Consider the following 115,343-nt stretch of genomic DNA (forward strand, 5'->3'; position numbering starts at 1 on the left):
TTACCGTACAGGCCAGTTATACCGATGATCAAGGCTTCGCCGAATCACCAACATCGGTAGCGACGGCGGCGGTTGCGGGCGTGAATGATGGTGCATCCGTTTCCATCACCGGCACGGCGCAGGAAGATGAAGTTCTTACTGCTACAGTCAATGATCCAGACGGTGCGAGTGAGGCAATTACCTATCAGTGGTTTGCCGATGGCGTAGCTATTGGTGGCGCCACTAATGCGACTTACACACTGACCGATGCGGAAGTGGGTAAAGCCATCACCGTACAGGCCACTTATACCGATGACCAGGGCTTCTCCGAATCTCCGATTTCTGCGGCCACTGCTGCTGTTGCAGGCGTTAATGATGGCGCATCCGTTTCCATCACCGGCACGGCGCTAGAAGACGAAACCTTAACTGCGACTGTGAATGATCCAGACGGTGCCAATGGTGCAATTACCTATCAGTGGTACGCCGACGGCGTCGCTATTGGTGGGGCTACCGGCAATACCTACACGCTCACAGATAGCGAAGTAGGCAAAGCCATTACCGTGCAGGCAAGTTACACAGACGATCAAGGCTTCGCCGAATCACCAACCTCTGCGGCCACCTCAGTTGTTGCGGGCGTTAATGACGGTGCCTCAATCAGCATCACCGGCACTGCGCTAGAAGACGAAACCTTAACTGCGACTGTCAATGATCCAGACGGCGCCAATGGTGCAATTACCTATCAGTGGTTTGCTGATGGCGTGGCCATTGGTGGAGCCACAAATTCGACCTACACGTTGACCGACAGCGAAGTGGGTAAGGCCATCACTGTTCAGGCCACTTATACGGATGACCAGGGCTTCGCCGAATCACCAACATCGGCAGCGACGGCGGCGGTTGCTGGCGTGAATGATGGCGCATCCGTTTCCATCACCGGCACTGCGCTAGAAGACGAAACCTTAACCGCCACTGTGAATGATCCCGATGGCGCCAGTGGCGTGATTAGTTACCAGTGGTACGCCGACGGCGTCGCTATTGGTGGTGCTACCGGCAATACCTACACGCTCACAGATAGCGAAGTAGGCAAAGCCATTACCGTACAGGCCACTTATACGGATGACCAGGGCTTCTCCGAATCTCCGATTTCTGCGGCCACTGCTGCTGTTGCAGGCGTTAATGATGGCGCATCCGTTTCCATCACCGGCACTGCGCTAGAAGACGAAACCTTAACTGCAACCGTCAATGATCCAGACGGCGCCAATGGTGCAATTACCTATCAGTGGTTTGCTGACGGCGTCGCTATTGGTGGTGCTACCGGCAATACCTACACGCTCACAGATAGCGAAGTAGGCAAAGCCATTACCGTACAGGCCAGTTATACCGATGATCAAGGCTTCGCCGAATCACCAACATCGGTAGCGACGGCGGCGGTTGCGGGCGTGAATGATGGTGCATCCGTTTCCATCACCGGCACGGCGCAGGAAGATGAAGTTCTTACTGCTACAGTCAATGATCCAGACGGTGCGAGTGGGGCAATTACCTATCAGTGGTTTGCCGATGGCGTAGCTATTGGTGGCGCCACTAATGCGACTTACACACTGACCGATGCGGAAGTGGGTAAAGCCATCACCGTACAGGCCACTTATACCGATGATCAAGGCTTCGCCGAATCTCCGATTTCTGCGGCCACTGCTGCTGTTGCGGGCGTGAATGATGGTGCATCCGTTTCCATCACCGGCACGGCGCAGGAAGATGAAGTTCTTACTGCTACAGTCAATGATCCAGACGGTGCGAGTGGGGCAATTACCTATCAGTGGTTTGCCGATGGCGTAGCTATTGGTGGCGCCACTAATGCGACTTACACACTGACCGATGCGGAAGTGGGTAAAGCCATCACCGTACAGGCCACTTATACCGATGATCAAGGCTTCGCCGAATCACCAACCTCTGCGGCCACCTCAGTTGTTGCAGGCGTGAATGATGGTGCATCCGTTTCCATCACCGGCACGGCGCAGGAAGATGAAGTTCTTACTGCTACAGTCAATGATCCAGACGGTGCGAGTGGGGCAATTACCTATCAGTGGTTTGCCGATGGCGTAGCTATTGGTGGCGCCACTAATGCGACTTACACACTGACCGATGCGGAAGTGGGTAAAGCCATCACCGTACAGGCCACTTATACCGATGATCAAGGCTTCGCCGAATCACCAACCTCTGCGGCCACCTCAGTTGTTGCGGGCGTAAATGACGGTGCCTCAATCAGCATCACTGGCACTGCGCTAGAAGACGAAACCTTAACTGCGACTGTCAATGATCCAGACGGTGCGAGTGGGGCAATTACCTATCAGTGGTTTGCCGATGGCGTAGCTATTGGTGGCGCCACTAATGCGACTTACACACTGACCGATGCGGAAGTGGGTAAAGCCATTACCGTGCAGGCCAGTTACACCGATGATCAAGGCTTCTCCGAATCTCCGATTTCTGCGGCCACTGCTGCTGTTGCGGGCGTGAATGATGGTGCATCCGTTTCCATCACCGGCACGGCGCTAGAAGACGAAACCTTAACTGCGACTGTGAATGATCCAGACGGTGCCAATGGTGCAATTACCTATCAGTGGTTTGCCGATGGCGTAGCTATTGGTGGCGCCACTAATGCGACTTACACACTGACCGATGCGGAAGTGGGTAAAGCCATCACCGTACAGGCCACTTATACCGATGACCAGGGCTTCTCCGAATCACCAACATCGGCAGCGACGGCGGCGGTTGCTGGCGTGAATGATGGCGCATCCGTTTCCATCACCGGCACTGCGCTAGAAGACGAAACCTTAACCGCCACTGTGAATGATCCCGATGGCGCCAGTGGCGTGATTAGTTACCAGTGGTACGCCGACGGCGTCGCTATTGGTGGTGCTACCGGCAATACCTACACGCTCACAGATAGCGAAGTAGGCAAAGCCATTACCGTACAGGCCACTTATACGGATGACCAGGGCTTCTCCGAATCTCCGATTTCTGCGGCCACTGCTGCTGTTGCGGGCGTGAATGATGGTGCATCCGTTTCCATCACCGGCACGGCGCAGGAAGATGAAGTTCTTACTGCTACAGTCAATGATCCAGACGGTGCGAGTGGGGCAATTACCTATCAGTGGTTTGCCGATGGCGTAGCTATTGGTGGCGCCACTAATGCGACTTACACACTGACCGATGCGGAAGTGGGTAAAGCCATCACCGTACAGGCCACTTATACCGATGACCAGGGCTTCTCCGAATCTCCGATTTCTGCGGCCACTGCTGCTGTTGCAGGCGTTAATGATGGCGCATCCGTTTCCATCACCGGCACTGCGCTAGAAGACGAAACCTTAACTGCAACCGTCAATGATCCAGACGGCGCCAATGGTGCAATTACCTATCAGTGGTTTGCTGACGGCGTCGCTATTGGTGGTGCTACCGGCAATACCTACACGCTCACAGATAGCGAAGTAGGCAAAGCCATTACCGTACAGGCCACTTATACGGATGACCAGGGCTTCTCCGAATCTCCGATTTCTGCGGCCACTGCTGCTGTTGCGGGCGTGAATGATGGTGCATCCGTTTCCATCACCGGCACGGCGCAGGAAGATGAAGTTCTTACTGCTACAGTCAATGATCCAGACGGTGCGAGTGGGGCAATTACCTATCAGTGGTTTGCCGATGGCGTAGCTATTGGTGGCGCCACTAATGCGACTTACACACTGACCGATGCGGAAGTGGGTAAAGCCATCACCGTACAGGCCACTTATACCGATGATCAAGGCTTCGCCGAATCACCAACCTCTGCGGCCACCTCAGTTGTTGCGGGCGTTAATGACGGTGCCTCAATCAGCATCACCGGCACTGCGCTAGAAGACGAAACCTTAACTGCGACTGTCAATGATCCAGACGGCGCCAATGGTGCAATTACCTATCAGTGGTTTGCTGATGGCGTGGCCATTGGTGGCGCCACTAATGCGACTTACACACTGACCGATGCGGAAGTGGGTAAAGCCATCACCGTACAGGCCACTTATACCGATGACCAGGGCTTCTCCGAATCTCCGATTTCTGCGGCCACTGCTGCTGTTGCAGGCGTTAATGATGGCGCATCCGTTTCCATCACCGGCACGGCGCTAGAAGACGAAACCTTAACTGCAACCGTCAATGATCCAGACGGCGCCAATGGTGCAATTACCTATCAGTGGTTTGCTGACGGCGTCGCTATTGGTGGTGCTACCGGCAATACCTACACGCTCACAGATAGCGAAGTAGGCAAAGCCATTACCGTACAGGCCACTTATACCGATGACCAGGGCTTCTCCGAATCTCCGATTTCTGCGGCCACTGCTGCTGTTGCAGGCGTTAATGATGGCGCATCCGTTTCCATCACCGGCACTGCGCTAGAAGACGAAACCTTAACTGCGACTGTCAATGATCCAGACGGCGCCAATGGTGCAATTACCTATCAGTGGTTTGCTGATGGCGTGGCCATTGGTGGAGCCACAAATTCGACCTACACGTTGACCGACAGCGAAGTGGGTAAGGCCATCACTGTTCAGGCCACTTATACGGATGACCAGGGCTTCGCCGAATCACCAACATCGGCAGCGACGGCGGCGGTTGCTGGCGTGAATGATGGCGCATCCGTTTCCATCACCGGCACTGCGCTAGAAGACGAAACCTTAACCGCCACTGTGAATGATCCCGATGGCGCCAGTGGCGTGATTAGTTACCAGTGGTACGCCGACGGCGTCGCTATTGGTGGTGCTACCGGCAATACCTACACGCTCACAGATAGCGAAGTAGGCAAAGCCATTACCGTACAGGCCACTTATACGGATGACCAGGGCTTCTCCGAATCTCCGATTTCTGCGGCCACTGCTGCTGTTGCAGGCGTTAATGATGGCGCATCCGTTTCCATCACCGGCACTGCGCTAGAAGACGAAACCTTAACTGCAACCGTCAATGATCCAGACGGCGCCAATGGTGCAATTACCTATCAGTGGTTTGCTGACGGCGTCGCTATTGGTGGTGCTACCGGCAATACCTACACGCTCACAGATAGCGAAGTAGGCAAAGCCATTACCGTACAGGCCAGTTATACCGATGATCAAGGCTTCGCCGAATCACCAACATCGGTAGCGACGGCGGCGGTTGCGGGCGTGAATGATGGTGCATCCGTTTCCATCACCGGCACGGCGCAGGAAGATGAAGTTCTTACTGCTACAGTCAATGATCCAGACGGTGCGAGTGGGGCAATTACCTATCAGTGGTTTGCCGATGGCGTAGCTATTGGTGGCGCCACTAATGCGACTTACACACTGACCGATGCGGAAGTGGGTAAAGCCATCACCGTACAGGCCACTTATACCGATGATCAAGGCTTCGCCGAATCTCCGATTTCTGCGGCCACTGCTGCTGTTGCGGGCGTGAATGATGGTGCATCCGTTTCCATCACCGGCACGGCGCAGGAAGATGAAGTTCTTACTGCTACAGTCAATGATCCAGACGGTGCGAGTGGGGCAATTACCTATCAGTGGTTTGCCGATGGCGTAGCTATTGGTGGCGCCACTAATGCGACTTACACACTGACCGATGCGGAAGTGGGTAAAGCCATCACCGTACAGGCCACTTATACCGATGATCAAGGCTTCGCCGAATCACCAACCTCTGCGGCCACCTCAGTTGTTGCAGGCGTGAATGATGGTGCATCCGTTTCCATCACCGGCACGGCGCAGGAAGATGAAGTTCTTACTGCTACAGTCAATGATCCAGACGGTGCGAGTGGGGCAATTACCTATCAGTGGTTTGCCGATGGCGTAGCTATTGGTGGCGCCACTAATGCGACTTACACACTGACCGATGCGGAAGTGGGTAAAGCCATCACCGTACAGGCCACTTATACCGATGATCAAGGCTTCGCCGAATCACCAACCTCTGCGGCCACCTCAGTTGTTGCGGGCGTAAATGACGGTGCCTCAATCAGCATCACTGGCACTGCGCTAGAAGACGAAACCTTAACTGCGACTGTCAATGATCCAGACGGTGCGAGTGGGGCAATTACCTATCAGTGGTTTGCCGATGGCGTAGCTATTGGTGGCGCCACTAATGCGACTTACACACTGACCGATGCGGAAGTGGGTAAAGCCATTACCGTGCAGGCCAGTTACACCGATGATCAAGGCTTCTCCGAATCTCCGATTTCTGCGGCCACTGCTGCTGTTGCGGGCGTGAATGATGGTGCATCCGTTTCCATCACCGGCACGGCGCTAGAAGACGAAACCTTAACTGCGACTGTGAATGATCCAGACGGTGCCAATGGTGCAATTACCTATCAGTGGTTTGCCGATGGCGTAGCTATTGGTGGCGCCACTAATGCGACTTACACACTGACCGATGCGGAAGTGGGTAAAGCCATCACCGTACAGGCCACTTATACCGATGACCAGGGCTTCTCCGAATCACCAACATCGGCAGCGACGGCGGCGGTTGCTGGCGTGAATGATGGCGCATCCGTTTCCATCACCGGCACTGCGCTAGAAGACGAAACCTTAACCGCCACTGTGAATGATCCCGATGGCGCCAGTGGCGTGATTAGTTACCAGTGGTACGCCGACGGCGTCGCTATTGGTGGTGCTACCGGCAATACCTACACGCTCACAGATAGCGAAGTAGGCAAAGCCATTACCGTACAGGCCACTTATACGGATGACCAGGGCTTCTCCGAATCTCCGATTTCTGCGGCCACTGCTGCTGTTGCGGGCGTGAATGATGGTGCATCCGTTTCCATCACCGGCACGGCGCAGGAAGATGAAGTTCTTACTGCTACAGTCAATGATCCAGACGGTGCGAGTGGGGCAATTACCTATCAGTGGTTTGCCGATGGCGTAGCTATTGGTGGCGCCACTAATGCGACTTACACACTGACCGATGCGGAAGTGGGTAAAGCCATCACCGTACAGGCCACTTATACCGATGACCAGGGCTTCTCCGAATCTCCGATTTCTGCGGCCACTGCTGCTGTTGCAGGCGTTAATGATGGCGCATCCGTTTCCATCACCGGCACTGCGCTAGAAGACGAAACCTTAACTGCAACCGTCAATGATCCAGACGGCGCCAATGGTGCAATTACCTATCAGTGGTTTGCTGACGGCGTCGCTATTGGTGGTGCTACCGGCAATACCTACACGCTCACAGATAGCGAAGTAGGCAAAGCCATTACCGTACAGGCCACTTATACGGATGACCAGGGCTTCTCCGAATCTCCGATTTCTGCGGCCACTGCTGCTGTTGCGGGCGTGAATGATGGTGCATCCGTTTCCATCACCGGCACGGCGCAGGAAGATGAAGTTCTTACTGCTACAGTCAATGATCCAGACGGTGCGAGTGGGGCAATTACCTATCAGTGGTTTGCCGATGGCGTAGCTATTGGTGGCGCCACTAATGCGACTTACACACTGACCGATGCGGAAGTGGGTAAAGCCATCACCGTACAGGCCACTTATACCGATGATCAAGGCTTCGCCGAATCACCAACCTCTGCGGCCACCTCAGTTGTTGCGGGCGTTAATGACGGTGCCTCAATCAGCATCACCGGCACTGCGCTAGAAGACGAAACCTTAACTGCGACTGTCAATGATCCAGACGGCGCCAATGGTGCAATTACCTATCAGTGGTTTGCTGATGGCGTGGCCATTGGTGGCGCCACTAATGCGACTTACACACTGACCGACAGCGAAGTGGGTAAGGCCATCACTGTTCAGGCCACTTATACGGATGACCAGGGCTTCGCCGAATCACCAACATCGGCAGCGACGGCGGCGGTTGCTGGCGTGAATGATGGCGCATCCGTTTCCATCACCGGCACTGCGCTAGAAGACGAAACCTTAACCGCCACTGTGAATGATCCCGATGGCGCCAGTGGCGTGATTAGTTACCAGTGGTACGCCGACGGCGTCGCTATTGGTGGTGCTACCGGCAATACCTACACGCTCACAGATAGCGAAGTAGGCAAAGCCATTACCGTACAGGCCACTTATACGGATGACCAGGGCTTCTCCGAATCTCCGATTTCTGCGGCCACTGCTGCTGTTGCGGGCGTGAATGATGGTGCATCCGTTTCCATCACCGGCACGGCGCAGGAAGATGAAGTTCTTACTGCTACAGTCAATGATCCAGACGGTGCGAGTGGGGCAATTACCTATCAGTGGTTTGCCGATGGCGTAGCTATTGGTGGCGCCACTAATGCGACTTACACACTGACCGATGCGGAAGTGGGTAAAGCCATCACCGTACAGGCCACTTATACCGATGACCAGGGCTTCTCCGAATCTCCGATTTCTGCGGCCACTGCTGCTGTTGCAGGCGTTAATGACGGTGCCTCAATCAGCATCACCGGCACTGCGCTAGAAGACGAAACCTTAACTGCAACCGTCAATGATCCAGACGGCGCCAATGGTGCAATTACCTATCAGTGGTTTGCTGACGGCGTCGCTATTGGTGGTGCTACCGGCAATACCTACACGCTCACAGATAGCGAAGTAGGCAAAGCCATTACCGTACAGGCCAGTTATACCGATGATCAAGGCTTCGCCGAATCACCAACATCGGTAGCGACGGCGGCGGTTGCGGGCGTGAATGATGGTGCATCCGTTTCCATCACCGGCACGGCGCAGGAAGATGAAGTTCTTACTGCTACAGTCAATGATCCAGACGGTGCGAGTGGGGCAATTACCTATCAGTGGTTTGCCGATGGCGTAGCTATTGGTGGCGCCACTAATGCGACTTACACACTGACCGATGCGGAAGTGGGTAAAGCCATCACCGTACAGGCCACTTATACCGATGATCAAGGCTTCGCCGAATCACCAACCTCTGCGGCCACCTCAGTTGTTGCGGGCGTAAATGACGGTGCCTCAATCAGCATCACTGGCACTGCGCTAGAAGACGAAACCTTAACTGCGACTGTGAATGATCCAGACGGTGCCAATGGTGCAATTACCTATCAGTGGTTTGCCGATGGCGTAGCTATTGGTGGCGCCACTAATGCGACTTACACACTGACCGATGCGGAAGTGGGTAAAGCCATCACCGTACAGGCCACTTATACCGATGACCAGGGCTTCTCCGAATCTCCGATTTCTGCGGCCACTGCTGCTGTTGCAGGCGTGAATGATGGTGCATCCGTTTCCATCACCGGCACGGCGCAGGAAGATGAAGTTCTTACTGCTACAGTCAATGATCCAGACGGTGCGAGTGGGGCAATTACCTATCAGTGGTTTGCCGATGGCGTAGCTATTGGTGGCGCCACTAATGCGACTTACACACTGACCGATGCGGAAGTGGGTAAAGCCATCACCGTACAGGCCACTTATACCGATGATCAAGGCTTCGCCGAATCACCAACCTCTGCGGCCACCTCAGTTGTTGCGGGCGTAAATGACGGTGCCTCAATCAGCATCACTGGCACTGCGCTAGAAGACGAAACCTTAACTGCGACTGTCAATGATCCAGACGGTGCGAGTGGGGCAATTACCTATCAGTGGTTTGCCGATGGCGTAGCTATTGGTGGCGCCACTAATGCGACTTACACACTGACCGATGCGGAAGTGGGTAAAGCCATCACCGTACAGGCCACTTATACCGATGACCAGGGCTTCTCCGAATCTCCGATTTCTGCGGCCACTGCTGCTGTTGCAGGCGTTAATGACGGTGCCTCAATCAGCATCACTGGCACTGCGCTAGAAGACGAAACCTTAACTGCGACTGTGAATGATCCAGACGGTGCCAATGGTGCAATTACCTATCAGTGGTTTGCTGACGGCGTCGCTATTGGTGGTGCTACCGGCAATACCTACACGCTCACAGATAGCGAAGTAGGCAAAGCCATTACCGTACAGGCCAGTTATACCGATGATCAAGGTTTTGCTGAGTCGCCAACCTCTCCCGCAACCAACGCAGTGATTAATATCAACGATGTTCCTGAGCTTGATCTGGACGCCAACGATTCCAGCGGTGCTACAGGGAGTAATTACCAAGCCACTTTTACGGAAGGTGGTGGATCTGTTCGTATTGCTGATTCTGATGTGGTAATTACTGATCAAGACAATACCCAATTAACATCCGCTCGCGTTCAGGTCACCAACTTTGAGTCGGGTGACTTGTTAACTGTGGGGGCGCTCCCTAGTGGTATTACGGCGAGTGCCTACAATCCATCAACCGGTGTATTAACACTGAGCGGCGCTGCAAGCCTTGCGAACTACCAGCAAGCGATTCGTGCTGTTCAATTTACGAATGATGGCTCAGCCAGTGGCGCTGATAAATTGATTCAAGTGTCTGTTTTTGACGGAAGTGACTGGAGTAATGTAGCGCAATCTACCATCAATATGGTGTTGATACCTACGGTTTCTGTAGGCGATGTTTCTGTGCAAGAGCCACAGTCAGGTACAACCACCTTAACCTTTACAATCAATATTGATACTGCGCCTGCGTCTGACCTTAGCTTTACTTATCAAACGGTCAGTGGCTCGGCAACAGGCGGTGATGACTATGTGAGCGCGGGGCCCGCAACCGCAACAATAGCCGCAGGTACAACCAGTACCACTGTGACTATCACTATTAATAGCGATAGTAATGTGTTCGAAGGCGATGAGGAGTTTTACCTGAACCTTACGGATTTCAGTGGCTCTGTCAATTTTGCACCCGGCTCTCAACTTATTGCCGGTGGGGTGAAGGCAACGGGATCTATTGGTGCAAATAACGGTGCGCCAGTTGCAGAGAATGATAATTACATCACCGGCCAAGATCAGACGTTTACTACTGGCAATGTGCTTGCAAACGATACGCTGGTAGATAACGCCAGAATCGCTGGTATTGATGTAAGTACAACAGCTGGTACCGTAATTAACAATGGTGATGGCACCTTTACTTACACGCCTGCCGCCGGATTTTTAGGTACAGACTCCTTCAGCTACACCCTGATCGACGATGACGGCGAAACAGATATGGCAACTGTAACCATTGACGTATCAAGCGATGTGGTAACACCGCCTACCGTAGCTAACTTGCAGAGCCTTGATTATGAGGAAAATGCATCACCGGTGAGTTTGTTTGACGGCGTTGCGATTGAAGATTCAGATAGTTCAACACTTTCTTCTGTTGTGGTAACCGTTAACGGTTATTTAAATAGCCAGGATGTTATCGATTACCTCACTGCAGGTACAAACGTAACTGCGGTAGTTGAGCAGGCGGGTTCAAGTTGGCAGTTAACTTTGTCTGGCGGCGCCGATATCGGTGAGTACATCACCGTGCTGGAATCTATAACCTATTTCAATAGTTCGGAAAATCCATCTTCGTCAACGCGAGCAGTGAGTGTTGAGGTCTTTGACCAGGATTACGCCAATATTTCAAACTCTGCAGCATTTGATTTGCGGGTTATGCCCGTAAACGATGCACCTACCGTGTTTGATAATGACCGGTTTGTTGTTGAAGGTACGGCCGGTGTGCCTATGAATATACAGGCACCCACAGATGTTGATTCTGATGATGCTGATTTGATTATTACTGTCACATCTATCCCCGATGTTGCCACAGGCGTTGTGAGTTATGCCGATGGCATTTCAAACCCCGTAGCAGTAGGTGATCAGCTTACATTGGCGCAATTGACTACTCTGCTGTTTCATGCGGGCGGCTCAGAATCTATAGGCACCTTCACTTATGAAGTGTTTGATGGCGAATTAACAGCCGTTGGTACTACCACCTTATCGGTGGGTGCAACACAGCCGGATTTCAATACAGTTTATGAGAGCGGCTTGCCATCCGGCAGCGGAGTGGAAGGGCAGAGTGCAACGGCTACCGGCAATTTGTTTGCCAATGATGGTTCAGGCGGTGGCACAATTTCCAGTATTGATTTTGACGGTGCAAGCTATACCGCAAGTGGCGGGGTAATCACCGTCACCACCCCGCTCGGTGTGCTGTCGGTTAACGCCGCGAGCGGCAATTACACCTATCAATTGAATACCGCGAATAACACAGGTGGTGATGTTGTAGAACAGTTTACCTACAACTTTACTAACGGCGTGCCATTGTCTGATACGTTAGACATAACCATAGTGGATGATGTGCCTATAGCCACCAACGTGGCCCAAACAGTGCCTGAATCAGAAGAGAAAGTGTTTAATCTGGTGTTTTCACTTGATATCTCGACCAGTATGAATGCGGCTGTTGGGTCTTCGGGAGATACCCGTTTATCGTTGGCGAAGCAGGCACTGGTGAGCTTGGCAGAGGAGTATTTTAATCAATCCACCAATGTGACTTTGACGGTACTGTTGTTCGCCAATGGTGCGCATAGGCTGGGTACTTTTAGTAGCTTTGAGTTTGCACAAACTGCTATCGAATCCGTTACAGATGTTGTAACTACCTCTTACTCTAATGATTTGGCCGGCAGCGGTAATCTCACTAACTCCACCAGTTATGTTGATGCACTTACGATGATTCGTCAGGAGCTGACAACCGATTTAGCTACACAGTCGGCAGCTGACGGCGTGCAGAATGTTTCGTACTTCTTGTCTGACGGTGCAATAACAGCCGATGGTTCGCCATTGAATATGGGTTATAGAGAGTTTATGACCGACAATGCTATTAAATCCTATGGCGTCGGTATTGGTGATGGCTTACCTAGCGATTTAACTGATCTGAACTATGTGCATAATATTGACTCATTGGGTCGCGGGTATGGAACTATTGATCCTGCGTTGATCGTTTCGGATGTGTCGCTGCTTCAGTCAGAACTACTGAGTACTGTTCCAACTGCCTTTGGTGGGAACATCACTCAAGAAGGCACAATTACTCGTGTATCTATGGGAGCCGACGGCGGATATGTTTCCTCAATTGATATCTTGCTGGGTGATCCAGCTGTCTTGCACACTATAAGCTACGATGGCGCCGGTTTTAATGTCACGCCGGCCTTGGCATCCGGTTTGGATGTTGAAGGCACTAAGGTTACGCTTAATGCTGATGATGGTTTTGCCTATGGTACTTTCACCATGGATTTTGCCACGGGTTCCTATTTGTTTATTGCGCCAAACGGTACTGCTGAAGTTAACTTCCAGTTTGATTACACCGTGCTGGATGGCGATGGAGATTCGGCTACAGCCACAGCCAAATTTAATATCGTCGATGACAAACCCGATGCTCGTGATGATCTGCACACAGCAGGCCATTATGAAGAGTTTGAAGGAAATGTTGTAACAGGCTTAGGTACAGATGGCGGGCCTGCGCTGGGCTCTGGATTTACCCCCTTTGCTGCGCAAGGCGGCGGTGTAGATAAGGTTGTTGATAATGCCAAGGTTACTTCATTCAGCTACAAAGGGCAGGAGTTCAGCCTGGATTTGGCGCCTATTCAACAGGTTGGCGGCCAATCTGAGAGTGTCACACTTACATCGCAAACCAATATTAATAACGCTAACTTTTCGATTACTGCAACACGTAATAGTGTCGCTGCGAATCTTGCTTTTTCCACAACTGGAAATAGTAAAGGCGTTGGTGTAGTGGGTGCGGATGATAAGGAAATCGATGCCGGTGAAGTGCTAATCATTAACTGGGATACAGCCAAGTTGCCCTATGGTGCAACAGGGTTGATTTTGGAAATGGGTAAAAATTTCGATAACAGTGATCTTGCACAGGTGAAGTTATTTGATGTTAACGGGGTGGAGCTGTCAGGCAGCCCGATTACCCAATACGGCACCAATGATCAGATCAATCTCAGTAACTTCGAAGGGATTGCGCGAATTGAGATTACCTCAATTGCGGGTAATGGCTTTACGCTAAACAATATTGCTTACAGCCCGGTCTATCCTGTCATCTCGGAACCTGATGGTTCCAACGGCACCGGTTTAAGCTGGACGTATGGAGCGGATTTTGATCTGGATGGCAACCAAGTCAATCAGGTAACCGTAACAGATGCAGACGATGGCTCTGTTTTCATTATGCGCAGCAATGGCTATTACAATTACACGCCTGGTGTGGTTTTGGTAAGCGAAAGCTTTACTGATAACAGTGCCGATCAGGGCGTTACAGCAACCACAACAGCTAATGGCAATCCGGTAATTACCTATAACGGTGCTAACGGGCTGGGTGTAAATAGTGATGGCGATGCATGGGACGACAGTGCAGATGCTGGCGACAATATTATTTTGTCTTTCGATACTGCCCGTTATCCGGACGGTGTCGAGGCTATCACGCTAGTGTTTGGATTCAACGCAGGCAGCGGCTCTGTGACATTTTATGATAGTGCTAATAATGTATTGGGCACAGTGGCGCTAACAGGATCAAACAGCCAGACGTTTACCGGCTACTCGGGTGTGAGTCGTTTGGAATTAGATACCGGTGCCGATGGAGACTACAGCATTCAGCAGGTAGATTTCGCGCCCACAACATCTACAAGCACCACGACACTGGCGCCTAATCTGATTGAATACACCCTCACAGATTCAGACGGCCAAAGCGACACCGCCCAGCTTGCGCTTTACACTATTGATAACCGCATTGCAGGCACCACTGGTAACGATAACATCATGGGCGGTAATCTAAACGATGCAATTACTGGCGGCGCCGGCAACGACACGCTTCACGGTGGCGCAGGCCACGACAGTATTTCCGGTGGCGATGGGGTAGATACCCTAAGCGGTGGGCTAGGTAACGACTACCTGGCCGGCGGTGCCGGTGATGATGAAGTGTACGGCAACGAGGGCGATGATCACCTGGCCGGCGATGCCGGTAACGACCTGATGGATGGCGGTATTGGCGCAGATATCTTGATTGGTGGTGAAGGCGACGATCGCCTGTTCGGCGGCGCCGATGACGACAAACTCTACGGCGGCACCGGTAACGACCAATTATACGGCGGCTCAGGTAACGATTTGCTGTTGGGCGAAGCCGGCGACGATCTGCTCAACGGGGGCACCGGTGACGACACCCTTTTCGGTGGCGAAGATCAAGACACCCTGCAAGGCGGAGAGGGCAACGATGTGCTGTTTGGTGGGCGTGGCGACGACACGCTGACCGGCGGCAACGGCGCAGACACCTTTGCCTGGGCGCGGGGTAATATCGGCACAGACACCGTAACGGATTTCACTGCCTCAGAAGGGGATGTGCTCGATCTCTCTGATTTGTTGGTGGGTGAAGAAAATGGCAGCATCGAAGAGTTTCTGCAATTTAATTTCGATGAAGCAAGTGGCAATACCTATATCAACGTAGATGCCGATGGCGGCACTGCCTTTGAAGTGGGGCAGGTGATTATCTTGCAGGGTGTGGATATCACCGCCGGTAATACGCTAACCACCCAGCAGGTGGTGGATAACCTATTGGCCGGTGGTAGCCTGAACCTGGATACCTAACCTGGCCACTGGGCCGGTAGAGTGCGGCTACCTGCGTGCGTCTCGCAGGCAGCCACGCACTTTTTTACGCCAGTGAAAGGTGTTGCAGCTCGGTTACTTTTCGCGTTTTTCCTTGTTTTGTCGCCGTTATAGTTACCAGCGCCCTAAGTTTTTTGCAGGCCGATGTGTGTTTATGGCAGTATTTTGGGCAAGCCTTCAACACCCATCAAACCCCACTGCCTAGGACTTACAAATGCGAGCCAGAAAAGCCTACTTCACATCAAGCCTTGTATTGTTAATGGCCGCCCTTATTACGGCTGCCACCCAGGCCGCACCAACACTCCAGGATTTGGGGTTGAAGGCAAGTTACATTCAGGGGGCGGTAGTTCGTGGCCAGGCGCCAGAAGGGTTTGAGGTGTCGGTTAATGGCAAGGTTTTGCGCAAAGGGCCACAGGGCGAGTTTGTATTTGGTTTGGGGCGCGATGCCACTGATGTAGTGCTTGCGGTACAGGGGGCCAATCAGCCTTTAGCTGTGCTACCGCTCGCCATTGAAAGCCGTACCTACAATATTCAGCGTGTAGATGGTGTGCCGGCCAAAACTGTTACGCCGCCCAAAGCGCAGCTAGAGCGTATTCACAAGGAGTCTGCTTTGGCCCGCGCCGCACGTGATGTTGATAGCCAGCTCACAGATTTCAGCCAAGCTTTTCAGTGGCCGTTAACCGGCCGTATTACCGGTGTGTATGGCAGCCAGCGGGTATACAACGGCGTGCCCAAAAATCCGCACTTCGGTGTTGATGTGGCAAGGCCCACGGGCACTGTTGTGGTGGCGCCCGTTGGGGGCAATGTGCGGCTGGCCTATGATGATATGTTCTTTTCCGGTGGTACGCTGATTGTCGACCACGGCCACGGGCTTACGTCTACGTTTATCCACCTGTCGGAAATCCTGGTGGAAGAGGGTCAGCGCGTGGAGCAGGGCGACCCGATTGCCAAGGTAGGAGCAACGGGCAGGGCCACTGGCCCGCACCTGGACTGGCGCATGAACTGGTTTGACGAACGCGTAGATCCGCAAACCCTGGTAGGCCCAATGCCGGGCCAATAATCGCCCGCAAGCCTACAATTCCCCGCTCATCCCAAGACAGCCGGCGCTCGGCGTTGTACTATATCGCCCCTTTGCCCCGCTAGGAATTGGTATGATTGATCAAAAATTGCTCAGTATTTTGGTGTGCCCCGTTAGCAAGGCGCCGCTCGAGTATATGCCTGAACAGCAAGAGTTGGTGTGTTGGGCGAGCGGTTTGGCCTATCCCATTCGCGATGATATTCCCGTGATGCTGGAAACCGAAGCGCGCACCCTTACCCAAGAAGAAAAAGACGCACACGCCCGCTAATAACCCCAGGACCCTTGGCCATGAGCGAAGACACCATCTTCAGCAAAATTATCCGCGGTGACATACCCACAGACTTCGTGTACCAGGATGACCACTGTATTTGCATTAAAGACATCAGCCCACAGGCGCCAGTGCACCTTTTGGTGATTCCGCGCAAACCAATTCCTCGCTTGGTTGATGCAACAGCCGAAGATCAAGCGCTGCTTGGCCACCTGATGGTAAAGGCCGGTGAAATTGCCCGTGGGGCAGGCTGTGGCGAGGCCTTTCGCTTAGTTGTAAATAACGGCGAACAAGCAGGGCAAACAGTGTTTCATCTGCATCTGCATATACTCGGCAATAAAGAATATTCGGAATCTGGGCTGGGCATGTAGCCTGCCAACATACATTCACGTGCAACGCACAACCAAGAGAATCGGAAGTTGATTATGAAAAGCGCTGAAATTCGCGACGCCTTTCTGAAGTTTTTTGAGTCTAAAGGGCACACCATTGTACCGTCTGGCTCATTGATTCCCGGCAATGATCCCACCTTGCTGTTTACCAATGCGGGCATGGTGCCATTTAAAGATGTTTTTCTTGGCGATGAAAAGCGCCCCTATAGCCGCGCGGTAAGTTCTCAACGTTGCGTGCGCGCCGGTGGTAAGCACAACGACCTTGAAAACGTAGGCTACACCGCCCGCCACCATACATTTTTTGAAATGCTGGGTAATTTCAGCTTTGGTGATTACTTCAAGCGCGATGCCATTTTATTTGCGTGGGAATTCTTAACCGCAAGCCACAGCTTGAATATTCCCACTGAAAAACTGTGGGTAACCATCTACGCAGAAGATGATGAAGCCTTCGATATTTGGCATAAAGAAGTGGGCCTGGCGCCCGATCGCATCATTCGCATAGGCGATAACAAAGGTGGCAAATACAACTCGGATAACTTCTGGGCAATGGGCGATACTGGCCCTTGTGGCCCCAGCTCTGAAATCTTTTACGATCATGGCCCCGATGTAGCAGGCGGTCTGCCCGGCACACCCGAAGAAGATGGCGACCGTTACATCGAGATCTGGAACCTGGTGTTTATGCAGTTTAATCGCATGGCCGATGGCACATTGAAAAACCTGCCAAAACCCTCGGTAGATACCGGCATGGGCCTTGAGCGAATTTCTGCTGTTATGCAGCATGTGCATTCCAATTACGAAATCGATTTGTTCCAGGCGCTTTTGAAGGCTGCGGCCGAAGTTACCGGGTGTGATGATATCGCCAACCAATCGCTGCGCGTGATTGCCGACCACATTCGATCTTGCGCCTTTTTGATCATTGACGGTGTATTACCCTCCAATGAGGGCCGTGGCTATGTTTTGCGCCGCATCATGCGCCGCGCAATTCGCCACGGCAACAAGCTTGGCCAGCAGCAACCGTTCTTTCACAAACTGGTAAGCGCGCTGGCATCTGAAATGGGTAATGCCTACCCGGAACTCAAAGCCAAAAGCCCGCAAATTGCCAAGGCAATTTTGGCCGAGGAAGAGCAGTTTGCCAAAACGCTGGATAAAGGCCTGGGTGTACTGGAGGCCGCGCTTGAAAACCTCACAGGCGCAACCATTGATGGCGAAACCGTATTTACCCTCTACGACACCTACGGCTTTCCCGTGGATCTCACCGCAGATATCGCCCGTGAACGCGGTTTGCAATTAGATATGGCAGGCTATGAGTCGGCGATGGAGGCGCAGCGTCAGCGCGCGCGCGCCGCCGGCAGTTTTAAAGTGGATTACTCGGCTAGCCTGCAGTTGGAAGGGCAAACCCAATTTACCGGTTACGGTGCATTGGCAGGTAGCGGTAAAGTGGTTGCGCTTTTGAAAGGTGGTGAAAGCGTTACCGAATTGAAAGCCGGCGATGAGGCCGTGATAGTGCTTGAGCAAACACCGTTTTACGCGGAATCTGGTGGTCAGGTTGGCGACACCGGCAAGTTGCGCGCCAACGGCGTAGTGTTTGAAGTGACAGATTGCACCAAGCAGGGTGGCCACCATTTACACATTGGCCAGCTAGTGCAAGGCCAGGTAAAAGTAGGCGATAGCGTAACCGGTGAAGTGGATGCCGAAATTCGCCAGGCCACCGCACTGAACCACTCTGCCACCCACCTGTTGCACGCCGCGTTGCGTAAAATTCTGGGCGAGCATGTCACCCAGAAAGGCTCATTGGTAGATGCAGAGCGCATGCGCTTCGATTTCAGCCACCCAGAGGCGGTAAAGCCTGCGCAATTGAAGGCCATTGAGCAATTAGTGAATGCGCAAGTTCGCTTGAATTCAGAAGTGAAAACCGATGTCTGCGATATGGAAGCGGCAAAAACCAAGGGCGCGCTTGCGTTATTTGGTGAAAAATATGGCGACAGTGTGCGCGTGCTTACCATGGGCGAGGGCTTTTCTGTTGAGCTCTGTGGTGGTACCCACGTCAACCGTACCGGCGAGATCGGTTTGTTCCGTATTGTGGCAGAAACGGGTATCGCCTCGGGTGTGCGTCGCATTGAAGCGGTAACGGGCGCTGCGGCGCTGGCACAGGTAGAGCATCAAACAGACCTCATTGTGAATTTGGCAAGCCTGCTTAAAACCGGTGCAGATCAAGTTCAGGAAAAGGCCGAGCAATTACTGCAAAGCCACAAAACCCTTGAGAAAGAGTTGGCCACTGCAAAAGCAAAGCTTGCCTCTTTGGCGAGCGGCGATTTGGTGTCCAAGGCAGTTGAGGTGCAGGGCATTAAGGTGTTGGCGGTACAGCTGGAAGGCGTAGACAGCAAATCCCTGCGCGATACCGCAGATCAGTTGAAAAACAAGTTAGGCACTGCGGCGGTATTGTTAGCCGCCGTTGATGGCGACAAGGTGGCTCTGGTGGCCAGCGTGACCAAAGATGCCACGGCCAAAATCAAGGCCGGTGACATCATGCGTCATGCGGCAGGAAAGCTTGGCGGCAAGGGTGGCGGCAGGCCCGATATGGCCCAAGGCGGCGGCACCGATGTGGCTGCGCTGCCAGATATGCTGGCCGGTATGCCGGATTGGATAGCCCAGCAAATGGGTAGCTAGGGCAATATTTCTTAGTTTTTAAGGGTTTTGCGCAACTAAATATTAACATTTTGTGCCTTTTGTGCTTAAGTTGCGCGTCCCGTTTGGCGGGTCATTAATTATCCATATTCAGGAATAGAGGAAGGCTTCTACATGAGCCTGTTGGTACAGAAATACGGCGGTACTTCGGTAGGTAGCGTTGAGCGCATCGAAGCGGTGGCCGAGAAAGTTGGCAAGTTCCGCGATCAAGGGCACGACATGGTAGTAGTAGTGTCTGCCATGAGTGGCGAAACCAATCGGTTGATCGATCTTGCCCAGCAAATTCAGGAGCGCCCGGATCCACGAGAGATGGACGTTTTGGTTTCTACCGGCGAGCAAGTCACCATTGCGCTGCTGTGCATGGCCCTGAAAAAACGTGGCTATGACGCGCGCTCTTACACCGGTGGCCAGGTGCGCATTGTGACAGACGATGCCCATAATAAAGCGCGCATACAACAAATCGACGACGCTCGCATTCGCGAAGATTTAAGCGCCGGGCGCGTGGTTGTGGTTGCCGGTTTTCAAGGCGTAGATGATCAGGGCAATATCACAACGCTGGGGCGTGGCGGCTCGGATACCACCGGTGTTGCATTGGCGGCGGCGTTAAAAGCCGATGAGTGCCAGATTTATACGGATGTAGACGGTGTTTACACAACCGACCCGCGGGTGGTTTCTTCCGCCCGCCGCTTAAACCAGATTACCTTTGAAGAAATGCTGGAAATGGCAAGCCTGGGCTCCAAGGTTTTGCAAATCCGGGCTGTAGAGTTTGCGGGCAAATACAATGTACCGCTGCGCGTTTTACACAGCTTTCAGGATGGCCCCGGCACATTGATTACCCTCGATGAGGAACTAGACACCATGGAACAACCCGTAGTATCAGGCATTGCCTTTAACCGCGACGAAGCAAAAGTGACCTTGGCCGGCGTGCCCGATCTTCCCGGTGTTGCCTCACGTATTTTGGCGCCAGTGGGCGATGCGAATATTGAGGTAGACGTTATTGTTCAAAACGTATCCTCGGATAAAACCACCGATTTAACCTTTACCGTGCACAAAAACGACATGGAAAAGGCCCGCGGTGTGCTTGAGACGGTTGCCAAGGAAATTGGCGCCCGCGAGGTTATTTGCGATAGCCATGTGGCCAAGGTATCGCTGGTGGGTGTGGGTATGCGCTCCCATGCCGGTGTGGCAGCTACCATGTTTAAGGCCTTGGCAGAAGACAATATCAACATCCAGATGATCACCACCTCTGAAATCAAAATTTCTGTGATCATCGATGAAAAATACCTTGAACTCGCGGTGCGGGCACTGCATGCTGCCTTCGAAATGGACAAAGCGCCCCAAGAGTTGAAGTAGCCATCAATAGTGCTTGGGGTAATTGGGGTTTGCATCGTCTAACCCCTTCTTTAACCCCATATTGACTGGTTTGTTTTCTTTTTTGCAGAACTTGGGCTTTACTTAAGGGGCTGCTCGCTGGGCAGGCTAAGGCAGAACAGGAAGTGGGTTAGTGACAACCAACAGCGGCAAAACCCCATACTTTTGTGGTACCGTTGTGCAACAGGATGATTTTAAGGAGAATCGTGATGTTGATTTTGACACGTCGCATAGGTGAAACGCTTATGGTAGGCGACGAAGTAACTGTCACAGTACTTGGTGTCAAAGGTAACCAAGTTCGCATTGGTGTTAATGCACCAAAAGAGGTGGCAGTTCACCGTGAAGAAATTTATCAGCGCATCCAGCGAGAAAAGCAGGACAACGACGAGTAACCCTGCCCGATTGCATCACAAACGGCGGCCCATGGCCGCCGTTTGTGTATCTGGGTGGTTAAAAATTGGCCTGTATTTTAAGGCAGAAAAACGCACATAACTCTTTGATTTATTAATAGATGTGGTATTATGCCGCACCTGTTGGAGAGGTGGCCGAGTGGCCGAAGGCGCGCCCCTGCTAAGGGCGTATACCCTAATCCGGTATCGGGGGTTCGAATCCCCCCCTCTCCGCCATTACAAATAAAAAAGCCCCGCTCGAAAGAGTGGGGCTTTTTTGTTTGTGCGGGGTAGCGGGTGGGTGAGAACCCCCTGGGTTCGACCCCAATTGCGTTTTGTGCAATTGGGGGACGCTGGAGTTGCGCGACGGCGCCCCGCAGGGGTGGGGCGTATGCCCCATCAATCCCCCCCCTCTCCGCCATTACAAATAAAAAAGCCCCGCTCGAAAGAGTGGGGCTTTTTTGTTTGTGCGGGGTAGCGGGTGGGTGAGCCCCCCTGGGTTCGACCCCAATTGCGTTTTGTGCAATTGGGGGACGCTGGAGCTGCGCGACGGCGCCCCGCAGGGGTGGGGCGTATGCCCCATCAATCCCCCCCTCTCCGCCATTACAAATAAAAAAGCCCCGCTCGTAAGAGTGGGGCTTTTTTGTTTGTGCGGAGTAGTGGGTGGGTGAGAACCCCCTGGGTTCGACCCCAATTGCGTTTTGTGCAATTGGGGGACGCTGGAGCTGCGCGACGGCGCCCCGCAGGGGTGGGCGGTTGCCCCATCAACCCCCACCTTTCTTATGTAGGCTTGATATTCGGTAGCCAGAGCGGGGCTATTGCGTGGCAGGGGCGGGTTTGAGCCGCAACCGGCAAATAACCCCGCAGCCGCAAATAGACCCGGTCTACCCCCCATGTTCCCCCAGGCCTTGGCATGCTAGCCTGTGGCCGGGAATTTCTGCGTTATAAGCGCTGCAGTTCGTCCCATAGGCAGTCATAAGAAAATGAGGCATCCATGGAAAAGTTTAAAGCTGCGCTAGGCAATGTGGGCGTACAGGTAGTAATCGCAATGATTATTGGCACCCTAACCGGTGCCATCATGGGGGAGGCTGCATCGGTATTTGCACCGCTTGGGCACCTGTTTATTAACCTGATAAAAATGCTGGTTATCCCGCTGATAGCCATTGCCATTGTAGCGGGTGCCGCCAATTTGGGGGGCAGTTCGTCGGCCGGGAAACTAGGTTTGGCAACCTTCGGGTTCTTCCTGGGTACCAGTGCGCTGGCTGTGGCTCTGGCGCTGGCCGCCGGCGAGCTATTTCAGCCGGGCGCCGGTGTTGATTTAAGCAGTGCCCAGAACATGTTCACCAACGAGTTGGCCGACAAGGGCCATGTGCCGGGTTTTGTTGAAACCATCCTGGGCATGGTGCCGGTGAACGTATTCCAGGCCCTGAATGACGCCAATATCCTGCAGATTATGGTGTTTTGCCTGTTCTTGGGCGTTGCCATTTCACGCCAGCCGGCGAGCCAGCGCCAGCCGTTAATGGCGGGGCTGGATACCCTGGTTAACGCCTTTATCTGGATGATCAACGTAGTGATGTGGCTGGCACCGCTGGGTGTTTTCGGGCTGATGGCAGATGCCGTGGGCACCTTTGGTTTCGCCATGCTGAATCTCGTGATGAATTTGTTTGTGGTCTACGTGCTGGCCATTCTGATTTTTGGTTTTGTGGTGTACCCGTTGCTGGTAAAGCTGCTGTCTGATCAGTCGCCCTGGGTATTTTTGTCAAAAATGAAAAAGGCGCAGGCGGTTGCGCTTTCTACATCGTCTTCCATGGCAACACTGCCGGTAACACTTGAGGTGGTAGAAGAGGAGTTAAAGGTATCCAAGCCAACGGCGGCTTTCGTGCTGCCTTTGGGGGCCACCATTAACATGAGTGGTAATGCCATCTATTACGGCCTGGTCGCCGTGTTTTTTGCGCAGGTTTTTAACGTAGAGCTGGGTTTACCCGCCTATCTTGCGATTATTTTCACCTCTACCCTGGGTGCGATTGGCCAGGCCGGTGTACCGGGGCCCTCGTTTTTGGTGGTTGCCGTATTGTTGGCCGCAGGTATTCCCATAGAGGGCTTGCCGTTGCTGTTTGCGCTAGATCGCATATTCGACATGATCCGTACGGCGCTAAACATCACGGGCGACGCCGCTTGCGCAGTCATTGTGGATCAGGTGGCAGGTGTTGCCGAAGATGTATCACAGGCTGATGGGCCGCTGCAGGGTGCAGATAAAGCCTAGCGCAATGATCATCACCCTGGCTTGAAGTGTTCAAGCCGGGCTGATGAAGCGCCTTTATTGGCGCTTTACACAGGCCTCAACAATCGCACCTTTGTTGATACCTTCAAAAGCTTGAACGCGAATGGTATCGCCAGGGGCTTCTGCGGCAAGTGTGTGCGCAATGTGCGTGGCCAGCCATTCTACGGTGGTATCTGTATCAAGCATGTAGCAGTGGTTTGCAGGCATATCCAGCTCAAAGGCGCCCTGTTGTGCCCGGTAGGCAAACTTTAGTAAGCCGTTTTCGTTGGCTACCAAATCCTCCTGGGTGCCCAGGTAAATATCTTGCCAGCGAGTGGCCCAATCTTTTTCTAACGCCGGGTCAGATACACCATTGCGCCAGATGTGAATGCGCGAACGGTGGCCATGGGCAATGCGCTGGCAGTTGCCGCCGTGCTTTTTAAGGCCATGAGAGTAATGGTAAAAGGCGCTGTTTATAGGCTCTTCATCGAAGCTGATGCGCAGCTCGGCAATGCTCGCCTCGAATTGGGGTTTCAGTTGCATAACGCACCACTGGGCCACACTTGCTGCGGTAATTTCTGGCGCGTCTATCAGTACGATAGCCTGCCTGGGGGAGCGGCAGCGCAGGGCTTGCTTGCCATAGCGCCAAACAAGCTCAATGGTGTCGCCATTTTCAAGTAGTTCCAGGTGCTTAGATTGCGCGGGTACCAGCAGGCAGTGATCTATACGGGTATCCAAAAAGTGGCGCAGGCGCTTTTTAACATTGCCAAAGTCGCACACCATCCCTTGGGCGTCGAGCGCACCATCAAGCGCTGTATTGGCAAGCCAGGTTTCCCCAAGCATGCCCCGCTCTGGGTGCAGGTAACTAAAATCAACGTTGGTAAGATTATCTACAAATAACAGCATGTCGCGCACAGGGCTAGAAAATGGGCAGGCATGATACCGCTGCGGGCCTTGTAGCACCACCAGCGAGCACCTCTTTAGGCTAAACTCAAATGGCTTGATTCGCTAGGGGATGCAGTGAATTTTAAACGTTGGGCTCTTTACGGCGGTATTGAACCGGCTACTTTGTCGCCAATCGATGCGCGAGGCCTGCGCCTGTGGCGCTACTGCCAGTGGATTGTGGTACTGCTAATACTGGTGTTTTTTCTGGTTGCTGTGCATCAGGGCATTGGCCTGCGCATTGTGTGCTTGAGTGTGGGTTGGGCCCTTTGCATGGCGGGGCTCTTTGTTACACGCCCGTCACTTAGATCCTTGTCTATTAACCTTACGATGCTCGGTGCGAATATAGCCGTTGCCACCGGCACCTACACCAATGGCGGCCTGGGCACGGCGGCCAGTGCCTGGATTGTCTACCTCCCGCTGTTGGCGGGTGTAATGGGCGGGGCGCGTGCTGCCCGTGTGTGGGTGTATGGCGCCGGGGGTGTATTGGCGGCATTCTTGATTGCGCAATTTCTTGGCGTACCTATGCCAAACCTCACCCCACCTGAGCTTGTGTACCGCCAGGATGTGCTACAGCTGGTAATGCAGGTGATTGCGGTGGCCATGATGCTAAGCGGGCTAATAGGGCAGGTGGAACTCTCTGAGAAGGCTATGAGCCAAACCATACAATCATTGCACCGCGAGGTGGCTTCACGCATTGAGGCTGAGGAAAAGGCAATAGCCGCAGAGCACAAAAAGGCTGCTTTTTTTACCTCCATGAGCCACGAGTTAAAAACACCGCTTAACGCCATAATTGGCTTTGCCCGCATGGCGATAAAGCAGGCCAAACACGGCCCGCTTGATGAACGTGGGCAAGATGCATTGCAGCGGGTGCTCACCAATGGCCAAGATATGTTGAATTTGGTGAAAAATTTATTGGTGATTGCGAAGTCAGATGAAGGCAAAACAGTTGAAGATCTGCTGGAGTTTGATTTGGCCCATGTGGTACATGAAGTGGTGGCCGATATGCAAAGCCTGGCCGAGCCAGGTGTTGTGCTGGAAGATTCCGTAGCTACACCACTGGTTTTAAAGGCAGATATGGCAGCTTTGCGGCGGGTGTTGGTCAATCTAATTGGTAATGCGTTGAAGTTCACAGAGCAGGGCTCGGTAAAAGTATCGCTAAATAGCCGCGTTACCGGTGGAAAAACCTGGTTTGCCATCAGTGTTGTAGATACTGGCCCCGGCATTCCAAATGAAGAGTTGCCCTTTTTGTTTGAGCCCTATACCCGCGGTGTAACTACCCAATCGAAATCGGGCACGGGCCTTGGGCTTGCTTTAAGCCAGCAGTGGGCCGGGCAGTTGGGCGGATACATAGAGGTCAGCACCCGGCTGGGTGAAGGCAGTGAATTTTCCCTGTATTTGCCAAGCGAGCTTGCGGTTTAGAGCATTTGGTTGACTATTTTTCCTTTCCTTTTTGTGTGGGCCTGCCTTGGGCGGACTTCTGCAGCTGACAATTGGTGAATGCTTGCATGCATAAAGAGCAAGGTTAGCCAGCTAGCAGTTCAGTGGTTGTGGGCGTGTAAGGGTTATTTGGTGGGCATTTTTCGGTGGTTGTTGGGGAGTTACCCATGGCGGCCAAGCAGGCCCCTTTACCTTAATTGCAGGCATAAAAAAGGGCAGCCAAGCTGCCCTTTGGTGTTTAGCGACCTATCAGAACTCGTACAGAACTTTAACGGTGCCATCTACATCGGCGGTATCAATGTAGCCAATCAGTGAAGGGTTTTGCGAGATGAGTTTTTTCACATCTGCGCTGCCGCCTACTTCTTTGGGTGGTGTGCCTTTACCGGTGAACAGCAGCTGTGCCCAGTAGGCTTTAATCTGCTGATCATTCTTTTTCAGTACGGTAGAAACAAACGCACTGCGGTTAGCTGAGCCATCGGCCTGGTCTACAGGGATTGCTTCAGAGCCATCGGGAAAGGTTTTCTTTTTACCTAAAAACACACGAGAGATGTCGTCTTCGCTCATGGTGTTCGGGTTGGCAGGGTGTACCACAACAGCTACGCCCGACCAGGCAGCAACACTCATCAGCATGGTGGCAATAAACACCAAGCGAGAGGCAACTTTCTTAGTAAAGAACGTTTTCATGTTAATCCTCCCTTAGAAAATGGTGTCGATTGAGAAGCGCACAACACTTGCGCTGCCATCAACTTCATAGGTGCCGTCGGTATCGAAATTACGCTGTGAAAAATCGATTTTGAACGACGCCGATGGGTGGAAGTTGTAGCGCATACCCACAGTTACCGTTTGGTTCTTGCCTTCGGCAGCATCTGTCGCTTTTTCAACACATGCCAATAACTCTGTGCCGTTAGATGGGCCTGTTGCGGGACAAAGCGCAGAGGGAACACCTGATGGAGGAAACGCTGGTGCAGTAATTCCGTCTGTGCGGGTGTCTTCCTGCACTTCATAAGTGATATGGAACATCAAATCGTTAAATGTTTTACCCAGGGTCAGGTACGCAGAATCTTGGTCGGCAATAAAGGAATCTTCTACCTTAATTTGCGTAACTTCACCTGCGAATAACCAGTTACCGTTATCCGCTTTAAAGCCTAAGCCTGCGAATGAGCCTTTATCTTCATTCACGGAAAATGAGTCTGCGATATCCGTAAGGCCACCTAAGCGCAGCCCGCCATCAAGCGCCGCCAGTGTGGGGTTCGTGATACTGGTGTCTGCTTGGAAATAAGCAGCGCGTAAGGTTAACCAATCGTTGTTGATGGTCCAGGCGCCACCCCAAAGGTTGCGAAGGTCTGCCTGAGATTCAGCACCTGAAACGAGCAATTCGTCTGCAGTTCGACCCAGTACCAGCTGAACACCTGAATCCCAGCTGCCCATGGCGCCGTTGAACTGTACGTTTACGCCTTCCATGGTAGAGAAGAACAGGTCATACACAGACTCTGGTGGGCGAATCCAGGGGTAGGCGTAGCCAACATCCAGGAAGTCTGAGTACTGGTAGAAGGGAATACGCAGCTTGCCCACGTTTACACGTGATGCATCACCAAAATCGTAAGATACGAAGGCCCATTCCATTTCCACGTTAAAATCGTCTGCGCCGCGGGCCATCGCCTGCGCAGTTACGGAAAGACCGTTGCCCAGATTGCTACTGGCTTGCAGGGCAAGCTTTGATTCGGGGCGGAAGTTGTAGTCATCGTCGCCATAGCCGTACAGACGTATTTCATTCGTAGCTGGGTTTGCATCTCCAATGCGCTCCGCTTCACTGGTTGTGATACCGCCAGTGATGGACGCAAAGCCGTTCCAGCGAATGTCTGCGGCATTAACGTTGACCGCCAAAGCTGGTGCCATGCTAGCAACAGCGGTTGCGAGTAAGGCTTTTTTCATAGTCTCTCTCTCTAGGGTTATAGATAAACAACAGGTTAGATTACAAAATTAAAACTTGCCTAAAAAACAGGCCATTTTTTGTACGTTATTAGTATCAGCAACCTAGAGTGGTGGCCGGAAATGGACTGGGGTACGCGGTGAAATTACACGGCACACCTATAATCGTCGCGCATCCTAGTATTACCTGACTGAAAAGTCAAAAAAGTAACGTATGACAGGTGCTGCCTGCCTGTCGAACGGCTGGCGGATTTGCGTATAATGCCGCCTTTGCCGCACGCCCAGTTCATTGGGGTGCGCCTTTCTTAAGTGTCTGCTTTCGTTGGAACCCAATCATGACCGTACGCACTCGAATTGCGCCATCGCCCACCGGTGACCCGCACGTAGGTACTGCCTACATCGCTTTGTTCAACTACTGCTTTGCCAAAAGCCAGGGCGGTGAATTCCTGCTGCGTATTGAAGATACAGACCAAGTGCGCAGCACCCCCGAATCTGAGCAGGCCATTTTGGATAGCCTGCGCTGGCTCGGCCTGGATTGGGATGAGGGCCCGGATGTGGGGGGCGCCAAGGGGCCATACCGGCAAAGTGAGCGCAGCGATATCTACCAGCGCTACTGTAATGAGCTCATTGAAAAGGGCCACGCCTTCCGCTGCTACCGTACGCCCGAAGAGCTGGATGCACTGCGCGAAGCGCGCCGTGCCGAAGGGGGCTTTGCCGCATTAAAGCCCAGCGAACTGCGCCTGCCCGCGGATGAAGTTGCCAAGCGTGAAGCCGAGGGCCAGCCCTATGTGATTCGCATGCTAGTGCCTGAGGGGGAGGGCCCGTGCCCCATAGACGACATGCTGCGCGGCACCATAGAGCTTGATTGGGGCCAGGTAGATGCCCAGGTATTGCTGAAATCAGACGGCCTACCCACCTATCATTTGGCCAACGTGGTGGATGATCACCTCATGGGCATCACCCACGTGCTGCGCGGCGAGGAGTGGATTAACTCCGCCCCCAAGCACAAGCTGCTCTATGAATACTTCGGCTGGGATATGCCCGTACTCTGCCACTTGCCCCTGTTGCGCAACCCCGATAAATCCAAGCTCAGCAAGCGCAAAAACCCCACCAGCATCCTCTATTACAAGGATATGGGTTACCTGCCCGAAGGCCTTTTGAACTACCTTGGCCGTATGGGTTGGTCTATGCCCGATGAGCGCGAGAAATTTACCCTGGCCGAGATGATTGAGCACTTCGATATCTCGCGCGTATCACTCGGTGGCCCCATATTCGATGTTGAAAAGCTCGATTGGCTAAACGGCCTGTGGATTCGTGAAAACCTGAGCCCAGAGGCCCTGGCAGATCGCCTGAGCGCCTGGGCGTTTAATCGCGACAAGCTCATGAGCCTGATCCCGCACGCGCAACCAAGAATGGACAAGTTGTCTGATTTTGCGCCCCTAATGGCATTTATGGCCGCCGGCCAGTTGCCCATTACCAGCGCGAGCTTTGCCGATGTGAAAATGGATGAAGACACGCTCAAGGCCGTGCTGCAGTTTGCCCTGTGGCGCCTGGAGGCATTGCGCACCTGGGAGCGTGACGCCATCTTTAACGAGTTGAAAACGCTGGCAACTCAGATGGATATCAAGGTTAAGGATTTCCTGGCTCCGTTGTTTATCGCCATCGCGGGCACAACTGCATCTTTCTCGGTAATGGATTCCATGACATTACTGGGCCCGGATATGAGCCGTGCCCGCATTCGCCATGCATTGAATAGCGTGTTTGGTGAAATCGGTAAAAAGCAGGCCAAAAAGCTTGAAAAGGCCTATGAGGCGCTGGGAAAAGCACCAAATTGATCAAATCAGAATCAGGCGTAAGTTTTTGATTTTAAACGCTTGACAGGGCAGGGCGCAGTGGTAGAATGCGCCCCACTTCAGAGAGACGGCAGCAGCCATCCACTGAAACCCAGAATTTGGGGCTATAGCTCAGCTGGGAGAGCGCAACACTGGCAGTGTTGAGGTCTGCGGTTCGATCCCGCATAGCTCCACCATATAGAAAACCCCGCGTCGCAAGACGCGGGGTTTTTTTATGGGCGCAGCAAGGCTGCGGGGTTGTTCTTAGCCTCGGTTCACAAATCTGACTGGATCAGATTTGGGCAAAGGCGCGTTTCAGCCATTGGGCCGCAGGCCCGAGCACATTGGTGTGCGAGCCAATCCCGCATAGCTCCACCAAAAAGCGTTGTAAATCAATGCGTTAAAGAACCCGACTTAGAGCGGGTTTTTTATTGTCTGAAATTTAAGTCCATTTTAAGCCCAGGTGAGTTCATTGTGTCTAAGGGTTCCCTTGGTCAGTGGGGGGCGGTGCGTTCTTCTGGCTTTCCTGGTGGTTGGGGTGAGGGGTGGGGCTTACATTGCTTGTCATTGGTATCCATCCAGGTTTTTCTCGATGGATACAGGCTATTAAACAGTTCGCTTAAAAATGGGAGGATTCTGAAAAATGAACAGAAAAAAGTGGGGATGGATGGTGGTGAAAGGTGCGGGAAGCCGCACCTAGGTGGTGTGCTATTCGGGAATCTCTTGCTCCCAGGCTGACTCAAATCCCTTGTTCCCACAGTGGATGTGAAGCGCAGAATAGGCTTGCTCAAGCAAGTACTCAACGTTGTCCTCTAGGGGTGCGTCAACGATTGCCCAATATAACTGAGCCAGATGGGTTGCATCGTTGGGCGATTGAACTCCCGTTTGTAGCAATTGCAGTGATCGGGTGTCACCAAGGGATTGGGCATGTTCAGCAACAAATTGTCGTGCCCGCTCATTTCGAAATTCGATCATAAGGCCTCCTGGGCGTCTTTTATGACGGCCATTCTATCTGCAATCCACTCAAGTTTTGAGCGAAGTTCTGCTAAGTGCATTTTCTGGGTCACGGCCAGTAGATAACGTTGCTTCTTTCTATACGTAGGATCAGGAACGAACTTTAGCCCTTCGGGTATATCGGCAGCCTCAAGAATCCAATAAACAGACACTGGTTTGCCAGAATTTCGCTTGGCCTTCATCCGATGGATGCCTTTGAGGTGCTGCCAGTGTGGAGAAAACGAAAGCCCGTGTTCCACCGAAGGTTGTACCCAGTTGCCGCAACTGGGAAAACCTAGTCATCACGTTGAATACCAATTAGCACCTCGCGATGGGTGCTATTTGGGTTCAGGTGAGGGGTGGGGTGCTCGCCATCAACAATTAACCGGGCTAACAGTTGGTTGAGCCTTTTAAATGCTTCCCCTAGGTCCTCTAGTAATTTGAGCTGCTCCATCCATAAGCCTTCTGTTTTGAGGTGGGTGTGCGAGAAGCTGCTATTCAATTAAAGAAAATCTGGGGCTGCATACTTGCCATAAGTCATCCTGTCAGCGCCACAGCGCTGGCTTTTATCAGGCGCTGCTAACCCGCCATGGCCTTAGCTGCAGTGCGCTGGCGCGGCTTCCTTTTTGGCTTGCAGCTCCAAGGGCCTTTGTGTAGTTTTAGCCTCCTTCTGGACGCTGCTTGATGGGACCTGTGTGCCAGTTAAGCCTAGGTTTCCAGGTGGTAAAGGCTGTTTAAAGGACAAGATGTAAATAAAGGATTGCGCTCATGTTTGAAACTCTCATCAATAAAACCATTGCACTTTTAACGCTGCAGCTGCTCATTACTTGGGTGGGGGCGCAGGCTGTAGTTACTTACTTTCGCTTATGCTATTGGGCCGGCGCGGATAATGTTCAGGCGGTTGAGGGCGAGAGCGGGTCAATTGATATCTTTCCGTCAGGCGCCGGGGCGCAAACTTTCTTTTATGGCAACTTTATTGCCAATGCTGTTATTGGTTTAGTGCTCATTGTGTTTTTTAGGCAGTCGGCTGATGTCGGTATCTGGCTGTTTTGTATTTGGTCGCTCACTTTTGGCTTTAGCTTTGGCTTCATTTTCATTTTCCTTAACGAAAACGTTGCAGAAAAGGCCTTAACTCTTACCGCAAGTATTAGCTTGCTATGTGCGTTGGTCGGTCTGTCGGTTCAAACGGATCTATCTTTTATGCAGCCTTGGTTGCTGGTTGGGCTGGTCATTCTGCTGATAGTAAATATTGGCAGAGGGGTGATGGGTTTACCTGACGAAGAGAAGCGTATCAAGGCTATTGGCGGTAGTCTGTTGTTTGCGCTCTACCTGGTTGCAGATTTTAACGCCCTCGCTCAAGCAGCGGCGCCTGAGCAAAATAGTTGGAATATAGCGCTGGAAATTTCCATCCAATTGTATCTGGATGTTATTAATCTGTTGCTGCAAATCCTTGAGGCGTTGGGCCAGGAGGAGGGTTAAACCCGGCGATGTAGGTTAAGTAGTTATTGTGTGTACCTATTTCGTGGTTAACGGAAAATTTTTGTTTTAAGAAAAATAAATATGGCATCCATAAAGAACTTTGGAAAAATTTTCATAATTTATGTGCGAGATGAGTTCGAATCTTGGTTAGGTCTATCAATAATCTTTAATCGACAAAAGCCGACGCTTGATGTATTGATGCGTCCTGCCGGTGGCAGTTAAAGAAATTTGCAGCGGATTATTGCGGTTTAACTCGGCAGTCGGCAGTCGGCAGTCGGCAGCTGCCCAGGCCTGGTGTGTAGTGACTTGGCTTGTTGCTGTGTGTGGTTGGGGTTGTGGGCGCGCTTAGCTTTGTAAGTGGCCCCCGGTGCATTGGTTTGCCTGCTTTATCTTTTCGGCGCTCTTTTGGCGTGCGGTTAACGGTGTAACTAAAGCAGCCAGCTGTTCGCTGGCTGTATTGGTGGGTATTGTAGAGGGCTAGCGACTACTTCTTGGTGCGTTTTAATCCGAGCCCCAGTAAACCTAAGCCGAGTAGTAACAGAGAGCCCGGTTCGGGCAGGTTGCTACTAACCAGCCATGCTCCCATGGTGCCGCTGGAGTTCGAGCTATAGTGAGAGTCGTACCAAGGAGCATCGTGAACGGCGAGTGAGCCGCCAAAAATGAAGTTGTAGTAACCGGCGATGCTGTAGTCGCCAATAACGGCTTCGCCGCCAGAACCGAGATCGGAGTTCACTCCATCGAACAGGTCATGGAGTGTTGCGGACGCGGCTGCGCCCAAGTCGTTATCACTGGAATAGATATCGGCGGAGGTAAGTGCCAGGCCTGTGGCGTCTGACCAGGTGCTGGCAATTTGATCTGCCGTTGCGAGCACCCAAGTTCTCCCTGCGTACATTATCCCTGTGTTGAAGTTTGCGTAGGTGTCATGAATAAGGCCTACGTCTAAATAGTCGACCCCTAAATTTGTGTCCGTGGTATAGGTGCCATGGTCAATGATCGTTGCGCCAGACATGGAGCTGACAACCAGCGTGCAGGTTGCTACTAAGGTTTTGAGCGTTTTCATAGGTCTATTCCCTTTTTCCTGTTGTTGTCTCAAGGTCAGGCGGTTGGTACGCAATGCCCATGCCACTATGATTTTTTCTAGTTTTTTCAGTGGCTTGGTTTTTTTGCATGTCGCTCGCGTAGCGATTGTGTAAATAAGCTCGACAGCAGTATTCGAGTGGAAAGGGGGCGAAGACTGGAAGTAGCTAATGCTTAAATGTTAATAGCAGGGAATTAAGGTGGTAATCGATACGGCAGTGTGGCCGGTGAGTGTGCTTGCTTTTAGGCGCTAAATCCGCGCGCCGCTCACTGTTTTAGCTAGATGTTGTTGGTGGCGTCGATAACTTGGAGATTCTGGCCGCTCAGTGGTGCTTGAGTGGTGTTGAAACCTGGGCGGGTGAGATCAAACACCGGGTAAGAATTGTGTGTGGCGTTGCGCGTGGAATATCGGTGTGATGCCCCCGTGGCTGTTGGGGGCGAGCAACGCTTTTTGCCACATCTGGATTGGTGAAGGTGGTCATGTTGGCAGAGAGTTCGTGGTGTATGTGAAAGCGGTGGTGCCGGATGCTAAAAACGTGGCCCGACATGCTGCGTTGAGATTATTCGAGCCATCATCTGGCCACCCGTAACCATAATCTTCAAAACCCAATTGTTATCGAACCTAGGGGCGTGAGGGTGAATCGATGGCGCGCACAAGGCGCTACGGGCTCATCCAGTGGCTAGCTTATTCTATCTGGAGTTAAGGTTTGTGGCGCTTGCTTGTGGCAACCAAGTGCTTTTGCTGCTTACTGGTTCGAGAAGGAGCGGGGTTCGAAACAGGCCCCGCTCGTATTGCTCGTGTCATGAGAGCGGGGCTGCCGCTTACGCCTTTAGCTTTGGCCTTCTTTACTGCTGTTTTCTTCCGGTGCCTCTTTCTGGATTTTTTCCAGCGCTTTGTGGTAATCACGGCAGGCGCGGCTGTCTTGTTCGGATTGGGCGCAGGCTTGCTCGTGTACCGCAAGGCGTGCAGCTTTCACTTGGTCGCGGCCGCGCACTTCGTAAATTTTTTGAATGGAGTTTGGCATGCGGATGTTACTGTTGGTTGCGTATACCTTGTCAAAGCGCGCACTCACCCGGCCTTGGGTGTCTGTGAAGGCGAGCGCCTGGCTAAACAGCAAGTCGCGATCGGGGCGCGAAAGCACCAGCAGGTAGTTGCGGCTGGCGCCAGCTGAAACCATTAGTACTTGCTCGTTCACAGCAGACCAGCCATTTACATTGTTCTTGCGAAAATCGCGCACCTCTTTTAATTCAGGGAATTCATAATTGATGGGCGGGTTGGCGAGTGCGCCGGTGGTGGCGAGTGCCAGGCACAGGGTGATGATCAGCTGTTTCATGGTGTATCCCACCTGCAGGTGTGCCGAAACGGGCGGCTTAGTGTACCTGTAAAATATGACCGCAGCTGCAGGGTTAGGTTCAATGAGTGTGCTTTTTGATGGGCATAAAAAAGCCCCGATAAATCGGGGCTTTTAAAGACTAGAGGCTAGTCAAATAATGGCGGACCGGACGGGACTCGAACCCGCGACCTCCGGCGTGACAGGCCGGCATTCTAACCAACTGAACTACCGGTCCGCTAAACCGTGTAGGCGCAATCAACTGCGTTAATTGCCGCCTGAATATGGTGGGTGGTACAGGGGTCGAACCTGTGACCTACGCCTTGTAAGGGCGCCGCTCTACCAACTGAGCTAACCACCCGGTGTTCAGGAGCCGCGTATTCTACTGATAAATCCGGGTCGGTCAACAATATTCTTAATTTTTTTCAGTGGATTCAACGCCTTGGTTGTTGGCGCATATTCCGGGCGTTGCAAACATAGGCGCTTGCAGGGTGCGTTGTTATACTCCCCGCCCATTGGAACTTTGTGGGAGCAGGCGTGTGATTCGCAAGGCGATTCAGCTATTGGTGGTGAGTGTGATGCTGGTGTGCAGCGCACAGGCCGCGATTGAGGTGTATGAGTTTGAAGATCCGGAGCTGCGGGCACGATATCAGCTGTTTACAGAGGAGATGCGCTGCCCGAAATGCCAAAACCAGAATTTGGCAGGCTCCGATTCCCCTATAGCGGCCGATCTGCGGCGCGAGCTGCACAGGCTGCTAATGGAGGGCAAAACCGATGAACAAATCACCGATTTCATGGTGGCCCGCTATGGCGATTTCATCCTTTATAAGCCAAGGGTGCAATCGAACACCTTGATGCTATGGCTTACCCCCTTGGTGCTGTTTGCCCTGGGCGTGGCCATTGTGCTCTGGTTTGCCCGTGGGCGTGCGCGCCCTGTGAAAACTATCAGTGATGAAGAACGTGCGCGCCTGGATGCGCTGGTGGCTTCATCTGTGGCCGGGCGTGAAGCGCCCTCAGCCACCTCAGCCAACAACAAGCAGGAATCTGGCGAATGACGTTTTTTTGGGTAGTTGCCACTGTATTGGCGTTGTTGGCGGCAGTGAGTGTGTTGTGGCCCTTGTGGTCGCAGCGGGGTTCGGCGGGGCTGGCGCGCGGTGCCACCAATATTGAAATTTATCGCGAGCGCGTGGGCGAGCTGGATGCCCAGCTGGCAGCCGGCGAGCTGGATGCCGAGGCGCACAGTGCCATGCACGATGAGCTTAAGCTCTCGCTGTTGGACGACACCCAAGCCGATAGCCACCCCGAGCCAGCCACCCACACACGCGGCGGTGCACAGCTGTTGCTGGTGCTGGCGGTGTTGTTGCCGGTGATTGCAGGTGTCTGGTATTGGCAGAGTGGCGCCAGCCAAGACGTATTGCTGCGCGATAAAATGCAGGCCATGAGCGGCGCCAAAGATGCACCGGCAGTGGCAGAAATGTTGCGCGCACGGCTTGATCAGCAGCCGGAAAACACCCAAAGCTGGTTTACCCTGGCGCGCCTTTACATGGATATGGGGCGCTACGCCGATGCCACCATGGCCTATATGGAGGTGGTGAATCGTGAGCCGGAGGCGGGTTCGGTAGTGGCCGAAATGGCGCAAGCTTTGTTTTTGGCCTCTAACAACCAAATGACCCCCGAAGTGCAGCGCATTACCCAGCGCGCGCTCGATCTTGTGCCCGAGAACACCACGGCGCTGGGCCTTGCGGGCATTGCCGCCTACGAGCAACAGCGTTTTCGCGAAGCAGTAGACTACTGGCAGCGTGCGCTGGCGGGCAGCCAGCCGGGCTCGCCTGGCTATAAAGCCCTGCAAGGTGGCGTGGCGCAAGCCCGTGCGGCACTCGCCGCCGCAGGCGATGCGCAGGCAAATCAGGGCGATGCGCAGGCAAATCAGGGCGATGCGGCAGGCGCTGCCAACAGCACAGCTGAAACCCAGGGAGCCACAGGGCCTGCTATTACCGTGAGTGTGAGCTTAGGCGACGCCGTACCGCGTTCCGGCCAAACGGTATTTGTGTATGTGCGCGCCTGGCAGGGGGCCAAAATGCCACTGGCTATTGAGCGGCTGCGCATTGATCAGCTGCCTGCAGTGGTGGTGCTCGATGACAGCAAAGCCATGATGGCAGGCACGTCGCTTGCGGCGGCGGGCCAGCTGGAAGTTGTTGCACGGGTTTCGGCCTCGGGCAGCCCGGTGCCGGCCAAGGGGGATTGGCAGGCGTCGCAAGGGCCGATTTCCCTTGCCGAAGGGCCGGCTTCCGTAGCACTGCAGGTGCAGCAGCAGGTGCAGTAAGGCAGGGTGAAATGGGGCGGGCATCTGTGTAGAATCGCCCCATCTTCGGGCGTCTATCACGACCGGCAGGGAACGCCACCTTCATCGCCTGAACAGCGCTGTGTTCCACCGGTTATGTGCCTATAAATACTAGAATATTCAATGGCTTAGGGCTGTTGAGACCAAGAGTGAAACTGTTGTATGCGGCTCAAATGTATCAAGCTGGCCGGGTTTAAATCCTTTGTAGACCCGACAACCGTTAATTTTCCTTCCAACCTGGGCGCCGTGGTTGGCCCCAATGGTTGCGGCAAGTCCAACATTATCGATGCCGTGCGCTGGGTGATGGGTGAGTCGTCGGCAAAGAATTTGCGCGGCGAAAACATGACCGATGTTATCTTCAATGGCTCGGGCGGGCGAAAGCCCGTGGGTCAGGCATCCATTGAGCTGGTGTTTGATAACTCCGAGGGCAAGCTGGTAGGGGAATACGCAAGCTACGCAGAAATCTCTATTCGCCGCAAGGTAACCCGCGAAGGCCAGAATTTTTACTACCTCAACGGCAATAAGTGCCGCCGCCGCGATATTACCGACATCTTTTTGGGTACCGGCCTCGGGCCACGCTCCTACGCCATTATTGAGCAGGGCATGATTTCGCGCCTGATTGAAGCGCGCCCGGAAGATTTGCGGGTATTTATTGAAGAAGCGGCCGGTATTTCAAAATACAAAGAGCGCCGCCGCGACACAGAAAACCGCATTCGCCGCACCCACGAAAACCTTGAGCGCTTAACTGATATTCGCGATGAGTTAGAGCGCCAGCTGTCGCGCCTTGAACGCCAGGCGCAGGCCGCTGAAAAATACGGATTGTTCAAAAAAGAAGAGCGCGAGCTCAAGGCCCAATTGCAGGCATTGCGCTACCGGGTGCTGGCAGAGCAGGTAACAATCAAGCGCGCGGCCATTCGCGAGCTGGAAGTGCAAGTGGAAGCCTTTGTTTCCGAACAGGTAAACAAAGACACCCAGATCGAAAAGTACCGCACCCAATACACCGAGCTTGGCGACAAGTTCAACGAAGTGCAGGGCCGCTACTACTCAGTGGGCTCTGATATAGCGCGCATTGAACAAAGTATTAGCCACGCGCAAGATCGCGTGCGCCAGCTCACTATCGATTTGGATCAAACCCGTCGCGACTGCAAAGAAGCCGAAGAGCACTTGCGGCTGGATGCCGAAAAGGCCGAGGGCTGGCAGGCAGAATTGCTGGAAATTGAACCGGAATTGGATTTGGTGCAATCCGCCGGTGATAACTCCAGCGAGCTGCTGATGGAAGCCGAAGAGCAAATGCAGCAGTGGCAAAGCGAGTGGGACGAATTTAACCAGCAGGCCTCAGAGCCGCGCCAGCGCGCGGAAGTGCAGCAATCGCGTATTCAGCATTTAGAGCAGGTGCAAACGCGCCTGCTAGAGCGCATTCGCAAGCTTGAGGAAGAAAAATCGCACCTCACCGCCGGTGAGGTTGAAGACGAAATTGAAGAGTTAACCGAACAGCTGGCCGAGCTCGATTTGCAGGGCGAAGAAACCCGCGATCGCAACGAGCAGATTGCAGAAGACATCAACAACCTGCGCGAAACCAACAACCAGCTTAATAACAGCCTGGATGAAAAGAAAAGCAAGCTGCAAACCTTGCGCGGGCGCCATGCCTCACTTGAAGCCTTGCAGCAGGCTGCACTTGGCGAACAAAACAAAGCGGTTACCCGCTGGCTTGAAAACAATAACCTCGCAGACAAACCACGTTTGGCCGAAGGGTTAAGCGTACGCGATGGTTGGGATAAAGCCGTAGAAACAGTACTTGGCAACAACCTGCAAGCAGTGTGTACCCAGGGCCTGGATTCCGTAGCCGGTGTGTTGGAAAGCCTTACCCAGGGCCAGCTGCTGCTGGTAGATAGCGCCGCCCAAGTGCAGGCGCAATCGGGCGATAAAGCCGTAACCCTTGATAGCTTTATTGATGCTGATGTATCCATCGCATCACTCGTGGGCCAGGTTTACGCTGTTGAAACATTGGCAGAAGCCTTGGCGTTGCGGGCTAATTTATCGGCCAATGAATCGGTAATCACCAAAGAGGCCATTTGGATTGGCCCGAACTGGTTACGAGTGGTGCGCGATAACGACGCCACCGCAGGCGTTATTGCGCGCAAGCAAGAGCTGGAAACCCTGGCGGTTGAGCTTGAATCCCTTGAAAGCGCAGTGGCCACGGAATCCGAGCAGCTGCAACTGGGGCGCGAGCGCTTAAAAGAGCTTGAGCAAAACCGTGAACAGTTGCGCCGAAGCCTGGATGAGCACACCCGTAAGTACAGCGAAATTAAAGCGCAGCTGTCAGCACGCCAGGTGCGCGTTGAACAAATTCTGGATCGCAAAAAGCGCATCTCCGATGAAGTGGCCGAAGCCCGCGAGCAAATGGAACTTGAGGCAGAGCATCTGTCTGAGGCGCGTATGAGCCTTGAAGAAGCCATTGATGCCATGGAGCGCGACACCGGCAAGCGCGAAGAGCTGATGACCCGCCGCGACAGCATTCGCGCACGTCTGGATGAAGCCCGACAAAAGGCCCGCCACGATAAAGACCGCAGCCACGAGCTGGCCATGCGCGTTCAAAGTTTGCGCACCCAACTTTCGGCCATTCAGGCCGGCATGAGCCGCATGCAAGAGCAATCTGCCCGCTTGGCCGAGCGTCGCGAGCAATTGGAAGCCGCGCTATCAGATAACCACGACCCAATTGAAGAATACAAGCTAGAGCTTGAAGCGCTGCTGGAAAAACGCGTATCGGTGGAAGAGGAACTGGGCGAGGCGCGCAAAGCGGTGGAAACCGTTGAGCATTCACTGCGCGAGGTAGAACAGCTGCGCAACCGTGCCGAGCAAGACGTGCAAAAGGTGCGTGGCAACCTGGAGCAAGAGCGCTTGAAGGCGCAAACGCTGGAAGTGCAAAAGCAGGGCTTTGAAAATCAGCTCAAAGAAGAAGAGTTTGATTTGGAAGCGCTGCTGGCCGAATTGCCGGAAGATGCAGAAGAGGCGCCTATGGTGGCGCAGCTGGAAACCATTGGTAACAAAATTACCCGCCTGGGCCCCATTAACCTGGCGGCAATTGACGAGTATAAATCGGAATCCGAGCGCAAAAATTATCTGGATGCGCAAAACGGCGATTTGATGGAGGCGTTGGAAACACTGGAAAACGCCATTCGCCGGATCGATCGCGAAACTCGCACGCGCTTTAAAGAAACATTCGATCAGGTGAACTCCGGCCTGCAAGAGTTGTTCCCCAAGGTGTTTGGTGGCGGCCATGCCTACCTGGAGCTTACCGGCGAAGACCTGCTTGATACCGGTATCGCCATTATGGCGCGCCCGCCGGGCAAGCGTAACAGCACCATTCACCTGTTAAGTGGTGGTGAAAAGGCGCTCACTGCCATCGCACTGGTATTCTCTATTTTCCGTTTGAACCCTGCGCCTTTCTGTATGCTGGACGAGGTAGATGCGCCGCTTGATGATGCCAACGTTGGCCGCTACGCCCGCATGGTGGAAGAGATGTCTGCGCACGTGCAATTTATTTACATTACCCACAACAAGATTGCCATGGAAATGGCACACCAGTTGTTGGGTGTAACCATGCACGAGCCGGGTGTTTCTCGGCTGGTAACGGTGGATGTAGAAGAAGCCGCCGAGTTGGCTGCATCTTAATGTGCAGCCTGTGAGTTTGGTGAAATCAATGACACACAGTATGCTTGTTATCACTGGCACCGCGAGGAAGGAATTTCGCTATGCGTGAATGGTTAACGGTCATTATTGCCTGTTTAATTATTGGTGTATTGCTCGACGGCCTGCGCCGTATGCGTGCGGCCAAGCGCAATGAAATGCGCATGTCGCTGTCTATGCACAAAGGCACCAATAAAGAAGACCTTGAAGCCTACGGCAGCGAGCTGCCCAACGGTGGCGCGCGCGTGGTTGCCAAGCGCGAATCTGCAGGCCAGCCTGAAAAGCGTACGTCAAACTCCGCCCCCGGTAAGCCTGTTCAGAGTAAACCTGTGCACGCGAAACCTGCTCAAGGTAAGCCTGTGCAAAAGGCCGCAAGTGTAAGCCCGCAGCCAGATGCCAAGCCTGCCGCGGAAAAGCCAAAGCCTGCCAAGGCCAATCCCTTTAAACCGGAGCCTGTGCAGCAAGCGGAGTTAGACCTTAATCAGCAAGTACCGTTGTTGATGGATGTAGACGATCCCTTCACCCTTGCCGATGCGCCGGTTCAAAAAAGCGCAAGCAAGTCAAAGCCTGTAGAGCCAACGCTGGGCGAAGATATACTGGATGACGACGATGGCAGCCGGCAAGAGCCCAGTTTGGGGGCGGCCGATGATGTTGAAGCCGAAGACGCGCCCCATGAAATCGACGACGATGCCTACGACCGCGTGCTGTTTTCCGGCAGGGCCGAACCTGTTGCGCCTGATCGCGGTGAGCCCACCGTAGAAACGGCCGATGAGCCCGAAGAAGTGTTTGTTGTGCGCGTGATGGCCCCCAAGGGCGAAGTCTTTGTGGGTGCGGCCATTAAAGAGGCCATACTCGGCGCGGGTATGCGATTTGGCTCGCGCAAGATTTTTCACATGCATCAAGATGCCGCCGGTGAAGGCCCCATTCAATTCAGCTTGGTGAATATGGTGCAGCCGGGTGTGTTCGATTTGCACCGCATGGATGAAAACGACACCCCGGGCCTTAGCCTGTTCATGACACTGCCAAGCGATGCCGAAAGCCTGCCGGCTTATGAAGCCATGGTTAAAACAGCGCGCAAGCTGGCAGAAGAATTGGGCGGCGAGCTGCGCGATGACCAGCTAAGCACATTAACAGCGCAAACCATTGAGCATAATCGTGCACGGGTTGCCGAGTTCGAGCGCAAGCGACAGCTCGAAAAGGCCCGAATGTAAATACCAGGCCCGCGTGTGCGGGCCATGCTAATCCGATGTTGCCCGCCAAATGCACGCTAGAGCCCTTTGGTGGCCGCACAATAACCACAAAAACCCTATGGCCTCAGATATGACTCCGGCGGATTACGAAGCCCTAAAGTCTCAACTTAATTACCATAGCTATCGCTATTACGTACTCGACGACCCAACCCTGCCAGATGCCGAATACGACAGGCTAATGCAGCAGCTGCAGCAGCTGGAGGCAGCACACCCGGATTGGGTAACGCCTGATTCACCCAGCCAGCGGGTGGGTGCCAAGCCCATGAGTGCCTTCGCACAAATTCAGCACGCACTGCCTATGCTGAGTTTGGATAACGCGTTTAACGCCCAAGACATGCGCGACTTTAACAAGCGCCTGCAAGACCGCCTGAAGTCTACCGAGGAAATAGAATACGCCTGCGAGCCTAAGCTCGATGGCATTGCGGTGAGTATTGTGTACCGCGACGGCCTGCTTGTGCAGGCCGCAACCCGCGGTGATGGCTCAACCGGTGAAGACATTACCGCGAACGTGCGCACCATCGGCTCGGTGCCACTAAAGCTGTTAGGTGAACACTACCCGGCATTGCTTGAAGTGCGCGGTGAAATTTATATGCCCAAGCAAGGCTTCGAGCGCCTAAACAACCTGGCCCGCGAGCGGGGCGAAAAGCTTTTTGTAAATCCGCGCAATGCAGCGGCTGGCAGCTTGCGACAACTAGACCCGAAAGTAACCGCGGCCCGGCCGTTGGAGTTTTGCTGCTACAACGTAGGCCAGGTGGAGGGCAGCGTGCCAGACCGCCATACCGATGTGTTGCTTGCGCTACGCGACTGGGGTTTTTTAATTAATCCTGAAATGCGCGCGGTAACAGGTGTTGAGGCGTGCCTTGAATATTTTGAAGCCCTGGGCGCCAAGCGCAACCAGCTGCCTTACGATATCGACGGCATCGTTTTTAAAGTTAACAGCCGCGCGCTGCAGGCCACATTGGGTTTTGTGGCGCGCGCTCCGCGCTGGGCCATTGCGCACAAGTTCCCGGCGCAAGAAGAAATGACGCAGCTATTGGATGTGGAGTTTCAGGTGGGTCGCACGGGGGCCGTAACGCCGGTGGCCCGGCTTGAGCCTGTATTTGTGGGTGGGGTTACTGTGTCTAACGCAACCCTGCACAATCGCGATGAAATTGCGCGGCTGAATGTAAAAATTGGCGATACCGTTATTGTTCGCCGCGCCGGGGATGTTATTCCGCAGGTGGTGTCGGTAATTACCAGCCGCAGGCCACCTGATGCCCGCGACGTGGTGTTCCCAAGCAATTGCCCGGTATGCGGCTCGGAGGTTGTGCAGGTAGAAGGCGAGGCCGCTATGCGTTGTAGCGGCGGCTTGTTGTGCCAGGCGCAAGTGAAAGAAGGCATTAAGCATTTTGCCTCGCGCAAGGCCGTGGATATTGATGGCCTGGGCGACAAATTAGTTGAGCAGTTGGTGGATGAAGGGCTGATTAGCAGCATCGCAGATCTTTATCGGCTAGGCGATAAGCGCGAGCAGCTCCTGGCCCTTGAGCGCATGGGCGAAAAATCTGCCGACAATTTACTGGCCTCTATCGATACAAGCAAAACCACCACCTTGGCTAAATTTCTTTTTGGGCTGGGTATTCGCGAGGTGGGCGAAACCACGGCGCGGGCTTTGGCTACGCACTTTGGTAAATTATCTGCATTGATGGCGGCAAGTGAACCCGAGCTTGTGGCGCTGAACGATATCGGCCCTGTGTCGGCGGCGAGCATCGCGCATTTTTTTGCCGACCAACGCAATCGCGAGCTGATTGCTGATTTGCAGGCCGCAGGGCTGCACTGGCCCGAGCATGAGCCGGTGGTGGCAGAAAGTTTACCCTTGGCTGGCCAAACCTGGGTGTTGACAGGCAGTCTTGAGCAAATGACTCGCGAACAAGCCAAAGAAAAGCTGCTGGCACTCGGCGCCAAGGTGGCCGGCAGTGTGTCTGCAAAAACCCACTGTGTGGTGGCAGGCCCCGGCGCGGGTTCAAAGCTTGCCAAGGCTGAATCACTGGGGGTTGCCGTGTTAAACGAAGCGGAGTTTATTACCCAGCTGGCGGCCTGGGGGCAGGGCGAATGAGTTTGATCGTATGTATGGGTAGAGGTTCTTGGGTATCCGTATTTAAAAGATTGTTGCCAGTGCTGGCCGCCTGCGCGCTGTTGGCCGGTTGCACCACGTCGCCGCCGCGCAATCCCGATAACCTTTGCGATATTTTTTACGAAAAAGACGACTGGTACGAAGACGCAAAAAACGCAGAAAAACGCTGGAAGTCGCCCATTCCTACCTTAATGGCGATGATGCACCAAGAGAGCCGTTTTGTTGCCAAAGCGCGCCCGCCACGCACCAAGATATTGTGGGTATTCCCGGGCCCGCGCGCCAGCAGTGCCTATGGTTATTCACAAGCCAAAGATGAAACCTGGGAGTGGTACCAGAACAATAGCGGCAATAGCTGGGCCAGCCGGGACGACTTTGCCGATGCCATTGATTTTATCGGCTGGTATAACTACCAAAGCTCGCGTATGTCGAAGATTCAGCTGCACGATACCTATCACTTGTACCTCGCTTACCATGAAGGCCACGGTGGTTTTAATCGTCGCACCTTTCGCAACAAGGGCTGGCTTAAGGGTGTGGCAAAAAAAGTATCTAGCCGCGCCAGCCGCTACCGCGCGCAACTGGCGAAATGCGAAGAGGATTTAGGTTCATCCTGGTGGCCATTTTGATGCAGCGGTCATTGTTGATGCGGGTGCTTTTGGGTAGAGTGACGTCAGAATAACCATAGAGGCTGTGTGCTATGTATAACGATCAAGAGTCTATCGTGTACGGTTGCATCAAGGATGTGTCCGGTGCGCTGGGCGACAGCGAGCGCCGTAAAACCAATGCCAACGCCATGATGGCATTGCCCGATGCCGATGACTGGCCGTTTTTGTGCCGCGATATGTTTTCGTTACCGGTAGCCGAGCGCACCATGAGCCAGTACCACACAGACGTTATGCACTTTGGTGCCTCTTACAAGGCCGTTGAATACGAGTGGGAACAATGGCTCGCCAAATTTGAAGATTTACTGGCGAATATGTATTGGGTGAGCGCTACGGTACATCTGGAAACAGAGCTTTCCGGCACGCATACCTTCACGTGGGAATCCAACGGCAGCTACCATGCCCCAGGCAGTGGCGGTATTTCCGTGCGCTGTGAGTGGAGCCACGAAGGTGGTTTGCACATCTAATTCATGAACACCCCGTTTATCCACCAGCTGCCCTGTGCCGGCGCGCGCCCGCGCCTTGCGTTTTTCGATGTGGATGGCACCTTGCTGGATCGGGAAGGGCGCCTGTCTGTTGCAACCATCAACGCCATTACCAGCCTACAGCGAGCAGGCGTAAGCACGGCTTTCGCCACCGGTCGCCCGCCTTTTGCCGTGGCGCACCTGCAGGAACAATTGCAGCTTACAGGCCCCCATGTGTTTTACACCGGCGCCCATTGCCAGCATGGCGGTACTTGGCTTGCACAGCACCGGCTGACCGTGGCCGAGTGGCAGCCCATAGCTCTGGCTGCAATTGCTGCAGGCTTGCACTGTGAAATCTACTACGACGATAAATTCTGTATAGCTGCCCCAAGTAGCATTGCCCAAGAGCATGGCCGCCATTTGGGTGTGCATGCCGAAGTATTGCCCTTTGCAAGCTGGCCCAAGGTGCCCGCCTACAAGTTACTGCTGGGTGCCGAGCTCACCCAGCACCCGGAAGGCTTGGTATCTATTGAAGCCCATTTTGGCGCTCAGCATTTTGCCTACGCCCATTTGCCGTCACGCCCGCAGTGGCAGTTTGCCAGTGTGGTGAGTGGCGCGGTGGACAAGGTGGCGTTATTAAAGCAATTGGTCAGCCGGATTGGGTGTGGTCTCGGTGAAGTGGTGAGCTTTGGTGATGGCGGCTCGGATATGGATTTTCTGCGCACCGCAGGCCTTGGCATTGCCATGGGTAACGCAGGTCTTGAGGTTCAGCAGGCAGCAAGCTTTGTGACTCGCCCGTCATGCCAGGATGGCGTAGCCTATGCAATATCGCATTTATTAAAGCGCTGCCCGAATGGGGCCCAGCCGTTAACAACAGTGGAATTTGAATGATTATTGGGCGTTTTTTCCGCAAGAAAGGTTCAGTGGCGGTGAGTATTGGCGCCTGCATGGCCTTTGTGCTGGCGGCTATTCTGGCGTGGGATCTGCCCTTAAGCGAGGCCTTGCGCTTCGCGCTGGCAAGCCTGTTGGCGTTACTTGTGATTATGTTGGCGGCGGCCATCACGGTGGTGGCCGCCCACACTCTGGCGGCGGCCGTGCGCAAAATTCATCGCGCCTTAACGCACAAAAAATGACCTCGCACCATGGATGATGTCAGCGTTCCCAGCGAATACGCCCAAACCCTGCTGCAAACTCTTGCGGAAAATGGCGGCAATCGTGAGCAGATGATGGCTGAGCTTGCCATCAGTGAGGCAGAGCTGACTCACGGCCAACCCTTTTCCGCACTTAAATACGGCAAACTCTACCAGCGCGTCATGCAGGTTATGCAGGATGAATGCTTCGGCATGTTCAGCGGCGGCAAGGTGCGGTTGGGCTCATTCCGCCTGCTTTGCCTGACCGTGATACAGGCGGCTAATTTACGCCAGGCCATTGTGCGGGCGGGGGAGTTTTGCGAGATCTGCCGCGGTTTTCTGGTGCGCTCAAGGCTTACCGAACCCGTTGAGGGCGTTGCGCGGGTAGAGATGTGCGGTATCAGCTCGGTTACCAAGGCCGAGTTTGACTGTATGGTCAGTAGTGCGACGCCCAATCAGGTACGCACGAGCCTGGCTGTGTGGCAGCGCTTTAACTCCTGGCTCATTGGCCGTGAAATTCCGCTCTATGGCATTTATTTCGCCTTTGCCTGCCCCGATGAGTTTCGTGAGATGGCCGAGTGCTACCCGGCCCAACTGCACTTTGAGCAGCCATTCACAGGGTTTGAATTTGATGCCAGCTACCTGGATGCGCCCATCGTTCAGAACCAGGATACCCTGATGGATTTCGTGCGCTCGGCGCCTTACCACCTGGTGATCAGCGATAGCAGCCAGCAAAGCCTGAAGGCCAAGGTGCGGGCGATACTGTCTAAGGATGTGAGCGGCAACCAGCCCAGTGCAGAGGCCGTAGCCTCGCGACTGAACCTTTCAGTCACCACATTGCGGCGTAAATTGCAGGCGGAATCTACCTCCTACCAGCGCTTGAAAGACGAGTGCCGCATGGAAGCTGCCTTTCACTACCTGAGCTGCCCAGAACTTACCAACAGCTGCATAGCCGAGCGGCTGGGTTTTGATGAAACCAGCGCCTTTTTCCGCGCCTTCAAGAAGTGGACGGGCGTTACCCCAGGCGAGTACCGTAAAGGCTTGGAAAAGGGCTAGGTGCGCCGCAAAACAGGCATTTTCAGCCTACACTAGAAAGCCGCCCGCCTAAAAATGTCAGCCAAAGTGGTTGATTTCGCTATTGAGCGCAGGGCCAGAATGCCCGATTCTGTGGCCATATCCAATCGAATAACCAGAGGTTTATGACATGAGTGATTACAAAGCCCCGTTGCGCGAGATCCAATATGTAATGTGGGAGCTGCTTGGCTACGAGCAGCACTACCAGTCATTGCCCGGCGGAGATGAAGCCAGTTCTGATGTTGTAAACGCCGTGCTTGAAGAGGGCGCCAAATTCTGTGAAAACGTACTGGCGCCAATCAATGCCGTAGGCGATCAGGAAGGCTGTAAGTGGAATGATGGCGAAGTAAAAACCGCCACCGGTTTCAAAGAAGCCTACCAACAGTATGTTGAAGCCGGCTGGCCTTCTATGTGTCACCACGTAGAGCATGGCGGGCAGGGGTTGCCACAATCTCTGGGTACCGTTTTGAGCGAGATGGTGGGTTCTGCGAACTGGTCTTGGGGCATGTACCCCGGCCTGTCCCACGGCGCCATGAACACCATTGAAGCCCACGGTACAGACGAACAGAAAGAACACTACTTAACCAAGCTGGTGGAAGGTTCCTGGACGGGCACCATGTGTCTGACCGAGGCACATTGTGGTACCGACCTCGGCATGCTGCGCACCAAAGCCGAGCCCAATGCCGATGGCTCCTATAATATTACCGGCACCAAGATTTTCATCTCTGCCGGTGAGCACGATATGGCAGAAAATATTGTGCACATTGTATTGGCACGCCTGCCCGACGCACCGGCCGGCACCAAGGGTATTTCATTATTCATTGTGCCCAAGTTCAATGTGAATGCCGATGGCAGCCTGGGTGAGCGCAACAACCTCAAGTGTGGCTCACTCGAGCACAAAATGGGTATTCACGGCAACGCCACCTGTGTGATGAATTTCGATGGCGCCAAAGGCTTCCTTATTGGCCCGCCAAACAAAGGCCTGAACTGCATGTTCACCTTTATGAACACCGCACGCCTGGGCACTGCGCTGCAGGGCTTGGCACACGCCGAAGTGGGCTTCCAGAAATCGCTGGAATACGCGCGCGACCGTTTGCAAATGCGTTCACTTTCAGGCGCCAAAAATCCAGAGGGCCCGGCCGATCCAATCATCGTGCACCCAGACGTTCGCCGTATGCTGCTCACGCAAAAAGCTTTGGCAGAAGGCGCGCGCATGCTGATCTACTTCACCGCGCAACAGGTGGATGTGGTAGATCGCTCCGAAGATGAAGAAGCGCGCAAAGCAGCAGATGAGCTGCTGGGCTTCTTGACGCCCATTGCCAAAGCCTTCATTACCGAAACCGGTTATGAAGCGGCCAACCTGGGCCTGCAGTGCTTCGGTGGTCACGGTTATATTGCCGAGTGGGGCATGGAGCAGAATGTGCGCGATTGCCGCATTGCCATGCTTTATGAGGGTACTACCGGTATTCAGGCGCTCGACCTGCTGGGCCGTAAAGTGCTGATGACTAACGGCGAATCGCTCAAGCGTTTCACCAAGATCGTGCACAAGTTCTGCCAGGCCAACGAAGCTAACGAGGCTCAAGCTGAACTGATTGCGCCACTTGCCAACATCAACAAAGAATGGGGCGAGTTGACCATGCACATCGGTCTGATGGCCATGGAAAACCCAGACGAAGTGGGCGCGGCTTCTGTGGATTTCCTGATGTACTCAGGTTACGCAGCCTTGGCTTACTTCTGGGCACTGGCAGCGGTTGATGCCCAGGCCAAGTTGGATGCAGGCACCAGTGAAAAAGCCTTCTATGAGGCGAAAATTGCCACTGCGCGCTTCTACTTCCAGCGCATTTTGCCGCGCACCCGCAGCCTGGTTGAGTCTATGAAGTCTGGCGCTGGCAACCTGATGGCACTGGACGCAGAACACTTCGCGTTCTAAGTTCCGGCCTACCTGTGGTATTTGCTTTCCAGCAACTGCAGCAGCGATTCGAGGCAAGCTTTCGGCCCGCCGAGGCCAGGGGCCTCGATTCGCTGTTTCAGTATGTGATTCCCGATGGCAGTAATTTTTACATGCACATCCGCGATGGCGAGCTGGCGTTTTTTGCCGGCGATGCAAGCCTGCCCGCTGATTTAACCCTTACCCTTGAGTGGCAAACGCTGGAAGATCTGTTTCAGGGCCGGGTGAGTGGTATGCAGGCGTTTATGTTCGGGCATATCAAGGTGCGCGGTAGCCTGACCCTTGCATCTCGCTTGATAGATATCTTTGCACCTGTTGTAGAATAAGCGCCGCGGCTTGCCGCGCATCAGAGAATGATAAAAGTGGGTGGCGAAAACGCGCACACCCGTCAATAATCACGGCCGATAACGATAAAAGTGACGGTACAGGAGGATTCGTGATCGATACCAACAGCACTGTGGTTGAAGTGTTAAATAAAGCCTGTGAGACCTTCGCAGCAAACCCCGCATTTACCTGCCTGGGCCGAACGCTAACCTATGCCGAGCTGGATCATTTAAGTCTGCAATTTGCCTGCTATTTGCAACAGCACACAGGGCTCAAGCCCGGTGATCGCATTGCCGTGCAGCTGCCGAATATTTTGCAATACCCCGTTGTGGTGTTTGGCGCCTTGCGCGCAGGCCTTACGGTGGTTAATACCAACCCGTTATACACGCCGCGCGAACTGGAGCATCAGTTAAAAGATGCCGGTGCCAAGGCCTTGGTGGTGCTGGCCAATATTGCCACCAGCGCCTCTGAGGTGGTGGCCAAAACCTCGGTAGAACAGGTAATCGTGACCGAGATTGGCGATTTACATGGGCCGGTTAAGCGCCTGCTTATCAACAGTGTGTTGAAATACATCAAGCGCCAGGTGCCGAATGTCAGCTTCCCCAATCAGGTGGCTTTCACCCATACCCTGACTGCCGGTGATGTCGCCCGCTATGAGCCTTCGGCCCACCAGCCTCAAGATGTTGCCGTGCTGCAATACACCGGTGGCACCACCGGTGTTGCCAAGGGCGCCATGCTCACGCATGCAAACCTTGTGGCCAATATGCAGCAGGTACGTGAAATGCTGGGTGAGGGTATCAATATAGGTAAAGAGCTGTATGTGGCGCCTTTACCGCTGTATCACATCTACGCATTTACCTTGCACTGCATGATGTTGCTGGCCGCAGGCTGCCAATCGGTATTGATTCCAAACCCGCGTGACATCCCGGGTTTTGTAAAAATGCTCAAGGGCAAAAAGATCACCGGTTTTGTGGGTTTGAATACGCTGTTTAATGCCCTGTGTCGCGATGAAGAATTTGCCAAGCTCGATTTCTCGGCCCTGCGCACCACAGCCTCCGGCGGCATGGCGCTCACCCAGGAAGCGGCCAAGCGATGGCATGAAATTACAGGCTGTGTGGTGAGCGAAGGTTACGGTATGACGGAAACCTCACCGGTGGTAACAGTAAACCCGCCCAGTGCTATTCAGCAGGGCACTGTGGGCTTGCCGGTACCGGAAACCGAGCTCAAGGTGGTAGACGAAGACGGCAATAGCCTGCCCCAGGGCGAGCCGGGCGAGCTGTGCGTGCGCGGCCCGCAAGTGATGAAAGGTTACTGGCAGCGCCCGGAGGAAACCGCCAAGGTGCTGGACGATGCCGGCTGGCTGAAAACCGGCGACATGGCCGTGATTCAGGATGATGGCTATGTGCGCATTGTGGATCGTAAAAAAGACATGATCATTGTGTCTGGTTTTAACGTCTACCCCAATGAGGTCGAAGATGTGGTGTGTATGCACCCGGCCATCTTAGAGGCTGCTGCAGTGGGCTTGCCAGACCCTAAGAGTGGTGAACAGGTGAAATTGTTTGTGGTTTCCAGCGATGCGGCCTTAACCGAGCAGGATGTGATTGATTACTGCCGCAAGAACATGACCGCCTACAAGGTGCCGCGCAGTGTTGAGTTCCGTAAAGAGTTGCCCAAGTCCAATGTGGGTAAAATCTTAAGGCGAGAACTAAAGCCTGCCGCATAATGCCAAAACGCCAGCTTGTGCTGGCGTTTTTTTTGCCTCACACAAACGGCGCACCAGGTGCAGCCATGGTGCGCCACTCTGCTATGATGCGAACATGACTTGTGAATATGCAGTGAAGCCCTCTCTATGAAAAATGCCTTGGTGCTCTCAGGCGGTGGCGCACGGGCTGCCTATCAGGTAGGTGTTTTACAGGCACTTGCCGAGCTGATGCCTGCCAAAGTGGAAAACCCCTTTCCCATTATTTGCGGTACCTCGGCCGGTGCCATTAACGCGCTGGCGCTGGCCAGCCATCCGGGCCAGTTTCGTGAGTCGGTTCAAGACCTGGTGCACATCTGGCAAAACCTCACCGTCGATCAGGTGTATAAAAACAGCCTGGGTGATCTGGTAAAAGGCGTGGGTAAAATTGGCCTGTCGCTGTTTAATGAAGGGGTAGGGCGCAATCAGCCACTGGCGCTGCTGGATAACTCACCGTTGCACCAACTGATACATGAGAAAATTACCTTTAAACACATTGCGCCGGCCATTGCCGCAGGCCATTTGGATGCGGTTTGCGTAACCGCAATGGGCTACTCATCGGGTGAGTCGGTGAGCTTTTTTCAGGGCCGCCCGGAGCTTGCGGGCTGGCGGCGCTACCATCGCATTGGTACGCCCACGCAGCTGGATGCGCGCCACTTGCTGGCGTCTTCGGCCATTCCCACCATATTCCCCACCGTGCGTATAAATCGGGAATACTTTGGTGACGGGGCCGTGCGTCAATTGGCGCCCATCAGCCCGGCGTTGCATTTGGGGGCAGACAGGGTGTTTGTGGTGGGTGTGAGCGGTAATCGCAACCCGGAACACTGGGGCAAGCGCCGGCCGGTGCGCCATTCGCCCTCTATTGCGCAGATTTTGGGGCACTTGTTTAACGCAGCCTTCGTAGACAGTATGGAGTCAGACATCGAGCACCTGGAGCGGGTTAATCGCCTGCTGGCCATGGTGCCTGAGGATCAGCGCGAGGCGGCGGGCTTGCCGCTGCGCACGGTAGATAGCCTGATTATTTCCCCGTCGCAGGAGTTGGATAAAATAGCCGGGCGCAAGGTGCGCTACCTGCCCAAGGCGCTGCGCTGGTTTTTCAGTTCAACTGGCGCCACCGCCAAAGGCGGTGGTGCCACCGCGGCCAGTTATTTATTGTTTGCGCCTGAGTTTTGTTCCGAGTTGATTGAGCTGGGGTATCAAGACACCATGTGGGAAGCCGACGCCGTGCGGCGCTTTTTCGGCTTTGCACCCTAGCGGTATTGGCGGTTTCAGATTGGTCGCAGGCCTGCTACTGTTGAATGCTGCAGTGGCTGTAATTGTAAAAAGGGGAAAGTAGTAATGGGGACAGCAGTAAAATCACGTCGAGCCAAAGGCGAGCAAACCCGGCGTGAAATTCTGGAGGCTACCTTGCGCCTGATTGTGCGCAACGGCCATAACGCGGTAACCCACAGGGCCGTGGCTGCAGAGGCCGGGGTAAACTTGTCGCTAACCACCTATTACTTCAAAGATTTAAAAGAGCTAATTTCTGAATCTTTTGACCATTATCGCAATAAGGTTGAGCAAGAAGTTGATAGCACCTGGGAAAAGCTGCTGCAATTTCTAGAGCAAAGCCCCATTGAAACCCTTGATGAAAAGCGCAAGCTTCTGGATCACCTCACGCAATTTGCCACTGACTATGTGCGCGATATGATTCGCCACCGGCCCAGTGGCCTGGTGCTTGAGATGACCTTCTTTTTTGATCTGCACCTGGAGCCCGAAATGCGTGCAGGCGCCGTTGAATTGCGCAAGCGCTTTCAGCGTGGCTTTGAGGTTTTTTGTGAGCGGCTGGGTTCGCCTGCTCCCGAGGTAGACGCCGCGCTCTTACTGGGTGCGCTGCAGCGCCTGGAATACGTAGGTCTGGCCACCAACGAGGTAGACGAGCAGGCCATGCATGCGCAATTCAAGCGGCTTTTGAGCACCATTATGTCGGTACCTTTTGATGCTGAGCCCAATTAGTGCAGGGCAATTTCTAACTTTCTGCAGATCTGAATGTATAAATACCCATAAAAAAACCCGCGCATGGCGCGGGTTTTTTTATGGGAGGGTGGGGTTAAACCGCCACCTCCTCAATTTGCACAGCGGCAATGCGCTTACCTTCATCGGCTGACTTCTGGTAGCTCTCAATTTCATTGAAGTTGAGGTAGCGGTAGATTTCAGCACTCATGGCGTTCAGCTTACCGGCATACTCCAGGTACTCAGCCGGGGTGGGCAGCTTGCCAAGAATGGCGGCCACTACCGAAAGCTCTGCAGAGCCCAGGTAAACATTGGCGCCTGCACCCAACCGGTTGGGGAAGTTACGGGTAGAGGTGGAAATCGCCGTAGACTTGGGCGCGATGCGTGCCTGGTTACCCATGCACAGCGAGCAGCCTGGCATTTCGGTGCGGGCGCCCACGCGGCCAAACACGTTGTAGTAGCCCTCCTCCATCAGCTGGTGCTCGTCCATTTTGGTGGGCGGGGCAATCCACAAGCGCGTGCTCAGCTCGGCTTTGGTTTCGGCCAGCAGTTTACCCGCGGCGCGGAAGTGGCCGATGTTGGTCATGCACGAGCCGATGAACACTTCATCGATGTTGTCGCCAGCCACATCAGACAGCACTTTGGCGTCGTCTGGGTCGTTCGGGCAGCACACGATGGGCTCTTTGATATCGGCCAAATCGATTTCGATTACAGCGGCGTACTCGGCGTCTTTATCGGCCTCTAGCAACTCAGGCTTGGCCAGCCACTCCTCCATCTTGCGGGCGCGGCGCTCAAGGGTGCGCACATCGCCGTAGCCTTGCTCGATCATCCAGCGCAGCATGGTGATGTTGGAGTTGAGGTACTCCTTGATGGGTGCCTCATCAAGCTTGATGGTACAGCCGGCAGCGGAGCGCTCGGCTGAGGCGTCAGACAATTCAAATGCCTGCTCTACCTTTAGATCCGGCAAACCTTCAATTTCCAGAATGCGGCCATTGAAGATGTTCTTCTTGCCTTTCTTCTCAACAGTCAGCAAGCCTTCTTTGATGGCATACAGCGGGATGGCGTGAACCAGATCGCGCAGGGTGATGCCAGGCTGCATTTCGCCTTTAAAGCGCACCAGTACCGATTCAGGCATATCTAATGGCATTACGCCGGTGGCAGCAGCAAAGGCTACCAGGCCTGAGCCTGCTGGGAATGAAATGCCCAGCGGGAAGCGGGTGTGGGAGTCGCCACCGGTACCTACGGTGTCTGGCAGCAACATGCGGTTCAGCCAGCTGTGAATGATGCCATCGCCCGGGCGCAGTGATACACCGCCGCGGGTCATGATGAAATCAGGCAGCGAGTGCTGGGTGTCGATGTCCACAGGCTTGGGGTAGGCCGCGGTGTGGCAGAAAGACTGCATGGTGAGATCGGCAGAGAAGCCGAGGCAGGCCAGGTCTTTCAGTTCGTCGCGGGTCATGGGGCCGGTGGTATCTTGCGAGCCCACGGTGGTCATTTTTGGCTCGCAGTAAGTGCCGGGGCGTACGCCTTGGCCTTCTGGCAAACCGCAGGCGCGGCCAACCATCTTCTGTGCCAGGGTGAAGCCTTTGCCGGAATCTTTCGGCGCTTCGGGTACGCGGAACAGATCGGTTGGGCCCATGCCTAGTGATTCGCGGGCCTTTTGGGTGAGGCCACGGCCGATGATCAACGGAATGCGGCCGCCGGCCTGCACTTCATCGAGGATCACGTCAGATTTCAGTGTGAACTCAGACAGCACGGTGCCGTCTTCGGACAGAATCTTGCCGTCGTAGGGGCGCACTTCAATCACGTCGCCCATGTTCATGTTGTCTACGGGCGCTTCAAACACCAGTGCGCCGGCATCTTCCATGGTGTTGAAGAAGATGGGGGCTACGTTGTTGCCGATGCACACGCCGCCTGCGCGCTTGTTAGGCACGCCGGGAATGTCGTCACCGAAGAACCACAGTACCGAGTTAGTGGCAGATTTACGGCTGGAGCCCGTACCGACTACATCGCCCACGAAGGCAACAGGCAGGTCCTTGGATTTGATGTCGTCAATTTGCTTGATGGGGCCGCGTGTGCCGGGCTCATCTGGGTGCAGGCCATCGCGCTCCATTTTGAACATGGCGTTGGCGTGCAGCGGAATGTCTGGGCGCGACCAGGCATCTTGCGCGGGCGACAGGTCGTCGGTGTTGGTTTCGCCGGTAACCTTGAATACCACCATTTTGGTTGATTCAGGTACCTTTTTGCGCTTGGTGAACCACTCGCCTTCGGCCCAGGATTTCATCACGGCCTTGGCGTGTTCGTTGCCGGCCTTGGCCTTTTCTTCCACGTCGTGGAAGGCATCGAACATGAGCAGGGTGTGCTTGAGCTGTTCGGCAGCGGTGGCGGCCAGCTTGCTGTCGTCTAGCAGCGCAACCAGGGTTTCAATGTTGTAACCACCAAGCATCATGCCCAGCAATTTAACGGCAGATTCTGCGTTAATCAGAGGGGAGCTGGCTTCGCCCTTGGCAAGCGCAGACAGGAAGCCTGCCTTGACATAGGCCGCCTCATCCACGCCCGGGGGAACGCGGTTGGTGATCAGGTCCAGCAGCGTTTCTTCTTCGCCGGCCGGTGGGTTTTTCAGCAGCTCAACCAGCTCCGCCACTTGCTCGGCGTTCAATGGTTTGGGCGGTACACCTTCGGCTGCGCGCTCTGCAACGTGACTACGGTAGGCTTCAAGCACGATGAATATCCTCTGTTTCTGTGAGTGAAAGCACCTGGCAATAGGCTAGGGAGGCTTTCGTGGCCTCACCCTCGCGGGCAAGGAATCGGGTAATGCGCAGGCGCTGGCACGTGTAAGTTGCGGCCATGCTGCCTGAAATGCGAGCCTCGTGTTTTGGGCTCTCAGCGGGGTGGGAATTCTACCGGACTTACCGGTCGATGTTAAGTCTACCCTAAGTAAATCAACTACTTACATAGCGACTATTCATCGTGTGAATGGCCCTATGGGCGCTCTCGTCACCCCTTTTACAGGGCCTAAGCATAGCAGCGCCAAGGCAGATTGCCTGTGGATTTGCGCGCCCTTCATAGGGTAAGGTTTGCCCCCGCGCTGTTCTCTATTGGTAAGTCTTGCTGTCATGTTTAAACCCGTTAAAACCCCGTGTGTTGGAATTTGCTCAACAGGCATTGGCGACAGTGTGTGCCGGGGCTGCAAGCGCTTTGCCCACGAGGTGATCGACTGGAATGCCTACACCCACGAGCAAAAGGCCATCATCGAGCAACGCTTGACCGAGTTCCTTACCCAGGTGGTGGCGCGCTATATCGAAATTACCGATGAGCAGCTGCTCAAGGCGCAGTTAGAGATGCAGCGCGTGCGCTACCGCGACGACCGGCCACCCCTGTGCTGGGTGTTTGATTTGTTTCGCGCAGGCGCCAGCCAAATCAAAGACCCGGCGCAATTTGGCCTGCGTATTCTCACCGGGCACGCGCCGGCTGAAATCAAGGCCAACCTGGATGCCGACTATTATGCGCTCTCTGTGGCCTATTACGATGCCTATATCGCCCCGGGGCTTTCGGCCTGATAGAATGCCGGCCCCTTGCCGCACCCATTTCGCTGAAATTTTTCGCTATGACCGCCATTCCCGAAATTCGCCAATTCCTCCGTTGCGCCACACCCCAAGGGTGGATAGACGCAGCCTTGCAGGCACCTGAAGAGTTGTTGATAGACCACGCCAACTGTGAGTTAAAGGCTGCCCAAACGGCGCAAGGTTTGATGTGGAAATACGGCATGAACAATGGCGAAAAATCCCCCTACAACCTGGAGCCCGCCATCGCCTTTGCCTTGCTGAATAAAATGTCGCGCCTGGCCCGTGAAGAGCTGCGCCACTTTGAGCAGGTGTTGGGTTTCATGAAAAAACGCGCCGTGGCCTACAAACAGTTAAGTGCTGCGCGCTATGCCGCCAGGCTTCGGGCCGAGGCCCGCACCCATGAGCCGGCCAAACTAGTAGATACGCTGCTTATTGGGGCCATTATTGAGGCCCGTTCTTGCGAGCGCTTTGAGGCATTGGCACCCCATTTGGATGCCGATCTGCAAAAGTTTTACCTCTCGCTGCTTAAGTCCGAGGCCCGTCATTATCAGGATTACCTCGGTCTGGCCGGCCGGCTGGAGGCGCCAGAGGTGATAGAGCGCCAGCTCGATCGCTTTCTAGACGCCGAAGTCGCGCTCATTGAATCGCCCGATACGGAGTTTCGCTTTCACAGCGGTGTGCCTGCCTAGATCAGTTTTTAGCGGTTTGTGGCCAGCTGAGAGGTGTTTGTTGGCAGGCGCTGGTTTGCGGTTGCTCTCGATTGCTCTCGATTAATCCTAGCTCTTGTCGATTAATCCCAGCTACTCGCGGTTAATCCCGGGTAATAGGGGCTTCCACCAGTGTGCACTCGGTTGGGCTCACCCGCAAAAACCACAGGCTGTGGTGCCAATCGCCCAGCACAATGCGCTCGCCGGTGCTTTGGCCTAATGCCACCGGGTGGCGGGCCGGCCTGTGGGTGTGGCCATGAATCAACCTGTCAGCCTTGTGGGTTGTCATCACGCGCGCTACTTCGTCTTTGTTCACATCCATGATGTCTTCGGCTTTCATGGCGGCCATAGATTGGGTTTTAGCGCGTAACTCCAGTGCCAGCTGGCGCCGCACGGGCAGGGGTTGTGCCAATAATGGCGCCTGCCATTCGGGGCTGCGGGCCTGGGCGCGAAAGGCCTGGTAATCCACATCATCGGTGCACAGGGTATCGCCGTGCATCAGCAGGGTAGGCGTGCCGTAGAGGTCTATTTTGGTTGGGTCTTGAAGCAGGGTGGCGCCGGTGTTCTGGCAGAAGGCGTCGCCCAGCAGGAAATCCCGGTTGCCTTGCATCACGTAAAGCAGAAAGCCTGCGTCTGTATAGGCCTTGAGTGCCTGCTGCACATCTTGCGCGAGCGGGGCGTCGTCGTCATCGCCAATCCAGGCTTCAAACAAGTCACCTAGAATGTACAGCGCCTTGGCGTGCTGGGCGTGTTCATCCAGAAACTGCAAAAACGCCCGGGTGATCTCCGGGCGTTTTGCATCCAGATGCAGGTCTGAAATAAATAGCGTGGTCATCAGGCGTTTACAGTGGCCTTTTCGATGATTACAGGCTCTACCGGTACATCCTGGTGGCCGCCTTTGTTGCCGGTTTTAACGACTTTGATTTGGTTTACCACATCCATGCCTTCTACCACCTTGCCGAATACACAGTAGCCCCAGCCCTGGGTGTTTTTGCCGGTGTGGTTCAAAAAGCCGTTATCTTTCACGTTGATGAAAAATTGTGCACTGGCTGAGTGCGGGTCCATGGTGCGGGCCATGGCCAGGGTGCCAACGTCATTGCTCAGGCCGTTATCGGCTTCGTTTTCAATGGGGTCGCGGGTGGGCTTTTGTTCCATGTCAGGCGTAAAACCGCCGCCTTGCACCATAAAGCCGTCGATTACGCGGTGGAAGATCACGCCGTCGTAGTGGCCTTCTTCGACGTATTGCTGGAAGTTGGCAGCGGTTTTAGGGGCTTTGTCGAAATCCAGCTTAATAACAATGTTGCCGAAGTTGGTTTGCAGGGTAATCATGGTTTTTCCTCAAATTTCTGCCTAGAAACAGGTGTTTGCCTGTTTGGGAGGCGGCTATAATACGCCCTTTGTCCGCGCCCGTGAACCGAGCGCCCCGATTTCACCCTATGTTGAGCCCTCATGACAGACACCAAGCCCCAGCACTTTCTGCAGCACATCATCAGCCAGGATCTCGCCGAGAAGAAGCACACAGAAGTCGTTACCCGTTTTCCGCCAGAGCCCAACGGCTACCTGCACATTGGCCACGCCAAGGCAATTTGCCTGAATTTTGGCCTGGCGGCGGAATTCGGTGGGCGCTGTAATCTGCGCTTTGACGACACCAACCCCGGCAAAGAAGACCAAGAGTATGTAGACGCCATCGTAGAAGATGTGCGCTGGCTCGGTTACCAGTGGGATGGCGAGATCAAATACGCCTCCAGCTACTTCGATACCTTGCACGAATGGGCACTGCATTTGATTCGCGAGGGCAAGGCCTATGTGTGCCATTTATCGCCCGATGAGGCGCGCGCCTACCGTGGCACTCTCACAGAGGCCGGTAAGGAAAGCCCTTACCGCAACCGCAGCGTGGAAGAAAACCTGGCCGATTTCGAAAAAATGCGCGCAGGCGAATACGACGAGGGCGCCTGTGTATTGCGCGCCAAAATTGATATGGCCGCGCCCAACATGAACATGCGCGACCCTATCTTGTACCGTATTCGCAAGCTTGCGCACCACCAAACCGGCGACAAATGGTGCATCTACCCCACCTACGATTTCGCCCACGGCCAGGAAGACGCCATTGAAGGCATTACCCACTCCATTTGTACCCTGGAGTTTGCCGATCACCGGCCACTGTACGACTGGTTCATTGAAAACCTGCCAGTGCCGGCCAAGCCTCGTCAGTATGAATTTGCACGCCTGGAGCTGAACTACACCGTTACCTCCAAGCGCAAGCTCAAGCAGCTGGTGGACGACAACCACGTAGACGGCTGGAATGACCCGCGTATGCCCACCATTTCCGGTATGCGCCGTCGCGGCTACCCGGCCTCTGCCATTCGTAAATTTTGCGACATGATCGGGGTTACCAAAGCTGCCAGTACGGTGGATATGGGCATGCTGGAATTTGCTGTGCGCGACCAGCTCAACGAGTCGGCCCCGCGCGCCATGTGCGTGTTAGACCCACTGAAAGTCATCATCACCAATTTTGACGGTGATGTAGAAACCATGACGCAACCCATGCACCCCAACAATCCGGAAATGGGTGAGCGCAAGCTGCCCTTTACCCGTGAATTATTTATTGAGCGTGAAGACTTCACCGAAGACACAACGCTCTCGCGCAAGAAATTCAAGCGCCTGGTGTTGGGTGAGTGGGTGCGCCTGCGCGGTGCCTACATTATTCAAGCCAACAAGGTTGTTAAAGACGAAGCGGGCCAGGTACTGGAAGTGCATGCGAGCCTGGTGCCAAATACCGTAGGTGCAGATTCACCAGAGGGCGTGAACCCCCGCGGTGTGATTCACTGGGTATCTGCCACGCACAATATCGATTGTGAAGTGCGCCTGTATGATCGCCTGTTTAACGATGAGGCGCCCGATGCCGGTGATAAAAACTACCTGGATGCACTGAATCCCGAGTCGCTGCAAATAGTCAGTGGCGCCAAGGCCGAGGTGAGCTTGGCGCAGGCAGAAGTGGGGCAGGCCTACCAGTTTGAACGTGCAGGTTACTTCTGCCTGGATAGCAAAAACACCCAGGCAGATAAGCCCGTGTTTAACCGCACCATCGGTTTAAAAGATAATTGGTCCAGCAAAGTTTAATTTAACACTTTAGAAATACACGATTAAAAGTTGGTATACGTATGTCGCTCCAGGTTTACAGTTCCTACACCCGTAAAAAAGAGGCCTTCAAGCCGCTCGATTCCGCTTCGGTAAAAATGTACGTGTGTGGCCCAACGGTGTACAACCTGGTGCACATTGGCAACGCCCGCCCGGTGGTGGTGTTCGATACCTTGTTCCGTTTGTTACAGCGCCTGTACCCGGCGGTAACCTACGCGCGCAACATCACCGATGTAGACGACAAAATTATGAAAGTGGCCCAGCAAGAAGGTGTGGCCATTGATGTGGTTTCCCGCCGATACGCAGCCGAGTACCAAAAAGATATGGCGGCGCTGAACAATCTGGAGCCCACTGTCGTGCCTTATGCCACCGGGCACATCGATGACATGATCGCCATGACCGAGGCCTTGATTGAAAAAGGCCATGCCTATGCCGCCGAAGGGCATGTGTTGTTTGCCGTACAATCCATGGCAGACTACGGCAAGCTTTCAAACCGCTCCCTTGAAGATATGCTTGCCGGCGCGCGTGTAGAAGTGGCGCCCTATAAAAAATACGCCGGTGATTTCGTATTGTGGAAGCCCTCTGCAGAAGGCGAGCCCGGCTGGGAAAGCCCCTGGGGCCGCGGGCGCCCGGGCTGGCACCTGGAGTGTTCGGCCATGATCAAAAAGCATTTGGGTGAAACCATCGACATTCACGGCGGCGGCAAAGATCTACTGTTTCCGCACCATGAAAACGAGCGTGCACAAAGCTGCTGTGCACACGATGGCCAGCCGTTTGTGAATTATTGGATGCACAACGGTTTTGTGAATATCGATGGCGAAAAAATGTCCAAATCGCTGGGTAATTTCCGCACCGTGCGTGAACTTTTGCAAAAGTTTGATGGCGAAGTGTTGCGCCTGGCGCTGTTAAGTGCGCACTACCGTTCGGATATGGATTTCTCGGCTGAATTGCTCGAACAATCAAAAACCAATCTGGATACCTTCTACACAGCGCTGCGTGCAGTGGAAGATGTGCCCGTGCAAGACGTTGATATCAAAAACACCGCGTTTTTTAAAGCCCTGCTTGATGATTTGAATACGCCTTTGGCCATCAGCGAGCTGCATGCGCTGGCCAAATCGCTGAACAAGGCCACCGGTGATGCCAAGGCGCAGATTAAATCTGAATTGCTGGCTGCAGCCGGGCTATTGGGTCTGCTTTACAAGGCGCCCAACGATTGGCTAACCGCCGGTAGTGAAGGTGACATTAGCGCCGAACAAATTGAGGCCTTGATTGCCGAGAGCACCCAGGCGCGGGCAGCAAAAAACTGGGCGCGTTGCGATGAAATTCGCGATGCACTTAAAGCCCAGGGCGTTGTGCTTGAGGTTACCAAAGAGGGCACGCGCTGGCGCCGTGAATCCTGAGCTGGCCGTTTGTAGCCTGAGTTATTAGCGCAGGCAAATTGTTTAAGTGTGAACATACACTTCACCCATTGAAAGGTTAACTATGTATTCGCCCAGTTTTCGTTTCCGCAGGTTGCGCCGCACGGGTGCCTTGCGCCAGATGATGCAAGAAACCCACCTGCGCGCTGAAGATTTTATTCTGCCGCTGTTTGTTGAAGAGGACATCACGGCACCGGTGCCTGTGGCCTCTATGCCGGGCGTTATGCGCTACCCTGAGTCTGATTTGGGCGCACAGGTTAAACACGCCTGGGCGCAGGGCATTCGTGCGGTGCTATTGTTTGGCGTGTCCACCCACAAAGATGCCTGCGGCACAGACTCCTGGCAGGAAAACGGTTTGCTGGCGCGCATGATCCGGCTTGCCAAAGAAGCCGTGCCAGAAATGACGGTGATCAGCGACAATTGCTTTTGCGAATACACCGATCACGGCCACTGCGGTGTGGTGGCAGATGACGACGTCGATAACGACAAAACCCTGCGCAACCTGCAAAAGCAGGTGGTGGCTGCAGCCCGCGCCGGCGCCGACATGATTGCCCCCTCAGGCATGATGGACGGCATGATAGGCGCCATTCGCGAGGCGCTGGATGAAGCCGGGTTTAGCCAGGTGCCGGTGATGTCTTACTCCACCAAATTTGCCTCTGCGTTTTATGGCCCGTTTCGCGATGCCGTAGACAGCACCTTTAAAGGCACACGCGCGTCTTATCAAATGAACCCCGCCAATGGGCGGGAGGCCTTGGCTGAATCGCTGATGGATGAAGCCGAAGGCGCCGATATATTAATGGTCAAGCCAGGCCTTGCGTACCTGGATGTGCTGGCCGCTATTCGCCAGCACTCCCACTTGCCGCTGGCGGTGTACCAGGTAAGTGGTGAGTACGCCATGGTAAAAGCCGCGGCGGCCGCCGGTGTGATAGACGAGCAGGCAGTGGTGATGGAATCACTGTTGGCGTTTAAGCGCGCCGGTGCTGACCTCATTATTAGTTACCACGCGCTGGATGCCATCCAGTGGTTAAACCAACAATAAAATCAGATTACACATTATGAAAAAGTTCATCGCACTTGTAAGTGTTTTTGCAGCAGTGCTGCTCGTAGGTTGCGCACCAGAGGTGGGTAGCGATAAGTGGTGTGAAAATATGAAAAACAAGGAAAAGGGCGACTGGACCGCCAACGAGGTGCGGGATTTCGCCAAGCACTGCGTGTTTAAATAACGTGGCACCTCTCGCCCACCGGGCGCAGCCGCAGGCTTTTCGCTAGATGTTTTTCACCGATCAACGCGTACATTTTTTCCGGCCTTTCGTGGGTAAATACCGCGAAGTGGTGGTGGAGTGTGTGCGGCTTTTGTATCAGCGCTTTTACACAGATCTCACAGGCTACGGGCAAGGCCGCAGCCGCGATTTCATCATCGATGTATTTGTTGAGGCCATCGCCCGCGCACCTGTGTTGGATCACGACGAGGGCGGGCCGGAAGGGCGCTTTAAAAATGCCCGCGAGCTTGCGGGCTTTACGCTCAATAATCTCATGGAATTCGGTTGGCTTGAGCGTCAGCTTGATGAGGCCACCTTGCAAAGCCAGTACGGTTTTACCCGCATGGGCCGCGCCTTTGCTCACCCCTTTGTAGAGAGTGGCAACGCCGATTACCGCTCGCGCAATCGCAATACCCGCAATACCCGCAACAGTTTGCAGGCTTTTTTGGATAACGGTGAAGTCTACGATCTGTTGGATGCCTACGAGTATTCAGAGCGCATCATCAGCGATTTTGCCGATACCATCGCAGAGCTTGAAGAGCGGCGCCTGCAATTGGTGCGCGAGGTGGAATCGCGCCAATTGGTAGAGCAGGCGGCAGACCAGTTTTTCGATTTTATAGATACGGTGTTCAAGCCCGATCTGGAAGTGCGGCTGTCTGCAGATAGCGTAGAGAAATACCGCGATCAAATTTCACAACTCATCAAACAAATCCGTCGCCGCCGCAAATACGGCGGCGAGGGCCCGCAGGCGGAACTTTTGTGGCAAACGGTCATGGAGCAGCGCCTGCGAAAGCTGTTGCCCAAGCGAGTGGTGGAAGGCCAGTCGCTGTTGGAAAATGTCCTCAACTCCATTGAGGAGCGGCTACGCAGTGCTTGCGACATTATGTTGCCTGCACTCAGGCGCGCGCTAAACAGTTTTACCGCCCGCGCCGATATGATTATTCGCCAGCTGAGCTATCTGCATACCCAATCTACCCATCCGGTGTTGGAGGCCTGCCAGGCGTTGCGCCAGCTACCGGAGCAGGCGCAAGAGGAAAAGTTGGCAGCCCTGGGGCAACACTGGGTGAATGCCCGCGCCGGCTGGCCCGGTGCCGAGCAATTCCAGTTGCGCACCCGTGCTGCCCAGCGCGTGGTGCGTGCGCAGGTAGACGATGCGCCAGATCTGGATGCAGGCTACCAGCAAGCCCAGGCTATTGCCCAGGTGCTGGACCAGGCGTTTCATGTGTCAAGCCTGCAAATGCGCGATTACCTGGCCTCCCAATTGGTGGGCGAGCGCGAAGTTTCAAGCGCTGAACTGCAAATAAATGATGCGCGGGATCTACTCTCACTTGCACATTTGGTGAGTGTAGATGGCGCCCAACTTGAAACCGGGCAGCTGCTAAAAATTCTACCCGCCACCACAGATGCCCACGGTATGCAGCAGTTTTCACCTGTGTGCGATGCCGATGGGTATTTTAGTCAGCGCGAAGCTTTCACTATTCAACTGGTTGATCAAGCCAAGGTCTCATAACCTATGACATTGTTGTCGGAACCCCTAGAGCAGGCGTTGCAAAAATGTAATGTCACCACCACCCAGTGCCAGCAGCTCATTCAGCGGTTGCTGGATTACGGTGTGATCTGCCGCGATGAAAGCCAGATTGAAGCCGATTTTTACGATTTGTTTTTGCGCATAGAGCCGCTGCTTGATGACTACTTTGCCATTGCCGGTGTGCGCTTTCATCACGATACCCGCTTTGAGTATGTGCGCCTGATTCCGCCCGGCTCACGCATTCCGGGCGTAGACGATGAAGCCGAAGAGTCACCCTTTGGCGGCGGCTTGCGAGCCGCACTCCCGCCTATGGTGGTTGCGGTTACGCTAGTGCTGGCCGTTGAGTATGAGAAAAGCCTGCGCGAGGCGCGCATTGATGAGCAAGGTTGTACGAGCCTTGCGCTCGAGGCGTTAAACTTGTCGCTAAAAAATCTGTTGGGCCGCAGCCTGCCTGAAAATCTGCAGGAGCGCCGCACCCTGTTTCGTCAATTGCGGCAATTGCGGGTGGTGCGCATGGCCGCAGATGCCGATGTACTGCAGGGCGATAGCTGGCTGCTGATTCGCCCGATGATCCTCACACTGGTAACCCCCGATGTCATTGCCCAAGTGATGCAGGCAGAAGCAGAGCCCTTACTTGCGCAGGAAGCAGACTGATGTTTTTACAAAAATTTATTTACGTAAATTGGGGCAATATTCCCAACGGCGAATTTGAATTCGGCCCCACCAATTTGTTTTCCGGTGGTAATGGTTCGGGTAAAACCACCGCCGCCGATGCTATTCAAACGGTGATGACCGCCGCTCACGATGGCTTGTTTCATTTTAACCCGGGCCAGGATGAATCTACCCAGCGCGGGCGCGGTGGCAAGCAGGTACGTACACTGGCTTCCTACGTACTGGGGTGTGACGATGGCGCCTACGCACGTCCTGATTCCGCCTTTGGCTATTTGGCGGCGGTGTTTGTGCCCCACGCCGGTGAAGATGCAGAGCCTTTTACCGCATTGTTGGCGATGAGTGCCTTTGTCGAGCGCAGCGGCAAGCACGCCACTGCGCGCCTGAATGATTTGGATTTTTACATCTTGCCGGATGTTAAGCTCACCTTGGCCGAGCTTGTACGTGAGGATAAAGGCGGGCGCTATGTGGTGCCCAGCGATCAGATTTTTGCCCTGTTAAAAACTGCCCATGGTGCAGCCGGTGTTGAACGTTACGAGCGCAAAAAAGCCTACCTGTGCCGTTTATATGGTGCGCTGAAGGGCCGCGATGATGCGGTATCCGAGCGCGAGGCGCTCAATGCCGCGCGCGCGTTTTCGCGGTTTATGGCCTACAAGCCGATTCGCGCCATCGACGATTTTGTGGCCACCGAAATTCTTGAGCCCAAAGACATGGGTGACGCCGTGCGCGATGTGTCGGCGATGCTCAAGCGTATTCACACCATGGAAGCCGATGCCCGCGCTGTGCAAGAAAGTGCACAACGGTTAAAAGGCGCACGCGATAGCGCAGATACTTTTATTGACCAATGGCTGGCCATGCAAAAGCTGCGCTACGCCGGAGCGCGCCGCCACTACAACGAAAGCCAGGGCCGCTATTTGCGAGCCAAAGAGCGCCAATCGGCATTGCTGGCCGGGCTTGAAGTTAACGCCCGCGATGCCGAAGTGGCGAAAGACCGGATTGCCGGCTTGCAACAAGAGCTTAACGAGCTGCACCTGCAGCAGCTGCAGGTGCCGGCGCTGCGCGACAAGGTGGCGCTAGAGGCCCAACGTGACAAACTTGAATCGGCCATTCATCGCGCAACTGTGCCGCTGTTACAAGATATTAGCCAATTAAAGCAGGCCCAAACGGCTGCCGATGAACTGCTTAAGGTTCAGGGGCAACCCGCAGCTTGGCCCGCCTTGCGCACGCCCGCGCTCAAAAAGCGGCTGGCTGCTATTGCCCAGCGTCAGGCCGGTGAACCCGTTGCCCTGCACGAGCTCACCAATAAAGACTGGATCGATTTAAGCCCACTAGAGCAACACTTGGATCAGGCGCAGGCGCTGCAAGCGCAGCACAACGCCTGGGTTGATGTTTGGCTTGCGCCCGATCAGGGCTTGCTGCAAACCCTTCAGCGCGATTTGGATCGCGAGCGTCAACAACTTGAAAAATTAGAGCGCCAGGTTCAATCGAAACAGGCCGAAATATCCCAGCTTGAAGGTCAGCAGGTTAACTACCCGGCCTTTGTGCGCGTGGCGCTCGATGCCCTGCGCAAGCAGCTGCCGCAGGCCGATGCCCGGGTGCTGTGTGACCATGTAGAGGTGACAGATCCCGCCTGGCAGAATGCCATTGAAGGCTATGTTGGCGGTGCACGCTTTGGCATTTTGGTTGCAGAAGAGTATGAGGCAGAAGCCATACAGCTATTGCGCGCCATGCCCGGGCGAGACAATCGCGCGCGGGTGATTCAGGGCAGCAAAGCCCGGGCCGATGCCGATAAGCTTCGCGATGAAGGCGACTCTCTGGTGAGCGTGTTGTCTTTCAGCCATGAAACAGCCCGCCACTACATGCAGGCAAGCTATGGCCAGGTGAAGCGTGTGAAAGATGCGGCCGCCCTCAAAGGTGTAAGGCGCGGTATTACCGTTGATGCCTTGGGCGCTGCAAATTATGCGCTGTTTCGTTGCGATCTGGACGACGGTGATTTGGTGTTTGGCCACCATGCGCGCGAGCGCGCGCAGGCGGCAAAAAAGCAAGAACTCGACGAATTGTTTGCGCTACTCAATGCCAGCCGCACATCCATTGCCTCGCTGGAGGCAGTATACGCCTTGGTGCGGCCATTGGCGGCTTGCCGCTACGCCGATGGTTTGCAATCGCTGCTGGATTTACAGCGCGAACTGGATGCCACCAGCCAGCGCATGGAGCGTTTGGCGCTGGAAGATCACGGCGCATTAACTGAAACCATGGCCAAAGTGGAGGTGCAGCTTGCCGAGCAAAAACAAAAGGCCGAGCAACTGCAAGACCAGCGCATTGAGCTTGAAGCCGAGCGCCGCACAGTAGATGCCGAGTGCAAGAAACTCAATGCCCAGCAGGACGACACCCTCGCGGTGCTGGAAACCGCCGAAGATAACCTTGCCGCGGTGGGGCGGCTTTGGCAGGCGTTCGACCCGGAACAAGCCATAGCAGAGGCAGACGACTGGGCGGCAAATCGTACGCTAATTCAGCTGGAGGCCGAGCGCGAAGAAATTCACTCGGGCCTGGGCCGTGTGTTGCGGCGCATAGACAGCGCGCTAATGGAGCACAATTTAGCCGCCCAGGCACCCGATCGCATCCTGTTTGAGCCGCACTTGGGCGAGCTTGCGGGCGAGCAAAATTTTGAATCTGTGTGCCAGCTTCAACGCCAGCTTGATAGCCTCTATAACCGGCTGAAGAACAATATTCTGGCCAATCGCCAGGCCGACATCAGCGCCATGCGCCACAGCTTTAACAATGCCTTTGTTACCAACTTGTGCCATGCCATCTATCAGTCGATCAACGACGGCAAGCAAACCCTGGAGCAGCTCAATCAGGAGCTTGAGAGCCACCGTTTCGGTGCAGACCGTGAAAGATTTTATTTCGGCTATGCCTGGGTGCCGGAGTTCAAAGAGTATTGGCAGTTCTTTAAGGCCATTATCGACAACCCCGCGCTCGGCGACGGTGAATCGTTGTTTGAGATGAAGCTGGATAAAAAGCATCAGCGTGTACGCGACAAGCTTATGGCCATGCTGCTGGACGACAACGAGCAGCAAGCGCTAAAGGAGTTGGCGCGCCTGGCGGATTACCGCAACTACCGCCGCTACGAGATTTACAAAGAGCCGCAAGGCAAGGCGCCAATTGCTCTAAGCCAATACGGCACGGGCTCTGGTGGCCAGCTTGAAACACCTGCCTATATTATTCGCAGCGCCGCCATTACCTCTGCCTTTAAGTTTAATGAGGGGCGCAATCATCTGCGCATGGTGCTGGTGGATGAAGCCTTCAGCAAGATGGATGAACACCGCTCCAAAGAGGTGATTGGCTACCTTACGGAGTCGCTGGGCTTGCAATTGATGTTTATCATGCCATCCAGCAAATCGGGGCCATTCCTTGATTTGATCAGTAACCAGTTTGTGTTTAGCAAGTGCGCCACCGCCAAACCCATTGGGGAGCTGCATTCGCGGGTGCTGGTAGATCGTCAGGTGCTCAACCGCGAAGCTGTGCGCGAATTAATGGATGTGCATCGCCAAACGCTCAGGCATCAGGCCAGTATCGATTTTCTGGACGAGCTGGCAACGCTGGAGCAATAGGCGCCTGAATTTCGTTATTTGCAGAGCCTGCCGGGCTGCCCTAGTCTTAGGGGAATAAGATTAGGGCGGTTGGGCCTTGCGCATGTGGCGATATCTAACGATTCATCTGTGTCTATTGTTGGCGCTGGCGGCCGATTGCCGGGCAGAACTGGTAGCCTATGAGCAGCCGCCAATCACTATCGATCGCTCGCCACTGAATCTCTCCATCAGCCGGCATTTTGTTTATTTCGAAGATTTAAGCGGCGGCGTGGATTATCGGGCTATCCACCTGGTGGCCCAGGATGCACACTGGCTGCCGGTACCCGATAGAGATGCCACACTAGGTAATGTCCGCCACCCGGTGTGGCTGCACGTCAAGCTTGAAAATGCAGGTGCTGCGGGCAACTGGTTTTTACAGATCAAGAATGCAAGTATTGACCAGGTTGATGTGTATTTCGAGCGTCGCTCCGGCGCACTAGAGCACTACCACTACACCGCCAAGATGGCGGTTAAAGCGCGCCCCTTTCCCCATTCGGATTTTGTGGCTCCATTAAAAGTGGAAGCCAGTGAAACGCTCAATGTCTGGATTCGTGCTACCAGCAGTGGTTGGCTGGACTTGCCGGCTGTATTGCAAGATGAGGCCAGCTTTCACCACTCAAGCATAGTCACAGCGACCTTTGCCGGGCTTTTTTACGGCATTGCCTTGGCAATGGTGCTGTATAACTTCTTCTTGTTTGTTGCGCTGCGCGATTGGGCCTACCTCTACTACATTGGTTTCACCTTTTCGCTGGCGATGGTGTTTGCCTCCATAGACGGTATCGTTTTCGGGTATTTATTTTCAGGCTTTGCGTTAACAAGCGCAGTGAGCCAGGTGTTTTGGGCGTCTATCACGCAAATTTTCGGTTGCGCGTTCGCCATTTCCTTTCTCTCGTTAAAAAAGCGTTCGCCCACGTTGTTGTTACTCTTTCAAATATTGTTGGTGCTGTGCATAACGCCCTTGATCTTTTTGCCTTTTATTCAGGTTGGGCACTTGTTTAATTTAACCACTGCAACTGCATTGATAACGTTTGTGGTATTTATTGGCGCGGGTGGTGCTATGTGGTACCAGGGTTATAGCTATGCAAAATACTATACCCTGGCCTGGGGGGCTTTATGTGCTATTGCGGTGTTTGTGTGTGCTGCGGTACTGGGCATTATTGATGCAAGTATTAATCAGTTGTTTGCGTGGTTCAGGCTGAGTGCGGTTATAGAAATGATGCTGTTAGCACTTGCTCTGGCTGCGCGCATTCAGTACCTGCAGCAAACTCAGCGCGAGGTGCTGTATGAAAGCCAGGCAAAAACAGATTTAATTGCCAGAGTGTCGCAGGAAATTCGAACCCCCATGAATGGCATTTTGGGGTTGTCTGAATTGTTAAGAGAACACCTGACAAACGATACCGCCCGCAAATACAACAGTTTGATCTACCAATCGGGCTCTGCTCTATTGGGGATCATTAACGACCTGTTAGACCTTGCCAAAATTCAATCGCAAAAAATTGTACTTGAAGAGGTAAATTTTAATTTACACCAGTTGTGTGAAGAGTGCGTAAAGGCATTTCAACCCAAGGCGCAAGAGAAGGGGCTTACCCTTGAGTGCCAGGTTGCTGAGGATGTCCCGCTTTTTGTGCGTGGCGATCAGGCCAGGCTAAAGCAGGTGCTGATGAACTTTATTGCCAATGGCTGCAAATATACCGAGCGCGGTGAGATTGTATTGAAGCTCACCCGGGCTGCAGACGAGCAGCATCCTCACCGGTTAAAGTTTATGGTTCGTGATACTGGCCCGGGTATTGATGCAGAGCGGGCTGCGGTTATTTTTGACGGCGAAGCGGGCCTCGTGGGCAACCCCTCGGGCGGTGGCAGGGGGTTGGGGCTTTATATCAGCAAGCAGCTGGTAAACCTGATGGGCGGTAAGGTGGGGGTTACAAGCCTACCGGGTGATGGCGCGAGCTTTTGGTTACTTTTGTCACTGGAGCCTGTGGATGCCTCTGATCTTGTGGTATCAGAGGTTGACGGCCAGGTGCGTTTTCAAAAGCATCTACACATTTTGGTTGCCGAAGACAATCGCGTGAATCAAGTGGTTATTCAAAAAATGCTGGAACGCTTGGGGCACCAAGTGTTGCTTGCGGAAAACGGCGCTCAGGCGGTTGCGCTGTTTAAATCCCGCAAAGGGCAATTTGATTTGATTTTGATGGATTGCGATATGCCGGTGATGGACGGTTTTGAGGCAACCCGCGAGATTCGGGCGCTGAGCATAGAGCAAGGTTGGACCCAAATTCCTATTTGGGCGCTAACAGCCCATGTGCAGCCCCACAGTAAAGAGCAGTGCGTGGCAGCGGGAATGAACGATCACCTGAGTAAGCCCATCCAGTCATCAAGCCTTGCGCAGGCATTAAAAGGGGTGGAGCAACTGGTGCAAAAGTTCTAAAAATCACAAACCACACGCTTTACCTCCCTCGGCTGCTCAACTAACATGTTCTTTCGTACCACCTAGTAGGCGCGCACTTTCCTTGGCTTGCTGTATCCGTTCTGGAAGAGCTAGCTGGGTAAGCAGTTAACTATTTGATTTTGTTAGATAAAGGAAAGGGGGAAACCCCGGCCAAGGAGCAGGGCATATGTCATTTCAGCAAAACTCCGGCCTTTCTGTACGAGAAATTTACCATCGTCATTTTGGCCTTTGCCGACTAATCTACTTCGCCGCCAGCCGTGTCTGGCTGGGCTTTGGAGAGCATCAGGAGCTGTTGTCTGCACCTGATGTGCGCGGCTACCCGGATCTGGCCAAGTTGTTCTTGGTGACCTATCTCGATGAAGACCAGCTAACCTATCTGCAGGTGCTAGAGCCAGGCTATGAGCCAGATTGCATGGTGCTGCCCAATCGCCGCGCCTCCGCCTAAACCGCGCCACCGCTTGATGCGCGTGCGGGGCTAGCCCCGCCGCTGCAGGGTTTTAATAAGTACCGACAGCGCCTTTTCAAGTTCCGCGCGCGCCACCTTGTTCGGCTTCACAACTATCCACGGATCGATGGATTCCGGTTTGGTAAACCAGCAGGCCTCGCCAAAATCCAAATTCTTACCGCACTCGGCACTCAGGTAGGGATTCACGCCAAAGGCACTGAACTGGTAGCCGCTTATTTTTGCCGCACGCTTGCCCGAGTTGTTGCTAGGGTCTTGCTTTATTACCGTCGCAATACGATTGCCTGAAACCTTTAGTTGAAAATACCCGCCCGCGTAGTTGCTACTGGCGGGCAGCGCATAAAACTTAAGCAGACTATTAATGTGGCGGGTGAGCGCTGTGGCATCACTGCCGGTTTTATAGAGTTGCTTGAGCTGGGCTGTGTATTGGGCATCACTCTTGCCATCGGAAATGCCGCCCCATTGCAGTAGATCGCCGCTGGATTTCTCCAGGGGCTTGGGTTGCTTGCGACGCTTCAGGTCGGTTATTGCAGCCAGGCTTTGCTGATAAAACCGCGCATTTTTGCCAGCCTGATTAACGTAGCGGGTAAAGTGATCGGTTGCTTGGGTGTACTGGCTTTCGTTTGCCAGTATCTGGCCTTTAAAAAAATGGTATTCGTTGGGCAGACTAATGCCGAGCTTGGCAATATCCGCCAGGTGTTGTTCGGCACTGGCGTATTGGTTGTCTGCCAGTGCCTGTTCTGCCGCCAGTAGCAAGCGGTCGGCTTCAAACTCCGGTGCCAGGCTCGCCCCATGGGTACGCCCGGCTGCGGCAAGCGCAATAACCACTAACAGTACGGCTAGAAAGGGGCGTGCCAAAAATTGCCGCACAACCGGGTGGCGTGTGGCTGCGGTATTGCGCGAGCGCTGGAGATGAAAGAGTGGATGCATTGTGATCTCCTGATAAGGCCCATGGGTATTTTTCGCCCTTGAAATTACCCACTCATTCGATTGGGGCAGATGCACTTAAGTGGGCAGGGCTACCATTAGGGCTAAGCGAAAAGGCTTTCACCCATGCACGATGAGTGTGCGCGTAACAGGCTAAACATAGCACTCGGGAGAGGGGGGCGGCAATGCACTGGCACCGGTTTTGATAACTTTAAACTGCTTGTCACCGGTGCCAGTAAAAGCCTAACTGGCGATATCCAAATCTTCAGGTTGTTCCAGCCAATCGTTTTTATTTACGTGGCGTTTGGCCCGCTGCTTGCCAGTTTGTTCTTTAATGGCGCGCTCAGCGGCTGCGAAAGTCTCACGAACAGCCACAGGCGCTTGTTCGTCTGCATGGCTAATGTTGATGAGCTTGCCATTTAGCTGCATCTCAAGGCTTACATCAAATGCACTGCCTTTGTGGTGGTGCTGATGGGGGGCGTTGATAACCACGCGCTGTATTTGCAGGCGGTCTGACAGGCGGTGAAGCTTTTGAAGCTTTTTCTCGATGGTGGCATTCAATGCCGGTGAAGCATCCAGGTCTCGGTACACAACATTTGCAGCTAACTTCATAGAAGTGCTCCTTGGTTTTCGTGACTTTTCAGGACGTCCTGAGGTACATATTGTCACTAGGGGCTAAAAATTCAACTGTTTTTTTCACAAAAATATGAAATAAAAAATTGAACTAAACGCTCGGCACCCAATCCGGGCGGCAAGCCCCGGCTACCCTCAAGGCTGGCGGGGTGCCACCCTTACCCCTTTGGGGAGAACGGCTGGCAGCTATCAGGCCCGCGGGGGGTGAAAAGCCTAAGGCGTTTGGAGTGCGGCTGGCTGCAGGCTACAAGCTAAAGCCTGCAGCGTTGGCCTTTAAACTTAATTGGCTCAATAGGTGCGAGCCTGCGCTTTGTGGGAGCGGGGTAATAGCAGCCGCAAAGATGGATGCCAAGCTGTTCAAGGCTAAACACAAGGTCAATAAACTGTTTTTACTTACGGGGTTGAAAAACTATATGGCGCACTTATATAGCTATTGTGCCGCCGGATACGGGGCACAAAATTATCGCCGGATCAAAAGATCGGCATCACAATTTATTGCTCTATTGAGGATAATATTATGCGTAACATAGACCTTACCCCATTTTATCGTTCAACTATCGGTTTTGATCGCTTGGCGAGCGTGCTTGATTCACTGACTCAAGCCGAGCAAAACCAATCTGCCTACCCACCCTACAATATCGAGTTAATGGGTGAAGACGCCTATCGCATTACCATGGCCGTTGCCGGGTTCAGCGAGGCAGATATCGATATTCAGATTGACCAAAATAAGCTCACGGTTATAGGCAGTAAAGCCGGAGAAAAATCTGCCGGGCAGTTTTTACATCAGGGTATTGCCGAGCGAAATTTCGAGCGTCGCTTTCAATTGGCAGACTACGTAAGGGTGGAAGGTGCAAGCCTTAATAATGGGTTGCTGCACGTAGATTTAGTGCGTGAAATTCCGGATGCCATGAAGCCGCGTAAAATTTCCATAAACCGCAAAGACCCTTCCCTAAAAGTGGCGTAACCCTTCGCCATAGAGGCAATATATTTTGGCTAGCCACTCATGCCCTCTGTGCTATTGCACAGGGGGCTTGCTGTTTCATGAAGATAAGCGCCGTGAGTATTTTCAATGCCCGCGCTGTGAGCTGGTGTTTGTGCCGGAGCGCTGGCATGTGGATTCTACCCGTGAAAAGGCCGAGTATGACCTGCACGATAACAGCCTGCACGATACTGGTTATTTGAAGTTTCTTCGTCGCCTGGGCGAGCCGTTGGTGGCGCGCTTAGGCAAGCATGGTTGTGGTGCCAAAGGCTTGGATGTAGGTTGTGGCCCAGGCCCTGCACTGCAGCATTGGCTCAATGGGCAAGGCTTTGAGGTGCAGGTGTTCGATAAGTTTTACGCCCCCGATGCCCGCGCGCTGTTAGCGTACTACGATTTCATAACTGCAACCGAAGTGGTAGAGCATTTGCGTGCGCCTGGCCTTTTTTTGCACAGCTTGTGGCAGCTGTTAAGGGCGGGCGGTTATTTGGGGTTAATGACCAAACGGGTGAAAAATCGCGAGGCCTTTGTGAATTGGCATTATAAAAACGACATCACCCACATCGCCTTTTTCTCCGAGCAAAGCTTTCATTGGCTTGCCCGTGAGTGGGGGGCGGAACTCGAATTTGTGGATAGTGATGTTGTGATTTTCAGGAAGCAATAAGTCGCTGTTAAAGTAGCGCCCTTAGAACATGCGTCATTAAAACAGGCGCCGAGAAAAAGCGACGCCGGCCCTACGCGGCCCAAGTTCTTACCCCAACCCCGATGAAATATTCTGCGCTAGCTGTGGCATCTAGGTTTGCCCGATATCGAGCGTCAAACACGGAGGGCCGTGGCTCTTAGGCGCTTTTCTCCTGCGTTTCCAGGGCTGGTGCCCGTGCTATTTATCGCACTGCGTTATTTGCCTAAATTTATACTGCGCTGAATAATTTGGCGCGTACGGTGGTGCGGTATTCCGAAGGCGTGGTTGCCAGTAATTTTTTAAACAGGCCGGTAAAGTGGCCCATATCGTGATAGCCCACTTTAAACGCTACCTCGCTGATGGAAAGGTTACTGGTTTTCAGTAAATCTTTGGCCGTTTCTATACGAATTTCCTGCAGGTATTGCAGGGGGGATTGGCCGGTGGCGGCTTTAAAGCGGCGGTTAAATGTGCGCACGCTCATATCAAAACGCTCAGCCACCAGGCTCAGTTTAATTTCTCGCCCGTAGTTGTCTTGCAACCACATTTGCGCCTGCATAATTTCTTCGTCCGGGTGGTGGCGGGTGCCGCCATCGAAGTAGCTGGTGGTTTCATAGGAGCGTCGAATTTCGTGGGAAAAGTGGCGCTCCACATGCAGCGACACAGGTTTACCGTACATGCGCTGAATAAAATGCACCGTCAGGTCTGCCAGGGCATTTACGCTGGCGGCGCAGTAGAGGTTGCCGGCCTGGGAGATAAAGTACTGGCGTTTGAGATGGATTTGCGGGTAGTCCTTTTGGAACTGGTCGAAGTAGTACCAGTGGGTGGTGGCCGCCTTGTCATTTAACAGGCCTGCCTCGGCAAGAAAGCAGACCCCTGTGCCCACGGCGCTAATGGTCACGCCATTTTCGTACTGCTGGCGCAACCAGTTAAGTAGCGCCTTGTTTTTACGGATGACCGGCCGGGGGTTACGCCACAGGCTCGGGATAAAAATCATGTCGGGCGTGGGCACGCTCTCCAAATCAAATTCCGGTGCCAGTGAAAAGCCTGCGCGGGTCTTGATGGGCTGGCGATCTACGGAGACGGTATTAATGGCTATGCGTTTGACTTGCCTGTCTTGGCTGAGAGCAGCGCTTTCTGCCGCCTTCAGCATTTCCATGGGCAGGGTTGTGCTGGTGGCGAGCATGTGTTCACAGAGTACAAACGCAATTTGGTGCATGGGAATCCCGGATTAGGTAACGAACAGGTTGCTTAAATTTTCGTCAAACAAGCGTTTGGCTGATATGCCTAGAACTTTTGACCGAACAGGCCGCTATCCTATGGCCTCAAAATGGTCACGGGCAAGGGATAAACTGGCGATTTGGCTAGAAATGCAAAATTCGCGGCTAAAATGCCATAGAGAATGCCCGTCTGACTTCTTACACTCAGGCAATATTACTCAGGCGGCCAGCAGGCCGGCCCTGCATTTGCGGGTAGCCTCGTGCCTGATGCGAATTTTTAAAGGAGTTGAGTCATCTCATGGTGAGATTACCTGTCATTGTTGGATTTGGTGGATTCAGTGCAGCCGGGCGGAGTTCCGCGCATCACGCCTATCGGCGCACGGTGATCGAGAGCCTGGACGCGCCTGCGCGCAACGAAACCTTGCTGGGCTTGATTGCCATGATGAAGCTTGTGCGTTTCGATGCCACTAGCGGCCGCTGGTTTGACGAGCAGGGTGGCGCAGGTGAACTGCTAGACGATGCAGCAGTACTGGCAAAATATACCGACAATGCCTTAGCGGGCACCTTAATTCGCAAACTTGAGCGCCGCTACTTCGACGTAGATGCCACCGAGTGGCACAAAAACGTGCCGCTTTCTCCGGAAGGTGAAGTGAGCTTTGTCACCCGCGAGCGCGATTTGCCGGAGCCTTTGCCTGCCAGCTGGCAAGTGACCCCCATTGCCGATGAGCCGGGGCGAGTGCGGGTGCGCATTACCGAAATGCTTGAGGCCAAAATTGACAGCCTGCGGGAGATGCCCGTAAAGGCCGCCGGCCAACTGCCCAGTGGCTATGATCCGGCCGACCACTATAACGCCCGCTTTCACCCACGCGCGCTGCAGTTTGCCATCGTGGGCGCCTCTGATGCCGTGCACTCGTTGGGCATAGACTGGGCTGATGTGGTTAACGCGGTAAAGCCCGATGAAATTGGCGTTTATGCCAGCAACGCCATGAGCCAGCTGGATGAAAACGGCTTCGGCGGCATGATGCAGCAGCGTTTGAAAGGCGGGCGGGTGAGTGCCAAGCAGTGCCCATTGGGCCTGAACACCATGCCTGCAGACTTTGTAAATGCCTATGTGTTGGGCAGTGTGGGGCATACCGGCGCCATTGTGGGCGCCTGTGCTACGTTTTTGTATAACCTGCAAGCCGCGGTGAACGACATCACCGCCGGCCGCCGCCGGGTGGCTGTGGTGGGGAATGCCGAGGCGCCGTTATTGCCAGAGGTGATGGACGGCTATGGTGCCATGGGTGCACTGGCGAGCGATGAAAACCTGCGCAAGCTCGATGGCCTGGCCGCCGATGCCGAGCCGGATCACCGCCGTGCCAGCCGCCCCTTTGGCGATAACGCAGGCTTCACCATTGCCGAATCCACCCAGTATGTCATTTTGATGGACGATGCCCTGGCCATGAGCTTGGGTGCCGATATTCACGGTGCTGCCACCGATGTTTTTGTGAATGCCGATGGCTTCAAGAAATCGATTTCGGCGCCCGGGCCCGGCAACTACATCACCATGGCCAAAGCGGTGGCGAGCGCGGTAGATTTGCTGGGCGCGGAATGCGTGCAAAAGCGCTCGTTTATCCAGGCGCACGGCTCAAGCACCCCGGCCAACCGGGTCACAGAAAGTGAAATTTTTGATCGCCTGGCGGGTGTGTTTGGCATCGAAAACTGGCCGGTTACGGCGGTGAAGGCCTATGTGGGGCACTCGCTGGCACCGGCGAGTGCCGATCAGTTAATCTCAACCTTGGGTGTGTTCAAGTACGGGTTTATTCCGGGCATTAAAACCATTGCCCGGGTGGCTGATGATGTTCATGCAGCGCACCTGCAGATCCCACTGGCGGATTTGGATTGCCGCGAGCAGTGCATGGATGTGGCGTTTTTAAATTCCAAAGGTTTTGGGGGCAACAACGCCACGGCAACCGTGCTTTCGCCCCGTATAGTGGAAACATTGTTGAAAAACCGCTATGGCCAGGCCGAGTTTGATGCCTATGTAGAGCGCAGGCAGGGCACCCGTGAGAAGGTTGCGGCCTATGACCTGCGTGCCACCCGTGCGCAGTTCGATACCATTTACAAGTTTGGCGAGGGCATGATTGACGAGGCGGCACTGGAAATTTCCGGCAGCCAGATCAAGGTGCCGGGTTTCGCGCAGCCGGTGGAGCTAGTGGTGCCGAGCCCCTATAAATCGTTTTTGAAATAACGGTTTTATATTTTGGCAAACAAAAATGGCGCCAAAAGGCGCCATTTTTTTATTTGGCGTCGAACTTAAAAGTGGCCTTTGATAGCGATGTAAGGGCCTGTGTATTCGGCGTCTAAATCCAGACCTTTTACGCGCGAGAGGTTTTGCTTCTTGTAGCCCAGCTCTGCACCCACCGACGGGATCGAATCAATCATATAGCTCACCCGTGCTGAGTACTCGGTGAACTCTGTGTCATCGTAGCTGCCACCCTGAAAGCGACCACCCACAGAAAAGCCTGTGAAAGGCAAATCGAAATTGGCGTCGCCATAGATGGTGGGCAGGTAGGAATCCACGTTGTCTTTGTAGAGCGTGGTGTCTCCGGTGGCAACAGTAGAGTCACCTTCGTAACGGCGCAGGCCAATACCCAAATCTAGGCTGATCCAGTTATCCAGTAACTCGTAGTAGCCGATGGCATCTGTGTAGCTTACATCGGTGCGGCTGCTAAGCGGTATGTTGTTAGCAGCACCGCTGCCTTTGTGGCTGAGTTCGTTGTATTGCACACGAATGTTGGGCAGCAGGGGGACAGGGTGTTCGAAGGCTGCATAGAAAAAGCGGTTGTCGCTTTGCTTGTAGTTTAAATCGTTAAGTGAAATATCGTACAGGGTGCCCTCGGGTTCGTTCTGCCAGTGGCCGGCGCCAATGTGCAGTCCCAATGCATCTGCCAGTGCCACAGAGGATGTCAAAGACAGGGCAACCAGGGCGGCTAGCGGTTTTTTGTACGTCATAGCGATCTCCATCTACTAAGGCTGTGAACCGTTGCGGGAATTGCACCGGCTCATAATTTGGCGCGCATTATAGCGATACCCGGCCAAAAGTGAGTGATCTGTTTACGATAATTGTTGCCTGCAAAGGGTTAAAAAAGCAACTGCCGCATTGCTGGTTGAGCGCTGGGTGTGCCGAATGCAACCCAGGGTGCGAATAATCGGCTTGGCGTCACGGGGGGCTATGCGCACTAATTCATCGCTGAGTAGTGTGGTGGGCAGCAGGCTCCAGCCCAGGCCAATAGACACCATCATTTTTATGGTGTCGAGCGATTGGGTGGTCATGCTGATGTGTAGGTTTGCACGGGCTTCATCAAACAGCCGTTGAATCAGTGCGGTGGTATAGGTATTGGTGTCAGGCAGTATGGCATCGAAGCCACTCAAGGTGGCAAGCTCTGGTGCGGCCTGTTGTGCCAGTGGGTGATCGGCGGCGCAGGTGAACACCAGCTCGTCGCGCCACCAGGCTTCGCTGGTAATTTGCGCAACTGCTTCGGGTGCCAGGGTTACCACTGCCAGGTCGTGTTCGCCCTGGGCCACTTCCTCATAGGCGCGCTCGCTATCCATAAAACACAGCTTTAAATCCACCTGCGGAAACTGCCGGGCGTAAGCCTTAAGCAGTGGTGGCAACCGGTGCAGGCCAATGTGGTGGCTGGTAGCAATGGTAAGGCGGCCGCGCACCTGGCCGCCCAAATCATCGATGGCGCGCTGGCTGTCGGCCACCGCCTGCAAAATGCCGCGGGCCTTGGGCAGCAGCAGTTGGCCTGCTTCGGTGAGCTGGATTTTGCGGCCGATACGATCAAACAACTGGCAGTTCAGTTGTTGCTCCAGGTTGGCTACGCGCTTGCTGATGGCCGGTTGGGTGAGGAAGAGTTTCTGCCCGGCTTTGGAGAAAGAACCCAGCTCTGCCACCGCGCAAAATGCTTGTAGGCCTTGGGTATCCAATGCGCTTGCTCCTTATCTTCAGTTTCTCAAGCTAGGTTAAAGTATTCCTACTTGGAATTGAATAGATAAAAATAATGAATTTGAGTAATTATCGGCCAGGGCATACACTCTGCCCATGTTATTTAACGCGCCAATTCTTGGTGCGCAGGTGAGTTCAGCGAGGGACACATGGTAGCCAAAACCCTGTACGACAAATTGTGGGATGCCCATTTGGTAAAGCAGCGCGCCGATGGCTCTGCTTTGATTTATATCGATCGCCACATCATTCATGAGGTCACCACGCCACAGGCTTTTGAAGGGCTGCGCTTGGCGGGCCGCAAGCCCTGGCGGGTAGATTCCATTCTGGCAACGCCCGATCACAACGTGCCCACCACCCAGGCAGAGCGCGCGGCCGGTGTTGAGGGCATTGAAGATCCGGTATCGAAAATTCAGGTGCAAACACTGGATGCCAACTGCGAAGAATTCGGAATTCTGGAATTTAAAATTAACGATCGCCGTCAGGGCATTGTGCATGTGATCGGCCCGGAATCCGGTGCTTGTTTACCGGGCATGACCATTGTGTGCGGCGATTCCCACACTGCCACCAACGGCGCTCTGGGCGCCTTGGCACACGGCATTGGCACCAGTGAAGTAGAGCATGTCATGGCTACCCAATGCCTGGTGGCCAAGAAAATGAAAAACATGCTGGTTAAGGTGGATGGCAAGCTGGGTGCTGGCGTGACTGCTAAAGACGTGGTGCTGGCCATTATTGCTGAAATCGGCACTGCAGGTGGCACAGGTTACGCCATTGAATTTGGTGGTGAAGTGTTCCAGCAGATGTCTATGGAAGGCCGGATGACCGTGTGCAATATGGCCATTGAAGCCGGTGCACGCGCGGGTATGGTGGCTGTTGATCAAACCACGCTCGACTATGTCAAAGGCCGTACCTACGCGCCCAAAGGTGAACAGTGGGAGCGCGCCGTGGCCGAGTGGTCTTTGCTGCACAGCGATGCCGGTGCCGAGTTCGATAAGGTGGTCACCATCAATGGCAGCGAAATCGAGCCGCAGGTCAGCTGGGGTACGTCGCCGGAAATGGTATTGCCCGTAGGGGGTGCCATTCCGGATCCGGCCCAAGAGGCAGACCCGGTAAAACGTGAAGGCATGGAGCGTGCGCTGCAGTACATGGCGTTAAAACCCGGCCAGGCCATTACCGATATCAAGGTAGATCGTGTATTTATTGGCTCTTGCACCAACTCGCGCATTGAAGACATTCGCGCCGCAGCCGAGGTTTTAAAAGGTCGCAAGGTGGCGGCCAATGTGAAAGAGGCCATAGTGGTACCAGGCTCTGGCGTGGTGAAAGCGCAGGCCGAGGCCGAGGGTTTGGATGAAATTATCCGCGCCTCAGGTGCCCAGTGGCGCGAGCCGGGCTGCTCCATGTGTTTGGCTATGAACGCCGATAAGCTCGGCAACGGCGAGCATTGTGCGTCTACCTCAAACCGCAATTTTGAAGGGCGCCAGGGCTACGGCGGTCGCACTCATCTGGTAAGCCCCGCCATGGCCGCAGCGGCTGCCGTTGCCGGCCACTTTGTGGACGTGCGCACACTGGCACCTCAGGAAGTTTAAGGAGTTCCCATGAAAGCATTTACAACCGTTAGCGGCATTGTGGCACCTATGGATCGCGCCAATGTTGATACCGATATGATTATTCCCAAGCAGTTTTTGAAGTCCATCAAGCGCACGGGCTTTGGCAAAAACCTGTTTGATGAATTGCGCTACCTGGATGAAGGCCTGCCAGATCAAGACTGCACGGGCCGCCCGCTGAACCCGGATTTTCCGCTTAACCAGGCGCGCTTCCAGGGTGCCAATATTTTGTTGGCGCGCAAAAATTTTGGTTGCGGTTCAAGCCGCGAGCACGCGCCATGGGCGCTGGACGACTATGGCTTTCGCGCCGTAATTGCGCCAAGTTTTGCAGACATTTTCTACAACAACAGCTTTAAAAACGGCTTGCTGCCCATTGTGCTGCCAGAGCAAGCGGTAGAGGCGTTGTTTGCACAGCTCTATGCACAAGAAGGCTTTAGCTTAACGGTAGATCTGGCCTCGCAAACTGTGCGCACACCCGAAGGGCGTGAGTTCAGTTTCGAAATAGACGAGTTCCGCAAGCACTGTTTGCTGGAAGGGTTGGATGACATCGGCCTGACGCTGCAAGAGTCTGATGCCATTGCCGCCTACGAGGCCAAGCGGCGCGCTGCTGCACCCTGGTTGTTCGATGCAATTGTGGCTGAATAGTCGGCCCGGTTAACAAGGTTTTGCAGCGCCGTAAGGGCGCTGCCACTGAGGAAAAACGTGTGAGTAAATCAATTTTAGTGTTACCCGGCGATGGCATTGGCCCGGAAATTGTGGCCCAGGCGCTCAAGGTGCTAGACAAGATAAACCAGCAGTTTGATATCGGCATGGTGTTTGAAGAAGGCCTCTTGGGTGGCGCTGCCATCGATGCCCACGGCGTGCCGTTGGCCGATGCAACGCTCGCCCGCGCGCGCGCAGCCGACGCCATTTTAATGGGGTCTGTAGGTGGCCCCAAGTGGGATAAGCTCGATCGCGCTATTCGCCCCGAGAAGGGTTTGCTGAAGTTGCGCTCTGAGCTACAACTGTTTGCCAATTTGCGCCCGGCTATTTTGTACCCGCAGCTGGCAGATGCCTCAACGCTCAAGCCTGAGGTGGTATCTGGCCTTGATATTCTGATAGTGCGCGAGCTTACCGGCGGTATTTACTTTGGCGAGCCGCGCGGCATTCGCACGCTGGCAAACGGCGAGCGCGAAGGTTTTAACACCTACAAATATTCAGAGAGCGAAATCGAACGCATTGGTCGCAACGCCTTTGAAATGGCCATGAAGCGCAACAAGCGCCTGTGCAGCGTGGATAAAGCCAATGTGCTGGAGGCCACCGTGCTGTGGCGTGAAGTAATGGATCGCCTGGCACCTGAGTACCCGGAGGTGAGTTTGTCGCACATGTATGTAGACAATGCGGCCATGCAGCTGGTGAAAGCGCCCAAGCAATTCGATGTGGTGGTTACGGGCAATATGTTTGGTGATATTCTCTCCGACGCTGCGGCCATGCTCACAGGCTCTATCGGCATGTTGCCTTCGGCATCGCTCGATAAAAATCGCCGTGGCCTGTACGAGCCGTGCCACGGTTCTGCCCCTGATATTGCCGGCCAAAATATTGCCAATCCGCTGGCGACAATTTTATCGGCGGCGATGATGTTGCGTTACTCCCTTGATCAGGAGCCCGCCGCCCAGGCTATTGAGCTGGCGGTATCAAAGGTATTGGATCAAGGCCAGCGCACGGGCGATATTATGTCGGCGGGCATGACCCAGGTAGGCACAGATGCCATGGGCGATGCAGTGGTTGCAGCGCTTTAATTTATTTAACACAGGTTGAAAAACGACAATGCGAGTTGGATTTGTAGGTTGGCGAGGCATGGTGGGCTCCGTGTTGATGGAGCGGATGGTGGCAGAGCAGGATTTTGCACACATCGAGCCGATTTTTTTCACTACCTCCAATGTAGGTGGCCAGGGCCCGGCAGTGGGCAAAGATATTCCCGCGCTTAAAGATGCCGGCAGCATTGATGAGCTAAAAGCCATGGACGCCATTATTTCCTGCCAGGGCGGCGACTACACCAACAGCGTATTCCCGGCTCTGCGCGAGGCCGGCTGGCAAGGCTATTGGATAGATGCAGCCTCCAGTCTTCGAATGGCAGACGATGCCATCATCGTGCTGGATCCGGTGAACCTGGATGTGATTAAAGCGGGCCTGGCGCGCGGCGTGAAAAACTTCATTGGCGGCAATTGCACCGTGAGCCTGATGCTTATGGCCATTGGCGGTTTGTACCGCGAAGGCTTGGTGGAGTGGGTAAGCTCCATGACCTACCAGGCCGCCAGCGGCGCCGGTGCCCAGAATATGCGTGAGCTCATCGCACAGATGGGTGCCATTCACGCCGGTGCCCAGTCTCTGTTGGATGACCCGGCATCGGCCATTTTGGACATTGATCGCCAGGTGGCAAACACCATGCGTGGCGATGCCTTCCCGGTTGACCAATTTGGCGCGCCACTGGCCGGCAGCTTGTTGCCCTACATCGATAAGCAGCTCGATAACCGCCAAAGCCGTGAAGAGTGGAAGGGCCAAGCCGAAACCAACAAAATTTTGGGGCGTTCGGCTTCTCCTTTGGCCGTTGATGGCTTGTGTGTGCGCGTGGGTGCCATGCGTTGCCACAGCCAGGCGCTTACCATCAAGCTCAATCGCGATGTGCCGCTGGCAGATATTGAATCTGTACTGGCCTCGGCTAACGATTGGGTAAAAGTGGTACCCAATACCCGTGAAGACAGCCTTGCCGGCCTCACGCCCACGGCTGTAACTGGCACGCTGTCTGTGCCAGTAGGGCGGTTGCGTAAAATGAACATGGGGCCTGAGTACTTGTCTGCATTCACTGTGGGTGATCAGCTCTTGTGGGGTGCTGCCGAGCCGCTGCGCAGAATGCTGCGGGTATTGCTGGATAAATAGCCCACATTCGACAAAACTTGCTAGTGCCGCAAAGGGTCGCATCATGCGGCCCTTTGCATTTCTGGTGCGGGCCTGTGTGCATTTGGGCTTTGGGCGAAAAACCTTAGTAAAATCATTGGCTTAATTTTTAGGCGCTGCGGCGCTCAAGGTGTGATCAAGCGCGCAGATGTAAGCCTTGCATAGCACTATAGTGCCGGCGGCCCGAACAGGCTCGCAGGAAATTGCTGAGTGAGCGGGGCAGGCCGGCCACATATGAAGCCTATTGAAAGCCCCAATTGTTGATAAAAAGCTATTTATAATGCAGACTTACGAGCACTATTGAAGATATATTCTAGGTTTGTAGTCTAACTTCATGACCGTTTTGGCTCTCTGAGACTTTTAGCCACCGTAATGCAGGGGTCTCAAGTGCAGTATCGCTGAGTGGTTTGGGGCCTATTGGGGGCCACTTTTGGCGCCGCGGTATAGCTGGAGTCGGGGAGATAATAAAAGGATCGTCATATGCGTCTTCGTAAGTTGGCTTTATCAATTGGGGTGTCAGCTGCGCTGGTCTCCAATCTGGGTTTCGCCCTTGGATTGGGTGAAATCAAGCTCAACTCGGCATTGAATCAACCGCTCGATGCTCAAATCAAGCTCCTGCAGGTCAGAGACCTCAGTGAAGAAGAGATAGTGGTGCAGCTGGCTTCCCGTGAAGCTTATGAGCGCGCCAATGTCGAGCGCTTGTTTTTCCTGAGCGGCATGAAGTTTGAGGTGGTACTGGATAACCCCAGCAACCCCCACATTCGGGTCACCACGCAGGAAAACGTGCGCGAGCCCTATTTGAATTTCCTGTTGGAAACCCAGTGGCCTACCGGGCGCATGCTGCGCGAATATACGGTGCTGATGGATTTGCCCACCTTCAGTGAGAAAAACCAGAAGGCGGTATCGGCACCTAGCCAATCTGCGCCTGCATCTGTACCTGTGCGCCCGCGCCCGGCAGTGAAGCCTGCCCAGCCCACGGCTGCTGCACACCCGGCGCCGCGCCCGGTTACCCAGTCGGCACCGGCTGGCGATTACACTGTGCGCGCCAACGACACCCTGTGGGACATCGCCCTGATGGCGCGCCCGGATCGCGGGTATTCGGTGCAGCAAACCATGCTCGCCATTCAGCGCCTGAACCCCGATGCCTTCATCAACAACAACATTAATCTGCTGAAAAAGGGCCAGGTGTTGCGCTTGCCTTCGGCAGAGGAAATCAGCTCCCTCAGCACGCGCCAAGCCATCAACGAAGTTGCCTATCAAAACAGCCAGTGGTCTGGTGGCGCTGCACTTGATGCTAGCCGCCGCAGTGGCGCGGTTGCCAGCCAGTCGAGCGGTCGCGAAGGGCGCGTACAGCTGAGCAGTGGCAGCTCCAGTTCCGACGTCAACACCGGTAGCGGCCGTGGCCGCAACGTTGAAGCGCTGGAAAATGAGCTGGCTATCGCCCAAGAAGAACTGGGTGCCGCCCAGCGTCAGAATGAAGATTTACGCGGCCGTGTGTCTGATCTTGAAGAGCAGATCGAAACCATGGAGCGCCTGCTTGAAGTTACCAACGAAGAGCTGCGCGCTCTGCAGTTGAACTCGGCACAAGCCCTAGAAGGCGGCGAAACGCCGGCAGAGCCAGAGGCAGCACCAGCGCAGGCGGCACCAGCCTCCCCTGAGGTTGCGGCCACCCCCGAGCCTGCCAAGCCCAACACTGTAGTGGTCAGCAGCAAGCCCGAGCCCACGCTGATCGACACCTTGATGGACAACATCCTTTACATCGCGCTGGGCTTGCTCGCCGTGATTGGCGGTTTGTTCTTCTGGAAGCGCAAGCAGGAAGATACAGCCGCGGCTGAAGACGAACTGGATTTCTACGAAGAGCCGGAGTCAGAGCAGGAAGATGATGATCCCTTCGCGCTGCCTGATGATCTGTCATCCGATTACGACGACATGGCAGATGAGCAGCCAGTTGAAGATCTGGAAGAGCAGGAAAGTGCCGAGGCCGAAACTGCCGATGTGGCAGCCGAAGCCGATATCTACATTGCCTACGGCAAGTACGATCAAGCGGAAGAAATGCTGCTTAAGGCCTTGGCCCAGGAGCCCGGGCGTGAAGATGTCACTCTCAAGCTGCTGGAAGTCTACGCAGAAACCAAAAACCTTGAAGCCTTTGATCAACACTATGCAGGCCTGCTAGAGACTGCAGACGGTGCCACCCAGCAGCGCGCAGAAGAGTTGCGCGACTCCATTCCCGGCGCGGGTGAATTTGATCGCACCCAGGTACAGGCAGTGGCTGGAGCCGCAGCCCTTGGCGCTGCATCGGCGGCGCTGTCTGATGATATCGATCTGGATGCCGGTTTGGATGATTCGGTTGATCCTTTGTTGAGCCTGGCCGAAGAGGGCGCAGACGACGAAGGCTTCGATGCGCTGGAAGGGCTTGAAGATCTGGATACCGATTTCGGTGACCTGGCGGCCGAAGGCGCCGGTGAAAGCCTGGATCTGGATGACACCGAGTCGCTGGATTTCGATTTGGACGACCTGGACGATGATTCGGGTAGCGCCGAAGAGTTGTCGCTGGATTTGGACAGCGGTGTAGAAGAGTCAGAATCTGCCGACGATTTCAGTCTTGATTTGGGCGACGACGATGAATTCGCCCTGGATCTGGATACCGAGGAAGACAAGCAGGCGCTCAGCGAACTGTCGCTTGATGGCGAAGACGATTTTGGTTTGTCAGCCGAAGCGGAACCTGCAACGGCCGCGGATGAAGAGTTCAGCCTCTCGCTAGACGATGCAGAAGACGAGCCGCTGAGCTTGGATGTCGAAGAGGAAGCCTTTGATCTCGACTTAAGCGCCGCCGATGCAGACAGCTCTGCCAGTGCTGCAGACGACGAAGAGTTTGCGCTGAACCTTGATGACGACGGCGACCTGTCGGTTGATTTAGGCGATATGGGCGAAACAGCGCCCGCTGAGGAGGCCACCGAAAGCTTTGATCTCTCGCTGGATGACGAGCTGGATCTGTCGGCAGCCGAGCCAGAGGCGCCGGCAGTGGCAGCGCCGGCCGCGACACCTGAGCTATCACCCGATGATGAGCCTGAATCCCTCAGTGTTGAGGCAGATGATTTTGATTCGGCTGGCGACTTTGGCGATATGGATCTGGCCGCCCTCGATGAAGAAATGGATACCCTGTCTGCGGACCTGGATTTGGATGACGATCTGGCCGCATTGGATGACGAGCCAGCTACAGAGCAAGAGCCGGAGTTTGATATCAGTGCTGATCTTGGTATTGAAGATGGCGCCGATGAATTGCCACCGCTGGCTGCAGATGATCAGGTGTTTGATGAAGCCTTGGCAGATGCACCCGCCGGCGGCGATGACGATGAAGGCGTAGACGCCGAGCTGGGCTTTTTGGCCGATAGCGATGAAGTGGCCACCAAGCTTGATTTGGCCCGCGCGTACATCGACATGGGCGATAGCGAAGGTGCACGCGATATTCTGAGCGAAGTGCTGGAAGAGGGCGATGCCACCCAAAAAGGCGAGGCAGAAGAGCTTATGTCTCGTATTGGCTAGCGCCAAACTTGCCAAAAGGCCCTGCAGGCGTTAGCTTGCAGGGCCTTTTTTATGCCCACTCGTTGATGGCCGGACCCAGTGCAGAAAATTTACACACCCAATTGTGAAATCGTGAATGGCGTAAGCCTGCCTGAGGGCGTGCGGCGCGTAGCCTTGGCCCTTGAGTATCATGGCGGTAGCTTTCGTGGCTTCCAGCAGCAGGAGGCAGGGGTGCCCACGGTGCAGGCGTCATTGCAGGATGCGCTTTCAAAAGTGGCCAATGAGCCCATCACCCTTGTGTGTGCCGGGCGCACAGATGCCGAGGTGCATGCCACTAATCAGGTGGTGCATTTTGATACCCGTGCCGTGCGTAGCGCGAAGGCCTGGACGGCCGGGGTGAACGCCAATTTGCCCGCGGGGGTAGCGGTAAAGTGGGCCGCTGAAGTGCCACCTGCCTTTCACGCGCGTTTCAGTGCCCGCGAGCGCACCTATCGCTACATTATTTTCAACTCGCCCATGCGGCCCGCGCTGCAGCACGATCAGCTTACCTGGTGCCGCGAGCCGCTGGATGTAAACCGCATGCGGGCCGGCGCCAAGCACCTGTTGGGTGAGCATGACTTCAATGCCTTTCGCGCCGCCCAGTGCCAGGCCAGACATCCGGTACGTGAAATCAAGCGTATCGATTTAGCGGTGCGCGGGGATCTGATCATCATGGAGATCACCGCCAACGCGTTTTTGCACCACATGGTGCGCAACATTGCCGGTGTGCTGATGCGCGTGGGCAAGGGTTGGGCCGAAACAGGCTGGGTGGGCGAGGTGCTGGCTTCGAAAGATCGTACCCAGGCTGCGGAAACCGCACCCCCTTATGGGTTGTATTTGGTGCACGTGGCTTACCCGCAGGAATTTAACCTGCCCCAGTTCCGGCCAGGCCCCTGCTTTTTGGCCGAAAAACTGGGTGATTTTAGCCGTTAGCCCGCAGTTTTAACGGGGCTTTTCTGCTAGTATTCGGCCTCCGTTATCGCCCGTCTCTACAACCGGCCGATTAACACCCAATGCCCCGCATACACCAGCAGGCAGTAACGAGTTTGGCTTGATGACTCATCAGAGAACACGTATCAAAATTTGCGGCATCACGCAGCTGGAAAACCTACTGGCAGTTGAAGCCTGTGGCGTAGATGCGTTGGGATTTGTATTTTATCCGCCGAGCCCCCGGGCGGTGACAGCGGCGCAGGCGGCAACGCTTGTGAAGGCGCTCGGCCCCTTTACCCAGCGGGTGGGCTTGTTTGTGAATGCAAACGCTCGCGAGGTAGAGGCGGTGCTCGCCGAGGTGGCGCTCAGCATGTTGCAGTTTCACGGCGATGAACCGGCAGGCTTTTGTGAGCAGTTCGGGCGGCCTTACTTCAAAGCCCTGCGCATGCGCGACGATCTGGACATTGCCGCGGCAATGGCGGCGCACCCAAAGGCTGCCGGGTTCTTGCTGGATGCCTATCGGCCAGGCGTGCCCGGCGGCACCGGCGAACAATTTGACTGGGCGCGCGTGCCCGCTCACAACCGCCGCCCGCTAGTGCTGGCCGGCGGCTTGAGTGCCGGCAATGTGGCCCAGGCCATTGAACAAACGGGTGTCTACGGGGTAGATCTCAGCGGTGGTGTGGAAGCCGCGCCCGGCGTTAAAGATATTGAAAAAGTGCGTGCCCTGGTGGCGGCTGTAAAGGCGGCCGATACCGCGCAGGCGGCAACATAATTGGAATTGGCAACGGAGTGGAAAGTGTCGAATAAAGATAATGGTTCACCGCAAGTAGATTTTGATGCGGTTCCCGATGCAAAGGGCCGGTTTGGCGAATATGGTGGCCGGTTTGTGTCTGAAACCCTCATTCACGCGCTCGACGAGCTGGATGCGATGTACCGCAAGCTCAAGCAAGATCCCGAGTTTCAGGCCGAATTCGATCGCGATCTGGCCCACTATGTGGGGCGCCCGTCGCCGTTGTATTTTGCAGAGCACCTCACCCGCAAGGTGGGCGGTGCCAAAATTTACCTAAAGCGCGAAGATTTAAACCACACCGGCGCCCACAAGGTTAACAACACCATCGGCCAGGCATTGTTGGCCAAGCACTCGGGCAAGCAGCGGGTGATTGCCGAAACCGGTGCCGGCCAGCACGGTGTGGCCTCGGCTACAGTGGCTGCGCGCTTGGGCCTAAAGTGCCAGGTGTACATGGGTGCCGAAGACGTGCGCCGCCAGGCGCTGAATGTGTACCGCATGAAGCTCTTGGGCGCTGAAGTGATCGCCGTGCAATCTGGCTCCAAGACACTCAAAGATGCCATGAACGAGGCCATGCGCGATTGGGCCACCAACGTAGACGACACTTTCTACATCATCGGCACAGCCGCAGGCCCGGCGCCTTACCCGGAGCTGGTGCGCGATTTCCAGTGTGTGATTGGCCGCGAGGCCCGCGCCCAATCGCTCGAGCAAATTGGGCGCCTGCCCGATGCGCTGGTGGCCTGTGTGGGCGGTGGCTCCAATGCCATCGGCCTGTTCCACCCCTTCCTGAAAGATGAGCAAGTGGCCATGTATGGCGTTGAAGCCGGTGGCGACGGGGTTGAAACCGGCCGCCATGCCGCGCCTTTGAACGACGGTATTCCCGGTGTATTGCACGGCAACCGCACCTACCTGATGGAAGACGAGAACGGCCAGATTATTGATACCCACTCGGTATCGGCGGGCCTCGACTACCCCGGTGTGGGCCCCGAGCACGCCTACCTGAAAGACATTGGCCGGGCTAAGTATGTAGCCATTAACGACGATGAAGCGCTGGATGCCTTCCGCACCCTCACGCGCGTAGAGGGCATTATGCCGGCGTTGGAATCGAGCCACGCTGTGGCCTATGCCATGAAGCTTGCCGCCACCATGAGCCCTGAGCAAACGGTGCTGGTAAACCTCTCCGGGCGCGGCGATAAAGACATCCACACAGTGGCGGAAATCGACGGTATTACCGTAGGCAGCATCAAAAGCTGATCGGCAAACGAGCAAATTGGAAACGCTATGAACCGTATAAACAAGTGCCTGCAGGCTCTGCAGGCCGAAGGCAAGAAAGCACTGGTTACCTATATCGTAAACGGTGATCCAAAGCCCGGTGTAACCTTGGCTACCATGCACGCCCTGGTGGCCCAGGGCGCCGATATTCTTGAGTTGGGTGTACCATTTTCAGACCCCATGGCCGATGGCCCTGTGATTCAAGCCGGCCACGAGCGCGCACTGGCGCACAACACCAGCCTGCGCGATACCCTGGCGGTGGTGCAGGCGTTTCGCGAAACCAACCACAATACGCCCGTGGTGCTTATGGGCTATGCCAACCCGGTGGTGCGCATGGGCTATGAAACCCTGGCAGACAGGGCCGTGGCCGCCGGCGTTGACGGCTTTTTAACGGTGGATTTACCGCCCGAAGAAGCCACCGAATTCAACGCACTGTTAAGGGCTCGAGAGCTTGAAAACATCTTCCTGCTGGCGCCCACCACCACCGATGATCGCATGGGCAGTGTGGCCGCACTGGCCGGTGGCTTCCTTTACTATGTGTCGTTGAAGGGTGTGACCGGTGCAGGGCATTTGGATATTGCCTCAGTCACCGATAAAATTGCCGCTATTCGCCGCCATTCCACGCTGCCTTTGTGCGTGGGCTTTGGCATTAAAGATGCCGATTCCGCCAAAGCGGTGGGCACAGTGGCCGATGGCGTAGTGGTGGGCAGCCTGCTGGTAGCCAAAATGGGTGAGTTTGCGGATCATTCGGCCAGCGAAATTGCCGAGCAAACCGCGGCCCTGATTGCGCCGCTGCGCACAGCGCTAGACAGCCTTTAATCGCAAATATTAGAAAATACAATTTAAGACGTGGGTAAAAAATCATGAGCTGGTTGGACAAAATTGTCACCAATGTCGTTCGCAAAGACCCCAAGCGCGCCGAGAGCAAGGTGCCCGAAGGACTGTGGAAAAAGTGCCTGAAGTGTGCGGCCGTATTGTACCGTCCGGAGCTTGAGCGCAACCTGGATGTGTGCCCCAAGTGCGATCACCACATGCGCATTGGCGCGCGCCGCCGTTTGGATATTTTCCTGGATCCGCAAGAGCGCCATGAAATTGCCGCCGATGTGCTGCCCGTTGATCGCCTCAAATTCAAAGATATCAAGAAGTACAAAGATCGCCTGTCTCAAGCCCAAAAAGACACCGGCGAAAAAGACGCACTCGTTGCCATGAAAGGCCTGCTTAAAGGCATGCCTGTGGTGGCTGTGGCCTTTGAATTTGCCTTCCACGGCGGCTCTATGGGCTATGTGGTAGGCGAGCGCTTTACCCGTGCGGCCCAGCTTGCGCTGGAAGAGAAAATCCCGCTTGTGTGCTTCTCGGCTACCGGTGGTGCGCGCATGCAAGAGGCCTTGATTTCGCTCATGCAAATGGCCAAAACCAGCGCCGTGATCGAGCGCATGAAAATGGCCGGTGTGCCTTATATTTCCATCATGACAGACCCGGTATACGGTGGCGTTTCGGCAAGCCTTGCCTTGCTTGGCGACATCAATGCCGCAGAACCCGGTGCCCGTGCAGGCTTTGCCGGCCCCAATATCATTGAGCAAACCATTCGCCAAAAGTTGCCCAAGGGCTTCCAGCGCGCGGAGTTTTTGCTAGAGCATGGCGCCATCGACATGATTATCCCGCGCGATAAAATGCGCGACAAAGTGGCCGGCCTGTTGGCGAAGTTCACCAATAGCAAGGTGGCCTGATTTCCGTGCGATTTGAGCGCTTGTCCGATTGGTTGCGCTGGCAAGAGCAGCACCACCCCAGCGCAATCGAGCTCGGCCTAGGCCGGGTGCGGCAAGTGGCAAGCCGGCTGGATCTGCTGGCGCCAGCGCGTGCGGCCACCAAGGTCATCACAGTGGCTGGCACCAACGGCAAGGGCAGTGCGGTGGCAACCCTGGCTGCCCTGTTGCGTGCCCAGGGCGCAAGTGTTGGCGCCTATACCTCCCCGCATTTAATGGATTACAACGAGCGCATTCGCGTGAATGGCGAGCCCGCAAGCGATGCGCTTATATGCAATGCCTTCGCCGCCATCGATGCCTGCGCCCAAGATATCAGCCTGACCTATTTCGAATTTGGCACCCTGGCTGCGCTCTGGATCTTCCAGCAGTTGGCGGTAGATTACTGGGTGCTGGAAGTGGGGCTGGGCGGGCGCCTGGATGCCGTCAACATTGTTGATGCCGATGTGGCCATCATCACCAGCATTGCGCTCGATCACCAGGATTGGCTAGGCGACGACATTGCGCAAATTGGCCGTGAAAAAGCCGGCATTGCGCGCGCCGGTAAACCGCTTGTTTATGCCGACGCCGAGCCGCAGGCATCAGTGCTGGAGGCCGCCCAGGCTGCCGGCGCCCAGTGCCTGCTTACCGGGCGCGACTACACAGTACGCACCTTTGCCGGCCAATGTGAGCTGCGCTGGGGTGCCCACACTCTGGCATTCCCCGAGCCCCACTTGCCGCTGCCAAGCGTCAGTGCCGCCCTGGTGGCACTGTTGAGCCTGGGGCTTGCCATCAACCCTGTGTGGGTGCAGCGCCTGGGCGATTTGCGGGTGCCGGGCCGCTTTCAGCAATTCACTTGGCAGGGCCGCCAGTGGCTGCTGGATGTTGCCCACAATCCGGCTGCCTGCAAATACTTTGCCGAGCGCGCGCGCGCGCTCGATGCCCGCGGGCGCACCCACGCCATAGTGGCGATGATGGCCGATAAAGATCAGGCCGGCGCGCTTTCTGAGCTGGCGCCCTTGGTGGATGAATGGTTCTTCGCCAACCTGCCGGGTAACCCCCGTGCCGCGCGCGCGGAGCAATTGGCAGCACTGGTGCCGGGCAGCCCGCGCACCCTGGCCGATGTGCCGGCCGCGCTCAATCAAGCACTGAAAGACAGCCGCGCCGGTGATAGCATTTGGGTGCTGGGTTCGTTTTTTACCGTGGCCGCCGCCTTGCAATGGCTGCAGGCACAAGGTGCAGATGTGGCACCGGCTGGCAACAATTGAGAACACACAGGATTCACCCGTGGATGACAAAGTAAAACAGCGATTGGTGGGGGCCGTGGTACTGGCCTCCATTGCCGTGATTTTTTTCCCCAGCCTGTTTGATGAGCCGGATAACCGCTACATTGGCGGCCAATCCCAGATTCCGCCAGCGCCCACCATTACCCCGCAAGTGATTGCAGAGCCTGTTCGCCCGGAAAATATCGAGCCGGCAAAAGCGCCCGATGAGATGTACGCACTCATTGATGAGCCAGAACCCGCAAGCCCATCCGAGCCCGCCAGTGCACCAGCCCCTGAAGCTGCCGCCGCGCCCATACCTACCCCCACCGTGCCCCCGAGCCCGGCGCCCGAGTCACCCGGCCTGAATGATCAGGGCGTATTGAAAGGGTGGGTGCTGCAGGTGGCCAGCCTCACAGACCAGGCGCGCGCCGACGACCTGATCAACAGGCTCCAGCAGGCCGGCCACAAGGCCTTCGCACGGCCGTTGGTCAACAGCAAGGGCCAGCAAGTAGTGCGGGTGTTTGTGGGCCCCAAGGCCGATAAGGCCGCGTTATTGGCCGTAAAGAAAGAGCTGGATGCCAGCTTGAAAGTGAATTCACTGGTGCGCGAATTTAAACCCTGAGGGCGGCGGTGAAATTTCCCTACCGCTGCCCCAGTTCAATTGTTAGAATGCGCGCCACGAACCCCACCGCGTACCCTTTGTACGACACCAAAGGAAGCTTCCATGAATTGGGCCGACTGGACGATCCTTGTGATCTTGCTTGTTTCCAGCGTCATCAGTATCTACCGAGGTTTTGTTAAAGAAGCGTTATCGCTTGTTGTGTGGCTACTCGCAATTTCTATTGCCCTCTGGTTTGACGACCGATTGGCACCCTTGATGGATGGGGTGTCCGAGAACCCCTCCGTGGTTCATTCCCTGGCCTTTGCGCTACTCTTTCTGGGCACCTTGATTGTGGGTGCTATGGTCAATTACCTCATTAGCCAGCTGGTTAAAATGACCGGCCTGACCGGTACCGACCGCTTGCTTGGAATGTTTTTTGGCATGGCCCGCGGGCTGGTAGTGGTGATGGCAATGCTCATTTGGCTGCCGCATTTTCTGCCCGTGGATCAAGACCCCTGGTGGCAGGAATCGCGCCTGATTCCCACATTTTTGTCGTTTGAGGGCTGGGCCAAACAATTGGCCAGTGATGCAGGCGACATGCTGAGCCGTTTGCTCAGCAGCTCCGGCCCGCTGGAAAGCTAGCGCGCCGGCACAAAATTCGATTGATGAAGTAGCGTTTTAGCTAAGGTGAGTAAGTATGTGCGGTATTGTAGGAATTGTCGGTAAGAGTAACGTCAACACCCAGTTGTACGATGCCCTTACGATGCTTCAGCACCGAGGCCAGGACGCCGCAGGTATTGTGACGTGTCATGAGGGGCGCTTGGCGCAGGTAAAGGCCAACGGCCTGGTGCGCGATGTGTTTCGCACCAGCCACATGCTGCGCCTGGTGGGCAACATGGGTGTCGGCCACGTGCGCTACCCAACCGCTGGCAGTTCAGGCCCGGCGCTGGCGCAGCCGTTTTATGTCAACTCGCCCTACGGCATTGCCTTGGCGCACAACGGCAACCTCACCAACGCCGCCGAGGTAAGCGAGCACGTGTTTCGCGCAGACCTGCGCCACATCAATACCGATTCCGATTCAGAAGTGCTGATCAACGTATTGGCACACGAGCTGCACAGGCTTAACAAACTCACGCCGTCGGCGGATGACTTTTTTACCGCCGTTGAAGCCCTGCACGATCGGGTAAAGGGCGGCTACGCCGTGGTGGCACTGGTGGCCAACTACGGTGTGGTGGCCTTCCGCGACCCCCATGGCATTCGCCCGCTGGTATACGGCAAGCGTTCAACACCTGAGGGTGATGAATACATGGTGGCCTCTGAAAGCGTGGCGCTCGATACCCTGGGCTTTACTCTGGTGGGTGATGTGGCCCCGGGTGAAGCCATTTACATCAACATGCACGGCCAGTTACACCGTCGCCAGTGTGCCAAGGCGCCGTCTTTGCGCCCGTGTATTTTTGAGCATGTGTATTTCGCCCGCCCGGATTCCATCATGGATGGCATCTCCGTGTACAAGGCGCGCTTGCGTCAGGGGGAAAAGCTGGCGGAAAAAATTCTGCGCGAAAACCCCGATCACGACATCGACGTAGTTGTGCCCATTCCCGATTCATCCCGCGTGGCGGGGCAGGCGCTGGCGCAAACACTGGGTGTGAAATTCCGTGAAGGCCTGGTGAAAAACCGCTACATAGGCCGCACGTTTATCATGCCCGGCCAACAGCAGCGCAGAAAATCTGTGCGCCAAAAACTCAACACCATTGAGCTTGAATTTAAAGGCAAGAATGTGTTGCTGGTGGATGACTCCATAGTGCGCGGCACCACCTGCCAGCAAATTATTCAAATGGCCCGTGAAGCCGGCGCCAACAAGGTGTACTTCGCCTCGGCGGCCCCGGCCGTGGCCTACCCGAATGTGTATGGCATAGACATGCCCTCGGCCAAGGAGCTCATTGCCCACGATCGCACCACCAAAGAGATCTGCCAGGAAATCGGCGCAGACTGGCTGGTGTACCAGGAGCTTGAAGATTTAATTGCCGCCTCCAGCGAAGGCAACCCGCAAGTGGCCGAATTCGACTGCTCGGTGTTTACCGGCGAATATGTGACCGGCGATGTGGATGAAGCCTACCTCGCCAAGCTTGATGCCGCGCGCAACGATGCCGCCAAGGCAGGCGATGTAAAGAAGTCAGTGGATGGTGATACAGTCATCGGTTTGCACAACGACATGCACGAACTGGGATAGGGGCATGGCCAAAATAGACTTAGGCGCGAAAGCATTTCTTGATCAGCAGCGCGGTATTCTGAACGAAGCCTTGCAAGATGCCGGGCTAGATACGCTGGCCGTACGCGCAGGCCAATTGCGCAGCCCCGAGGGCGAGCACGGCGAGGCCATGTTCATGACCTCAAGCTACGTGTTCGATTCAGCCGCCGCCGCTGCCGCGCGCTTTTCCGGCGACGACCCGGGCAATGTTTATTCGCGCTACACCAACCCCACGGTGCGCTATTTTCAGGAGCGTATGGCCGCACTGGAAGGTGGTGAATCGGCGGTTGCCACATCTTCCGGTATGGCGGCCATTCTCAGCACCTGCATGGCGCTGCTGAAAGCGGGCGACCACGTGGTGTGCTCGCGCAGCGTGTTTGGCACCACCAATGCGCTGTTTAGCAAATACCTGGGCAAGCTGGGCATTCACACCACCTTTGTCACCTTGACGGATCTCGATGATTGGCAGGCCGCCCTCACGCCTGCCACCAAGATGCTGTTTTTGGAAACTCCTTCAAACCCCTTGTGCGAGCTGGCAGACCTGAGTGCTATCTCGGCCATTGCCAAAGCGCAGGGTGCCTTGCTGGTGGTAGATAACTGTTTTTGCACACCGGCGTTGCAGCGCCCGTTGAGTTTGGGTGCCGATATTGTGGTGCACTCGGCCACCAAATACCTGGATGGCCAAGGCCGCTGCGTGGGCGGTGTGGTGGTAGGGCGAAAAGAGCAAATGGATGAAGTGCTGGCCTTCGTCCGCACCGCGGGCCCCACCATGAGCGCCTTTAACGCCTGGGTATTTGTGAAGGGGCTGGAAACCCTTCGCCTACGCATGGATGCCCACTGCGCCAGTGCCCAGGCCCTTGCCGAGTGGCTGTGCGAACAGCCGCAGGTAGAGCAGGTGTACTACGCGGGATTGCCCAGCCATCCGGGGCACGCGCTCGCTGCCCGCCAGCAACGGGGCTTTGGTGGCGTGCTGTCTTTCAAAGTTAAGGGCGGCCGTGAGGCGGCCTGGGCGTTCATCGATGGCACCCGCATTTTCAGCATCACCGCCAACCTGGGCGATGCCAAGAGCACCATCGTACACCCGGCCACCACCACCCACGGGCGCTTGTCTGAGCAAGACAAAGCCCAGGCCGGCATTACCGAAAACCTGATCCGGTTGTCTGTGGGGCTTGAAGATGTAGACGACCTGAAAGCCGATTTACAGCGGGGCCTGCATGCCCTTTAGCAAGATGCTTGAACCCGTGGGGCAGGCCTGTGAGCAAATCGCAGGGGTGCTCTTGGGCAAAGATCACCAGATCAAACTGGCCATGACCTGCCTCATTGCCCGCGGCCATTTGTTGATTGAAGATCTACCGGGCATGGGCAAAACCACGCTGGCGCATGCGCTGGCCAAGGTGTTGGGGTTGTCGTATCAGCGGGTGCAATTCACCTCCGATTTGCTGCCCGCCGATATTCTTGGGGTGTCGGTGTTTAACCAGGCCCAAGGCAGCTTTACCTTTCACCCGGGGCCTGTATTTTCGCAGCTGCTACTGGCCGATGAAATCAACCGCTCTACACCCAAAACCCAAAGTGCCCTGCTTGAGGCAATGGAAGAAGGGCAGGTGAGTATTGATGGCCAATCGCGCGCGCTGCCCGAGCCGTTTTTTGTGATTGCCACGCAAAATCCCTTATCCCAGGCAGGCACTTTTCATCTGCCTGAATCCCAGCTGGATCGCTTTTTGATGCGCATCAGCCTGGGTTACCCCTCCGATGCCGCCGAGCGCGCCCTGTTCCAAGGCGAAGACAGCCGCAAGCTACTGGCGGCTTTAAAGCCTGCCCTGAGCCTTGAGCAACTCAACCTGCTGCGCGCCAACATCGACCAGGTGAAAGCCTCAGATGCGGTGCTCGATTACCTGCAGCGGCTGGTGAATCACACCCGCACCGCGCCCCAATACAGCTATGGCCTGTCGCCACGGGGTGCGCTCGCGCTGTTGAAATCTGCCAAAACCTGGGCCTTGTTGCACAAGCGCAAGTACCTGGTGCCCGAAGATCTGCAAACCCTGTTCGGCGCCGTGGTGGCCCACCGGGTCAAGGGCATGGGCGAGCAGGGCGATCATCAGGGCGAGGCTTTGGTTCAGCTTACCCTTGATGAGGTAGACGTACTCAAGGGCTAATGCCTTTGGGGCTCGCGTTCAAATGGGCTATACCTAATAGGTAGCGTGCCATGCACGCAGCTTGCGCTGAACGCCTAGGGAGCCTCAATTCATGTCAGCAACGCTTTTTGGCCACTACCTGTTAGACCAAGGGCGCATTTCTGCCGCGCAACACCAAGCCGCTATCGCGTGGTTACGCGGTAAAAACAAATCCCTGGGTGCCTTGGCCATAGACAGCCAGTTGATGAGCGAAAAGCAAGTTGCCGAACTCAACCGCCAGCAGCGCAACACCGATTTAATGCTGGGGGAGCTGGCTGTGAAGGCGGGCTTTCTGTGTGAAACCGATCTCGAGCGGCTGCTCATCTTGCAGCAGGCCACCCGAGTGGATTTGCCCAAGGCGCTGGTAGCCTTGGATATACTGCCCCAGGCGGAAGTGGCGCTTTTGGCGTCGAGTTTTGCCACAGAGCAAAAGCTGAGCCGGTCTCGCTGTGAGGCCTTGCTAAACCAGGTGCCCCAGGCCGAACTCCTGCAGCTCTGCCTGAACGAATTGATCAAAAGCCTGCAGCGTATTTGCCGCCAGAATGTCGTTGTTCAAATGGTGCACCAGCAGCGCGAGCTGCAAAAGCGCCTGCCCTATGTGGTGCTGCAAAAACTCACTGGCGAAAGCCCGTTTCATTTCGGCATGGCACTATGCGCGCAACAGGTACAGCACATCTCAAGCTCACTGAGCGGTGAGCCCGCAGCACAAGGTTACATTCCCCTGGCGGCCATGGAGCGTTTCTCAGACATCGTCATGCAAAATGCCTGCGAAAAAATATTCCAGCTGGGCCGTGAATTTATTGCTGAAAAGCCCAAGGCCTTTTTTGTGGGCGAGCGCATACCCGCCTGTAAAAACCTGGTGGGTATTCAATTGCGCTCGGAAGAGGGCGACTTTGATGCGGTGTTTTTTGCCTCCTAATCCGTGAATGCGGCGGGCTTTTTTAGTATCTTAGGCGTTGCGATGGCAAGCGTCTGTGCAGCTGCCTTGATTTTCACGCAAAAACCCACGCCAAAATTCACGCCATAGAGCAACGTGCATGTTCCGTTCTGTAATTGCCAGCTTTCAACAGGGGTTTCGCAACTGGGTTAATCGGCGCATTAAGGCCGCGCGCACCATCACCCTGGGCCAGCGCAATTTATTTATTTTTCCTGCGGCAAGTGGCTGGGCCTATATCTTCACGGTTTTATTGTTGTGGGTGCTCGGCACCAACTATGAAAATGCACTCATTCTGGCCTTGGCGTTTTTATTGTTAAGCGTGTTTGTGGTGGCCATTTTGCACACCTATCACAATCTGGCGGGCTTGCGGCTAACACTCGCTGAGGCGCAACCGGTGTTTGCGGGCGAGCGCGCCGCCTTTCGCGTGCGCCTTGCCCGCAAAGCCGGCAGCACCAAGGGGCAGGTGCTCAGCATTGGCTGGCGCGATGAAATGCCGGTTTCCACCACTCTTGAAGGCGATGAACAAGACGTAGAGCTGTGGGCCCAAAGTCACCGCCGCGGCTGGCTCAGGCCCGGGCGGTTGAAGCTAGAAAGCTTTTTTCCTATGGGCATCATCCGGTGTTGGACATGGCTGGATCTGGATGCCCGGGCGCTGGTATACCCCAAACCCGTGGCCAGTGATCAAGCGCCCTGGGCCGATGCCGATGGCGAACTGGATGCCCACTTTCAACGCGCCGGCAGCGATGATTTTGTGGGCCTTGAAAGCTACCAGCCGGGCCAGTCTCTCAAGCGCATTGCCTGGAAGCAATTCGCCCGCGGTCAGGGCTTGTTGCTGAAACAATTTGCCCAATCCCAAGGCCAGGCGCAGGCGCTCGACTGGGATTTTTTTGAAGGCCTGGATACCGAAGGCAGGCTGGCGCGCTTGTGTTATTGGGTGCTTTATCTCGATCAGCGAGGCTTGGCCTTTTCGCTGGCGTTGCCCGGCCAAAAAATTGCCATGGGCTTGGGCGATGCCCATCGCGAGCGCTGCCTGCGGGCATTGGCACTGTTTGGTAGTGATGCGGTAGCGGGTACAAGAGCCGGTTCAACAGCAGATACAACAGCGGATGCAGCCCATGCTGATTGATCAAATTCCCCGCACCAGCCAGCTGTGGTTATTGTTCGCCCTGGTGTGGACGGTGGTGCCGCACCTGACGCACTTGCCCGTGTGGGTGTGGGGCGCGGGCCTTGTGATTATTTTTTGGCGCTGGCAAATTTACGCAGGCCAGTGGTCTATGCCCGGGCGCATAATGAAAACCCTGTTGGTGCTGGTGTGCGCCTTCGGCATTTGGCGCGGCTATGGCAGTTGGCGCGGCGTCGAGCCCATGACGGGGCTGTTGCTGGTGGGCATGCTGCTTAAGCTGTTGGAAATGAAAACCCGGCGCGATGCACTGCTGGTGGTGTACCTCGGGTATTTTGTGGCAGCTGCCCAATTATTATTTGCCCAATTGATTTTAGATTCCCTCTACGCTGCTGCTTCGTTTTGGGCGCTGCTGTGTGCCCAGCAATTGTTGTTCAGTGGCCGCACGGCGAGCATTGGTCCTGCGCTTAAGCGCAGCGGAGTGATGGCACTGCAAGCGCTGCCGGTGATGGTTGCGCTGTTTTTGGTGATGCCGCGCACCGGCCCTTTGTGGGCCATGCCCATGCAGAAACACGCCGCCCGCACCGGCATCAGCGACACCATGGCGCCGGGTGATGTGGTAGATCTTACCAAGTCAGGCAAGCTTGCCTTTCGGGTAAATTTTGACGGTGATATTCCGCCGCCGCCGGCCCGCTACTGGCGCGGATTGGTGTTAAGCCAGTTCGATGGCCGCACCTGGCGTGCGCGCAACTACGATTTCAGCCCGGGCGGGCGTGGCGTCGATTTATTTAACCAGCAACCTTCGCCCTGGCGAATGAATGAAGCCTTGCTGCCGCCCGAAACACCGCGCTACAGCTACCAGGTGTTAATGGAGCCGAGCCATCGGCCATGGCTGTTCACCTTGGGCCTGCCCCTTGAAATTGAATCCAACAAGCGTTGGGCCATTACCGCCGATCACACGGTGCACACATTGATCCCTGTGTCAGATCGCCAGCGTTTCAGTGTGGTGTCTGCAGATCTGCCGGTGCCAGCTGAAACCTTGCACCCCTTTGTTGAACGCCACTATTTGGCGCTGCCAATGGGCTACAACCCACGCACCCGAGATTTGGCAAGCGAGTGGCAACGTATGGGCCTCAGCGCGCCACAAATTATTGCCCGCTTTGAGCAAATGATTGGCGAGCAATTTATTTATACCCTGCAGCCGCCGGCCCTGGGCAACCACAGCGTAGACGACTTTTTATTTGGCACCAAACAGGGTTTTTGCGAACACTTTGCCAGCAGTTTTGTATTTTTTATGCGCGCAGCCGGTGTGCCCGCGCGCGTGGTTACGGGTTATCAGGGCGGCGAGCTGGGTTTGGCGGGCGATTATTTATTGGTGCATCAAATGGATGCCCACGCCTGGGCCGAAGTGTGGATTAACGGCCAATGGTTGCGGGTAGATCCCACGGCGGCGGTGGCGCCCAGTCGTATTCGCGATGGCCTGCGCGCAAGCCTTGGTGACGGCTCGGCCGAGCTGGGCGAGCCGTTATCGCTAATACGCTACAGCAACATCAACTGGCTGAATCAGGCGCGCCTGCAGTGGGAAGAGGTGAACTACCGCTGGCAAAGTATGGTGGTGGGGTTTGACAGCGATCAGCAATCGGCGCTGTTAAAGCGGCTGCTCGGCGGGGTAGACCCATGGCGTATCGGCGTGTTTTTGTTGCTCGCAGCCGGGCTGCCGCTGGTGTTGCTGGCGCTTTGGTTGGCTTGGCGCAATCGCGCGGCACCCTTGCCACCGCTACTGCGATTGCTGGCCAATATTGAGAAAAAAGTGGGCGAGCCCCGCGCGGCCGGCGAGCCCGTGGGCCAGTACTTTGCGCGTTTGGGCCGCGCGTATCCGGCGCAGGCGGGCTTGTGGGCACAGCTGGCGGCCTTGTTTGAACGCGGCCTGTACGACGATAAAAACACCGAAGCTGTGCGCTTGATCAAAGCGCAGCTCGCGCGTATCAAGCGCCCCGCAGCTGGTGGCGAAATGCCAGTAAGCTCGCGGTAATAGCCACGTTTAACGATTCAACACCGTTACGCATTTCAATGCGCACGTTTTCGTTGGCGAGCTGCTGAACTTTTTCAGAGACCCCGTGGGTTTCATTGCCGAGCACAAAAATCACCGGGCGCCGGGTGTTAAATTCCGCCAGCGTGTGAGCTGCGTGCGAGGATAAACCGCACACCGCCGCACCGGCCTGTTGAAATTCACCCAATGTTTGGGCCAGATCATCGCAACGCAAAATCGGGCAGCGAAACAGCGCACCGGCACTGGCTTTAATTACCAACGGGTCTATTTGCGCGCAGCCTTTGTTGGGTAATAACACGCCGTCTATGCCGCTTGCGGCGACGCTGCGCAAAATCATGCCAAGGTTTTGCGGATTGGTTATGCCGTCTAATGCCAGCAATTCAAAATGCCCATCACCGGTGCGCGCCTGTAAAAAATCCCGGTAGTGCTGGTAGCCCTCCAGCACCAAATCTACCGCCACACCCTGATCCTGTTTGCCGTTGCGTGAAATACGCGAGAGTGCCTGCTTGCTGTGGTAGCAAATCTCGGCACCGGCGGCCTCTGCAATGCGGGTGATGTCGGTAAGAATGGTTGCCGGTTTGTTGCTCTCTGCCAAATGCAGCCGGTGAACTTTTATGCCCGTTTGCTCAAGCGCTTCAAGCACGGGTTTGCGCCCGTAAACGGTGAGTAATTTGTCGTAAAACTTTTTACGTTTTTGGTAATCGGGTGAATCTGTCATAGGGCTTCTTTTGCTTTGGCTGTGCTTGGGTATTGAATTGGAGCTTGTGCGTTTAGTGCGCTTGGCGAGCAAGTAACGCTTCAATGCCCGCCAGTTTATCCTGTTCACAGGCCAATTGCTGCTTGGCAATTGCCAGTGTTGCCCGGGCAAGGGCTGCATAAAGCTGTTGGTCTGTTTCGCTCATGGCTAGGGTGCTTTGGGCGGCAAAATGCTTGGCGAGCGTTGCGCTATCACCCCGGCTTACGGGGCCTGTGAGTACGGTTTTGGCCTGGCCATGTAAAATATTTTCCACATTGTTACGCGCCAATGGCGCGAGAATGCGGCTTGCGTTTGCGCGGCTCAGGCCCGCACGCTCTGCCATACGCAGGGCTTGATCAAGCAGGCTCACCAGGTGGTTACTCGCGCTTACGGTGGCGGCATGGTAGAGCGCCTTGGCATGCTCGCTCTCGTTTGCGAGGTTAAACCAGTGGCAGCCCAGCTGTTCAAATAGCGGCTTAAGTTTTGCCAGCGCAGCCGGCTGGCCTTCAGCCACACAGGCCACACCCTCTAAACCATGGGGTGGCTGCTGGGCGTGGGTGAAGGCGTGTACCGGGTGCACGCTGGCCAATGCCGCAGGCAGGGCCGGGCTTAGCGCCTGGTGGTTCAGGCTGCCAGCGCAGTGAAATAGGGTGCAGCCTTCACTTGCTGCCGGCGCAAGCCACAGGGCGGCCTCTGTAATGTGGGCATCGGGGGGGCTGATCAACCAGAAGTCGGCGGCTTCGGGTTCGGCGTCTGGCGTGCAGCCGCGGCCTGAGCCAATAAATGCCACTGCAGCGTCTGCAGCGGCCTGGGTGCGGCACAGCACCTGGCCAATATTCACAAGCTTGCGCGCGCGCCACAGGTGCGCCAGGGTTTGGCCCAGTTTGCCGGCACCGTACACCGATAGTGTGGGAAGTTCAGAGTGCATAATGTGTGGCATAACCTTGGTAATTGGGTGTTGGCGGCAAGATCGGCAGTATTTCCCGGCAAGGCGCACATCTAATTGCGCAAGCCCCTTAAAGCCTGTGCCTCTGCAGGCCGAAGGGTATTGGCGCGCTGCGGCAAGTGCAAGGGTTTGCCGGTTTTGGGGTGATCCGGGGCGCGCGGCGCTGCGGTAAGTCACCGCCCGTGCAGGCGGCCCCGTGTGAAAATAGCGGTTAGGGTGCCTAACCCTTCGTGCAAGTGGGAGTAGGGCATTTGCGCCCTGCGCCTATGGGCGCCGGATACTCAGGCGGGTTTTCGCAGGTAGCAGTCGTCATCGTTGGCTAACAGCGCCTTTAATACGTGTTGGCGGCTTACCAGCCCCACCAGTTTGTCGCCTTCAACCACCGGGTAATTCTTGGGCTTGTTGGCCAGCATGGTTTGCGCCACTTCCACAATGCTGGTGCTAGGCGTAACGGTGAGTACTTCTCTGTGCATCACTTTGGTTACGCTTGCGGGCTCTTCGCAGTAAAAGGCATCGTTGAGCATTTCTTTAATGCAGTCTTGTTCAGACACAAAGCCCACCAGCCGGCGCTGGGCATCTACAACCGGTGCGCCAATGACCTTGTGCTCCAGTAGTTTGCTTACCACCGTGCGAATGTCGTCGGTATCGCGCACCACCAGTGGCTGCTGGTTCATGAAATCCTGAACGAGAATAGATTGCATAGGGCTCTCCTAACCTGTGCCCGTAAAGCGTAGGGCCGTGAATACGCTGCCGGCACACACCGGCAGACCATAGCCTAAGCCTAGCCAATAATCCCGCCAAGGGCGAAATTGCGGGCCTATTTACAGCGTTCCAGGTAGGCGGCCATGGCCGCGGCCATGCCCATGTCTATGCAATCTACGGTAAAGGCGTGGCCAATAGAGACTTCCAGCAAGGGGGTTACCTGTGCGCGAAAATCGGCCAGGTTGTGCAGGTTGAGGTCGTGGCCGGCGTTTACGCCCAGGCCCACTTGGGTTGCGGTTTGGGCGGCGCGGGCAAATTGTGCGAGCAGTGCCTCCAGGTTTTCCGCTTGGGCCTTGTGTGCGGCGGCGTAGGGGCCTGTGTAAAGCTCTATACGATCGGCGCCAACGTCGGCTGCGCGCTTTATCTGATCGCAATCCGGGTCCATAAACAGGCTCACACGCATGCCCTGGGCCTTTAGCTCGGCAATAATCGGTTTCAGCGCGTTCGCACTTTGGCTAAGGTCAAACCCGTGGTCAGAGGTTAGCTGGGCGTCTGTGTCTGGCACCAGCGTGCACTGGGCCGGGCGGGTTTCTGCCACCAGTGCCATAAAGCCCGGGTAGCTGCCCTGTGCCGGGGCAAAGGGGTTGCCTTCTACGTTGAATTCCACCTGGGGGCTCACAAGGCTGGCCAGCTCGCGCACGTCTTGAGCGCGAATGTGGCGTTGGTCCGGGCGCGGGTGCACGGTAATGCCGTTGGCACCCAAATCGATACAGCGTTGGGCATGGGCGCACACATCGGGGAAGTTGCCCTCGCGGGAGTTGCGAATCAACGCAATTTTATTGAGGTTGATGCTGAGTGCAGTTGGCTGGGGCACGGTGAATTCCTGAGGTTGGCACAGCGCCCTCGGGCGCTGTATAAAATTAATACGCAGTCAAAATTGTAGGTGCAGCAACGTTTAAAAACCGTCAGCGGCTTAAAGGCGGTAGGCTTTTAAAATACGCACCGGGGTGTTGGGCGCTTCGGGAAAGGCGCGTATGGCGCCGCGCGGTTCACGCGCAATGGCGGCTACTACATCCAGCCCGTCTATCACTTTGGCAAATACGGCGTAGCCGGGTTTGTTTTTACCTGCATCCAGGTGTGCATTGCCGCCTACGTTTACGTTAATAAAAAACTGCGAGGTGGCGCTGTCTGGGTGCGCGGTGCGCGCCATCGAAAGGGTGCCATAGTAGTTTTTCAAACCGTTGTGGGATTCGTTAACAATGGCCTCGTGGGTGGGCTTTTTTACGAAATCGAAGGTAAAGCCGCCGCCTTGTACCACAAAGCCCGGAATCACACGGTGAAAAATGGTGCCGTTGTAAAAACCTTCATCTACATAAGTTAAAAAGTTTTTGGCGGTAATGGGGGCGCGGTCTTCAAACACTTCCAGGGTGATTTTGCCGAGGTCGGTTTCAAAACGCACTTTCGGGTTGGCGGCAAGGCTTGTGCTTGCCACCACTAACAACAACAGCGTGCTGAGTATTCTAAGCATGGTGATTCCTTAGCTGATCCACTCGGATTTGCGTTTGCGCCCACTGAAGCCCTGAATAATCAGGGTAAACAGCATGCCCACGCCCAGAATAGAGGCGCCGTAAATCCAATGGTTGTGCACTTTGTCGTTTTCCAGCCGCTGGTTTGAGGCCTTTAAAATATCCGCTTCGGTTTGCAGCATCTGGTGTTTTTCCAGCAGCGCCTGGTAGCGTTCGTTGAGGTCTATGGCGTTGGCAGAAAGCTGCTTGATGTTGGCCAGCTCTTCGGCCAGTTGATCGCGCTGGGCGGTGAGGCTTGAAATATTGTTGAGCGCGCTGCTTTTATCACCGCTAAGTGCACGGTAGTCGTTTTGCAGGTTTTCGTAATCTTTGCGCAGCTTGGCCATCTCTGCTTCTGTGCGGGCAAGCTTTACCCCGGCGGTGGGTTCTTCCAGCAGGTATTGGTTGCGAATCCAACCCTGTTCGCCGTTGCGCACTTCAACCAGGCTCCACTCGCCATCTTCACTTTGTTCAATGAATTTCACGCTGGTGCCAGAGGGCAGGCCGCGGTGAATAATGCGGTATTGGTTGCCTTGGCCGCTGCGCAGCGGCACAAAAAGTTGATCTGAAATGTAGCGGGTTTCCTGGGCGCTGGCCGGGGTTGCCGTGCAGGCGGCCCAGGCCAAAACAATAAGTAGTATTCTGATCACGGTGTTTTCCACGTTGTGTTTTTGTGTAAGTTTACGTGGCCACAAGCCCTTTGGCTGTTGGCGCCGTCACGTTCAGGGCAGAACTTTCTTAAAGGGTTTTACCACCACGCGCGCATACACGCCGGCGGCAATGTATGGGTCTGCATCGGCCCAGGCCTGAGCCTGTTCCAGGCTTGGAAATTCAGCCACCACCAGGCTGCCGGTAAAGCCTGCTTCGCCCGGATCTTCGGCGTCTATGGCCGGGTGGGGGCCGGCCAGCAGCAGGCGGCCTTGTTCGCGCAGGGTTTCAAGCCTTGCCAGGTGATCTGCGCGGGCGGTTTTACGAAGTGCCAATGAGTTGGCAACGTCTTCGCTGATGATGGCGTAATGCATGGTGCGTCCTTAGTATTTTTTAGTGTTCCGTGCGCGCGGCCAATCAGGCATCGTGCAATAAATCTTCAAAATCCAGATGGGTCAGTTTTTTAATATTTCTGAACAGATAAAACAAGGTGTAAATCATAATAGCCATGGCCGGTACCACAATTACCGGGTAGCTGAGTGCCGTCATTTTGCCCAGCTCTTCGTTAAAGGCTTCGGTGCCGGGGTTGCTCACCACAATCCATTTGGCCAATACATAGTTAAGCGTAGAGCTTACAAAAAACGAGCACGCCAGCAGGTAGGTGGCATTGCGCAACACCGCTTCAAAGGCCGGGTGGTTGTTGTACTTATCGAGCGCGCGATCCACCACATCCACTTTTAGAATTTGGTCGTTATAAATGAAGGTGCGCACCAGCGGGAAGCGGGTTTTCAAAGAAAACAGTGTGGCCAGCCCCAAAAGCCCGGGAATGGCGGCCTCTTTAATGGCGATATACTCAGGCGGCAGTTCCATCAGGCTGATGCCGCCGGTTAGCAGTACGCTCACAATGCCCAAAATAGAGAAGAAGTTGAATTTGCCGCGCTGCTTGAAATCTCTCAAGCCGTAAAACAGCGGGAAGGCCAGCGCCACAATCAACCCGAATTTGGTGCCCAGCCAGGCTTCGTTGCTGAATTTGGTGAGAATCACCGTGGGAATCACGATGTTAAACAGCAGATTGATCAGCAGGTTTTCGCGCTCTGGCGGTTTGGTGGCTTGGGGTTCGGCCGCAGCCGGGGTGCCAGGCTCCTTGGGAGCCTCGTTTTGTGCTTGGGTCATTTGCGTCTCGGTGGCAAAATGGGCGTTTGCATGGGGCCACTCATGGCCGCATACCGGGGGTTCATATTACTGCTTTATTTGATTTACACACGCATACCTGCGCATCGGACGGTATTTTACGGCCTGAGGCGCTGGTGTCGAGGGCCAAACAGCGCGGCGTGACGCTGCTGGCAGTAACCGATCACGACACCCTGGCAAGCTACCCAGAGGCGCAAGCGGCCGCCGCGGCCGAAGCCATTGCGCTGTTGCCCGGTATAGAAATATCCACCACCTGGCGCGGGCGGGGCATTCATGTGGTGGGTTTGGGCTTTGATCCAGAGCACCCGGTGTTGACCCGCGCCCTGAAAGACATGCACCAGGTGCGCGAGGCGCGCGCTCTGGCCATTGCCCGGGCCCTGGCCAAGGCGGGTTTAAGCGGCGAGCAAGACATACTGCGCGCGGCACAAATGGAGGCAGGCGAGGGCAGTATCGGCCGGCCGCACTTTGCCCGCGCGCTGGTGAAGCTTGGCAAGGTGAGCTCCCAGGCGGCGGCCTTCAAGCGGTTTTTGGGCAATGGCAAGCCGGGCGATGTGAAGCAAGACTTCCCCGAAGTGCAGACGGCGGTGCAGCTAATCTCTGCTGCAGGCGGGGTGGCGGTGTTGGCGCACCCGCTAAAATACAGCCTTACACGTACCAAAATGCGTGAGCTGCTGGGCGATTTCATTGAGGCCGGTGGCCAGGCGGTAGAGTTGATCAGCGGCTACCAGGAGCCAACCGCCACAGCAGATCTGGCCCGCCAGCTTGCGCCCTTTGGGGTGCACGCCTCCATTGGCAGCGATTTTCACCTGCCCGACCAACGCTGGCAGGAGTTGGGTTGCGCGGGGCACTTACCCGAGGGCCTGCCGCCCGTGTGGGCGCTGCCGGCACTGGCGGAACATCCGGCTGTGGTGCAGGCGGTTTCGGTGTAAGCTAGGCAAGTTATTGAATAAAAAGCCCTTTTTCTAGCAAGGAGGCCAAGTGGCCCAGTTTTTTCAAATTCATGCAGAAACCCCGCAGCACCGGCTGGTTGTGCAGGCGGCAGAAATTGTGCGCAAGGGCGGGGTCATTGCCTACCCAACAGACAGCGCCTACGCGCTGGGTTGCCACATTGGCGATAAAGCCGCCCTCGATCGCATTCGCGCCCTCAGAAAGCTGGATAAACACCACAATTTCACCCTGATGTGTCGGGATTTATCCGAACTTTCTACCTACGCCAAGGTAGATAACCAAATTTACCGGATGCTGAAAAACCACACCCCCGGCCAATACACCTTCATTCTGGAGGCCACTTCAGAGGTGCCACGCAGGCTCTTGCACCCCAAGCGCAAAACCATTGGCTTGCGCGTGCCCGATAACGCCATTGCCCTGGCGCTTTTGGCCGAGCTTGGCGAGCCGCTGATGAGCGTCACCCTGCAAATGCCGGGCGATGAATACCCCATGAGCGACCCCTACGACATCCGCGACAGCCTGCAACACCAGCTGGACCTTGTGATAGATGGCGGCTACTGCGGGCTGGATGCCACCACCGTGGTGGATTTAACCGGCGATGTACCGGCGCTGGTGCGTCAGGGTATTGGCGATTTTAGCCCCTTCGAAGCCGCATAAACTGCGGTTTGGGCCAGTGCCAGCCGGTTGTGGGGCACTCATGGGCAATTGCGATTGCAGTGCCCGTGGCGCGGCCCCATAATGTCACCCTTTGACTGTCCGATTAGCCTGCTGAGAGAGCAATCCGTGCTGAGAGATACCCTGTGAGTTCCGAATTAGATACCTTGCCAGATCAAGCCGAGTCGCCCGCAGGCGACCAGCCGGCCCCCGCAGCCGAAGGCGCTGAGGTGCCAACTGAAGGCCAGCCTGCCCAGGCCGAAGGCGAGGCGCCCAGCGAACCCGCGGCAGAAGCCAAAGCGCGGCCAGATCAAGCCGAAATGCCCTTCGCCATTGTGCAGGGCAAGGCCGTTACCGACCTCCCCAAAGATCTCTACATTCCGCCAGATGCACTGGAAGTGATTCTGGAGGCCTTTGAGGGCCCACTCGATTTACTGTTGTACCTCATTCGCCGCCAGAACCTCGATATTCTGGAAATCAACGTGGCGGAAATTACCCGCCAGTACATGTCGTACGTTGAGATGATGAGCGCCATGCAGTTCGAGCTGGCGGCCGAATACCTGGTTATGGCGGCCATGCTTGCGGAAATCAAATCGCGCATGCTGCTGCCACGCTCCAGCGAAGCCGAGGAAGAAGAGGAAGATCCACGGGCGCAGCTGATTCGCCGCCTGCAGGAATACGAGCGCTTCAAAAAAGCCGCCGAAGACATAGACGAGCTACCCCGGGTAGGCCGCGATGTGTTTCATGCCTCGGCCCAGGCGCCCGATCGCAACCTCACGCGCCCGGAGCCGGATGTAGATTTAAAAGAACTCTTGTTGGCGCTGTCTGAGGTGTTGCGCCGCGCCGACATGTTTGAAAGCCACCACGTCACCAAAGAAAAGCTCTCCACCCGCGAGCGTATGGGGCAGGTGCTAGACCGCTTGGCGCACAAACAATTCATGCCGTTTGTGCAGCTGTTTACCGTAGAAGAGGGCCGTTTAGGTGTAGTGGTCACCTTTTTGGCGGTACTTGAACTGATTAAAGAATCCCTGGTGGAAATCGTGCAAAACGACAGTTTTGGCGCCATCCACGTGAGAGCGAGAACGCAGTAACCATGGCTGATACTCCCGATCAAACACTTGAAACCGGCGTAACCCCAGAGCAGGAGGCCGCCGGGCAAAACCCTGTTGAAGCATCCGCTGAAGCCGCAGAGCCCGCGGCCGAGAATGAGGCACCCGAAGTGCAGCCCCAGGCCAGTGCCGATGCCGAACCAGACGCGGCCGATGATGAAGCGCCCGTGGTAGATCGCGCGCTGTTGCGCAAAATTGTTGAAGGTGCGCTGTTGGCCGCCGGCCAGCCCTTAACCGTGGCCAAAATTGCGGAACTGTTCGTGAGCGATACCGGCGCCGAACCCATGCCCAAAGAAGAAATTAAGGCCGCCCTTGAAGAGATTCAGGCAGATTGCGAGCACCGCGGCTTTGAATTGCGCGAAGTGGGCTCTGGCTGGCGCTTTCAGGTGCGTGCAGAAACAGCCACTTGGGTGAACCGCCTGTGGGATGAAAAGCCCCAGAAGTATTCCCGCGCGCTGTTGGAAACGCTTGCCCTTATTGCCTACCGCCAGCCCATTACCCGTGGTGATATCGAAGAAATTCGCGGCGTGGCGGTAAGCTCGCACATTATTAAAACCCTCTCGGAGCGCGAGTGGATCAAGGTAGTAGGCCACCGCGACGTGCCGGGCAGGCCATCGCTGTATGCCACCACGCGCCAGTTTTTGGATTACTTCAACCTTAAAAGCCTGGATGAATTACCCTCTCTGAGTGAGCTGCGCGATCTGGACGAGCTCAACAAAGAGCTGAATCTCGCCGACGACCCGGAGACGCAGGAGCGCGAAGGCATAGACGAAGCCAAAGACGAAGTTGCACAAGCCCCAAGTGACCACAATACTGAAGACGCAGACGTGAGCGCAGACGTGAGCGCAGACGTGAGCGCAGACGTGAGCGCAGACGCGAGAGCGGAAGTAGAAGCAGAACCTGATGCGAGTGAAGAAGCAGCAGACGAAACACCAGACGCAATCACAGCCCAAGAGGGCGAAATCGTCACCGAAGATGAAAGCTTTACAGACGCTGATTTACTGGCCGCCGAAGAACCGGTAGCCGCTGTTGGTGAACAACGTGAGGCATCAACAGAACCTACTGAAGAAGACCCAAGTGCGGTATGAGTAAACAAAAAGACACACCGGCCGCGCCAAGCGGCGATGAAAAACTGCAAAAAGTGCTGGCCCGCGCAGGGCTGGGCTCGCGCCGTGAAATGGAACGCCTGATCGAGTCTGGCCGCGTTGAAGTTAACGGCAAAATTGCAGCTCTGGGCGACCGGGTGGGCGCCAGCGCCAGCATTCGCGTAGATGGCAAATCTGTCACCTTCAGTGCCGGCGAAATCAAGCGCCGGGTGCTGTTATACAACAAGCCCGAAGGCGAAATTTGTTCGCGCTCAGATCCGGAAGGCCGCCGCACAGTTTACGACCGCTTGCCACAGTTAAAAGGCGAGCGCTGGATTTCCGTGGGCCGGTTAGATTTCAACACCAGCGGGTTATTGTTGTTCACCAACGATGGCGAGCTGGCCAACAAATTAATGCACCCTTCATCGGTAATTGATCGTGAATACCTGGTGCGCATTCAAGGCGATGTAGACGACGAAATGCGCCAGCGCTTACTCGATGGTGTATTACTGGAAGACGGCGTAGCCCAGTTTACCGATATCGTAGATGGCGCCGGCGAAGGCCGTAACCGCTGGTTTTATTGTGTGGTAATGGAAGGCCGCAACCGCGAAGTGCGCAGGCTTTGGGAGTCGCAAGGGGTGCGCGTAAGCCGCCTGAAGCGCGTGCGCTACGGCAATTGTTTTATTCCCTCACACGTGCGCGTGGGCCAGTGGGTAGAACTAACCGATAAAGAAATTGGCGATTTGTGTGCAACGGCAGGCATAGAACACCAGCCACAGCCAGAGCACATTGAAACCCGCGAAAACCGCGAGCGCCACGAACGCAAATTGCGCGTGGGTGCAGCCAAGCGCCCGCTGGCACGCCAGCTGAAAAAACCGCGCGATAACGCAGAAGAGTTCAGCAGCAAGCCGCGCCCGGCACTGGCACCGCTCAGCAAGGCATCAGCACAGCCCGCGCCTAAATCTGCAGGTAAACCTGCCCCCAAAGGCGATGGTAAAAAGGCCCGCTCCCACAAGGGTGGCAAACCCGCTCATAAATCTGGCAGCAAAGCCCGGCCGGGCAGTAACCGCTCGGGTTCGCGCTAATTAGGTAACGCCATGGCGCATTCAACACAGGCCAAACAACTTTTTTCTTACCCTCGCTACTGGGCCGAATGTTTCGGCCCGGCACCGTTTTTGCCCATGTCGCGCAGAGAGATGGATCAGCTCGGCTGGGATTCCTGCGACATCATCATTGTGTGTGGCGATGCCTACGTAGATCACCCAAGCTTCGGCATGGCGGTGATTGGCCGCTTTTTAGAGGCGCAGGGTTTTCGCGTAGGGTTGATTTGCCAACCCGATTGGACATCTGCAGAGCCCTTTAAGGCGCTGGGTAAACCCAATTTATTTTTTGGCGTAAGCGGCGGCAACATGGATTCCATGATCAACCGCTACACTGCCGATAAAAAAGTGAGAAACGACGATGCCTACACCCCCGGTGGCGAAGGCGGCAAACGCCCGGACCGCTGCGTGCTGGTGTATTCACAGCGCTGTAAAGAGGCCTACAGTGAAGTACCCGTGGTGCTGGGCGGCATAGAAGCCAGCCTGCGCCGCATTGCGCAGTACGATTACTGGAGCGATCAGGTTCGCCGCTCGGTGTTGATAGATGCCACCGCAGATATTTTACTTTACGGCAATGCCGAGCGCGCCATTGCAGATATTGCCCACGGCT

The 115,343-nt window shown here is 55.1% G+C and carries 87 protein-coding genes, 4 tRNA genes and 1 pseudogene (2 of these 92 only partly in view); 67 read left to right on the top strand and 25 right to left on the bottom strand.

What is annotated here, in order from left to right:
- The 9 genes from L1F30_RS06680 to L1F30_RS06720 form a co-directional block, all read left to right on the top strand.
- On the top strand, nt 1–15,386 hold the 3' portion of the coding sequence (locus L1F30_RS06680; RefSeq protein WP_253360921.1) for an Ig-like domain-containing protein. It extends 6,913 nt beyond the left edge of the window; the window shows 15,386 of its 22,299 coding nt (coding positions 6,914–22,299); its start codon lies off the left edge, out of view; its stop codon occupies nt 15,384–15,386.
- Nucleotides 15,387–15,618: 232 nt separating this feature from the next.
- Nucleotides 15,619–16,464 (top strand): M23 family metallopeptidase, encoded by an 846-nt coding sequence (locus L1F30_RS06685; protein WP_253360922.1) that lies wholly within the window; start codon nt 15,619–15,621, stop codon nt 16,462–16,464.
- Between the two features lie 91 nt (nt 16,465–16,555).
- Nucleotides 16,556–16,750, top strand: coding sequence for a Trm112 family protein (locus L1F30_RS06690; protein ID WP_253360923.1), 195 nt, complete (start codon nt 16,556–16,558; stop codon nt 16,748–16,750).
- A 20-nt stretch (nt 16,751–16,770) separates the two neighbouring features.
- On the top strand, nt 16,771–17,121 hold the full coding sequence (locus L1F30_RS06695; protein WP_253360924.1) for a histidine triad nucleotide-binding protein: 351 nt from the start codon (nt 16,771–16,773) through the stop codon (nt 17,119–17,121).
- Between the two features lie 54 nt (nt 17,122–17,175).
- Nucleotides 17,176–19,806 (top strand): alanine--tRNA ligase, encoded by a 2,631-nt coding sequence (gene alaS / locus L1F30_RS06700; RefSeq protein WP_253360925.1) that lies wholly within the window; start codon nt 17,176–17,178, stop codon nt 19,804–19,806.
- Nucleotides 19,807–19,938: 132 nt separating this feature from the next.
- The gene (locus tag L1F30_RS06705) at nt 19,939–21,177 is read left to right on the top strand and encodes an aspartate kinase (protein WP_253360926.1); all 1,239 of its coding nucleotides are present in this window, start codon (nt 19,939–19,941) and stop codon (nt 21,175–21,177) included.
- Between the two features lie 227 nt (nt 21,178–21,404).
- A complete protein-coding gene (csrA, locus tag L1F30_RS06710) occupies nt 21,405–21,587 on the top strand; it encodes a carbon storage regulator CsrA (protein ID WP_253360927.1) in 183 nt (60 codons plus the stop codon).
- Between the two features lie 143 nt (nt 21,588–21,730).
- Nucleotides 21,731–21,821, top strand: a tRNA-Ser gene (locus tag L1F30_RS06715).
- Between the two features lie 757 nt (nt 21,822–22,578).
- Nucleotides 22,579–23,847 carry a dicarboxylate/amino acid:cation symporter gene (locus L1F30_RS06720; RefSeq protein WP_253360928.1) on the top strand — a complete coding sequence of 423 codons (1,269 nt, stop codon included), beginning with the start codon at nt 22,579–22,581 and terminating at the stop codon, nt 23,845–23,847.
- Between the two features lie 54 nt (nt 23,848–23,901).
- On the opposite strand, the gene L1F30_RS06725 is transcribed toward L1F30_RS06720, so the two are convergent.
- Nucleotides 23,902–24,750: a 6-carboxytetrahydropterin synthase gene (locus tag L1F30_RS06725; RefSeq protein ID WP_253360929.1), complete on the bottom strand. Its 849-nt coding sequence runs from the start codon at nt 24,748–24,750 to the stop codon at nt 23,902–23,904.
- 114 nt (nt 24,751–24,864) lie between these two features.
- Here L1F30_RS06725 and L1F30_RS06730 point away from each other — a divergent pair, with 114 nt between their 5' ends.
- Entirely contained in the window at nt 24,865–26,208 is a 1,344-nt protein-coding gene (locus L1F30_RS06730) for a HAMP domain-containing sensor histidine kinase (protein WP_253360930.1), read from the top strand.
- A 267-nt stretch (nt 26,209–26,475) separates the two neighbouring features.
- Here L1F30_RS06730 and L1F30_RS06735 read toward each other — a convergent pair whose 3' ends face one another.
- Together L1F30_RS06735 and L1F30_RS06740 are read right to left on the bottom strand one after the other, a co-directional pair.
- Nucleotides 26,476–26,910, bottom strand: coding sequence for a phosphate ABC transporter substrate-binding protein (locus L1F30_RS06735; RefSeq protein WP_253360931.1), 435 nt, complete (start codon nt 26,908–26,910; stop codon nt 26,476–26,478).
- Between the two features lie 12 nt (nt 26,911–26,922).
- On the bottom strand, nt 26,923–28,158 hold the full coding sequence (locus L1F30_RS06740; RefSeq protein WP_253360932.1) for a hypothetical protein: 1,236 nt from the start codon (nt 28,156–28,158) through the stop codon (nt 26,923–26,925).
- A 332-nt stretch (nt 28,159–28,490) separates the two neighbouring features.
- Between L1F30_RS06740 and gltX the strand changes: the two genes are divergently transcribed.
- Both gltX and L1F30_RS06750 read left to right on the top strand, forming a co-directional pair.
- On the top strand, nt 28,491–29,990 hold the full coding sequence (gltX, locus tag L1F30_RS06745; protein ID WP_253360933.1) for a glutamate--tRNA ligase: 1,500 nt from the start codon (nt 28,491–28,493) through the stop codon (nt 29,988–29,990).
- Between the two features lie 118 nt (nt 29,991–30,108).
- Nucleotides 30,109–30,184, top strand: a tRNA-Ala gene (locus L1F30_RS06750).
- 511 nt (nt 30,185–30,695) lie between these two features.
- On the opposite strand, the gene L1F30_RS06755 is transcribed toward L1F30_RS06750, so the two are convergent.
- Nucleotides 30,696–30,962, bottom strand: a complete 267-nt coding sequence (locus L1F30_RS06755) for a hypothetical protein (RefSeq protein ID WP_253360934.1) — start codon at nt 30,960–30,962, stop codon at nt 30,696–30,698.
- The gene (locus L1F30_RS06760; RefSeq protein WP_253360936.1) at nt 30,959–31,183 is read right to left on the bottom strand and encodes a hypothetical protein; all 225 of its coding nucleotides are present in this window, start codon (nt 31,181–31,183) and stop codon (nt 30,959–30,961) included. The genes L1F30_RS06755 and L1F30_RS06760 overlap by 4 nt, the downstream gene beginning before the upstream one ends.
- 565 nt (nt 31,184–31,748) lie before the next feature.
- On the opposite strand from L1F30_RS06760, the gene L1F30_RS06765 reads away from it, so the two are divergent.
- Nucleotides 31,749–32,459, top strand: coding sequence for a Bax inhibitor-1 family protein (locus L1F30_RS06765; RefSeq protein ID WP_253360937.1), 711 nt, complete (start codon nt 31,749–31,751; stop codon nt 32,457–32,459).
- 484 nt (nt 32,460–32,943) lie between these two features.
- Here L1F30_RS06765 and L1F30_RS06770 read toward each other — a convergent pair whose 3' ends face one another.
- The 4 genes from L1F30_RS06770 to L1F30_RS06785 all read right to left on the bottom strand — a co-directional run bounded on the left by L1F30_RS06770 (nt 32,944) and on the right by L1F30_RS06785 (nt 35,228).
- On the bottom strand, nt 32,944–33,519 hold the full coding sequence (locus L1F30_RS06770) for a PEP-CTERM sorting domain-containing protein (RefSeq protein ID WP_253360939.1): 576 nt from the start codon (nt 33,517–33,519) through the stop codon (nt 32,944–32,946).
- 847 nt (nt 33,520–34,366) lie between these two features.
- Nucleotides 34,367–34,870: a DUF6491 family protein gene (locus L1F30_RS06775; RefSeq protein WP_253360941.1), complete on the bottom strand. Its 504-nt coding sequence runs from the start codon at nt 34,868–34,870 to the stop codon at nt 34,367–34,369.
- 158 nt (nt 34,871–35,028) lie between these two features.
- Nucleotides 35,029–35,105: transfer RNA gene (locus tag L1F30_RS06780), tRNA-Asp, on the bottom strand.
- A 47-nt stretch (nt 35,106–35,152) separates the two neighbouring features.
- A tRNA-Val gene (locus L1F30_RS06785) sits at nt 35,153–35,228 on the bottom strand.
- A 178-nt stretch (nt 35,229–35,406) separates the two neighbouring features.
- On the opposite strand from L1F30_RS06785, the gene L1F30_RS06790 reads away from it, so the two are divergent.
- The 15 genes from L1F30_RS06790 to L1F30_RS06860 all read left to right on the top strand — a co-directional run bounded on the left by L1F30_RS06790 (nt 35,407) and on the right by L1F30_RS06860 (nt 53,587).
- Nucleotides 35,407–35,922 carry a cytochrome c-type biogenesis protein gene (locus L1F30_RS06790; RefSeq protein ID WP_253360943.1) on the top strand — a complete coding sequence of 172 codons (516 nt, stop codon included), beginning with the start codon at nt 35,407–35,409 and terminating at the stop codon, nt 35,920–35,922.
- Nucleotides 35,919–37,190, top strand: coding sequence for a c-type cytochrome biogenesis protein CcmI (ccmI, locus tag L1F30_RS06795; protein ID WP_253360945.1), 1,272 nt, complete (start codon nt 35,919–35,921; stop codon nt 37,188–37,190). Before L1F30_RS06790 ends, ccmI begins: the two co-directional genes overlap by 4 nt.
- Nucleotides 37,191–37,370: 180 nt before the next feature.
- Nucleotides 37,371–40,880: a chromosome segregation protein SMC gene (gene smc, locus L1F30_RS06800; RefSeq protein ID WP_253360947.1), complete on the top strand. Its 3,510-nt coding sequence runs from the start codon at nt 37,371–37,373 to the stop codon at nt 40,878–40,880.
- Between the two features lie 80 nt (nt 40,881–40,960).
- Entirely contained in the window at nt 40,961–42,106 is a 1,146-nt protein-coding gene (gene zipA / locus L1F30_RS06805; protein ID WP_253360949.1) for a cell division protein ZipA, read from the top strand.
- 97 nt (nt 42,107–42,203) lie between these two features.
- Nucleotides 42,204–44,237: an NAD-dependent DNA ligase LigA gene (gene ligA / locus L1F30_RS06810; protein ID WP_371922652.1), complete on the top strand. Its 2,034-nt coding sequence runs from the start codon at nt 42,204–42,206 to the stop codon at nt 44,235–44,237.
- A 14-nt stretch (nt 44,238–44,251) separates the two neighbouring features.
- A complete protein-coding gene (locus tag L1F30_RS06815; RefSeq protein ID WP_253361766.1) occupies nt 44,252–44,878 on the top strand; it encodes a transglycosylase SLT domain-containing protein in 627 nt (208 codons plus the stop codon).
- Between the two features lie 71 nt (nt 44,879–44,949).
- Nucleotides 44,950–45,381 (top strand): hypothetical protein, encoded by a 432-nt coding sequence (locus L1F30_RS06820; protein ID WP_253360953.1) that lies wholly within the window; start codon nt 44,950–44,952, stop codon nt 45,379–45,381.
- 3 nt (nt 45,382–45,384) lie between these two features.
- Entirely contained in the window at nt 45,385–46,269 is an 885-nt protein-coding gene (locus tag L1F30_RS06825) for an HAD family hydrolase (RefSeq protein WP_253360955.1), read from the top strand.
- Entirely contained in the window at nt 46,266–46,511 is a 246-nt protein-coding gene (locus L1F30_RS06830) for a hypothetical protein (protein ID WP_253360957.1), read from the top strand. Before L1F30_RS06825 ends, L1F30_RS06830 begins: the two co-directional genes overlap by 4 nt.
- A 9-nt stretch (nt 46,512–46,520) precedes the next feature.
- Complete coding sequence (locus L1F30_RS06835) at nt 46,521–47,564, top strand: AraC family transcriptional regulator (RefSeq protein ID WP_253360958.1); 1,044 nt, start codon at nt 46,521–46,523, stop codon at nt 47,562–47,564.
- Between the two features lie 148 nt (nt 47,565–47,712).
- Nucleotides 47,713–49,512 carry an acyl-CoA dehydrogenase C-terminal domain-containing protein gene (locus tag L1F30_RS06840; RefSeq protein WP_253360960.1) on the top strand — a complete coding sequence of 600 codons (1,800 nt, stop codon included), beginning with the start codon at nt 47,713–47,715 and terminating at the stop codon, nt 49,510–49,512.
- 14 nt (nt 49,513–49,526) lie between these two features.
- A complete protein-coding gene (locus L1F30_RS06845; protein WP_253360962.1) occupies nt 49,527–49,856 on the top strand; it encodes an SCP2 sterol-binding domain-containing protein in 330 nt (109 codons plus the stop codon).
- Nucleotides 49,857–49,966: 110 nt separating this feature from the next.
- The gene (locus L1F30_RS06850) at nt 49,967–51,577 is read left to right on the top strand and encodes an AMP-binding protein (protein WP_253360963.1); all 1,611 of its coding nucleotides are present in this window, start codon (nt 49,967–49,969) and stop codon (nt 51,575–51,577) included.
- A gap of 126 nt (nt 51,578–51,703) precedes the next feature.
- Nucleotides 51,704–52,846, top strand: coding sequence for a patatin-like phospholipase family protein (locus L1F30_RS06855; RefSeq protein ID WP_253360965.1), 1,143 nt, complete (start codon nt 51,704–51,706; stop codon nt 52,844–52,846).
- An 84-nt stretch (nt 52,847–52,930) separates the two neighbouring features.
- Nucleotides 52,931–53,587: a TetR/AcrR family transcriptional regulator gene (locus tag L1F30_RS06860; RefSeq protein WP_253360969.1), complete on the top strand. Its 657-nt coding sequence runs from the start codon at nt 52,931–52,933 to the stop codon at nt 53,585–53,587.
- A gap of 94 nt (nt 53,588–53,681) precedes the next feature.
- Here L1F30_RS06860 and acnB read toward each other — a convergent pair whose 3' ends face one another.
- Complete coding sequence (gene acnB, locus L1F30_RS06865) at nt 53,682–56,306, bottom strand: bifunctional aconitate hydratase 2/2-methylisocitrate dehydratase (RefSeq protein WP_253360971.1); 2,625 nt, start codon at nt 56,304–56,306, stop codon at nt 53,682–53,684.
- Between the two features lie 394 nt (nt 56,307–56,700).
- Between acnB and L1F30_RS06870 the strand changes: the two genes are divergently transcribed.
- Complete coding sequence (locus L1F30_RS06870) at nt 56,701–57,144, top strand: DUF1289 domain-containing protein (protein WP_253360978.1); 444 nt, start codon at nt 56,701–56,703, stop codon at nt 57,142–57,144.
- A 47-nt stretch (nt 57,145–57,191) separates the two neighbouring features.
- Nucleotides 57,192–57,839 (top strand): tRNA-(ms[2]io[6]A)-hydroxylase, encoded by a 648-nt coding sequence (locus L1F30_RS06875; protein ID WP_253360980.1) that lies wholly within the window; start codon nt 57,192–57,194, stop codon nt 57,837–57,839.
- Nucleotides 57,840–57,960: 121 nt separating this feature from the next.
- Here the strand turns inward: L1F30_RS06875 and L1F30_RS06880 are convergent, their stop codons facing one another.
- Together L1F30_RS06880 and L1F30_RS06885 are read right to left on the bottom strand one after the other, a co-directional pair.
- Nucleotides 57,961–58,692, bottom strand: a complete 732-nt coding sequence (locus L1F30_RS06880; protein WP_253360981.1) for a UDP-2,3-diacylglucosamine diphosphatase — start codon at nt 58,690–58,692, stop codon at nt 57,961–57,963.
- On the bottom strand, nt 58,692–59,186 hold the full coding sequence (locus L1F30_RS06885; RefSeq protein ID WP_253360983.1) for a peptidylprolyl isomerase: 495 nt from the start codon (nt 59,184–59,186) through the stop codon (nt 58,692–58,694). Before L1F30_RS06885 ends, L1F30_RS06880 begins: the two co-directional genes overlap by 1 nt.
- A gap of 120 nt (nt 59,187–59,306) precedes the next feature.
- On the opposite strand from L1F30_RS06885, the gene L1F30_RS06890 reads away from it, so the two are divergent.
- From L1F30_RS06890 to L1F30_RS06930, 9 genes are all read left to right on the top strand, one after another.
- Nucleotides 59,307–60,977, top strand: a complete 1,671-nt coding sequence (locus L1F30_RS06890) for a glutamine--tRNA ligase/YqeY domain fusion protein (protein WP_253360985.1) — start codon at nt 59,307–59,309, stop codon at nt 60,975–60,977.
- Nucleotides 60,978–61,018: 41 nt separating this feature from the next.
- Nucleotides 61,019–62,395 carry a cysteine--tRNA ligase gene (gene cysS, locus L1F30_RS06895; protein ID WP_253360987.1) on the top strand — a complete coding sequence of 459 codons (1,377 nt, stop codon included), beginning with the start codon at nt 61,019–61,021 and terminating at the stop codon, nt 62,393–62,395.
- Nucleotides 62,396–62,477: 82 nt separating this feature from the next.
- Nucleotides 62,478–63,452, top strand: a complete 975-nt coding sequence (hemB, locus tag L1F30_RS06900) for a porphobilinogen synthase (RefSeq protein ID WP_253360989.1) — start codon at nt 62,478–62,480, stop codon at nt 63,450–63,452.
- 16 nt (nt 63,453–63,468) lie between these two features.
- Nucleotides 63,469–63,636: a DUF3012 domain-containing protein gene (locus tag L1F30_RS06905; RefSeq protein WP_253360991.1), complete on the top strand. Its 168-nt coding sequence runs from the start codon at nt 63,469–63,471 to the stop codon at nt 63,634–63,636.
- A gap of 46 nt (nt 63,637–63,682) precedes the next feature.
- The gene (locus L1F30_RS06910; protein ID WP_253360992.1) at nt 63,683–65,182 is read left to right on the top strand and encodes a Wadjet anti-phage system protein JetA family protein; all 1,500 of its coding nucleotides are present in this window, start codon (nt 63,683–63,685) and stop codon (nt 65,180–65,182) included.
- Nucleotides 65,183–65,185: 3 nt separating this feature from the next.
- Nucleotides 65,186–65,854: a DUF4194 domain-containing protein gene (locus tag L1F30_RS06915; protein WP_253360994.1), complete on the top strand. Its 669-nt coding sequence runs from the start codon at nt 65,186–65,188 to the stop codon at nt 65,852–65,854.
- Nucleotides 65,854–69,480, top strand: a complete 3,627-nt coding sequence (locus tag L1F30_RS06920; protein ID WP_253360996.1) for an ATP-binding protein — start codon at nt 65,854–65,856, stop codon at nt 69,478–69,480. Before L1F30_RS06915 ends, L1F30_RS06920 begins: the two co-directional genes overlap by 1 nt.
- 82 nt (nt 69,481–69,562) lie before the next feature.
- Nucleotides 69,563–71,923 (top strand): hybrid sensor histidine kinase/response regulator, encoded by a 2,361-nt coding sequence (locus tag L1F30_RS06925; protein ID WP_253360998.1) that lies wholly within the window; start codon nt 69,563–69,565, stop codon nt 71,921–71,923.
- A gap of 187 nt (nt 71,924–72,110) precedes the next feature.
- Nucleotides 72,111–72,389 carry a hypothetical protein gene (locus tag L1F30_RS06930; RefSeq protein WP_253361000.1) on the top strand — a complete coding sequence of 93 codons (279 nt, stop codon included), beginning with the start codon at nt 72,111–72,113 and terminating at the stop codon, nt 72,387–72,389.
- 30 nt (nt 72,390–72,419) lie between these two features.
- Here the strand turns inward: L1F30_RS06930 and L1F30_RS06935 are convergent, their stop codons facing one another.
- Both L1F30_RS06935 and L1F30_RS06940 read right to left on the bottom strand, forming a co-directional pair.
- Entirely contained in the window at nt 72,420–73,337 is a 918-nt protein-coding gene (locus L1F30_RS06935; protein WP_253361002.1) for a hypothetical protein, read from the bottom strand.
- A gap of 240 nt (nt 73,338–73,577) precedes the next feature.
- The gene (locus L1F30_RS06940; protein WP_253361004.1) at nt 73,578–73,946 is read right to left on the bottom strand and encodes an HPF/RaiA family ribosome-associated protein; all 369 of its coding nucleotides are present in this window, start codon (nt 73,944–73,946) and stop codon (nt 73,578–73,580) included.
- A 538-nt stretch (nt 73,947–74,484) separates the two neighbouring features.
- Between L1F30_RS06940 and L1F30_RS06945 the strand changes: the two genes are divergently transcribed.
- Both L1F30_RS06945 and L1F30_RS06950 read left to right on the top strand, forming a co-directional pair.
- Nucleotides 74,485–74,931 carry an Hsp20 family protein gene (locus L1F30_RS06945; RefSeq protein ID WP_253361006.1) on the top strand — a complete coding sequence of 149 codons (447 nt, stop codon included), beginning with the start codon at nt 74,485–74,487 and terminating at the stop codon, nt 74,929–74,931.
- Between the two features lie 67 nt (nt 74,932–74,998).
- On the top strand, nt 74,999–75,607 hold the full coding sequence (locus tag L1F30_RS06950) for a class I SAM-dependent methyltransferase (RefSeq protein ID WP_253361008.1): 609 nt from the start codon (nt 74,999–75,001) through the stop codon (nt 75,605–75,607).
- 247 nt (nt 75,608–75,854) lie between these two features.
- On the opposite strand, the gene L1F30_RS06955 is transcribed toward L1F30_RS06950, so the two are convergent.
- Nucleotides 75,855–76,841 carry a GlxA family transcriptional regulator gene (locus tag L1F30_RS06955; RefSeq protein ID WP_253361010.1) on the bottom strand — a complete coding sequence of 329 codons (987 nt, stop codon included), beginning with the start codon at nt 76,839–76,841 and terminating at the stop codon, nt 75,855–75,857.
- Nucleotides 76,842–77,140: 299 nt separating this feature from the next.
- On the opposite strand from L1F30_RS06955, the gene L1F30_RS06960 reads away from it, so the two are divergent.
- Complete coding sequence (locus L1F30_RS06960; RefSeq protein ID WP_253361011.1) at nt 77,141–79,072, top strand: beta-ketoacyl synthase; 1,932 nt, start codon at nt 77,141–77,143, stop codon at nt 79,070–79,072.
- 65 nt (nt 79,073–79,137) lie between these two features.
- On the opposite strand, the gene L1F30_RS06965 is transcribed toward L1F30_RS06960, so the two are convergent.
- Together L1F30_RS06965 and L1F30_RS06970 are read right to left on the bottom strand one after the other, a co-directional pair.
- A complete protein-coding gene (locus L1F30_RS06965; RefSeq protein ID WP_253361013.1) occupies nt 79,138–79,836 on the bottom strand; it encodes a TIGR04219 family outer membrane beta-barrel protein in 699 nt (232 codons plus the stop codon).
- Nucleotides 79,837–79,938: 102 nt separating this feature from the next.
- Nucleotides 79,939–80,814, bottom strand: a complete 876-nt coding sequence (locus tag L1F30_RS06970) for a LysR family transcriptional regulator (protein ID WP_253361015.1) — start codon at nt 80,812–80,814, stop codon at nt 79,939–79,941.
- 168 nt (nt 80,815–80,982) lie between these two features.
- Between L1F30_RS06970 and leuC the strand changes: the two genes are divergently transcribed.
- The 19 genes from leuC to L1F30_RS07070 all read left to right on the top strand — a co-directional run bounded on the left by leuC (nt 80,983) and on the right by L1F30_RS07070 (nt 104,031).
- Nucleotides 80,983–82,416, top strand: a complete 1,434-nt coding sequence (gene leuC / locus L1F30_RS06975; protein WP_253361016.1) for a 3-isopropylmalate dehydratase large subunit — start codon at nt 80,983–80,985, stop codon at nt 82,414–82,416.
- Between the two features lie 9 nt (nt 82,417–82,425).
- Nucleotides 82,426–83,079, top strand: a complete 654-nt coding sequence (gene leuD, locus L1F30_RS06980) for a 3-isopropylmalate dehydratase small subunit (RefSeq protein ID WP_253361018.1) — start codon at nt 82,426–82,428, stop codon at nt 83,077–83,079.
- 59 nt (nt 83,080–83,138) lie between these two features.
- Nucleotides 83,139–84,212, top strand: coding sequence for a 3-isopropylmalate dehydrogenase (leuB, locus tag L1F30_RS06985; RefSeq protein ID WP_253361020.1), 1,074 nt, complete (start codon nt 83,139–83,141; stop codon nt 84,210–84,212).
- A gap of 28 nt (nt 84,213–84,240) precedes the next feature.
- Nucleotides 84,241–85,350, top strand: a complete 1,110-nt coding sequence (asd, locus tag L1F30_RS06990; protein WP_253361022.1) for an aspartate-semialdehyde dehydrogenase — start codon at nt 84,241–84,243, stop codon at nt 85,348–85,350.
- 498 nt (nt 85,351–85,848) lie between these two features.
- Nucleotides 85,849–88,911 (top strand): FimV/HubP family polar landmark protein, encoded by a 3,063-nt coding sequence (locus L1F30_RS06995; protein WP_253361023.1) that lies wholly within the window; start codon nt 85,849–85,851, stop codon nt 88,909–88,911.
- A gap of 78 nt (nt 88,912–88,989) precedes the next feature.
- Nucleotides 88,990–89,862 carry a tRNA pseudouridine(38-40) synthase TruA gene (truA, locus tag L1F30_RS07000; RefSeq protein ID WP_253361038.1) on the top strand — a complete coding sequence of 291 codons (873 nt, stop codon included), beginning with the start codon at nt 88,990–88,992 and terminating at the stop codon, nt 89,860–89,862.
- A gap of 121 nt (nt 89,863–89,983) precedes the next feature.
- Nucleotides 89,984–90,631, top strand: a complete 648-nt coding sequence (locus L1F30_RS07005) for a phosphoribosylanthranilate isomerase (RefSeq protein ID WP_253361040.1) — start codon at nt 89,984–89,986, stop codon at nt 90,629–90,631.
- Between the two features lie 24 nt (nt 90,632–90,655).
- Complete coding sequence (gene trpB / locus L1F30_RS07010) at nt 90,656–91,900, top strand: tryptophan synthase subunit beta (RefSeq protein ID WP_253361042.1); 1,245 nt, start codon at nt 90,656–90,658, stop codon at nt 91,898–91,900.
- A gap of 27 nt (nt 91,901–91,927) precedes the next feature.
- On the top strand, nt 91,928–92,737 hold the full coding sequence (gene trpA / locus L1F30_RS07015; protein ID WP_253361051.1) for a tryptophan synthase subunit alpha: 810 nt from the start codon (nt 91,928–91,930) through the stop codon (nt 92,735–92,737).
- A gap of 44 nt (nt 92,738–92,781) precedes the next feature.
- On the top strand, nt 92,782–93,645 hold the full coding sequence (accD, locus tag L1F30_RS07020; protein WP_253361053.1) for an acetyl-CoA carboxylase, carboxyltransferase subunit beta: 864 nt from the start codon (nt 92,782–92,784) through the stop codon (nt 93,643–93,645).
- A 5-nt stretch (nt 93,646–93,650) separates the two neighbouring features.
- Nucleotides 93,651–94,925 (top strand): bifunctional tetrahydrofolate synthase/dihydrofolate synthase, encoded by a 1,275-nt coding sequence (gene folC, locus L1F30_RS07025; RefSeq protein WP_253361055.1) that lies wholly within the window; start codon nt 93,651–93,653, stop codon nt 94,923–94,925.
- A 19-nt stretch (nt 94,926–94,944) separates the two neighbouring features.
- A complete protein-coding gene (locus L1F30_RS17555; RefSeq protein ID WP_305879924.1) occupies nt 94,945–95,544 on the top strand; it encodes an SPOR domain-containing protein in 600 nt (199 codons plus the stop codon).
- Between the two features lie 102 nt (nt 95,545–95,646).
- Nucleotides 95,647–96,165 (top strand): CvpA family protein, encoded by a 519-nt coding sequence (locus tag L1F30_RS07040; protein WP_253361057.1) that lies wholly within the window; start codon nt 95,647–95,649, stop codon nt 96,163–96,165.
- Between the two features lie 55 nt (nt 96,166–96,220).
- Complete coding sequence (purF, locus tag L1F30_RS07045; RefSeq protein ID WP_253361059.1) at nt 96,221–97,753, top strand: amidophosphoribosyltransferase; 1,533 nt, start codon at nt 96,221–96,223, stop codon at nt 97,751–97,753.
- 4 nt (nt 97,754–97,757) lie between these two features.
- The gene (locus L1F30_RS07050; protein ID WP_253361061.1) at nt 97,758–98,996 is read left to right on the top strand and encodes an O-succinylhomoserine sulfhydrylase; all 1,239 of its coding nucleotides are present in this window, start codon (nt 97,758–97,760) and stop codon (nt 98,994–98,996) included.
- A gap of 4 nt (nt 98,997–99,000) precedes the next feature.
- Nucleotides 99,001–99,924 carry an AAA family ATPase gene (locus L1F30_RS07055; RefSeq protein ID WP_371922660.1) on the top strand — a complete coding sequence of 308 codons (924 nt, stop codon included), beginning with the start codon at nt 99,001–99,003 and terminating at the stop codon, nt 99,922–99,924.
- A gap of 91 nt (nt 99,925–100,015) precedes the next feature.
- Nucleotides 100,016–100,861 (top strand): hypothetical protein, encoded by an 846-nt coding sequence (locus tag L1F30_RS07060; protein WP_253361065.1) that lies wholly within the window; start codon nt 100,016–100,018, stop codon nt 100,859–100,861.
- Nucleotides 100,862–100,979: 118 nt separating this feature from the next.
- Entirely contained in the window at nt 100,980–102,005 is a 1,026-nt protein-coding gene (locus L1F30_RS07065) for a DUF58 domain-containing protein (protein ID WP_253361067.1), read from the top strand.
- Complete coding sequence (locus L1F30_RS07070) at nt 101,995–104,031, top strand: DUF3488 and transglutaminase-like domain-containing protein (protein WP_253361069.1); 2,037 nt, start codon at nt 101,995–101,997, stop codon at nt 104,029–104,031. Before L1F30_RS07065 ends, L1F30_RS07070 begins: the two co-directional genes overlap by 11 nt.
- Here the strand turns inward: L1F30_RS07070 and L1F30_RS07075 are convergent.
- From L1F30_RS07075 to L1F30_RS07110, 8 genes are all read right to left on the bottom strand, one after another.
- On the bottom strand, nt 103,985–104,767 hold the full coding sequence (locus tag L1F30_RS07075; RefSeq protein ID WP_253361071.1) for an RNA methyltransferase: 783 nt from the start codon (nt 104,765–104,767) through the stop codon (nt 103,985–103,987). The genes L1F30_RS07070 and L1F30_RS07075 overlap by 47 nt on opposite strands.
- Nucleotides 104,768–104,819: 52 nt before the next feature.
- Nucleotides 104,820–105,713 carry a Rossmann-like and DUF2520 domain-containing protein gene (locus L1F30_RS07080; RefSeq protein WP_253361073.1) on the bottom strand — a complete coding sequence of 298 codons (894 nt, stop codon included), beginning with the start codon at nt 105,711–105,713 and terminating at the stop codon, nt 104,820–104,822.
- Nucleotides 105,714–106,012: 299 nt separating this feature from the next.
- On the bottom strand, nt 106,013–106,432 hold the full coding sequence (locus tag L1F30_RS07085; protein ID WP_253361075.1) for a CBS domain-containing protein: 420 nt from the start codon (nt 106,430–106,432) through the stop codon (nt 106,013–106,015).
- 116 nt (nt 106,433–106,548) lie between these two features.
- The gene (locus L1F30_RS07090; RefSeq protein ID WP_253361077.1) at nt 106,549–107,307 is read right to left on the bottom strand and encodes a pyridoxine 5'-phosphate synthase; all 759 of its coding nucleotides are present in this window, start codon (nt 107,305–107,307) and stop codon (nt 106,549–106,551) included.
- Nucleotides 107,308–107,406: 99 nt separating this feature from the next.
- On the bottom strand, nt 107,407–107,961 hold the full coding sequence (locus tag L1F30_RS07095) for a peptidylprolyl isomerase (RefSeq protein WP_253361079.1): 555 nt from the start codon (nt 107,959–107,961) through the stop codon (nt 107,407–107,409).
- Nucleotides 107,962–107,970: 9 nt separating this feature from the next.
- The gene (locus L1F30_RS07100; RefSeq protein ID WP_253361080.1) at nt 107,971–108,648 is read right to left on the bottom strand and encodes a TIGR04211 family SH3 domain-containing protein; all 678 of its coding nucleotides are present in this window, start codon (nt 108,646–108,648) and stop codon (nt 107,971–107,973) included.
- A gap of 72 nt (nt 108,649–108,720) precedes the next feature.
- The gene (locus tag L1F30_RS07105) at nt 108,721–109,020 is read right to left on the bottom strand and encodes a YciI family protein (RefSeq protein WP_253361087.1); all 300 of its coding nucleotides are present in this window, start codon (nt 109,018–109,020) and stop codon (nt 108,721–108,723) included.
- A gap of 43 nt (nt 109,021–109,063) precedes the next feature.
- Nucleotides 109,064–109,819 carry a VC0807 family protein gene (locus L1F30_RS07110; protein ID WP_253361089.1) on the bottom strand — a complete coding sequence of 252 codons (756 nt, stop codon included), beginning with the start codon at nt 109,817–109,819 and terminating at the stop codon, nt 109,064–109,066.
- Nucleotides 109,820–109,845: 26 nt separating this feature from the next.
- Here L1F30_RS07110 and L1F30_RS07115 point away from each other — a divergent pair, with 26 nt between their 5' ends.
- The 6 genes and pseudogenes from L1F30_RS07115 to L1F30_RS07140 all read left to right on the top strand — a co-directional run.
- Nucleotides 109,846–110,766: a PHP domain-containing protein gene (locus L1F30_RS07115; RefSeq protein ID WP_256476028.1), complete on the top strand. Its 921-nt coding sequence runs from the start codon at nt 109,846–109,848 to the stop codon at nt 110,764–110,766.
- Nucleotides 110,767–110,815: 49 nt separating this feature from the next.
- On the top strand, nt 110,816–111,442 hold the full coding sequence (locus L1F30_RS07120) for an L-threonylcarbamoyladenylate synthase (protein ID WP_253361100.1): 627 nt from the start codon (nt 110,816–110,818) through the stop codon (nt 111,440–111,442).
- Nucleotides 111,443–111,585: 143 nt separating this feature from the next.
- Nucleotides 111,586–112,530, top strand: coding sequence for a ScpA family protein (locus L1F30_RS07125; protein ID WP_253361108.1), 945 nt, complete (start codon nt 111,586–111,588; stop codon nt 112,528–112,530).
- Between the two features lie 2 nt (nt 112,531–112,532).
- Entirely contained in the window at nt 112,533–113,636 is a 1,104-nt protein-coding gene (gene scpB, locus L1F30_RS07130) for an SMC-Scp complex subunit ScpB (RefSeq protein WP_253361116.1), read from the top strand.
- A pseudogene (rluB, locus tag L1F30_RS07135) lies at nt 113,633–114,484 on the top strand (23S rRNA pseudouridine(2605) synthase RluB); the annotation flags it as partial. The gene scpB and the pseudogene rluB, both read left to right, overlap by 4 nt.
- A gap of 246 nt (nt 114,485–114,730) precedes the next feature.
- Nucleotides 114,731–115,343, top strand: the 5' end (the start) of a protein-coding gene (locus tag L1F30_RS07140; protein ID WP_253361119.1) for a YgiQ family radical SAM protein. It continues 1,619 nt past the right edge of the window; only the first 613 of its 2,232 coding nucleotides appear in the window; it begins with the start codon at nt 114,731–114,733; its stop codon lies beyond the right edge, outside the window.

This window comes from Simiduia sp. 21SJ11W-1, from assembly GCF_024138675.1.
Classification (GTDB): domain Bacteria; phylum Pseudomonadota; class Gammaproteobacteria; order Pseudomonadales; family Cellvibrionaceae; genus Simiduia.

Coding starts and splice junctions, on each gene's coding strand:
- L1F30_RS06685 (WP_253360922.1), top strand. CDS start 15,619: ATGCGAGCCAGAAAAGCCTACTTCACATCAAGCCTTGTATTGTTAATG.
- L1F30_RS06690 (WP_253360923.1), top strand. CDS start 16,556: ATGATTGATCAAAAATTGCTCAGTATTTTGGTGTGCCCCGTTAGCAAG.
- L1F30_RS06695 (WP_253360924.1), top strand. CDS start 16,771: ATGAGCGAAGACACCATCTTCAGCAAAATTATCCGCGGTGACATACCC.
- alaS (WP_253360925.1), top strand. CDS start 17,176: ATGAAAAGCGCTGAAATTCGCGACGCCTTTCTGAAGTTTTTTGAGTCT.
- L1F30_RS06705 (WP_253360926.1), top strand. CDS start 19,939: ATGAGCCTGTTGGTACAGAAATACGGCGGTACTTCGGTAGGTAGCGTT.
- csrA (WP_253360927.1), top strand. CDS start 21,405: ATGTTGATTTTGACACGTCGCATAGGTGAAACGCTTATGGTAGGCGAC.
- L1F30_RS06720 (WP_253360928.1), top strand. CDS start 22,579: ATGGAAAAGTTTAAAGCTGCGCTAGGCAATGTGGGCGTACAGGTAGTA.
- L1F30_RS06725 (WP_253360929.1), bottom strand. CDS start 24,750: ATGCTGTTATTTGTAGATAATCTTACCAACGTTGATTTTAGTTACCTG.
- L1F30_RS06735 (WP_253360931.1), bottom strand. CDS start 26,910: ATGAAAACGTTCTTTACTAAGAAAGTTGCCTCTCGCTTGGTGTTTATT.
- L1F30_RS06740 (WP_253360932.1), bottom strand. CDS start 28,158: ATGAAAAAAGCCTTACTCGCAACCGCTGTTGCTAGCATGGCACCAGCT.
- gltX (WP_253360933.1), top strand. CDS start 28,491: ATGACCGTACGCACTCGAATTGCGCCATCGCCCACCGGTGACCCGCAC.
- L1F30_RS06755 (WP_253360934.1), bottom strand. CDS start 30,962: ATGATCGAATTTCGAAATGAGCGGGCACGACAATTTGTTGCTGAACAT.
- L1F30_RS06760 (WP_253360936.1), bottom strand. CDS start 31,183: ATGAAGGCCAAGCGAAATTCTGGCAAACCAGTGTCTGTTTATTGGATT.
- L1F30_RS06765 (WP_253360937.1), top strand. CDS start 31,749: ATGTTTGAAACTCTCATCAATAAAACCATTGCACTTTTAACGCTGCAG.
- L1F30_RS06770 (WP_253360939.1), bottom strand. CDS start 33,519: ATGAAAACGCTCAAAACCTTAGTAGCAACCTGCACGCTGGTTGTCAGC.
- L1F30_RS06775 (WP_253360941.1), bottom strand. CDS start 34,870: ATGAAACAGCTGATCATCACCCTGTGCCTGGCACTCGCCACCACCGGC.
- ccmI (WP_253360945.1), top strand. CDS start 35,919: ATGACGTTTTTTTGGGTAGTTGCCACTGTATTGGCGTTGTTGGCGGCA.
- smc (WP_253360947.1), top strand. CDS start 37,371: ATGCGGCTCAAATGTATCAAGCTGGCCGGGTTTAAATCCTTTGTAGAC.
- zipA (WP_253360949.1), top strand. CDS start 40,961: ATGCGTGAATGGTTAACGGTCATTATTGCCTGTTTAATTATTGGTGTA.
- ligA (WP_371922652.1), top strand. CDS start 42,204: ATGGCCTCAGATATGACTCCGGCGGATTACGAAGCCCTAAAGTCTCAA.
- L1F30_RS06815 (WP_253361766.1), top strand. CDS start 44,252: ATGGGTAGAGGTTCTTGGGTATCCGTATTTAAAAGATTGTTGCCAGTG.
- L1F30_RS06820 (WP_253360953.1), top strand. CDS start 44,950: ATGTATAACGATCAAGAGTCTATCGTGTACGGTTGCATCAAGGATGTG.
- L1F30_RS06825 (WP_253360955.1), top strand. CDS start 45,385: ATGAACACCCCGTTTATCCACCAGCTGCCCTGTGCCGGCGCGCGCCCG.
- L1F30_RS06830 (WP_253360957.1), top strand. CDS start 46,266: ATGATTATTGGGCGTTTTTTCCGCAAGAAAGGTTCAGTGGCGGTGAGT.
- L1F30_RS06835 (WP_253360958.1), top strand. CDS start 46,521: ATGGATGATGTCAGCGTTCCCAGCGAATACGCCCAAACCCTGCTGCAA.
- L1F30_RS06840 (WP_253360960.1), top strand. CDS start 47,713: ATGAGTGATTACAAAGCCCCGTTGCGCGAGATCCAATATGTAATGTGG.
- L1F30_RS06855 (WP_253360965.1), top strand. CDS start 51,704: ATGAAAAATGCCTTGGTGCTCTCAGGCGGTGGCGCACGGGCTGCCTAT.
- L1F30_RS06860 (WP_253360969.1), top strand. CDS start 52,931: ATGGGGACAGCAGTAAAATCACGTCGAGCCAAAGGCGAGCAAACCCGG.
- L1F30_RS06870 (WP_253360978.1), top strand. CDS start 56,701: ATGTTTAAACCCGTTAAAACCCCGTGTGTTGGAATTTGCTCAACAGGC.
- L1F30_RS06875 (WP_253360980.1), top strand. CDS start 57,192: ATGACCGCCATTCCCGAAATTCGCCAATTCCTCCGTTGCGCCACACCC.
- L1F30_RS06880 (WP_253360981.1), bottom strand. CDS start 58,692: ATGACCACGCTATTTATTTCAGACCTGCATCTGGATGCAAAACGCCCG.
- L1F30_RS06885 (WP_253360983.1), bottom strand. CDS start 59,186: ATGATTACCCTGCAAACCAACTTCGGCAACATTGTTATTAAGCTGGAT.
- L1F30_RS06890 (WP_253360985.1), top strand. CDS start 59,307: ATGACAGACACCAAGCCCCAGCACTTTCTGCAGCACATCATCAGCCAG.
- cysS (WP_253360987.1), top strand. CDS start 61,019: ATGTCGCTCCAGGTTTACAGTTCCTACACCCGTAAAAAAGAGGCCTTC.
- hemB (WP_253360989.1), top strand. CDS start 62,478: ATGTATTCGCCCAGTTTTCGTTTCCGCAGGTTGCGCCGCACGGGTGCC.
- L1F30_RS06905 (WP_253360991.1), top strand. CDS start 63,469: ATGAAAAAGTTCATCGCACTTGTAAGTGTTTTTGCAGCAGTGCTGCTC.
- L1F30_RS06910 (WP_253360992.1), top strand. CDS start 63,683: ATGTTTTTCACCGATCAACGCGTACATTTTTTCCGGCCTTTCGTGGGT.
- L1F30_RS06915 (WP_253360994.1), top strand. CDS start 65,186: ATGACATTGTTGTCGGAACCCCTAGAGCAGGCGTTGCAAAAATGTAAT.
- L1F30_RS06920 (WP_253360996.1), top strand. CDS start 65,854: ATGTTTTTACAAAAATTTATTTACGTAAATTGGGGCAATATTCCCAAC.
- L1F30_RS06925 (WP_253360998.1), top strand. CDS start 69,563: ATGTGGCGATATCTAACGATTCATCTGTGTCTATTGTTGGCGCTGGCG.
- L1F30_RS06930 (WP_253361000.1), top strand. CDS start 72,111: ATGTCATTTCAGCAAAACTCCGGCCTTTCTGTACGAGAAATTTACCAT.
- L1F30_RS06935 (WP_253361002.1), bottom strand. CDS start 73,337: ATGCATCCACTCTTTCATCTCCAGCGCTCGCGCAATACCGCAGCCACA.
- L1F30_RS06940 (WP_253361004.1), bottom strand. CDS start 73,946: ATGAAGTTAGCTGCAAATGTTGTGTACCGAGACCTGGATGCTTCACCG.
- L1F30_RS06945 (WP_253361006.1), top strand. CDS start 74,485: ATGCGTAACATAGACCTTACCCCATTTTATCGTTCAACTATCGGTTTT.
- L1F30_RS06955 (WP_253361010.1), bottom strand. CDS start 76,841: ATGCACCAAATTGCGTTTGTACTCTGTGAACACATGCTCGCCACCAGC.
- L1F30_RS06960 (WP_253361011.1), top strand. CDS start 77,141: ATGGTGAGATTACCTGTCATTGTTGGATTTGGTGGATTCAGTGCAGCC.
- L1F30_RS06965 (WP_253361013.1), bottom strand. CDS start 79,836: ATGACGTACAAAAAACCGCTAGCCGCCCTGGTTGCCCTGTCTTTGACA.
- leuC (WP_253361016.1), top strand. CDS start 80,983: ATGGTAGCCAAAACCCTGTACGACAAATTGTGGGATGCCCATTTGGTA.
- leuD (WP_253361018.1), top strand. CDS start 82,426: ATGAAAGCATTTACAACCGTTAGCGGCATTGTGGCACCTATGGATCGC.
- asd (WP_253361022.1), top strand. CDS start 84,241: ATGCGAGTTGGATTTGTAGGTTGGCGAGGCATGGTGGGCTCCGTGTTG.
- L1F30_RS06995 (WP_253361023.1), top strand. CDS start 85,849: ATGCGTCTTCGTAAGTTGGCTTTATCAATTGGGGTGTCAGCTGCGCTG.
- L1F30_RS07005 (WP_253361040.1), top strand. CDS start 89,984: ATGACTCATCAGAGAACACGTATCAAAATTTGCGGCATCACGCAGCTG.
- trpA (WP_253361051.1), top strand. CDS start 91,928: ATGAACCGTATAAACAAGTGCCTGCAGGCTCTGCAGGCCGAAGGCAAG.
- accD (WP_253361053.1), top strand. CDS start 92,782: ATGAGCTGGTTGGACAAAATTGTCACCAATGTCGTTCGCAAAGACCCC.
- L1F30_RS07040 (WP_253361057.1), top strand. CDS start 95,647: ATGAATTGGGCCGACTGGACGATCCTTGTGATCTTGCTTGTTTCCAGC.
- purF (WP_253361059.1), top strand. CDS start 96,221: ATGTGCGGTATTGTAGGAATTGTCGGTAAGAGTAACGTCAACACCCAG.
- L1F30_RS07050 (WP_253361061.1), top strand. CDS start 97,758: ATGGCCAAAATAGACTTAGGCGCGAAAGCATTTCTTGATCAGCAGCGC.
- L1F30_RS07055 (WP_371922660.1), top strand. CDS start 99,001: ATGCTTGAACCCGTGGGGCAGGCCTGTGAGCAAATCGCAGGGGTGCTC.
- L1F30_RS07060 (WP_253361065.1), top strand. CDS start 100,016: ATGTCAGCAACGCTTTTTGGCCACTACCTGTTAGACCAAGGGCGCATT.
- L1F30_RS07065 (WP_253361067.1), top strand. CDS start 100,980: ATGTTCCGTTCTGTAATTGCCAGCTTTCAACAGGGGTTTCGCAACTGG.
- L1F30_RS07070 (WP_253361069.1), top strand. CDS start 101,995: ATGCTGATTGATCAAATTCCCCGCACCAGCCAGCTGTGGTTATTGTTC.
- L1F30_RS07075 (WP_253361071.1), bottom strand. CDS start 104,767: ATGACAGATTCACCCGATTACCAAAAACGTAAAAAGTTTTACGACAAA.
- L1F30_RS07080 (WP_253361073.1), bottom strand. CDS start 105,713: ATGCACTCTGAACTTCCCACACTATCGGTGTACGGTGCCGGCAAACTG.
- L1F30_RS07085 (WP_253361075.1), bottom strand. CDS start 106,432: ATGCAATCTATTCTCGTTCAGGATTTCATGAACCAGCAGCCACTGGTG.
- L1F30_RS07095 (WP_253361079.1), bottom strand. CDS start 107,961: ATGCTTAGAATACTCAGCACGCTGTTGTTGTTAGTGGTGGCAAGCACA.
- L1F30_RS07105 (WP_253361087.1), bottom strand. CDS start 109,020: ATGCATTACGCCATCATCAGCGAAGACGTTGCCAACTCATTGGCACTT.
- L1F30_RS07110 (WP_253361089.1), bottom strand. CDS start 109,819: ATGACCCAAGCACAAAACGAGGCTCCCAAGGAGCCTGGCACCCCGGCT.
- scpB (WP_253361116.1), top strand. CDS start 112,533: ATGGCTGATACTCCCGATCAAACACTTGAAACCGGCGTAACCCCAGAG.